At 44.3% G+C, this 106,412-nt stretch carries 106 protein-coding genes and 1 riboswitch (1 of these 107 running past the window's edge); of the genes, 62 read left to right on the forward strand and 44 right to left on the reverse strand.

What is annotated here, in order from left to right; all coding sequences use genetic code 11:
* The 6 genes from yiaY to AC6R00_RS10150 form a co-directional block, all read left to right on the forward strand.
* Positions 1–156, forward strand: partial view of an L-threonine dehydrogenase gene (gene yiaY / locus AC6R00_RS10125; RefSeq protein ID WP_500640320.1) — the end only. It extends 993 nt beyond the left edge of the window; only the last 156 of its 1,149 coding nucleotides appear in the window; its start codon lies off the left edge, out of view; it ends in the stop codon at positions 154–156.
* 101 nt (positions 157–257) lie between these two features.
* On the forward strand, positions 258–989 hold the full coding sequence (locus AC6R00_RS10130) for a dienelactone hydrolase family protein (protein ID WP_500640321.1): 732 nt from the start codon (positions 258–260) through the stop codon (positions 987–989).
* A gap of 325 nt (positions 990–1,314) precedes the next feature.
* A complete protein-coding gene (locus tag AC6R00_RS10135; protein ID WP_239852875.1) occupies positions 1,315–1,674 on the forward strand; it encodes a YciI family protein in 360 nt (119 codons plus the stop codon).
* Between the two features lie 3 nt (positions 1,675–1,677).
* On the forward strand, positions 1,678–1,989 hold the full coding sequence (locus AC6R00_RS10140; RefSeq protein WP_500640322.1) for a sigma factor: 312 nt from the start codon (positions 1,678–1,680) through the stop codon (positions 1,987–1,989).
* 61 nt (positions 1,990–2,050) lie between these two features.
* Complete coding sequence (locus AC6R00_RS10145) at positions 2,051–2,920, forward strand: RNA polymerase sigma factor (RefSeq protein ID WP_500640323.1); 870 nt, start codon at positions 2,051–2,053, stop codon at positions 2,918–2,920.
* A gap of 69 nt (positions 2,921–2,989) precedes the next feature.
* Positions 2,990–3,328 carry a cytosolic protein gene (locus tag AC6R00_RS10150; protein WP_500640324.1) on the forward strand — a complete coding sequence of 113 codons (339 nt, stop codon included), beginning with the start codon at positions 2,990–2,992 and terminating at the stop codon, positions 3,326–3,328.
* Between the two features lie 167 nt (positions 3,329–3,495).
* Here AC6R00_RS10150 and AC6R00_RS10155 read toward each other — a convergent pair whose 3' ends face one another.
* On the reverse strand, positions 3,496–4,389 hold the full coding sequence (locus tag AC6R00_RS10155; protein WP_500640325.1) for a LysR family transcriptional regulator: 894 nt from the start codon (positions 4,387–4,389) through the stop codon (positions 3,496–3,498).
* A gap of 99 nt (positions 4,390–4,488) precedes the next feature.
* Between AC6R00_RS10155 and AC6R00_RS10160 the strand changes: the two genes are divergently transcribed.
* Complete coding sequence (locus tag AC6R00_RS10160; protein ID WP_500640326.1) at positions 4,489–5,112, forward strand: glutathione S-transferase family protein; 624 nt, start codon at positions 4,489–4,491, stop codon at positions 5,110–5,112.
* A 228-nt stretch (positions 5,113–5,340) separates the two neighbouring features.
* Here AC6R00_RS10160 and AC6R00_RS10165 read toward each other — a convergent pair whose 3' ends face one another.
* Entirely contained in the window at positions 5,341–6,000 is a 660-nt protein-coding gene (locus AC6R00_RS10165; protein ID WP_500640327.1) for an FMN-dependent NADH-azoreductase, read from the reverse strand.
* Between the two features lie 177 nt (positions 6,001–6,177).
* Between AC6R00_RS10165 and AC6R00_RS10170 the strand changes: the two genes are divergently transcribed.
* Entirely contained in the window at positions 6,178–7,011 is an 834-nt protein-coding gene (locus AC6R00_RS10170; protein WP_500640328.1) for a LysR family transcriptional regulator, read from the forward strand.
* Positions 7,012–7,213: 202 nt separating this feature from the next.
* Here AC6R00_RS10170 and AC6R00_RS10175 read toward each other — a convergent pair whose 3' ends face one another.
* The 4 genes from AC6R00_RS10175 to AC6R00_RS10190 form a co-directional block, all read right to left on the reverse strand.
* A complete protein-coding gene (locus AC6R00_RS10175) occupies positions 7,214–7,456 on the reverse strand; it encodes a hypothetical protein (protein ID WP_500640329.1) in 243 nt (80 codons plus the stop codon).
* A gap of 41 nt (positions 7,457–7,497) precedes the next feature.
* On the reverse strand, positions 7,498–7,713 hold the full coding sequence (locus AC6R00_RS10180) for a DUF3820 family protein (protein WP_004748751.1): 216 nt from the start codon (positions 7,711–7,713) through the stop codon (positions 7,498–7,500).
* 12 nt (positions 7,714–7,725) lie between these two features.
* Positions 7,726–8,397 (reverse strand): DUF3313 domain-containing protein, encoded by a 672-nt coding sequence (locus AC6R00_RS10185; RefSeq protein WP_500640330.1) that lies wholly within the window; start codon positions 8,395–8,397, stop codon positions 7,726–7,728.
* A 94-nt stretch (positions 8,398–8,491) separates the two neighbouring features.
* Positions 8,492–8,845, reverse strand: a complete 354-nt coding sequence (locus AC6R00_RS10190; RefSeq protein WP_069668320.1) for a helix-turn-helix domain-containing protein — start codon at positions 8,843–8,845, stop codon at positions 8,492–8,494.
* 372 nt (positions 8,846–9,217) lie between these two features.
* A riboswitch (cyclic di-GMP riboswitch) is annotated at positions 9,218–9,305 on the forward strand.
* Between the two features lie 71 nt (positions 9,306–9,376).
* Between AC6R00_RS10190 and gbpA the strand changes: the two genes are divergently transcribed.
* Positions 9,377–10,834: an N-acetylglucosamine-binding protein GbpA gene (gene gbpA / locus AC6R00_RS10195; protein ID WP_500640407.1), complete on the forward strand. Its 1,458-nt coding sequence runs from the start codon at positions 9,377–9,379 to the stop codon at positions 10,832–10,834.
* Between the two features lie 58 nt (positions 10,835–10,892).
* Here gbpA and AC6R00_RS10200 read toward each other — a convergent pair whose 3' ends face one another.
* Positions 10,893–12,059 (reverse strand): serine hydrolase, encoded by a 1,167-nt coding sequence (locus tag AC6R00_RS10200; protein WP_500640331.1) that lies wholly within the window; start codon positions 12,057–12,059, stop codon positions 10,893–10,895.
* Positions 12,060–12,254: 195 nt separating this feature from the next.
* Positions 12,255–12,620, reverse strand: coding sequence for an NADH:ubiquinone oxidoreductase (locus AC6R00_RS10205; RefSeq protein ID WP_500640332.1), 366 nt, complete (start codon positions 12,618–12,620; stop codon positions 12,255–12,257).
* 469 nt (positions 12,621–13,089) lie between these two features.
* On the opposite strand from AC6R00_RS10205, the gene AC6R00_RS10210 reads away from it, so the two are divergent.
* The gene (locus tag AC6R00_RS10210) at positions 13,090–14,253 is read left to right on the forward strand and encodes a threonine/serine exporter family protein (RefSeq protein WP_171319841.1); all 1,164 of its coding nucleotides are present in this window, start codon (positions 13,090–13,092) and stop codon (positions 14,251–14,253) included.
* Between the two features lie 43 nt (positions 14,254–14,296).
* Here AC6R00_RS10210 and AC6R00_RS10215 read toward each other — a convergent pair whose 3' ends face one another.
* A complete protein-coding gene (locus tag AC6R00_RS10215) occupies positions 14,297–14,509 on the reverse strand; it encodes an alternative ribosome-rescue factor A (protein ID WP_500640333.1) in 213 nt (70 codons plus the stop codon).
* A 353-nt stretch (positions 14,510–14,862) separates the two neighbouring features.
* Here AC6R00_RS10215 and AC6R00_RS10220 point away from each other — a divergent pair, with 353 nt between their 5' ends.
* From AC6R00_RS10220 to AC6R00_RS10230, 3 genes are all read left to right on the forward strand, one after another.
* On the forward strand, positions 14,863–15,072 hold the full coding sequence (locus AC6R00_RS10220; protein ID WP_004745419.1) for a cold-shock protein: 210 nt from the start codon (positions 14,863–14,865) through the stop codon (positions 15,070–15,072).
* Between the two features lie 69 nt (positions 15,073–15,141).
* On the forward strand, positions 15,142–15,681 hold the full coding sequence (locus AC6R00_RS10225; protein WP_500640334.1) for a YaeQ family protein: 540 nt from the start codon (positions 15,142–15,144) through the stop codon (positions 15,679–15,681).
* Entirely contained in the window at positions 15,674–16,213 is a 540-nt protein-coding gene (locus AC6R00_RS10230; protein ID WP_500640335.1) for a hypothetical protein, read from the forward strand. Before AC6R00_RS10225 ends, AC6R00_RS10230 begins: the two co-directional genes overlap by 8 nt.
* 80 nt (positions 16,214–16,293) lie before the next feature.
* Here AC6R00_RS10230 and hmpA read toward each other — a convergent pair whose 3' ends face one another.
* Complete coding sequence (gene hmpA / locus AC6R00_RS10235; protein ID WP_500640336.1) at positions 16,294–17,469, reverse strand: NO-inducible flavohemoprotein; 1,176 nt, start codon at positions 17,467–17,469, stop codon at positions 16,294–16,296.
* A gap of 255 nt (positions 17,470–17,724) precedes the next feature.
* Here hmpA and norR point away from each other — a divergent pair, with 255 nt between their 5' ends.
* The 9 genes from norR to AC6R00_RS10280 all read left to right on the forward strand — a co-directional run bounded on the left by norR (position 17,725) and on the right by AC6R00_RS10280 (position 27,269).
* Positions 17,725–19,311, forward strand: a complete 1,587-nt coding sequence (gene norR, locus AC6R00_RS10240; protein WP_500640337.1) for a nitric oxide reductase transcriptional regulator NorR — start codon at positions 17,725–17,727, stop codon at positions 19,309–19,311.
* An 88-nt stretch (positions 19,312–19,399) separates the two neighbouring features.
* A complete protein-coding gene (locus AC6R00_RS10245; RefSeq protein WP_500640338.1) occupies positions 19,400–19,759 on the forward strand; it encodes a glutaredoxin family protein in 360 nt (119 codons plus the stop codon).
* Positions 19,760–19,774: 15 nt separating this feature from the next.
* Positions 19,775–20,386 carry an HAD family hydrolase gene (locus tag AC6R00_RS10250; protein WP_500640339.1) on the forward strand — a complete coding sequence of 204 codons (612 nt, stop codon included), beginning with the start codon at positions 19,775–19,777 and terminating at the stop codon, positions 20,384–20,386.
* A gap of 97 nt (positions 20,387–20,483) precedes the next feature.
* Positions 20,484–21,098 (forward strand): NAD(P)H-dependent oxidoreductase, encoded by a 615-nt coding sequence (locus AC6R00_RS10255; protein ID WP_500640340.1) that lies wholly within the window; start codon positions 20,484–20,486, stop codon positions 21,096–21,098.
* A 2-nt stretch (positions 21,099–21,100) separates the two neighbouring features.
* Positions 21,101–23,020, forward strand: a complete 1,920-nt coding sequence (locus tag AC6R00_RS10260) for a monovalent cation:proton antiporter-2 (CPA2) family protein (protein WP_500640341.1) — start codon at positions 21,101–21,103, stop codon at positions 23,018–23,020.
* A gap of 128 nt (positions 23,021–23,148) precedes the next feature.
* On the forward strand, positions 23,149–24,486 hold the full coding sequence (locus tag AC6R00_RS10265) for an MATE family efflux transporter (protein ID WP_500640342.1): 1,338 nt from the start codon (positions 23,149–23,151) through the stop codon (positions 24,484–24,486).
* Positions 24,487–24,690: 204 nt separating this feature from the next.
* On the forward strand, positions 24,691–25,605 hold the full coding sequence (locus AC6R00_RS10270; RefSeq protein ID WP_500640343.1) for a DMT family transporter: 915 nt from the start codon (positions 24,691–24,693) through the stop codon (positions 25,603–25,605).
* A gap of 121 nt (positions 25,606–25,726) precedes the next feature.
* A complete protein-coding gene (locus tag AC6R00_RS10275; protein WP_500640344.1) occupies positions 25,727–26,629 on the forward strand; it encodes a DMT family transporter in 903 nt (300 codons plus the stop codon).
* 40 nt (positions 26,630–26,669) lie between these two features.
* Positions 26,670–27,269 (forward strand): glutaredoxin, encoded by a 600-nt coding sequence (locus AC6R00_RS10280; protein ID WP_486787743.1) that lies wholly within the window; start codon positions 26,670–26,672, stop codon positions 27,267–27,269.
* Between the two features lie 266 nt (positions 27,270–27,535).
* Here AC6R00_RS10280 and AC6R00_RS10285 read toward each other — a convergent pair whose 3' ends face one another.
* The 3 genes from AC6R00_RS10285 to AC6R00_RS10295 all read right to left on the reverse strand — a co-directional run bounded on the left by AC6R00_RS10285 (position 27,536) and on the right by AC6R00_RS10295 (position 29,335).
* Positions 27,536–27,673: a hypothetical protein gene (locus AC6R00_RS10285; protein ID WP_004745434.1), complete on the reverse strand. Its 138-nt coding sequence runs from the start codon at positions 27,671–27,673 to the stop codon at positions 27,536–27,538.
* Between the two features lie 81 nt (positions 27,674–27,754).
* Complete coding sequence (locus AC6R00_RS10290) at positions 27,755–28,105, reverse strand: hypothetical protein (RefSeq protein ID WP_500640345.1); 351 nt, start codon at positions 28,103–28,105, stop codon at positions 27,755–27,757.
* Positions 28,106–28,156: 51 nt separating this feature from the next.
* Complete coding sequence (locus tag AC6R00_RS10295; RefSeq protein WP_500640346.1) at positions 28,157–29,335, reverse strand: multidrug effflux MFS transporter; 1,179 nt, start codon at positions 29,333–29,335, stop codon at positions 28,157–28,159.
* A 113-nt stretch (positions 29,336–29,448) separates the two neighbouring features.
* On the opposite strand from AC6R00_RS10295, the gene AC6R00_RS10300 reads away from it, so the two are divergent.
* A complete protein-coding gene (locus AC6R00_RS10300; protein WP_500640347.1) occupies positions 29,449–30,330 on the forward strand; it encodes a LysR family transcriptional regulator in 882 nt (293 codons plus the stop codon).
* A gap of 125 nt (positions 30,331–30,455) precedes the next feature.
* Positions 30,456–32,309 (forward strand): sensor domain-containing phosphodiesterase, encoded by a 1,854-nt coding sequence (locus AC6R00_RS10305; RefSeq protein WP_500640348.1) that lies wholly within the window; start codon positions 30,456–30,458, stop codon positions 32,307–32,309.
* A gap of 28 nt (positions 32,310–32,337) precedes the next feature.
* Here AC6R00_RS10305 and AC6R00_RS10310 read toward each other — a convergent pair whose 3' ends face one another.
* Complete coding sequence (locus AC6R00_RS10310) at positions 32,338–32,796, reverse strand: hypothetical protein (RefSeq protein ID WP_500640408.1); 459 nt, start codon at positions 32,794–32,796, stop codon at positions 32,338–32,340.
* A 59-nt stretch (positions 32,797–32,855) separates the two neighbouring features.
* Complete coding sequence (locus AC6R00_RS10315; protein WP_500640349.1) at positions 32,856–33,368, reverse strand: nicotinate-nicotinamide nucleotide adenylyltransferase; 513 nt, start codon at positions 33,366–33,368, stop codon at positions 32,856–32,858.
* 187 nt (positions 33,369–33,555) lie between these two features.
* Here AC6R00_RS10315 and nadE point away from each other — a divergent pair, with 187 nt between their 5' ends.
* Positions 33,556–34,383, forward strand: coding sequence for an NAD(+) synthase (gene nadE, locus AC6R00_RS10320; protein WP_500640350.1), 828 nt, complete (start codon positions 33,556–33,558; stop codon positions 34,381–34,383).
* Between the two features lie 52 nt (positions 34,384–34,435).
* Here nadE and AC6R00_RS10325 read toward each other — a convergent pair whose 3' ends face one another.
* Positions 34,436–35,536 carry a 1-acyl-sn-glycerol-3-phosphate acyltransferase gene (locus AC6R00_RS10325; protein ID WP_500640351.1) on the reverse strand — a complete coding sequence of 367 codons (1,101 nt, stop codon included), beginning with the start codon at positions 35,534–35,536 and terminating at the stop codon, positions 34,436–34,438.
* Positions 35,537–35,724: 188 nt separating this feature from the next.
* Between AC6R00_RS10325 and AC6R00_RS10330 the strand changes: the two genes are divergently transcribed.
* Together AC6R00_RS10330 and AC6R00_RS10335 are read left to right on the forward strand one after the other, a co-directional pair.
* Positions 35,725–36,336: an AraC family transcriptional regulator gene (locus AC6R00_RS10330; protein ID WP_500640352.1), complete on the forward strand. Its 612-nt coding sequence runs from the start codon at positions 35,725–35,727 to the stop codon at positions 36,334–36,336.
* Positions 36,337–36,421: 85 nt separating this feature from the next.
* The gene (locus AC6R00_RS10335) at positions 36,422–38,290 is read left to right on the forward strand and encodes a methyl-accepting chemotaxis protein (protein ID WP_500640353.1); all 1,869 of its coding nucleotides are present in this window, start codon (positions 36,422–36,424) and stop codon (positions 38,288–38,290) included.
* Between the two features lie 51 nt (positions 38,291–38,341).
* Here AC6R00_RS10335 and AC6R00_RS10340 read toward each other — a convergent pair whose 3' ends face one another.
* Positions 38,342–39,694 carry an alpha-amylase family protein gene (locus tag AC6R00_RS10340; protein WP_500640354.1) on the reverse strand — a complete coding sequence of 451 codons (1,353 nt, stop codon included), beginning with the start codon at positions 39,692–39,694 and terminating at the stop codon, positions 38,342–38,344.
* 269 nt (positions 39,695–39,963) lie between these two features.
* Between AC6R00_RS10340 and AC6R00_RS10345 the strand changes: the two genes are divergently transcribed.
* Complete coding sequence (locus AC6R00_RS10345) at positions 39,964–40,611, forward strand: DsbA family oxidoreductase (protein WP_500640355.1); 648 nt, start codon at positions 39,964–39,966, stop codon at positions 40,609–40,611.
* 146 nt (positions 40,612–40,757) lie between these two features.
* Positions 40,758–41,681: a M14 family metallopeptidase gene (locus AC6R00_RS10350; RefSeq protein ID WP_500640409.1), complete on the forward strand. Its 924-nt coding sequence runs from the start codon at positions 40,758–40,760 to the stop codon at positions 41,679–41,681.
* Here AC6R00_RS10350 and AC6R00_RS10355 read toward each other — a convergent pair.
* Entirely contained in the window at positions 41,673–42,461 is a 789-nt protein-coding gene (locus tag AC6R00_RS10355) for an AraC family transcriptional regulator (protein WP_500640356.1), read from the reverse strand. The genes AC6R00_RS10350 and AC6R00_RS10355 overlap by 9 nt on opposite strands.
* Positions 42,462–42,560: 99 nt before the next feature.
* Here AC6R00_RS10355 and AC6R00_RS10360 point away from each other — a divergent pair, with 99 nt between their 5' ends.
* Both AC6R00_RS10360 and AC6R00_RS10365 read left to right on the forward strand, forming a co-directional pair.
* A complete protein-coding gene (locus tag AC6R00_RS10360) occupies positions 42,561–43,460 on the forward strand; it encodes a DMT family transporter (RefSeq protein ID WP_500640357.1) in 900 nt (299 codons plus the stop codon).
* Positions 43,461–43,599: 139 nt separating this feature from the next.
* A complete protein-coding gene (locus tag AC6R00_RS10365; protein WP_500640358.1) occupies positions 43,600–44,511 on the forward strand; it encodes a sensor domain-containing diguanylate cyclase in 912 nt (303 codons plus the stop codon).
* Positions 44,512–44,557: 46 nt separating this feature from the next.
* On the opposite strand, the gene AC6R00_RS10370 is transcribed toward AC6R00_RS10365, so the two are convergent.
* A complete protein-coding gene (locus AC6R00_RS10370; RefSeq protein WP_500640359.1) occupies positions 44,558–46,375 on the reverse strand; it encodes an MOSC N-terminal beta barrel domain-containing protein in 1,818 nt (605 codons plus the stop codon).
* A 232-nt stretch (positions 46,376–46,607) separates the two neighbouring features.
* Here AC6R00_RS10370 and AC6R00_RS10375 point away from each other — a divergent pair, with 232 nt between their 5' ends.
* From AC6R00_RS10375 to AC6R00_RS10385, 3 genes are all read left to right on the forward strand, one after another.
* Positions 46,608–46,766 carry a YqaE/Pmp3 family membrane protein gene (locus tag AC6R00_RS10375; RefSeq protein WP_500640360.1) on the forward strand — a complete coding sequence of 53 codons (159 nt, stop codon included), beginning with the start codon at positions 46,608–46,610 and terminating at the stop codon, positions 46,764–46,766.
* Between the two features lie 171 nt (positions 46,767–46,937).
* Positions 46,938–47,966: a dihydroorotase gene (gene pyrC / locus AC6R00_RS10380; RefSeq protein ID WP_500640361.1), complete on the forward strand. Its 1,029-nt coding sequence runs from the start codon at positions 46,938–46,940 to the stop codon at positions 47,964–47,966.
* Positions 47,967–48,083: 117 nt separating this feature from the next.
* On the forward strand, positions 48,084–49,286 hold the full coding sequence (locus AC6R00_RS10385) for a GGDEF domain-containing protein (RefSeq protein ID WP_500640362.1): 1,203 nt from the start codon (positions 48,084–48,086) through the stop codon (positions 49,284–49,286).
* Positions 49,287–49,322: 36 nt separating this feature from the next.
* On the opposite strand, the gene AC6R00_RS10390 is transcribed toward AC6R00_RS10385, so the two are convergent.
* A complete protein-coding gene (locus AC6R00_RS10390) occupies positions 49,323–50,351 on the reverse strand; it encodes a methionine synthase (protein WP_500640363.1) in 1,029 nt (342 codons plus the stop codon).
* 23 nt (positions 50,352–50,374) lie between these two features.
* A complete protein-coding gene (locus AC6R00_RS10395; protein ID WP_500640364.1) occupies positions 50,375–51,349 on the reverse strand; it encodes a DUF1852 domain-containing protein in 975 nt (324 codons plus the stop codon).
* A gap of 429 nt (positions 51,350–51,778) precedes the next feature.
* Between AC6R00_RS10395 and AC6R00_RS10400 the strand changes: the two genes are divergently transcribed.
* A complete protein-coding gene (locus AC6R00_RS10400; protein WP_500640365.1) occupies positions 51,779–52,453 on the forward strand; it encodes a DUF1826 domain-containing protein in 675 nt (224 codons plus the stop codon).
* Between the two features lie 68 nt (positions 52,454–52,521).
* On the opposite strand, the gene AC6R00_RS10405 is transcribed toward AC6R00_RS10400, so the two are convergent.
* Positions 52,522–53,064, reverse strand: a complete 543-nt coding sequence (locus AC6R00_RS10405) for a nuclear transport factor 2 family protein (RefSeq protein WP_500640366.1) — start codon at positions 53,062–53,064, stop codon at positions 52,522–52,524.
* Positions 53,065–53,214: 150 nt separating this feature from the next.
* Between AC6R00_RS10405 and AC6R00_RS10410 the strand changes: the two genes are divergently transcribed.
* Positions 53,215–53,595, forward strand: coding sequence for a winged helix-turn-helix transcriptional regulator (locus AC6R00_RS10410; protein ID WP_500640367.1), 381 nt, complete (start codon positions 53,215–53,217; stop codon positions 53,593–53,595).
* A gap of 225 nt (positions 53,596–53,820) precedes the next feature.
* Positions 53,821–54,135: a hypothetical protein gene (locus AC6R00_RS10415; protein ID WP_500640368.1), complete on the forward strand. Its 315-nt coding sequence runs from the start codon at positions 53,821–53,823 to the stop codon at positions 54,133–54,135.
* A gap of 65 nt (positions 54,136–54,200) precedes the next feature.
* Here AC6R00_RS10415 and AC6R00_RS10420 read toward each other — a convergent pair whose 3' ends face one another.
* The gene (locus tag AC6R00_RS10420) at positions 54,201–55,124 is read right to left on the reverse strand and encodes a LysR family transcriptional regulator (RefSeq protein ID WP_500640369.1); all 924 of its coding nucleotides are present in this window, start codon (positions 55,122–55,124) and stop codon (positions 54,201–54,203) included.
* Between the two features lie 259 nt (positions 55,125–55,383).
* Here AC6R00_RS10420 and AC6R00_RS10425 point away from each other — a divergent pair, with 259 nt between their 5' ends.
* Positions 55,384–56,205, forward strand: a complete 822-nt coding sequence (locus AC6R00_RS10425; RefSeq protein WP_500640370.1) for a crotonase/enoyl-CoA hydratase family protein — start codon at positions 55,384–55,386, stop codon at positions 56,203–56,205.
* Between the two features lie 70 nt (positions 56,206–56,275).
* On the opposite strand, the gene AC6R00_RS10430 is transcribed toward AC6R00_RS10425, so the two are convergent.
* The 3 genes from AC6R00_RS10430 to AC6R00_RS10440 all read right to left on the reverse strand — a co-directional run bounded on the left by AC6R00_RS10430 (position 56,276) and on the right by AC6R00_RS10440 (position 58,677).
* Positions 56,276–56,401 carry a hypothetical protein gene (locus AC6R00_RS10430; protein ID WP_500640371.1) on the reverse strand — a complete coding sequence of 42 codons (126 nt, stop codon included), beginning with the start codon at positions 56,399–56,401 and terminating at the stop codon, positions 56,276–56,278.
* An 84-nt stretch (positions 56,402–56,485) separates the two neighbouring features.
* Positions 56,486–56,686 (reverse strand): hypothetical protein, encoded by a 201-nt coding sequence (locus tag AC6R00_RS10435; RefSeq protein WP_004745480.1) that lies wholly within the window; start codon positions 56,684–56,686, stop codon positions 56,486–56,488.
* A gap of 77 nt (positions 56,687–56,763) precedes the next feature.
* Positions 56,764–58,677: a methyl-accepting chemotaxis protein gene (locus tag AC6R00_RS10440; RefSeq protein WP_500640372.1), complete on the reverse strand. Its 1,914-nt coding sequence runs from the start codon at positions 58,675–58,677 to the stop codon at positions 56,764–56,766.
* Between the two features lie 362 nt (positions 58,678–59,039).
* Between AC6R00_RS10440 and AC6R00_RS10445 the strand changes: the two genes are divergently transcribed.
* From AC6R00_RS10445 to AC6R00_RS10470, 6 genes are read left to right on the forward strand one after another with little or no spacing between them, the layout of a single operon-like run.
* Positions 59,040–59,996: an AAA family ATPase gene (locus AC6R00_RS10445; RefSeq protein ID WP_500640373.1), complete on the forward strand. Its 957-nt coding sequence runs from the start codon at positions 59,040–59,042 to the stop codon at positions 59,994–59,996.
* Between the two features lie 10 nt (positions 59,997–60,006).
* Entirely contained in the window at positions 60,007–60,924 is a 918-nt protein-coding gene (locus AC6R00_RS10450; RefSeq protein ID WP_500640374.1) for a DUF58 domain-containing protein, read from the forward strand.
* A 2-nt stretch (positions 60,925–60,926) separates the two neighbouring features.
* Positions 60,927–61,403 carry a DUF4381 domain-containing protein gene (locus tag AC6R00_RS10455; RefSeq protein WP_500640375.1) on the forward strand — a complete coding sequence of 159 codons (477 nt, stop codon included), beginning with the start codon at positions 60,927–60,929 and terminating at the stop codon, positions 61,401–61,403.
* Positions 61,396–62,367 carry a vWA domain-containing protein gene (locus tag AC6R00_RS10460; RefSeq protein WP_500640376.1) on the forward strand — a complete coding sequence of 324 codons (972 nt, stop codon included), beginning with the start codon at positions 61,396–61,398 and terminating at the stop codon, positions 62,365–62,367. The genes AC6R00_RS10455 and AC6R00_RS10460 overlap by 8 nt, the downstream gene beginning before the upstream one ends.
* Positions 62,360–64,207, forward strand: a complete 1,848-nt coding sequence (locus tag AC6R00_RS10465) for a vWA domain-containing protein (protein WP_500640377.1) — start codon at positions 62,360–62,362, stop codon at positions 64,205–64,207. Before AC6R00_RS10460 ends, AC6R00_RS10465 begins: the two co-directional genes overlap by 8 nt.
* Entirely contained in the window at positions 64,207–65,838 is a 1,632-nt protein-coding gene (locus tag AC6R00_RS10470; RefSeq protein WP_500640378.1) for a BatD family protein, read from the forward strand. Before AC6R00_RS10465 ends, AC6R00_RS10470 begins: the two co-directional genes overlap by 1 nt.
* Before the next feature lie 72 nt (positions 65,839–65,910).
* Here the strand turns inward: AC6R00_RS10470 and AC6R00_RS10475 are convergent, their stop codons facing one another.
* Both AC6R00_RS10475 and AC6R00_RS10480 read right to left on the reverse strand, forming a co-directional pair.
* Positions 65,911–66,459: a porin family protein gene (locus AC6R00_RS10475; RefSeq protein WP_500640379.1), complete on the reverse strand. Its 549-nt coding sequence runs from the start codon at positions 66,457–66,459 to the stop codon at positions 65,911–65,913.
* A 434-nt stretch (positions 66,460–66,893) separates the two neighbouring features.
* Entirely contained in the window at positions 66,894–69,014 is a 2,121-nt protein-coding gene (locus tag AC6R00_RS10480; RefSeq protein WP_500640380.1) for a sensor domain-containing diguanylate cyclase, read from the reverse strand.
* 276 nt (positions 69,015–69,290) lie between these two features.
* Here AC6R00_RS10480 and AC6R00_RS10485 point away from each other — a divergent pair, with 276 nt between their 5' ends.
* On the forward strand, positions 69,291–69,767 hold the full coding sequence (locus tag AC6R00_RS10485) for a L,D-transpeptidase family protein (RefSeq protein ID WP_500640381.1): 477 nt from the start codon (positions 69,291–69,293) through the stop codon (positions 69,765–69,767).
* 2 nt (positions 69,768–69,769) lie between these two features.
* On the opposite strand, the gene yddG is transcribed toward AC6R00_RS10485, so the two are convergent.
* From yddG to AC6R00_RS10515, 6 genes are all read right to left on the reverse strand, one after another.
* On the reverse strand, positions 69,770–70,672 hold the full coding sequence (gene yddG, locus AC6R00_RS10490) for an aromatic amino acid DMT transporter YddG (RefSeq protein ID WP_500640382.1): 903 nt from the start codon (positions 70,670–70,672) through the stop codon (positions 69,770–69,772).
* A 60-nt stretch (positions 70,673–70,732) separates the two neighbouring features.
* The gene (locus AC6R00_RS10495; protein ID WP_069668372.1) at positions 70,733–71,131 is read right to left on the reverse strand and encodes an OsmC family protein; all 399 of its coding nucleotides are present in this window, start codon (positions 71,129–71,131) and stop codon (positions 70,733–70,735) included.
* 10 nt (positions 71,132–71,141) lie between these two features.
* On the reverse strand, positions 71,142–72,143 hold the full coding sequence (locus tag AC6R00_RS10500) for a Gfo/Idh/MocA family protein (protein ID WP_500640383.1): 1,002 nt from the start codon (positions 72,141–72,143) through the stop codon (positions 71,142–71,144).
* A 110-nt stretch (positions 72,144–72,253) separates the two neighbouring features.
* The gene (locus tag AC6R00_RS10505; protein ID WP_004745114.1) at positions 72,254–72,868 is read right to left on the reverse strand and encodes a LysE family translocator; all 615 of its coding nucleotides are present in this window, start codon (positions 72,866–72,868) and stop codon (positions 72,254–72,256) included.
* A 104-nt stretch (positions 72,869–72,972) separates the two neighbouring features.
* Entirely contained in the window at positions 72,973–73,893 is a 921-nt protein-coding gene (locus AC6R00_RS10510) for a LysR family transcriptional regulator (protein WP_500640384.1), read from the reverse strand.
* Positions 73,894–73,904: 11 nt separating this feature from the next.
* Positions 73,905–74,366, reverse strand: coding sequence for an Lrp/AsnC family transcriptional regulator (locus tag AC6R00_RS10515; RefSeq protein ID WP_500640385.1), 462 nt, complete (start codon positions 74,364–74,366; stop codon positions 73,905–73,907).
* Between the two features lie 204 nt (positions 74,367–74,570).
* Between AC6R00_RS10515 and yjeH the strand changes: the two genes are divergently transcribed.
* A complete protein-coding gene (gene yjeH, locus AC6R00_RS10520; RefSeq protein ID WP_500640386.1) occupies positions 74,571–75,830 on the forward strand; it encodes an L-methionine/branched-chain amino acid transporter in 1,260 nt (419 codons plus the stop codon).
* Positions 75,831–75,832: 2 nt separating this feature from the next.
* Here yjeH and AC6R00_RS10525 read toward each other — a convergent pair whose 3' ends face one another.
* The 3 genes from AC6R00_RS10525 to pdxR all read right to left on the reverse strand — a co-directional run bounded on the left by AC6R00_RS10525 (position 75,833) and on the right by pdxR (position 78,999).
* Positions 75,833–76,579, reverse strand: a complete 747-nt coding sequence (locus tag AC6R00_RS10525) for a substrate-binding periplasmic protein (protein ID WP_500640387.1) — start codon at positions 76,577–76,579, stop codon at positions 75,833–75,835.
* A gap of 195 nt (positions 76,580–76,774) precedes the next feature.
* Positions 76,775–77,533, reverse strand: a complete 759-nt coding sequence (locus AC6R00_RS10530; protein WP_500640388.1) for a class II glutamine amidotransferase — start codon at positions 77,531–77,533, stop codon at positions 76,775–76,777.
* A gap of 41 nt (positions 77,534–77,574) precedes the next feature.
* Positions 77,575–78,999, reverse strand: coding sequence for a MocR-like pyridoxine biosynthesis transcription factor PdxR (pdxR, locus tag AC6R00_RS10535; RefSeq protein WP_500640389.1), 1,425 nt, complete (start codon positions 78,997–78,999; stop codon positions 77,575–77,577).
* 95 nt (positions 79,000–79,094) lie between these two features.
* Between pdxR and AC6R00_RS10540 the strand changes: the two genes are divergently transcribed.
* Positions 79,095–79,760, forward strand: coding sequence for a pyridoxamine 5'-phosphate oxidase family protein (locus tag AC6R00_RS10540; protein ID WP_500640390.1), 666 nt, complete (start codon positions 79,095–79,097; stop codon positions 79,758–79,760).
* Between the two features lie 8 nt (positions 79,761–79,768).
* On the opposite strand, the gene AC6R00_RS10545 is transcribed toward AC6R00_RS10540, so the two are convergent.
* Positions 79,769–80,779, reverse strand: a complete 1,011-nt coding sequence (locus tag AC6R00_RS10545) for an AraC family transcriptional regulator (RefSeq protein ID WP_500640391.1) — start codon at positions 80,777–80,779, stop codon at positions 79,769–79,771.
* A 108-nt stretch (positions 80,780–80,887) separates the two neighbouring features.
* On the opposite strand from AC6R00_RS10545, the gene AC6R00_RS10550 reads away from it, so the two are divergent.
* From AC6R00_RS10550 to AC6R00_RS10580, 7 genes are all read left to right on the forward strand, one after another.
* A complete protein-coding gene (locus AC6R00_RS10550) occupies positions 80,888–81,211 on the forward strand; it encodes an MFS transporter (protein WP_069668382.1) in 324 nt (107 codons plus the stop codon).
* Positions 81,211–82,434, forward strand: a complete 1,224-nt coding sequence (locus AC6R00_RS10555; RefSeq protein WP_500640392.1) for an HlyD family secretion protein — start codon at positions 81,211–81,213, stop codon at positions 82,432–82,434. Before AC6R00_RS10550 ends, AC6R00_RS10555 begins: the two co-directional genes overlap by 1 nt.
* Positions 82,435–82,533: 99 nt before the next feature.
* Positions 82,534–83,853, forward strand: coding sequence for an ABC1 kinase family protein (locus AC6R00_RS10560; RefSeq protein ID WP_500640393.1), 1,320 nt, complete (start codon positions 82,534–82,536; stop codon positions 83,851–83,853).
* 76 nt (positions 83,854–83,929) lie between these two features.
* Complete coding sequence (locus tag AC6R00_RS10565) at positions 83,930–85,276, forward strand: magnesium transporter (protein WP_500640394.1); 1,347 nt, start codon at positions 83,930–83,932, stop codon at positions 85,274–85,276.
* 740 nt (positions 85,277–86,016) lie between these two features.
* Positions 86,017–87,255, forward strand: coding sequence for a cytosine permease (codB, locus tag AC6R00_RS10570; RefSeq protein WP_500640395.1), 1,239 nt, complete (start codon positions 86,017–86,019; stop codon positions 87,253–87,255).
* A 9-nt stretch (positions 87,256–87,264) separates the two neighbouring features.
* Positions 87,265–88,542 carry a cytosine deaminase gene (locus AC6R00_RS10575; protein WP_500640396.1) on the forward strand — a complete coding sequence of 426 codons (1,278 nt, stop codon included), beginning with the start codon at positions 87,265–87,267 and terminating at the stop codon, positions 88,540–88,542.
* Positions 88,543–89,442: 900 nt separating this feature from the next.
* Positions 89,443–89,904: a dCMP deaminase family protein gene (locus tag AC6R00_RS10580; RefSeq protein WP_004745093.1), complete on the forward strand. Its 462-nt coding sequence runs from the start codon at positions 89,443–89,445 to the stop codon at positions 89,902–89,904.
* Here AC6R00_RS10580 and AC6R00_RS10585 read toward each other — a convergent pair.
* Positions 89,901–92,537 carry a hybrid sensor histidine kinase/response regulator gene (locus AC6R00_RS10585; protein WP_500640397.1) on the reverse strand — a complete coding sequence of 879 codons (2,637 nt, stop codon included), beginning with the start codon at positions 92,535–92,537 and terminating at the stop codon, positions 89,901–89,903. The two genes, AC6R00_RS10580 and AC6R00_RS10585, sit on opposite strands and share 4 nt — an antisense overlap.
* A 163-nt stretch (positions 92,538–92,700) precedes the next feature.
* On the opposite strand from AC6R00_RS10585, the gene AC6R00_RS10590 reads away from it, so the two are divergent.
* From AC6R00_RS10590 to AC6R00_RS10620, 7 genes are all read left to right on the forward strand, one after another.
* Entirely contained in the window at positions 92,701–93,123 is a 423-nt protein-coding gene (locus tag AC6R00_RS10590; protein ID WP_500640398.1) for a hypothetical protein, read from the forward strand.
* 22 nt (positions 93,124–93,145) lie between these two features.
* A complete protein-coding gene (locus AC6R00_RS10595) occupies positions 93,146–94,174 on the forward strand; it encodes a sulfate ABC transporter permease (RefSeq protein WP_500640410.1) in 1,029 nt (342 codons plus the stop codon).
* 329 nt (positions 94,175–94,503) lie between these two features.
* Positions 94,504–95,940, forward strand: coding sequence for a glyceraldehyde-3-phosphate dehydrogenase (locus AC6R00_RS10600; protein WP_171319974.1), 1,437 nt, complete (start codon positions 94,504–94,506; stop codon positions 95,938–95,940).
* A gap of 223 nt (positions 95,941–96,163) precedes the next feature.
* A complete protein-coding gene (locus AC6R00_RS10605; RefSeq protein ID WP_500640399.1) occupies positions 96,164–96,370 on the forward strand; it encodes a hypothetical protein in 207 nt (68 codons plus the stop codon).
* Positions 96,351–97,565 carry an alpha/beta hydrolase gene (locus tag AC6R00_RS10610; protein ID WP_500640400.1) on the forward strand — a complete coding sequence of 405 codons (1,215 nt, stop codon included), beginning with the start codon at positions 96,351–96,353 and terminating at the stop codon, positions 97,563–97,565. Before AC6R00_RS10605 ends, AC6R00_RS10610 begins: the two co-directional genes overlap by 20 nt.
* A 152-nt stretch (positions 97,566–97,717) precedes the next feature.
* A complete protein-coding gene (locus AC6R00_RS10615) occupies positions 97,718–98,203 on the forward strand; it encodes an acyl-CoA thioesterase (protein ID WP_004744597.1) in 486 nt (161 codons plus the stop codon).
* Between the two features lie 141 nt (positions 98,204–98,344).
* Positions 98,345–98,590 (forward strand): hypothetical protein, encoded by a 246-nt coding sequence (locus tag AC6R00_RS10620; protein WP_004744596.1) that lies wholly within the window; start codon positions 98,345–98,347, stop codon positions 98,588–98,590.
* A gap of 13 nt (positions 98,591–98,603) precedes the next feature.
* Here AC6R00_RS10620 and AC6R00_RS10625 read toward each other — a convergent pair whose 3' ends face one another.
* From AC6R00_RS10625 to malE, 5 genes are all read right to left on the reverse strand, one after another.
* The gene (locus AC6R00_RS10625; protein ID WP_500640401.1) at positions 98,604–100,256 is read right to left on the reverse strand and encodes an ABC transporter substrate-binding protein; all 1,653 of its coding nucleotides are present in this window, start codon (positions 100,254–100,256) and stop codon (positions 98,604–98,606) included.
* An 80-nt stretch (positions 100,257–100,336) separates the two neighbouring features.
* Entirely contained in the window at positions 100,337–100,924 is a 588-nt protein-coding gene (locus AC6R00_RS10630; protein ID WP_171381174.1) for an outer membrane beta-barrel protein, read from the reverse strand.
* A gap of 554 nt (positions 100,925–101,478) precedes the next feature.
* Complete coding sequence (malG, locus tag AC6R00_RS10635; RefSeq protein ID WP_069668394.1) at positions 101,479–102,369, reverse strand: maltose ABC transporter permease MalG; 891 nt, start codon at positions 102,367–102,369, stop codon at positions 101,479–101,481.
* A gap of 12 nt (positions 102,370–102,381) precedes the next feature.
* Complete coding sequence (malF, locus tag AC6R00_RS10640) at positions 102,382–103,956, reverse strand: maltose ABC transporter permease MalF (protein WP_239824804.1); 1,575 nt, start codon at positions 103,954–103,956, stop codon at positions 102,382–102,384.
* Positions 103,957–104,031: 75 nt separating this feature from the next.
* Positions 104,032–105,213 carry a maltose/maltodextrin ABC transporter substrate-binding protein MalE gene (gene malE, locus AC6R00_RS10645; RefSeq protein ID WP_038197783.1) on the reverse strand — a complete coding sequence of 394 codons (1,182 nt, stop codon included), beginning with the start codon at positions 105,211–105,213 and terminating at the stop codon, positions 104,032–104,034.
* A gap of 663 nt (positions 105,214–105,876) precedes the next feature.
* Between malE and AC6R00_RS10650 the strand changes: the two genes are divergently transcribed.
* A partial coding sequence (locus AC6R00_RS10650; RefSeq protein ID WP_500640402.1) for an ATP-binding cassette domain-containing protein occupies positions 105,877–106,412 on the forward strand: 536 nt, incomplete at its 3' end.

Here is a 106,412-nt window from a genome sequence, read left to right on the forward strand (position 1 = left end):
GATGTGGGTATTCCAGCAGGTATCCAAGAGTTAGGTGCAAAATCTGAAGACATTCCAGTACTAGCCGATAATGCCCTAAAAGACGCATGTGGCTTTACTAACCCTAAACAAGCAACGCATGAAGAGATCTCTGCGATCTTTGAAGCGGCGATGTAATTCTACTCTTTTCCTTACAGTTCAAGCCTCCTTCGGGAGGCTTTTTTGTACCCTTTAATATCTGATAGCGTACTACACTTCTACGACAACGGAGGTGTTCTATGAAATCAACAATTGGGCTTATTTTTCTTTTATTTACCTTTCTTGCTCAGGCAGGTGAAAACAAAATTTACAATGTAAAAGGTAATGATTACGAAGGTTACTGGGCTAAAGTGAGTGATAGCGCTCCTCTCGTTCTGCTTATCCACGATTGGGATGGGCTTACCGACTACGAAATGAAAAGAGCGCAAATGCTCAATGAGATGGGCTATAACGTTTTTGCTGCTGACCTATTTGGCAAAGGTGTCCGTCCAACGGAAGTGAAAGATAAGAAACAACACACCGGAGAACTCTATAAAGATCGAGAGAAGCTTCGTGCATTAATGCAAGGTAGTCTGGATTTTGCGGCTTCCTTGGGAGGAAACGCCGAGAATGTCGTCGTGATGGGATACTGCTTTGGTGGTGCTGCTGTCTTGGAATCTGCACGAGCAGGAATGAATGCCAAAGGGTTTGTTACCTTCCACGGTGGCCTAAGCACACCCGATGGGCAATCTTACTCACAAACTACTGCGCCTATTCTAGTACTTCACGGCACGGCTGATAGCGCGATTCCCATGTCCCAATTCGCCTCGTTAGCCGAACAGCTAGAAACGGCTAACGTAAAACACGAAATGATTACCTACAGCGGAGCCCCACACGCTTTTACGGTTTTTGGCAGCCCTAGGTATCGTGAAGATGCCGATCGTAAGTCTTGGGCAAGCTTTTCCAACTTCTTAACCGCCACCACCCAGTAGATTTGTACCAAAATAAGCCGACGTTACTGTCGGCTTTTTATCCTCAACCATTTTTCAGTGACTAAACCACGCGATCGATTCCTGCAAATTTTAACGCTAAACATCACGTGAAAAGATATCTGAGCGCTTCATAAATATTCCCTTCCCTACCCTGTCAATCAAACACTTAAACGACACCTAGCACAAATCTCACCATTGATAGCTATTTAGTCTACGTTCTAATGTACATTCATTCACAGAGTTAAAATAATTTTAAGTTCGTGTCGAAAATGGCGAAGCGAAAACGTCCTTGAGTAGGAAACAACAAACCAGAAGGAAAATTAAGATGAAATATATGCTTTTGCTTTATGCTGCACCAGATAAAGAGCCAGCATTTGGTACTCCTGAATTTGACAAGATGATGGAAGATTTTGCCCTTACCTCAGAGACGTTCGAAAAAGATGGCGTACTTGTTGGTGGCGAAGGATTGGAAGGGGTAGAAACTGCAACTTCATTGAGAATCCACTCCGGTAAGGTAGAAACCATGGACGGTCCCTTTGCAGAAACACGTGAAAACTTGGGGGGATACTATATCGTTGACGTGCCCGACTTGGACGCCGCATTGAAATGCGCAGAAATCATTCCCGTCGCTAAGTTCGGCACCATCGAGGTTCGTCCATTGCTGAATTATAGTGAAGCAGATTAACGTATGAATAACGCCTCTTCAAAAGCTATCACTGTCAATCGTATTATTCATGATCTCTTGCATAAAGACAGAGGACTGCTTTTGGCGGGGCTTATTTCGCGCCTTAATGATTTTCAATTAGCAGAAGATGCCCTACAGGAAGCAACAATATCGGCCTTGAAACACTGGACTCGGTCCGGACCGCCTCATAACCCTAAGGCTTGGCTAATGAGAGTCGGCTTAAATAAGGGAATAGACCAGATTCGTCGGGTGCAACGAGAGCAACGTAAAACGGTGGATCTAGCTGATCCATTTTGCCTCAGACTTAGAGTATGACGTTCATGAAGCCATTCCGGACGAACGTTTACAGCTCATCTTTACCTGCTGTCATCCAGCCTTGGAAGAAAAGTCACGTATCGCGTTGACCCTACGTACAGTTTGCAATTTAACGACCAAGGAAATCGCCGCCGCTTTCCTAGATAACGAAAAAACCATGGGGCAGCGACTGTATCGCGCAAAAGCGTCACTTAAAGCCAAAGGCATTCCGTTCTCGACCCCAGATGAAGACAAATTGGATGACAGATTGGAAACTGTGCTTAAAACCATCTATTTGATATTCACCACTGGCTATGTAACAGAAGACAAGAGCCCACGTTCCCTATGCCAAGAGGGCATCTTTTTAGCGAGACTTTTGATGACACTACGACCCAATGAACCAGAAGTAGAGGGTATCTTGGCATTAATGCTACTTACTGATGCAAGAAGCACAGCTCGAATCGATGTTAGTGGTGCCATAGTGCCTATTGAAGAACAGGACAGCACATTATGGCTGCTAGACGATATTGATGAAGCTCAATGCATCCTTTCCAAGGCTATCGAAAAAAGGCGACCCGGCCCTTTTCAGATCAAGGCAGCTATTGCAGACTGCCATATGATGAAACCCAACCCTGATTGGATTCAAATGTCCTTGCTTTATCAATCACTATGGCGCTTCGAACCTACTCCAGTTGTCGCCTTAAACTGGGCAGTAGTGTTTGCAGAAACAGAGCGTGCAGAACTTGCACTTAAAAGGTTGGACGAGATAAAAGAAGACCTTAAAGATTACCAACCTTGGTACGCGGCACGAGCGCATATTCTCAGAAAACTAGGACATAAAACAGAGGCTTGTACTTTTTATAAACTGGCCATTGAAAAATCGCCGAGTACGGCGACCCGCGCTTTTTTAGAGTTGAAATTACGAGAATTGACACAGGGTGACGCCGCTTAAACGTAACCCTCTATTGGGTTCTCCCATGATAGTGATACAATCTGCGCATCAGAATTACCGAGAAACCCTATGTTCATCCATCATGTTAATGGCATCGACTGGCTAGTGATTACCGCTTTTGAAGAGCTGAAACCTATATTTATCGAAGACGCTGGTTCGATCCCCTCTTGCTTCTCTATCACCAGTGAATTGAGCCTGATTGATCAAGCCAAGCGTACTTATGGATACTTGCCTTCACTCAATGGCGTCATCACTGATACGGGCACATTTCAAAGCAAAAACATCGAAGAAGATCTAAACCCACAGCTTGCCTGCATCGTTGAGGGGCGCGGCCGGGTGTTTATTTATCACGGCGGCTATGTCGCTTTTGTGGATGACGAGCAAACCTTTATTACCCGAATGGACTAACAGTTGTTAGGTAAGTAGTGCTCAGCCAACTGGCCCACCTAGGCAAGAATGAGCTAGCTACATCAACCAGCTCCATACTAGATATAAGCGGCTTAGGGTATTGGCGTAGATTGCTTTGTATCAGATAAGTCTATCTATCTTGTTAATCTAGAATACTTGAATGGTGATTAATTCCGTGTACCGAGATTATCCATCACAAAGTCTAAAAAGACTTTCACTCGTTCCGGCTGATCATCTCCTCCGCGATAGAGAGCATTCAACGGATATTCCAAAGCTTTAAAACCAACTTCAAGCTTCTGAAGTTGCCCTTTTTCCACATAAGGTAGAGCAATGATATCTGGTTGATAGCTTGCTCCAAGTGCTGACAGCGTTAACTGACGTATCATCCTTGGGCTATTACTTTTGAAAACGGTGTTTACGGTAAGGCTACGACAACCATTGCGCTTCTTTAAGGCAGTGACTACAGGCCACCGCGCGGTTGGATGAAGGTTGCTATCGACCAAACAAGGCAACTGTGACAATTCAATCCCTTCCACGCACTGTTTTGCCAAATCAGGAGCAGCATACACTGAACTTTGTAGTGACATGATCTTACGATACCGGAAGTCTGAGTCTTCTAGTTCACTGGCACGAAAAGCAATGTCGATAGCTTGTTCCACTAAGTTCAGTTTTTGGTTGGTCACTATAAGTTCAATCTGGATATCTGGGTATCGAACATGAAACTCAGAAATAATTGGACTTAATAGCTCCTCAGCAAAGCTCTGTGAAGCTGTGACACGTAAAGGCCCTGAAATTTCTTTTTTTTCAGAATGGAGCTGGCAGTGAAGCTTGTCTAGTTGCACCAAAACCCGCTGTGCTTGAAGATAGTATTCATGGCCCGCCTGATTAACTGAAAGCTTTCTGGTCGTTCGATGAAACAACTTTACACCGAGCTGCGCTTCAACCCGGTTAACGTATTTGGAAGTTAAGGATTTAGAAATACCTAAACGTTCTGAAGCAGCAGTAAAAGAACCGGTCTCGATTACTGCGACAACTGTTCTCATACCATCAATAGTGTCCATACATTGTCAACATACTGGAAATTATCATTCCATGTTAGCGGGGTTTTTCTTCTTCGCAAGTTGTTCTTAAATATCACAACCAACATTAAGGAGAATACAATGCTAAAACTATACTGGCACCACCTATCAGGCCATGCACACCGAGCGCACATGCTACTAAGTATGCTCAAATTGAGTTTTGAGCTTATTCCCGTCGATTTGCCGGCCGGAGAACACCAACAACCTGATTTTTTGTCCCTTAACCCCTTTGGTCAAATACCAGTATTAGTCGATGACGACATTATCATTTCTGATTCAAACGCAATATTGGTTTATCTGGCCACCGTTTATGATAAAGAACGGCAGTGGCTGCCAGAGTCACCCCAAGCACGAGCCAATATTGAGCAGTTTCTTTCCCTTGCCGCTCATCGCCTAGCTGGATCGATCGCAAAGCTGCGGGCGGCAAATTTGTTTAATCAAGGTATCGATGCCGCTCCACTCACTCGAGAATCGTATAAACTACTCAAGCAACTCGAGGGCTATCAGAATGGTCGCCAATGGCTAGTTGGTACACGGCCAACGATTGCAGATTTAGCCCTTTACAGTTACATCAAGCTAGCACCGGAGGGCGGTATAAGCCTCATTGACTTCCCTGAAGTGAAAGCTTGGCTCAAACGAGTCGAAGCACTGACTGGTTTTGTTCCTATGCAACGCTCCATGTCGGATTCGTCAATCCTCTCATGAGGGATGGAAATGCTCATGTCATTTTTCCTTAAATTTCGCTAATCGTAATTAGGCACTTGATTTGACTATGAAACAAAGTGCCCCTATCCTCATTAACTGGATCTGCACTCTCAACGACACCGTCTCTCTGCTGGTGAGCAATGACTGATGAAAAAGAATCGCCTCCTTAATGATGTATTACAAATCGCACAGTGATCTCTTGAATAAAATAAGGTATTTGCATCTTGGCTAACCTGCTGTGAGCCTTTGTTTCTCCCTTTTGGCCAACATAAACGCGAATTTATCGGCTTTCAATTCTGCCATTTGCAATGATTTTTCATGTCTATTGTCAGCAAACTCCTGATACTCGGACACTATCTCGTAAATCTCAGCCACACCTAAATACTTGCTTAAAGTACGTAGATGCGGGACCAGATGACTGGATGTCTCATTGATCCCCCCCTGCTCGAAGCCAAACTCACCACATGAAGTTACTATGACCAAAACCTTATCAGACAAAAGAGGTGCCAAGGGCTGGTCACCACGAGATAAATCAAAGTCAAAGGTTTTGTTGACGCGTATGATTTGATCAAACCACGCCTTTAACTGCGCGGGCATACCATAATTATACATTGGCGACGAAATAACGATGATATTGGCTTTTTCGATTTCATCAACAAACGCGTCTGAAAGCGCCAAAACCTGTTGCTGCAGATCGGTTCTTTGTTGCTCAGGGGTAAACACTGCACCTATCCAGTCCTGAGTAATGAACGGCGGAGGGTTCAAGCCAACATCACGATAAATATACTCATCAATCACAGCTAGATCTTTGAACTGTGTGATAAATCTTTTGGCTAGCTTTTTTGAAATGGAGTCATGTTGCGGGTTTGCATTCTTGATTGATCTCACACTTGAATCTATGTGCAGAATAACACTCATCTTTGCTCTCTTCTGTTCGTTTAAACCACTAACCATTTTTCTGTTTAATGTAGTAAATCACAAACAAGTAAAATGCGTTTACAGATGAGTAGAATTCATCTATTTTTTCATTTCATTGTTTGACGAGTAACAATCATGCAAGTTTCTTTGCCTGCACTTAAAGCCTTTGAGTCGGCTGCCAGGCTCGGCAGTTTCAAGGCCGCAGCTGCTGAATTATCAATTTCCCCAACAGCAGTATCACATCATATAAATAAACTTGAGCAGCGCCTAAATGTTACCTTATTCACACGTACTACCAGAAAAGTTGAGTTAACCGCACTCGGTAAAGAACTCGCTCTCGCGACTAGTTTTGGATTTCAGTCGATAGAATCGGCGATCGAAAAAATCACCACCAAAGACAAACAAATCAATGTTACTACGACGTCATCATTTGCGGCTTTGGTTCTGATCCCCGCACTTCAAGCGTTTTATACGCGCTATCCCAATATTCAGGTGAACATCACCAGTGGTGAGAGCCTAGATACTAACAACTTCACCTTACCCATCCGACTCGGTGAAACTGACAAGCAATCAAGCTCGGATATCATCAAGTTCGAAGAGTTTAATCTATTTGGCCCCTCCACCAAGGCTACATTTCGACAAACTGAGCCAATAACGATTTACACCACTGATTGGAAAAATAGCAACCTACCCCAAGTACCATTGCAATCATGGTTGAAAATCAACGGTTTACTGAATAAGCACATTCAAGTGAAACATTTCGACCAAGAGTTATTTGGAGTCCAGCAAGCATTGCTGGAAAACGCATATGTATTCTGTTCACGCACGCTGACTCAAGGTTATTTAAAGGCGGGAGTATTGAAGGAGATGAACACCCTAGCCATCAGTTCTCGGCTTTGTTATTACATCGCCAACAAAGAAAAGCGCCTTTCTCGACATAACTTCATGTTCATAGAATGGCTAGAAGAATTGATAAACTGAGTGACCTAACTTTTCTCGTATCTATTTATCACCCCTTTGATTTCAAATGGCTTTTGGAAAGCGAGTCTTGACAGGATATAAGTGGGTAATAATTCAACTCACGATAGAGGAAAAAAGAGTCAGCCTTTCGGTCTGACTCTTTTTATAAGTCAGGAGCTATCTTGAGGGAGTTTAAGGATGCAACATTAGCTTCTTTCGCTGATTAGATGGCCTGATGACCACTCTTTTTCGCAAACTTTTGCATCGCCTCGGCAAACGTGGTTGTTCTGCCTTTAGCCTCAACCTGCACTACCTTGTATCCCATCTTTTCTAACGTTCGGCGCTCTGCCAAAACGGCTTTGTCATCTTGCTGACTACCTTGAGCAGGTTGATGAATGTAACAACCCTCTAGTTGACCGTCTTCGACCAGTTGGTGATGTCTCAGTGCATCGATATCAAAATTCATAGTACGTCTTTAAATTAAATATAGGGAGCGATTGTGGAAGGTTACATGCGCTTTAAGGGCTTAACCACGCTATCTAATCCTTCGATCTTTAGCGCTAAGCATAGCTTGAGGAGATCGCCTAGCTCCCCATTCGGAAAGCCCTTTTTATCAAACCAAAGTAAGTACTCTTCTGGTAAGTCGATAAGCACGCGACCAGCGTACTTACCAAACGGCATTTGCATTCGTGCAAGTTTAATTAGATTTTCTTTTTCAAGCATTGCTAAGGTTTTCTATGGCTGTTCCCAGCCTTGTAGAGTAACACCTAATCGCTCTACCCAATAGTTAATCGCGTCTTTCGCATCATCAAGCGAGTCAATCATCGTAGAAAAGTCTTTGTTTCCGGCCTCTCTGTCAATGGCGGCAAATAGTGGCGTCCCGTCCTGCGCATCACTAACAAGCAACTCAACACTCGCGCTACCCACATTGGTATGCTCGCCAGTGGTGACTTTGGAAATAGTTGAGATGGCTAAACCAAATGGCAGTACGCTGCTCGTAACCGCCAGTACTGGATTCGGAGTTTCAACATTACTCAATGCGATACTCAGACGCAGCGTCTTCCCTGTCGGCTCTGAGACAACTTGTTTATTAAGGGAGATTTTCTCGGTCAGACGGGCGACCATGTAATCAGTCAGCTCTTGGGTTTCTTCTTTATCTAGCGTGCTTTCGTCTGTAACGACAAACACTTGGTCAATCACTACCGAATCGAACTCATCAAGCTTTTCGCTTAATCGTTTTGCGTCTCTTAGACCAATTCGAGCCCATACTAAATCGACACCGCCTTCAGGCCCTGCTCGAAAGTCCTCATAACTGGTAAATTTAGTGGCGCGTTGAACAGGCCCACCAGCACATCCAACCACGAATACGCTCACCACGATCAAAAGCAAGACCTTGAAAGATTTCATGTAAAGCACTCTAGTTTATATTTGAAACCAGAATGCTATACTATATGATATTTAGATGTCCAATTGTATTCTATTCAAATTGGTTATATTAGGTTCAGGAAGGATGCACTGTGTGCGCGTATTCCACGATCACTTGATTGCCTTCAATGTAGGCATTTTGAATTTCACCATCGACACTCATGCGACTTTGCAGATACACCACCTTTGGTCCATGCTCATTGGTTTCTTTTAGGCTTGGAACCACATTTTTGGGCTCTAAATGAAGAAGTCGACAAAAATGGCTCACGAAAGACATAGTAAGCGGTGTCTCACCTCTTAATACGCGAGAAAAACTGAGCTGATTCATCCCAAGCTTTTTGGCAAATTCCATCTGAGTGAGTCGCATTTTCGATTTTTTCGACATCCAGATTTGGTAGAGCGCCTCTCTATCTTTGTCGGTAAATTCCATCGTGATTCCTTGTATAACATTTTGGGGTGGATTGTCGTTGTTTTGGTACTTAACGTTGTCAGAGCTTGGTAAGTGAAAGTCAAAGCTTTGTCTGCTAGGCGTCAGTCAAACGAAGCACAAGTCAAAATTAAACCACCCAAAAACATTCACAAAACACATCAATTAACCCATTTAATTAATCAATTTCAATAAGTTAACAGTTTAATCAATATGTAATTAGCAAGTTAATTTGCGACAAGAAATCCAGTTCGGGATTGTCATTCCACATTTTCATTTTAGGCTTAGCTTTTCTGGATCGCGTTAGCTACATTTCGCCTGCTTATACAAAACTCAGTACTTTGTAATTTAACAATATAGTGAGGCAAGTATAGGCTGCACTTCAGGCAAACTATCCGAAAGGTTAGGACGCAAAGCCACCGGTCTGTCGACATCTTATGTCTATGATAGCGGGGTTGCCATTTAGCGAGTCTCGCTAGATGTTTCGCGTGCCGGAGTGTCATCTTTTTTGTTATCCATAGATAAGGACAAATGATGAACAAACTCCCAAACAAATCACTCATTGCGTTAGCTCTACTTAGTGTGAGCGGTGCTAGCTTCGGCCATGGGTACGTTTCAGCGTACGAAAATGGTGTTGCTGAAGGCCGTGCGGCACTTTGTAAATTCCCAACCAGTGACACAAACGAAAAGAACACCAACTGTGGTGCTATTCAATATGAACCGCAAAGCGTAGAAGGGCCAGACGGCTTCCCTGAAACAGGCCCACGCGATGGTAAAATTGCCAGCGCTGAAACCTCGCTAGCAGCGGCGTTGGATGAGCAAACCGCTGACCGTTGGGTTAAACGACCTATCAAATCGGGCTCTCAGTACTTTGAGTGGACTTTCACTGCCAATCACGTCACTAAAGACTGGAAATATTACATCACCAATGCGGATTGGAACCCTAATCAGCCCCTCGCTCGCAGTTCATTTGACCTCACGCCTTTCTGTGTTGTCGATGGGGGAATGGTTCAGCCGCCAAAACGTGTTAGCCACCTTTGTAACGTTCCTGAGCGAGAAGGTTACCAAGTGATCCTTGCAGTTTGGGATGTAGGCGATACGGCAGCTTCATTCTACAATGTGGTCGACGTGAAATTCGATGGTGATGGCCCAGTGATTCCTGATTGGAGTCAAGGCGGTCAGATCAACCCTACGCTCGATCTGAGTGTTGGCGATACAGTTTATACCCGTGTGTTTGACAGCAGCGGTGAGAACTCGTCTTACAGCACAGAACTCGTAATTCAAAACAGCGAACAAGGTAAAGCAAGCAACTGGTCTTATGCTCTAGCCAGTAAGATTAACCAAGAGCAGAGCCAAATTCGTGCCGGACAGCTTAATGACCAAGGCGAATTTACCCCTGTTTATGGAACCAACCCAGTCTACCTAAAAGCAGGATCAGGACTAAACAGCGTTGAAATCGGCTATAAATTTGAAACACCAGAGCCAGAATACGACCTTGATGTTGTAGGGCTTCACCCAGAGTACGTAATTGGCGAGTCACCGACAGAGCTTGACCTGACACTAACCGCCACAGGCGACTTAACGGCTGAGTTAACTGTCTACAACCACCACCGCGAACCATTAGCTTCATACTCGAAGGAGCTGAAAGACGGTGAAGTTGAAAGCACCACGATGACTCTATCTAAGTCTGAGCCAGGGCATCATATGCTAGTAGTGGTTACCAAAGACGACCAAGGTAAAGTGATTGACCAAAATACGCTAGATTTCCACCTAGTAGAAGATCAAACGCCACCACCTGGTGACTACGACTTTGTCTTTCCACAAGGCTTAGAAAGCTACACTGCGGGAACTAAAGTCTTAGCCAGTGATGGCGCGGTTTATCAGTGTAAAGAGTTCCCATACTCAGGTTACTGTGTACAGTGGTCACCATCGGCGACACAGTACGAACCAGGAGTTGGCTCTCACTGGCAATCAGCTTGGAACAAGCTGTAAGTCGTTTATATACAAAAAGAGGATGCCTAGTGCATCCTCTTGTTTATGTTAGGTATGGTTAAAACCAACCTGAGACTAGGCGTTTAAACCAATCTAACAACTTCTTGAACAGTCCGCCCTCTTCAACATCTTGCTGAGCAACCAATGTTGCGCTTGCGACCTCTTCGCCATCAATACTGTAGATCACCTGCCCGACAGCATCTCCCTGACTGATTGGCGCCACCAACTCGCCATTGTATTCAATCTCGGCTTTAAGCTTGTTCGCATCGCCTTTTGGTAGGGTAATCAATACTTGTTTATCGACGCCAACAGAGACGAGGTCTTCACTACCCATCCACACTTTTGCTTCAGCTAACGTATCTGTCACTTTGGATGGAGACACAGTATCAAAGAACCTGAAACCGTAGCTCAGTAATTGTTTGCTTTCTGACTCACGGCTTTTAGTACTGCTGGAGCCCATCACCACCGAAATTAAACGCATGTCACCACTGGTTGCTGATGTCGCCAAGCTGTAGCCTGCCCCACTTGTATAACCGGTTTTCATACCATCAACATTTAGGCTTCTATCTCTAAGCAGGCCATTGCGGTTGTACTGGGTAATGCCGTTGTAAGTGTAAGAAGTCTCACTGTACAGCGAATAGATGTCAGGCAAATCGCGAATGATGGCTTGACTTAGCAAAGCAATATCATGCGGTGTTGAATACAAGCCGTCGCTATCTAAGCCATGTGGATTAGTGTAGCCAGTGTTATCAAGACCAAGCTTTTGCGACCAGCTATTCATTAGGCTAACAAATGCGCCTTCACTGCCCGCTACGTGTTCAGCAATAGCCACACTGGCATCATTACCGGATTGAACAATCAAACCACGGTACAAGTCGATGAGTGGAACCTCTGTCCCTACTTCGATAAACATTTTTGAAGAATCAGGGAAGTTCTTCGCCCAAGCTTTCCGGCTAATACGAACTTGATCGTCGAGAGAAATATTACCGCTTTTCACTTCTTGACCAGCTACGTAAGCCGTCATCAGCTTGGTTAAGCTCGCAGGGTTAAGCTTCTTGTCCGCATTTTTCTCCACCAACACGGCACCAGTATGGTAATCGATCAAGATATACCCTTTAGCGCCTAATGTCGGAGGATCAGGAATAATGGTAGGTGCGGCAAACGCACCAAATGAAAGAGAAAATGTCGAAAGAAGCGCGGTGAATTTTAGAAAACGCGTGGTCATGATATGCGACGTCTCACTTTAAATGATTGAGTAACGACCTCAGTATAGACAACCTCGCAATAGAATCAGCAGCTTTGACATCAATCGTTACTATTCAGTAGGAATTTTGGTAAATATTTACCTAGATGACGGAATTAGATACAAAAAAACCAGCGCCGAAACGCTGGTTTTGTAATCTTTTGGCTTAGTTTTCTATTAAGCGGCTTTTAGCTCTTCGCGGGCTTTCTTTTTTGCCATTAGCTTCTCGCGGTAAACAAACCAAACATAGCTTGCGACAAGTGAGAAGAACAAGTACGAGAGTGAGAATACTAGTGGTGAGCTAATAAGGTCTTGCGAGATTCCCCAAGATACGCCCGCAACCGTCACTGCGATTTTAGAGAATAGACCACAAAGCAATAGCAGAAGTGCTAGCTGTGGGAAACGACTACTGCGGAATGCAAACCAGTAGCAGCTACCGACCGCAAGAGTAGAAACGTAAAGACCAAGCAAGAATGAATGAAGGTGATCTGCTGACGCGACACCCGCGGAAATCGACACCATGAAGATAATGAATAGTTTCATATTTTGTCTCGCTCTTAAAACTAGAAAAAGCTTCCTTTCATTTCTGCAAACTCATTTTGCGTATATTTTCACCCATCTAGTTTTAAATTCAAGCAGTATTTTTGTCTATTTATTACACAGATTTCATAGACAAGCCATTTGTAAATAACTTGTTAAATATCTATTTAATAAGGATTCTTTGTATACTTACACTTAGGGTAATAACATAAAAGGTTAGCTTTCAAATGTTACAGACAAATAACAATTGTTACAGTTTAAATTATTTCGATATATGTGAATGAGAACACTAAATGTGCAGTCAAATTGACAAACTTATGAGTCCAAAAACTTAGTTTTCGAAAATCGACAAGATACAGGCATGAGGGATAACTTTTTTGTGTGAGCTTAACCACTGTTCACTGCATTGTGTCTCGTCTCATTAGAAGGGCTTTGGTACCTTTGCGTCACAGATTTATACGTATCACATACCATGCCTTCCCAGTACCGAATTAAGAAGATAGTCGAGATCGGCGATACCCTTCACCGCAGTGGCTGTGCGCCATACAAACTTGAGAAATACACTCAGTTTTATGCTCGTAAACATGGGGTGGATGTTATGATCCAAGCCACTCCGACGACCGTTAACTATCAGTTTCCTGATGACAATAATGCGGTAGTGATGAAGCGCCACCAGCCTGCATCAATTAACTTAAGTTTGCTTGCCAATACCATCATCAGAATCAACCAGCCAAGCAGCGAGCCCGTGCCAGAGCCTGTGGGTTACCCTAAGTGGATTATCGCGCTGGCTAATATGGGCATCCCGCCTGCGTACCTAATGCTCGTTGGCAGCACGCTAGATGCGGTTTTGTTCTCTGTCTTGTTAGGTTTTCTGGTATGGGGCGCTCAACAGATTTGCAAAGCTCGCCGTTCAATAGCGGTTGAGTTTATTGCAGCGCTTATCACTGGGATGCTGGTTGCTTGGTTTGCGAGTACAGGTGCTGCCGTCCCCGTTTGGGCTTTGTGTATCGCTGCCATTGTTCTCTTCGTCCCCGGACTTTCCATCGCAAACTCGCTAGAGTGTCTCGCGTTTAATGATCTCGTTTCAGGCACAAGTCTGTTGGGACAAAGTGCGCTGACGCTTATCAAGCTGTTTGTCGGTATTGTTATGGGGCTCAATATTGGTGAAGCCGTTTGGGGGCAAGCAGCATCCATTGATTACACTAATGAAGTACCGACTTGGCTGCATATTTCCGGTTTGTTCCTAATCTCCATCTCGCTTGGCATCATCTTCAATGCACGCCCTACAGACATTTTGCTTGGTTTGCCTGTTGCAGCCCTAGGAATGTGGGGGCCATTTTATCTAGGCTTTGAGAGTGGTTGGGTTGTGGGTACTTGGGTTACGACAGTGCTGATTACTTTGTATGGCACTTGGGTGGCCAAAAAAATGGATCTCACCGGTTCGATATACATAGTACAAGGGATCATCATTTTAGTTCCAGGAAGCCGAGTATTAGTCAGCGCAAGTCAATCGGTGTTTGAGCAGTCAGTGCTGCCTATACCAAGTATTGGCCTTTCCGCACTGTTTATGTTCTCAGCCATCGTCGCAGGCCAAATCACCGCATACTCTATCTATTCACCTAAGATAGAAAGGTAGTTTGTCGTCAGGTAATAAAAAAGCCCTATTCAAACTTCGCTTTTTAAGCGGCTTTTGAATAGGGCTCTTTGCCCTTGTGTTTCATGTTACGCTGATAACTCCCTTTGCCTTTTTTCGCTTTCTCTACCTTGGCTCTGTAGAGCTTACTGGTTACCATCGCTTTTAGGGCATTGTCTTTTACCTGCCCCCTACCCATCTCGACATCATGGATGAGGCTAACCTCTCCAATGTCACCTTTTGGTTTGCTCTTAGCCATGCGGCCTCCACAATAAATGATTGAATATTAGCCAGAGAATAGTAAAACGATACAATCTACTAGCCAAACGAATGTTACACTATTTATACGCTAATCAGTAATATTTTCGAAACTATACCTAGCGCAAATTTCTAGTGAAAACACGATATTAAACTGTACAAAGCTCCTTATTTTTATTGACTTAGTTGCACTTCGCTTTAGACTGGATCGCAGCTAGAAAACGGTTCTTGTTTAATTTCGCCGTTTCGTTGGATTACTTGAATATCTACCGCAACGTCGTACGCAATAGCAATCTCCTTTTCCACGCTATCGGTGCCGTATGGCTTTTACAAGGTTTATCAAGGATATACATTATGTCTAACACTGTTACTGGTACAGTTAAATGGTTCAACGAAACTAAAGGCTTTGGTTTCATCCAGCAAGAAAACGGCCCAGACGTTTTCGCACATTTCTCAGCAATCACTGGCGACGGTTTCCGTACTCTAGTTGAAGGCCAAAAAGTTGAGTTCGTAGTATCTCAAGGTCAAAAAGGCCCACAAGCTGAGCAAATTAAAGTACTTTAATTGTCTAGTGCTAAAGATTTACAATAGCCAGCATTACGCTGGCTATTTTTTTGACTATAAGTAAGGCTCATGGCTCTTAAACCAACTATCTATAAATTCCGAATTTCTCTTTCCGACACCAACCGCGACTTGTACGACTCTACACAGCTTACTGTCGCACAGCACCCATCAGAAACAGTACCACGAATGATGGCGCGTATTTTGGCCTTCTGTGTTAAATGGCAGCCGGAACTCGCGCTAACAAAAGGCTTATCAACCACTGAAGAGCCGGACCTCTGGGTCAAGTCTCTCGACGACCAAATTCAACTTTGGGTGGATATCGGAGAGCCATCTCTTGATCGCATTAAAAAGTCTTGCCGCTTAGCTAAGCAAGTAGATGTATTTTCCTTTAACAGTAAATCCGATGTCTGGTGGGAACAGACCAAAAACAAAGTTCACCAGTATGATGCTAACATCTATCGCTTTGATTGGAACGGTATCGAAGCACTATCAGAGGTTGTCGAACGCAGTATGGATCTATCAGTGATGATCACTGGAGACAGCCTGTTTGTTGACTCAGATAAGGGGTCATTTGAGATTTCTCTAGAGAGCTTACAGTCGAATGACTGATTTGGAGCAGCAACTCAAAGCGATAGGTGCTGACGCTCTGCCGCCATTGGCTGCTCTATCTAAAGCTTGGGATTTGTTTTGTCAGGCTCACTCACCTTTGTTTGAAAAAGCGCGACAAAACAAACCGGAAAGCCCTGTTTCCAATCACCTACTTGGCATTCTGACTAAGGCTCATGTCGAAGCGAGCAGTTACGTGCAATCTAACGCTGCGTCTATGCAGGCAATGCATCAAGCATTCCATGACAATTTAGGTCAAGACCACGCGGGAAAGTTTGAAGAGCAAGGAATGGATCAACTGATCCTATGCACTCATCTATGGCTGTATGTCCAGGGTTATTTAAGACTCGATTTTAGTCTCGCTAATGATCATGCACAAAACAGTGCTGAGCTAATATCTTCGGTTAATAAACTAGATGTTCAGTCGCTGAGAACAGAGTTTTTGTCGAGCTACTATCACGGTTCAGAGCGCTCCCCTATTCAAGCTTCGGGTTCATGTAACCCTATCACTTGGCTTAAGAAGTTATTCAGCTAGTCTAACGGCGACAGAACCGCGTAGTGATGAACCAAAATCGAAAGACCCTCGAAATGAGGGCCTTTTTACTATTGCTCAGATTATAGGTAAGTATGAGGGCCGAACACTTCGTAGTGAATTCGGTCGCGGTCAACGCCTAACGCTTCTAGTTGACGTACCACTGATTCCATAAAGCCTACTGGACCACATAGATAGAAATCTGCGCTGCCAAGAGGTAGTTCCTTCGCAACTAGGTTCAAATCTAGCTCACCAGAAAAGTCGGCACTTGCTTCATTTAAGTACCAAGTGAAACGCTTCCAATTGTTCTGCTGTACAAGCTGCGCCGTTTCATCTTTAAATGTGTGTTGCTTTTGGTCGTTACATGCGTACAGAACACTCACATCTTTCTTACCTTGCGAAGCGAGGGTTTGCATCATAGATTGAATCGGAGTTGCACCCACGCCCGCTGAAATAAGTACCACTGGTTGCTGCTTTTCTTGGTAATAGAAATCACCAGCCGGAGCATAAAGACTCACTCTATCGCCTTCATTGACTTCGTCATGGAGGAAGTTAGACACCAAGCCTTTATGTTCACCGATTTCGCGTTTCACTGAGATTCGGTAATCGTTGCCATTCGGCTTTTGAGACAGAGAGTACTGACGAATTTCGTTATAATCGCCTTGGCTAGGCTTTAGCTCAATACCAATGTATTGACCTGGTTGGTAATCCAGTACCTCACCACCATCTTCTGGCTCTAGCACAAAGCTAGTCACTAGCTCTGATTCAGCCTTTTTCGACTTAACGACAAAGCCACGTGCGTTTTGCCACCCACCCACGGCTTGCTTACGTTGTAGATATAATTCGCCCTCGCGATCGATGAATACCTGAGCAAGGAAAAGGTACGCAGCGGTCCACGCTTCTTCCACTTCTGGAGTGAAAGCTTCTGTCGCTAGTTCACGCAACGTTTCAATAAGGTGGTGACCGACAATTTGGTAGTGCTCCGCTTGGATGTTAAAACTAGTATGTTTGTGAGCAATACGTTCAACCGCAGAAGTCAGCGCCTCTAGGTTCTCAATGTTTTTCGCATAAGCCGCAACCGCTTCGAAAAGAGCCACACTTTGACGCCCTGTTTGTTGGTGGGTCATGTTAAAGATATCTTTTAGCTCTGGGTTGTGGCTAAACATTCTTTGGTAAAAATGCTGAGTCAACGCCGGGCCTGCAGACTCTAGAAGTGGAATAGTGCTCTTTACGACTTCGATATGTTGGTTGTTAAGCATTAGGACTTACTCCTCAGTAGTTATAGTTTGTTATATTTAAGTTTTTTATACCCCTTAACAGCACGAAGTGTGCCAACTTCAGAATCCCTTTAAACTGCTAGTTTTATTGCTATTTTTTGCTTAGAAAAAGTCATTACGACACTTTTGAAATAGGTCAAATTGACATTAATAGGTTGCAATACCGCATTCAGTGTGATTAATTTAGCAACATCCGATTCAAACTGGGTTTCTCCTACCCCGGCTGTTAGTAATTTTATGCAAGATATCTCTGTTTCAACCCTCATTGATATGACGATCGGTCTCGCTCGCGGAGACAACGATCAAGATAGATTCAACAACCTACTTGATGCCATTCGTAAATCGATTCAGTGTGACTGTGTCGCGCTTTTGTCACGTCAAGGAGACACATTAGTCCCTCTGGCTCTACAAGGTTTAACCCGCGACACATTAGGTCGTCGTTTTAAGATAGACGAACATCCACGATTTGCCCGAATCTGTGAGTCGAAAACCGCGGTAAGATTTGACGCCGATAGCGATCTTCCTGATCCGTTTGATAATTTGCTCCTCGATTACGAAGGCGATTTACCGATGCACTCGTGTATGGGCTTACCTTTACTCTATGCCGACAAACTGCTTGGCGTCTTAACTCTAGACAGCTTAACGCCAGGCGTGTTTGATCAGTTTCCAACTCGCAGCTTAGATGCACTCTCGGCTATTGCAGCTTCTACACTAAAAGTCGCGCTCACGGTAAGCCAACTAGAACAACAGGCAAAACAAACCCAACAACGCTTTGAAGAGCTTAATGAGGACGCTTGGGATCGTGATGGTGGGGATATCATTGGTGACAGCGTCGCGATGCAAGCTTTGAAGGCCGACATTGAGGTCGTCGCTCCATCCAGTTTCAACATTTTGATTCATGGTGAAACTGGTGTAGGTAAAGAGCTTGTCGCCCGAAGCCTGCATCATCTATCACCACGTAAAAAACAGCCCTTAGTGTATGTAAACTGTGCCGCTATTCCCGAAAACTTGGTCGAGAGTGAACTGTTCGGGCACGTTAAGGGAGCCTTCACTGGCGCAGATAAATCTCGTTTAGGCAAGTTTGCGTTAGCCGATGGCGGAACGCTTTTCTTAGACGAAATAGGAGAACTGCCCCTTGCAGCACAAAGCAAGATTCTACGTGCACTGCAAAACAATGAGATCCAACCGGTCGGGCAAGACAAGGTAGAAACCATCGACGTCCGCGTTTTAGCCGCCACTAACCGAGATCTCAAAGAAGAAGTCTCTGAAGGGCATTTCCGCTCAGATCTCTACCACCGCTTAAGCGTCTACCCGATCACCGTCCCAGCACTTCGTGAAAGAAACGGCGATATTGTTTTGCTCGCCGGCTACTTTCTTGAACAAGCAAGGCGTAAGCTCGGTATTGTCCAGATCAAGCTAGGTAAAGATGCGCAGCTTCTTCTTTCTCGCTACAACTGGCCGGGTAATGTTCGTGAACTTGAACACGTCATCAATCGTGCAGCACTCAAAGCACGAGCTCGCAGCAAAAACGGTAAACTGATTACGGTCTCAATTGAAGATATCGGTGAACTACAATCTATCGTTTCGGGCAACGATACGGCGCTTGACTCCCCTAATGCGAGCGTAGAGTTAGACATCTCATTGGGGCTACGCGAAGCCACTGAAGAGTATCAACGCAAAATGATCGTTTCGGCCTTAACCGAGGCGGAGTTTAATTGGGCCAAAGCGGCACGAGCATTAAAGACAGATCGCGCCAATCTGACGCGCTTGGCTAAGCGCCTTGGTATCGAGGTTACCAAGAAACATCAGTTAAAAGTTAGCTGAGCTTTTAGGATTCAAGAATGATCACATCTCGGTTACAATGCGTAACGTAAATGTCATCTGAAGTTAGAATTATATAAATAGGATTGTTATGAAGTTTATCCGCTGGTTTTTAGGACGCGTTATCCTACTGCTCAACTTTGTTTTCTCACCAAAAGGCGTTAAGCGCTCGAACGAAGCGCAGCAAGAGGTAGATAGCAAAGCACAGTCTCTTGCACTGTATCAGTTCGAAGCGTGTCCATTCTGTGTAAAAGTGCGCCGAGCAATGAAACGTCAATCGGTAAAATTTGACCTTCGTGATGCTAAGAACGATCAGACGCACCGCTCAGAACTCGAAGCGGGTGGTGGTAAAGTAAAAGTCCCTTGTCTAAGAATTGAAAAAGATGGGGACGTACAATGGATGTATGAGTCTTCAGATATTGTCGCGTACTTGGAGAAAGAGTTCGCATAAACAGAAGGAGTGTCTATGTCACACGTACCATTGAATATTCGCGATATCAAAGCCATTGTTTTTGATTTGGATAATACTCTGGTGAGTTCTGACATGGACTTCCGTTGGCTAAGAGAGCAAATCGGCTGCCCGCTCGATAGAGACTTGCTCTCTTTTGTTGACCAATTGGAATGTGAGCAAACCTCTCAACAAGCCAATGCGCTTATTCTCCAACATGAGCTAGACGACGCTAATTCATCGCACCCTATGCCCGGATGCCAATCTTTGATTGAGTTTATCCATTCTAATCAACTCTTAACTGCGATTATTACTCGAAATTGCGCCCAAGCCGCAGAACAAAAAGTCTCTCACAACGAACTCAAAATCCCACGTATTATCACCCGAGAGCATTTCCCACCTAAACCAGCTCCTGATTCGCTGGTATCTCTCGCCGACGAGTGGAACTTAGAACGTCATCAAATCCTTTATGTCGGAGATTATCTCTATGACTTACAAGCCGCCTTTAATGCAGACATGCCCTCTTGTCTATTAACTCATGGCAAGCCTACTGACTTCTCAGCTCACGCCTCTTTGATTGTTGAGCACCTCCACGACTTAGAACAAGCTTTTGCTCCATTTCACAAATAGCTCACGCTCGCATTAGTGGCGTAAATATAATCACTATGTAACAATTAGTTTCTGTGCCCAATTTCGAGAAACGGCCTTTCAATCAGCGAGATAGTCTATGTCTGAAAACAAAGTTCTTGTGCTTTACGCTCATCCTTCACCTCAACGTTCCGAAGTGAATCAACACCTCTTTAAAGCAGCGAAAAAGGTTGAAGGCGTTACGGTTGTCGATCTTTACCATGAGTACCCGACCTATCACATCAACATAGATAAAGAGCAGCAAAGGTTGATTGACCACGATGTGATCATTTTTCAGTTTCCCCTCTACTGGTACTCCACTCCTGCAATTTTAAAAGAGTGGCAAGATCTTGTACTGGAATATGGTTTTGCCTACGGACATGACGGCACTGCTCTGCATGGCAAAAAGTTCCTCTGCTCTCTATCGGCAGGTGGTAAAGCCGATGCTTACCAAACCGATGGCTACAACCACTTTACGATTCGCGAGTTGCTCCATCCGTTGGAGCAAATGGCTACACTGACAGGCATGCAATACCTCGCCCCATTTGCTCTATTTGGTGCTCGCACAGCTCAAGAAGATGGACGGGTTAAATCGCATGTTGAAAACTGGTCAAGCTTGCTCAAAAAACTCGTCGCCAACGAGATAGATTTCGAACAAGCGAGTAAGCCGGAAAAACTCAATCATTATCTCGCCACATTAGTGAAAGAGGACTAAGCATGACTGGTTACTTTCTCCAAGCCTTTATTTACCTTGTAGCGGCTGTTATTGCTGTGCCTATCGCCAAACGATTAGGGTTAGGTTCGGTTCTTGGTTATCTCATCGCTGGCGTCATTATCGGCCCGATTATTGGGCTAGTAGGCGAAGAAACCACAACCATTCAGCACTTCGCTGAGTTTGGTGTTGTGATGATGCTATTCTTAGTCGGTCTTGAGCTAGAACCCAAGATGCTCTGGTCGATGCGTAACCGTCTATTGGGTCTTGGAGGCCTGCAAGTCGGTGGAACCACCGCAGTTGTTATGGCAATTGCTCTTTACTTCGAACAACCGTGGACTATCGCGTTAGCAATAGGCTTAATCTTTGCGCTTTCATCGACAGCAATTGTTTTACAAACCTTTAATGAAAAAGGCTTAACGAAAACAGAAGGTGGACAGAACGCGTTTTCTGTTTTGTTGTTCCAAGATATCGCCGTTATTCCGATGCTGGCGTTTATTCCGCTACTTGCTTTGCCGGAGTTAGTCGAGCAGGCGCAAAATGCCGTTGGCACCGCCGCAGACCACCATGAAGAGTTAAGTTTAGTGTCAGGTCTTCCAGGCTGGACCTATGGCTTAGTCATCATCGCTTCTATAGTGGGATTAGTCGTTAGCGGCCACTTCTTAAGCCGTCCTTTATTTCGCTTCGTCGCCAGCTCAGGTCTACGAGAAATATTTACCGCTACAGCACTGATGTTAGTAGTAGGGATAGCCGCATTAATGAGCTTAGTCGGGCTTTCTCCAGCACTAGGCACGTTCTTAGCGGGTGTCGTGCTTGCCAACAGTGAATTCCGCCACGAGCTTGAGTCTAATATCGATCCATTTAAAGGGCTTCTGCTCGGACTGTTCTTTATTACCGTTGGCGCAGGCATCAATTTTGGCATTTTATTCAATGACTTTGCGCTTATCATTGGTTTGACGATTGGTGTCATGCTGCTCAAAGCACTCGTCTTCTATGCTTTGGCGTTCATTTTCCGCATCAAGAATAGTAACCGTTGGCTGTTCACTCTTAGCCTTGCTCAAGCGGGTGAATTTGGATTTGTGCTGCTTAGTTTTACCGTGCAAAACCATGTTATTCCACAAGATATCGCTCAAACGCTTTCGCTCGTTGTTGCCCTATCTATGTTCCTCACTCCGGGACTGTTCATTCTGTTCGATAAGGTGATCTTACCGCGCTTTGAACAGCAGTCGAATGAGCAAGAAGCAGATACCATTGAAGAGCAAGGCACTGTGATTATTGCAGGGATTGGGCGCTTTGGTCAGATTGTTAACCGTCTATTGGTTGCCAACGGGATTAAAACTGTCGTCCTTGATCAACAAGCGGCGCAAGTTGATGTTATGCGACAAATCAATACTAAAGCCTATTTTGGTGATGCTAGCAGACCAGACTTACTCCACACCGCAGGAATTGAAGAGGCAGCAATGATCGTTATCGCCATCGACAATCCAGACACCAGCGTTGAACTGACCAAGTACGTGAAACATACCTATCCGAAAGTGAGGGTGTTAGTTCGCGCCTTTGACCGCGGCCATGGCTATCTACTGAGACAAGCTGGGGCTGATATTGTCGAGCTTGAAACTTATCACTCCGCTCTAGAACTCGGTGCGCACGCGATGCGTTCTTTGAACTACCACCCATTTACTGTCGAGCAGCAAAAATCGGCGTATAAGCGCGTTGAAGACAAGAAATCAGACATCTTATACCACGCTTGGGAAGATGATTCTGAAGGTGAACGCTTCGATAATAACTACCGTAAACTCTTTATGCACCTTGAAGAGCAAATCAAACTGGCGATACAAGCTGACCGCAGCGACCGCCACGAGGGAGGAGAGCGAGGCTGGACTCCTCCACCAAAAGGATATGCCGATGAATTAAAAGAAGAGTAAATCTATAGAATTTTACGCTTTAGGCTTGAATTTTAACGTTTTAGCAACGATGTAACAGTAACCCTAATCAAACCAAAGCGCATTACCTCGACTTGCTTTGAAACTGGTTAAACAACCTGAGCTCAAATATGACTGTAACGACACAAGAAACATCCCCTTCGCTGGGGCAACAGCTATTCAAAATGACCTGGCCAATGCTATTTGGCGTGTTGTCCATTATGAGTTTCCAACTGGTAGACAGTGCGTTCATCGGCCAGTTGGGCATTCTACCTCTTGCTGCACAAGGATTTACCCTACCGATTCAGATGGTGATCATCGGTATTCAGGTTGGTCTGGGGATCGCAACAACAGCAGTGATAGCCAAAGCCATTGGAGCGAACCAAGAGCGCTATGCTAAACAACTCGGTGGCCTTGTGATTGCAATGGGGAGTATTGGTGTCGCGCTGTTTTCAGTCATTATCTACCTGTTGCGTGAACCGATTCTGTCTCTTCTTAGTGCTCCGGATAGCGTTCTTCCTATCATTGATAGCTATTGGATTTACTGGCTAGTCAGTGCTTGGGTGGGTGCTGTGCTCTACTTCCTTTACAGCGTATGTCGCGCCAATGGCAATACCATGTTGCCTGGCACCATGATGATGGTGACTAGTCTTCTCAACTTAATACTCGATCCTATCTTTATTTTCACTCTAGATATGGGGATCAATGGAGCGGCTATTGCCACCATTCTAGCCTTTGGTATCGGCATTTTGATTGTCGCCCCTAAGGTGACTCGCAAACATTGGATGAGTTTCGATTGGAGCGATTTGAATGTGGTTAAAAGCGTGCGTTCAATTGGTAACATCATGGGCCCAGCAATGATCAGTCAATTGCTGCCGCCACTATCGTCAATGTTAGCCACAAAGCTCCTCGCTAGCTACGGCACAGCAGCGGTTGCAGCATGGGCACTCGGCTCTCGCTATGAATTCTTTGCGATCGTCTCGGTGCTTGCTCTTACCATGTCAATGCCGCCTATGGTTGGTAAGCTCCTAGGTGGTAACAATCTAACCGATATTCGCAAACTTGTGGTGATCGCGTGTAAATTTGTTATCGGTTTTCAAGTCGTAATCGCGGCGATCACTTTACTCACCTCTGATTGGCTGGCATCGCTAATGACCAGTGAAGAAGAAGTAGAAACCATCCTAAATTTCCACCTGATGATCGTGCCATTTAGCCTTGGGCCTTTGGGCATCTGCATGTTAATGGTTTCCATTTCAAACGCACTTGGTAAATCCTATACCGCGCTGACTATCTCAGCACTGCGTCTATTTGCCTTTTTCCTACCTTGTTTGTGGTTAGGTGCACAGCTAGGAGGGATTCAAGGTCTGTTTTGGGGCGCGTTCGGCGGCAATATCCTAGCGGGCATATGTGCTTGGTCTATGTACCAAAGAGCATTAGGCCAAATTGAAACTAGGCTACAATCTGCATAATTTGTCGATTGCAATCTAAAGCATATGTCGATAGTCTAAAAGCTCATCACTTAGGAACAATTATGAAATTTACGTTTACCTACCTTTGGCTCCTTCTCCTTAATGCCCTTAGCCGGTAGGTAACCTCCTGTCTGGCTGCGAGAAACGTAGCCAGAACACCACTTTTCTCGTAGCCACCACTCTCAAATAAAGGATACGAGAAACATGACTGAAGAAGCACACGTCGCCCCCTCATCAAGCTCATCCATCTCTCAAGTCGGGATCTTGCTTGCACTGGCAGGTTGCATTCTCTTTTCGATAAAACCCGTTTTGGTCAAAGTTGCCTACCAATATGGTGGCGACGCAACCTCAATTATGACTCTGCGTGCGTTTAGTTCTCTGCCACTCTATCTACTTATGCTCATTTACCTTTGCAGAAAACCTGAAAAACGAAATAGAGTAAAACAACATGGCTTTAAAGCCGCTACTATTGGTGTGATGGGCTACTACTTGGCAAGTTTCCTTGATATTGCTGCATTAGAATTTATTACTGCCCAGCTAGAACGATTGTTGATCTTCTTGTTTCCAACTTTTGTCGTACTGATCAGTTGGGCTTTATATCAGCAAAAACCGAGTCGCACCGTCATTATTTCTGCCTTGATTGGTTACCTAGGGATCAGTTTTATTGTTGTTCATGACTTTAATACCCTAGGGCAATCGGTGCTTCTTGGCAGCTTGCTTGCTATTGGTTCAGCACTGGTGTTCGCGTTTTATCTAGTATGGAGCAAGCCACTTATCGGTCACCTTGGCAGCTCACTGTTCACCAGTATCGGCATGGGTAGCGCCGGACTGGCTATTTTGGTTCACTTAGGGTTGAGCGGCGCTGATATTGCAACTTGGAACCGTGAGCTAATCGTAACCGGTGTACTACTTGGCATATTCTGTACCGTGTTGCCTTCGTATTTGGTCGCCGCCGCGATGGCAAGGCTTACACCAACAACCTTGAGCCTAACAAGTAATATAGGCCCAGGAATTACCGCTGGTATGGCGGTAATGGTACTCGATGAAGTGTTTACGATCTGGCATGCACTGGGGCTTGTGCTTGTCGTCGTGTCGGTTTACACCTTAAACAAGAAGTAATCTCGCGCCAAACTTTGCTGAATCATTCGAATCATTTGTCCAATACGCTCAAATTCGTCAGGTGACCTGAGCTAAATAACATCGTATGATTCAGCTTATCTATTTTTCAGACACTTATATCATGAGCACCCAAAACCACCACCCTCTTCAAGGCGCTAGTTGGATGCTAAGCGCAGGACTGGCTTTTGCCATCGTAAATAGCTTGGCTCAAGTGGCGAGTATCAATTACGGTCTTTCTTCGACAACGGTTGCCCTGATTCAGTATGCAATCGCACTTGTGGTTATTCTACCCTACTTAAAAACACTAGGTATTAGGCAGTCACTGCGCACGCAGAATCTAGGGTTGCATGTTTTACGCGTCTTCTTAGCGGTGATAGGTATCCAACTGTGGCTATGGGCGCTTGCCTACCCTGTACCGATTTGGCAAGGCATCGCCCTACTGATGACTTCGCCATTATTTGCGACGATCGGATCCGGATTAATCCTTAAAGAGAAAGTAGGCGCGGCTCGTTGGGGTGCTACCCTCACTGGCTTTATTGGTGCCATGATCATTTTAGAACCTTGGGCGGACGATTTTAGTTGGGCGACGCTTCTTCCTGTCGGCGCGGCGTTCTTTTGGGCCTGTTACGCGCTGATGGTGAAAAAGCTTTCTTCACAAGACTCTCCATCAACCATGGTTGTATACCTACTCATACTCATTACACCGTTTAACATTTTGCTCGCTCTACCAGACTGGCAACTGCCATCAGGCGGAACATTATGGCTAATCTTAATCGGTGCAGGCGCTATGACAGCACTGGCGCAGTGGGCTATTGTTAAAGCATATTCCGTGGCAGATGCTTCGTTTGTTCAACCCTTTGATCACGCGAAACTGCCATTAAATGTGTTAGCGGGTTGGATGGTATTTGGCTGGGTACCACCAGGTCGGCTTTGGCTTGGCGCGGCGATCATTATCGCTTCAGTGGCTTTCATTACCCAATGGGAAGCAAAAAAGCCGAAAAAGTTGAAAGAAATTTCAAGCTAGACCGTTCTAATTAGTCATAGCTTTTAACGGAGAAACCTCTATGACACAACCAATCAAATTAACACTTTACCGCTGGGCTGGCAGTTGGGGGCCATTCAAAGTCAACATTCCTTGCGGGGAGTGTACTCTGACCAAAGATATCCTTAAGGACACATTCGAAAATGAACTTGCCGGTATCCCAGTCGAGCTTGAAGTGAAAGATTGGTTATCTCACTGGTGGGAACCCTTGAAAGTAGGTTCATGGCACGCGCCCATTCTGATGGTCGAAGGCAAAGTAGTAAGCCAAGGGGAAGCGCTAAACCGTGGCGTGCTCGTGCAATCTATTATTCAAGAATGGACTAAGCGCGATACTCTAAAAGGCAACATTGTTTATGGTAAGGCAACTTGCCCTTACTGTGTCAAAGCGAAAAAGATCTTAGATGAAGCGGGCATTGAATACGAATACTACGATGTCGTTAAAGACAGCGCAGCCCTTTATCGAATGATCCCTGAAGTAAAAGCTATCATTGGTGAGAAGACGCCGGTTACCGTTCCTCAAATCTGGCTGGATGGTCATTACATTGGTGGTGCCGACAACCTCTCCGCTTGGATTGAAGAGAAAGGGCTAAGCACAGTGCCAGACAACGTGGTTTCTCTGTAATACCAATCGGGATAAATAGCTGATCAGATAATTGCGCAGGAAAAATCGCTTAGAGCAAGGCATAGATTGCAGCTGGCTAGTTGATCTACCTACAAAATCTATAACGCAGCTATCAGCGATTTTGACCAGCAAGAATGACCAGATATTTATTCTGGTTGGTATAAGCTTTCCACCAAGCAAAAACGACAAAGCCCCGCTGATTGTGCGGGGCTTTGTTTCAATGAGCCAGACAGCTTCGCTCGCCTCACTCATAAAATCCTTTTCAACTACGCGCTGATTACTTTCTTCATCATACGTTTGATAAAAGATGTCTTCTTCGCTTTAGGCTTGCCGTAAAGAGCATCTTGCATGGCTTGCTTAGCGATCATCTGGCCTAGATATGCGTTGCCTAATTCGTGATTCATGATTATCTCCTCAAAGTAAGGAGTGTGATTTTAATCACAATTAGATTAAAAACAAGATATAAATCACATTAAATTTAACAACTAAGCACGCTTTGGCTGTTGATAGGTTTTTCCAGCCACTTGGTAGGTATCTTTGCGCTTCACATCAAACATGACATCAAAGAACCAAGCAACAAAACGGATCACATCATCGCCTTCATCCATTACATGCTCAACAAACTCTTGTTCTTCACCTTGCTCATTAGCCTGTACTGTTACGTGATAGATACGCTTAGCGCCATCGACTTCTGCCAACGCAAATTGCCCAGTTAGTGACTCAGCGGCTTCCGCCACTTCTTGGTCTTCGCTTGCTTTCAGTACTTCGAGTGCTTGCGGCAAGTTCTCTTTATCGCATAGTGACTTGACTAGCGTTTCAAAATCTTTAAGTTCCATTGATCCAGTCTCAACATAGAAATTTGCGGGCATTGTATACCCAACGCGTGATCAAGCAAACTTTTGCTGAGCGATGATAAGCTTTTTCGAAGATATAAGAACCAAACCCATCGTAGTCGCCGAGATGAGATAGAAAACTCCCATGCTCATTTGACTTTGCACCCAGTGCTCAATCAAATAGCCACCAAATGCTCCCGACAAGCACATTTGTACAGCTCCTGACAATGCAGACACTGAACCAGCCTGCCGTTTATGTGGCTCAAGCAACATACTGATAGAAAGAGGAGTGGAAAGACCTTGTGCAATCGTCAGCAAAGTAAACGCCGACACAAGATTAAACAGAGTAACTTCCGTAACCAGTAACCACAGACCAGAGAGCATCATCGTCGAAATGGCTAATGCAAGGATCTGCTTGGTATCTAGATATCGGTTCACCACATTAAGCAGTAAGCTACCCATCATTAAACCAGCTGACGGTATGATCATGACCGAGCCATACTCTGCAGCCGTCAGACCAAGCTGATGTTGCAATATAAACGGCATAACAGATAACGACACAACACTCGCAAGGTAAGTCACCCAGTTATAGCTCGCACTGGAAATAACCTGCTTATTAGTCATTAAGCCGCCATAGTTTTTAATCACACTCACCAAATTGAATTGTGTCTTTCCATAAGTCATGGTTTCTGGAAGAACGAAGTAACCTAAAGTAAAAATGGCGATTAGATAGAGTAAGACGAACATAAACACCGCTTCCCACCCCAAGTAGAAAGCAATCCAACCACCCATAACAGGCGCGATGATCGGCATAACAGAAGCAGTGACAGAAATGTAGGATAACGCTTTAGTTAACTGCGCCCCTTCGTAGCTATCTCGGAGCACACTTCGACCAAGAACTGAGGCACTGCCAGCCCCTAACCCCTGCAAAAAACGCCCAATAATCAACACAGTTAAGTTATCGGTGAAAGTAACGCACATTACAGTTGCGACTAAATAGATCCCCTGACCGAGTATAAATACGGGGCGTCGACCAATGGCGTCTGACAAAGGGCCGTAAAAGAGTTGAGATAGGCCAAAAGCGACGAGAAAAACGGTGACCAAAAGTTGTACGTCGGCTTGCCCAACATTCAGGCTGTTACTGATCATTGGCAATGACGGAAGGTAGATACTGACACCAACTTGTCCAGTTGCGATGATCATCATTGCTAACAATATAGGTGTTTTCTTCATAGTAGCTCCTTAACAAACCGACAATAATGTCAGTTTAAATTAGCCACTATTCAATGATAATATACCGCTATGGAAAGTGATTAGTTCCCAAAAAGAAACAATAAGGTGGCGTTATGGATTGGATTCAAAGTGTGCAGAGTTATATTCGTGTCGTTGATGAAGGCAGTTTTAATGGCGCAGCAAGAACCCTTAACACCACCAGCTCAGCGATCAGTAAACGTATCCACTGGCTGGAAGAACGTATTGGCGTTCAGTTGTTAAAACGTACCACTCGTTCAGTCACGCAAACTGAAGCGGGAGCTTTATTTTATGAGCGTGCCAAAGTCCAACTTGATGGCTGGCAATCCATTGTTGACGAAACACGCTCGGTATCTCAGACGCCAGCAGGGTTACTTAAAATAGGCGCAACTCTGGCGGTAGGATCAAAGTTTTTGGTTCAGTACTTGAACGACTTTTTGCAGATGTATCCTGACATTCGCATTCAACTGATCACAACCACGCCCGGTCAATTACCAACGTTGAGTTTGGATCTGTTTATCAGCCGTGAAATTGAACAACTCAACTCGCTGAGTTTTAAAGCCACTCCCCTTTTTGAGCATCGAGCTGGTTTCTATGCGTCACCAAGTTATATTGAGCAGTTTGGCGAGCCGCAAAGCTTTAAAGAGCTTACTCAACACAACATGTTGGTATGGGGAGAGAGAACCCAACGTGAGATTTCCCTGACCAATGGACATAAGATTTTGCTCAATGGCAACTTCGCTACGTCTAATCCTGAAGCTCTTTTTTATGCCGCAAAAAGTGGAATGGGACTGCTGCTCACCAACGACGTAATGATCAAAGAAGATCTTAAGCTCGGAGCGCTAAAGCGTATTCTCCCGGACATAACTGCTGATGAAGCAACAGTTTACGCCTACTATCCAAAACTCGACTATCAGCATACACGTACTAAACTGTTTTTGGACTACTTAAAAGAGCGCCTTTCCAACCAACAGTAATCTTTATCTACCGAACGAAAAACCTATATTTGGCATTTGCATTAATATGCGACACGTACCATATTTAATGAGTAACTAGATTGATAATTAAGTGATACAAATCACAATAACAGTGAGTTACCGATATGGTTAGGACAACGTCAGTACAGAACTCGTTAAGCGTCGAGACGATTAACGATACGCTCAGCCTCGATGGCCAAGATCTTCTCAACAAAGCTACGTTGGAGCTTCAGCAATACTCGAACTCATTTTGTACATGCATTATTGAACTTGATCAGTTTACCAACCGATCAACACTTCTTGCCTCTTCTAGCGGTGTAAAGTTGAAACGGGATGATTATCTCGCGCCACTGACTCACAGCACGTGTACCTTTGTCATTAAGTCTAATCAGGACTATATCGTCTGCGATGCTGATGCCAAAAAGCTCCACCCTCATGAGCAATATATTTCTGAGCATGATATTGAATCGTACTTAGCAATTCCCCTTAAAACCCGCAATGGCGAAGTTTTAGGGATACTATTGTCTGCTTATACTCGCGCTTTAGATCCTAAAAGCAGAGAGGAGCTGATATATAACCACAAGCTATTTGCCAATATCGTCACCCATAACCTTAAGTCAAAATGGCTAACGGCACGCTCAGAGATGCTCGTTGATCAACTCAGTTATGAAGTTTCTCACGATAACCTCACGGGGCTACTTAACAGAAGCTATCTCTCAGATAAGCTTGAGAGACTCAGCGAAACGCAAAACATTCCATTTACGCTAGCCTATTTAGACATTGATAATTTCAAGTCAATTAACGACTTGTATGGGAATTATATAGGTGATCAGCTTATAAAGTTTGTTGCCAATACCATCAAGGAAACGATAAAAGACGAGCAGTTTGCATTTCGAATTGCCGGCGATGAGTTTGCTTTTATCACGCAAGCCAGCGATCCGTTTAAAGTCTGCTACACCATCATTAAAAACCTAGAAAAAGGCTACCAAGATCCTTCACACAAAATTAAGTTCACAGCGAGTATTGGCTTAGCAAAAAACATTAATCAAAGCCTGTCCGCCGACCAAATTATTCTCAATGCCAGTCTCGCTCTGAAGGATTGTAAGCAATCTCGTCACGTTCACGTGCAATGTTACGATACCCACTTAAGTGCTCAATACTATCGTAAAGCATTGATCATTGACGCACTCAGAACAGAACTCGCTAAAGAGTCCATTAGTGATAGCGAACTATATGTCGCAGTGCAGCCCATTGTTGAGCGTGACAATAACAATTGGGACTACTTCGAAGTTCTCGCCCGTTGGCAAAGCCATGCTCTTGGGACAATTTCACCACTAGAGTTTATCGATGCCGCGGAGCAATCTGGGCTTATTGTCGAGTTGGGTGAGCACATCGTAGAATTGGCCTGTAAGGCGAAGCTGGCTCTGGAGAATGGACTGGGTCATAGCGTTCGACTGAGCCTTAATTGCTCCGCGCACGAGCTGCACAATTCGAATCGCTATTTACAGCACCTACTCAACACCATAAAGCACTACGGCTTTAAACCCGATGAGTTCACCATTGAGCTTACGGAAACGGTGCTACTATCACAAACCGAGGAAGTGAAAAAGATCCTCAACAAGCTGAGATTCCTTGGCTTTAAAGTCGCACTCGATGACTTTGGTACTGGATATTCAAGCCTTAACTATATCCATAGCTATCCAATCGACTGCATTAAAATCGATGCTACCTTTATCCGGAATATGCATACCAATGAAACCGCCGAACGTGTGGTATGGCTTATCGTACAACTTGCCAAACAATTGAATCTCTCGTTGGTCGCAGAGGGCGTTGAGGATCAAGAAGCGCTAGAGAAGCTTTATGACATGGGGTGTAGTCAAATTCAGGGTTACTACTTCTCAAAGCCTGATAAACCGCAAAACATTATTAGTCAAAGCTTTGAACGAATTACCCAACAACAACAAGTGTCTAACGGATAGGTTTTGATTAGGAAAGGTAAGCTTTCGCTTAAAAAGGTACTTCAACCTGCATCATAAAATCACCGTCATACTGTTCATGCCAACGGTAGTCGAGTCGCATGCGTGGTGTTCCGGCATCCATATCGCCAAAGCCGAGGCTCAGCTGTACACCATGGCTTCTGATCCAGTTTTCGGTGTCCATCTCTTTGAGTTTATCTTCCAACTCATTAGGCACCCAAACTCCAACACCAAAGTAATTGGACGAGGCATTATTTGAAATCAGTGGATTGGTCTCATGACCAAACAACCAATCAGACCAATAAGAGGAGTGATCGGTTTTCTCTGCGAGGGTCAGTTCCATAAAGGCTTCGTTTGCTACAGTATCATCTATCTCCAAATCGAAGATTGTGGTACACGATGGCTTAGTGCCTTCAAGCATTAACGAATGTGCAGATACATCCTCTTGATAAAGCTCGCAAGCCGCAACAAGGGGAGAGAACGATAACATCACCCATATCATTCCACACCTAAACATTCACACCTCAAATATATAGAACGCAATCCTATTTAATAATACTCCTTTTCGATTAATTTGCGTAATACTTTTAGCGTAACAAGATGTGAAATATCTTTGTGCTGTTTAAGGGCATTGCGAATATCGGTACTTCTCACTTTTACTTTTTCAGGGCAACATAAAAGAGACCAGCGATTGACGATTTCTTCTGCTTTATGAAACTTAGCAAAGTTAAGTAAGTTATCTGGACCCATAACAAAGGTTAATTCACTGTCTGGGTATTGAACTTGCAAAGCTTCAAGTACGGCATAAGTCGTTACACTACTTTCTGGTGAATAAAGAGACTCTTCAATCGTAGATCGCTCTACGTTATTCACGTGCAAGTCTTCAATAAAAGCATCAACCAGGTCGCATCGAGCACTGTATTCCAACATCTGTTTACCCCAAGCGTGAGCAATGCTTGGCAGTAGCAAAACCCGGTCAAAATGGGTTAATGACTCGATCACGCTCTTGTGGCCCAGACTTGGTGGGTTAAAAGCGCTTCCAAATACAGCAATTTTGCTCATTTTATTCATTTACTCTTTATTGAAAACCGTGATCACAGTTTTCTAATTCCTTGATTGCGGTATGATATAGGCACGTGACTTTAACACGTTCACTTCAGCATAAATATGCCTTGCTGAGGTAGACCTGTTAAGGCTACCAACTTTACTACCCAATTTTAAACTACATTGCTTGCAGGAAGGAAACATAATGGAACAGTTGATTCGCGATGAAATGCGCGTTCTGCCGTCGATCGACCCTCATTTTGAGATAACACGTCGCGTCGACTTTATTAAGCGAAAACTTCAAGAAGCCGGATGCAAATCTCTAGTTCTTGGTATCAGTGGTGGTGTTGACTCAACGACCTGTGGTCGATTAGCGCAGCTAGCTGTTGAGCAGTTAAATGAAGAGTCTAATGGCGGCTACCAATTTATCGCAGTTCGACTGCCTTACGGCGAGCAGAAAGACGAAGATGAAGCGCAGCTCGCTCTTCAGTTTATTCAGCCATCTCACTCTGTTTCCGTTAACATTAAAGCAGGTGTAGACGGCCTTCACGCGGCAAGTCATACCGCACTTGAAGGGACTGGGTTACTTCCTGAAGATAAAGCCAAAGTAGATTTTGTAAAAGGGAACGTTAAAGCCCGTGCGCGAATGGTCGCTCAATACGAAATTGCAGGTTATGTCGGTGGTTTAGTGATTGGTACTGACCATTCTGCCGAAAACATCACTGGCTTCTACACCAAATTTGGTGACGGCGCTTGTGACCTTGCCCCTCTATTTGGTCTTAGTAAACGTCAAGTACGTGAAGTTGCCGCAACACTAGGTGCGCCAGAGTTGTTGGTTAAGAAAGTTCCTACGGCGGACTTAGAAGAGTTAGATCCACAAAAAGCGGACGAAGATGCGCTTAATCTTACCTACGAACAGATTGATGATTTCCTAGAAGGTAAGCCAGTATCTGCGGAAGTGACCGAGCGCTTAATTCAGATTTACAAAGTGACTCAGCACAAGCGTCAACCAATACCTACCATTTACGATTAACGTAAAAACAAAATAGCCTCTCGATTGAGAGGCTATTTTCTATTCTTTTTGCCTAAGGGCGATTCTTAACCGGATTCGCGTAGCTAGCCACTAAAAATGGCTGCGCGTCTTGCGGTAATAAATTGAGCTTGTCAGCCATTGTGGCTTTCACATCATCACTCACGTCTTCGTTACCTGCTGCGAGCTGATTGATAGGGAACAGTTTGTAGTTAGCATGTACTTGGCGATCAATCTCTTCGGCTAGTGCCTCTGGTGTTTCGAAGTCTTGCTCTATCACGTCACCAAACGCCACATGCACATGACCTTTATCACCCACGATGCCTTGGATAATGCTTTCAATATCTTCGAACTCACCTTTTTCATAGCTTCCGACAGAGTCTTTAGCGTGCAGTTCAATCGCTTTGGCAATATCACAAGGGTCATTCTCGTATGAGATCGCAACTGGCACAATCTTCAAAGATTTAATGTACTCTGGGAACGAAAGCTTTTGTTTACGACCTTCCACGTGAAACATTTTTAGGATTGCAGGATCGGTAAAGTCGTTGCCGTCTTTTGCGCGACCTTCTTTTTGTGCAATCCAAATCGAGTGACCTGTATCTAATGAGTGTTTGATGTAGCCTGACAACGTCCCCAATGCCTTCATCATCTCACGCGGCCCCTTGGCCGAGCGCTTAACAATAAAGCTTTTGTTGAGCTTCATTAGCTCAGTCGCACAAGGCTTTTTCAGTAGGTTATCACCAATCGCAATGCGCACGGTTTTATGACCACTTTGAAACAAACCATAGTTAACAAGTGCAGGATCCATCGCGATATCACGGTGATTAGAAACAAAAAGGTACGCTTGATCTGGATCTAGGTTTTCTAGGCCGCTGTATGTGACACCTTTGGTGGTTGTTTTAAGCGTTTGATCAAGATACTTCTTTACCTCTAACTGAATCGTCTCAACTGAGTTCAGTTTTGACCACTTCATCTTAAGGTAAATCTTAACCATTGGAGACATTAAGGTCTTGAACCAGCCTGCATGGTTAGAAAAGCGATGCTGTAAAATAGCACTGATGAATTCTTCATCGTTAACTAAGCGGTCAATTGCCGCTGGAATCTCGTCATCATTGTAAGGACGAATTTCAATAAATGGGTCAGTGTTTGTCGTCATTATTTTATACATTAGGTAAAAAGCGGGACTATTCTACGCATAGAAACGTTTCTTGGCAGCTATAGTTCTCTCAGATTCGTTAAGGTCAGACCAGACTAATTATTCGAATTTGCGCCATGACTTGCACAAAGTTGGCTTTTTTTCCAAGAAACGTTAATCTTAGCGCCCCGTAACGAGAGACAAATTCCATGCACCACGCTATATCTTTTCAATCTGAACTGAACGACTTTCTCATTTGTACGCCACGTAAGAAGTCGCTAAAACATCAACTTATCAGCGTTAAGCAAGGTTTGGTGTTAGTCAAACTTGGAAAGTTGGAGTATGCCGTGGAAGCAGGTCAGTCGTTCTGGCTACCGTTTGACACACTTACCTCGCTCACTTACACGCCTAATACCATTACACACTCCGTCAGTGTTTCTTGCCGAGTTAGAGCAACGTTTCCTAAACAGGGTGGCTATATCCAGGCAGGGGAGCTCCTGTCAGCACTAATAAACCGTTTAGAAGGGCTCAATGGTCAACATGAACGTCAAGTTGATCTGCTTAAAGTCGTACAAAGCGAACTTACAACGCTTAAGCCTGAGCTAAAAGAGACTCGATACACAAAGCAGATTAATCAGTGGCAAGTCGATAAAGAGTCCTCTCTCTCCAATGAACTAAAGTTGGTATTGCGAGTCCGTGAAGCAAACAAGCAGATGCAATCTGGTAAGAAACGTCCTGTAGTTGTTGATTCTTTGTTTGATGGCAATGATGCTTTGCTGACGAGCCTTGAGCAAACCATTCTAGGTCAGCAAATATCATAAAAGTTCACGCTTTTACTGGCTGAATACCCATTTCATAACTATAAATCTATAAGTAACTGCTTTATTTATAGAAGAGGATTGTGAAATGAAATTCAGCCATAAGATTGTGGCCGCTTCGTCTGTCTTGCTTTTAGCGACTGTCACCCTTCTAACCTTGCAACAATATTACACCGTTAAAAACGAAATTAAGACGCAAGTAACCTCAAGCGTTACAGAAATCGTAGACGGCGTTCGAAACACTACCGCCGCAGAAATCAATGGACGTAAAGCTATCGCAGAGTACGCAACCAGCATGCTCGAAGTCGACTTGTCTCCCGACGCTGTCTCCGCTGTCATTACCCGCCCCATAGTAAAAGATACCTTTCTTTTGGCAGGCCTTGGTTTTGAGAGTGATGGTTCAAACATCAACAACGACCCCTCATGGAATCCGGGGCCTACTTGGGATCCTAGGGTTCGACCTTGGTACATTGACGCAAAAAACTCAGGAAAGCTTGTAATTACCGCCCCTTACGCCGACTCAGCCACAGGCGAGATATTGGTTTCAATTGCTACACCAGTTCGAGAAAACGGTCAGTTCATTGGAGCGATTTTTTATGATGTGAGCCTTGCTGCACTTGCTGAAGTCGTGAACAAAGTACAATTGTTCAATGCGGGCTATGTGTTTATTGTCGCCGGTGATGGTACAACCATTGCCCACCCCACTACTGAGTTAAACGGTAAACCTATGTCAGACTTCTTGGGCAATGCCCCTATCCAAGATGATCCGCAACAGGCAATGATTGATGGCAAGGCTTACACACTCGACTTTTCAAAAGTGCCTGGTGAAGATTGGTACATTGGCGTTGTTCTTGATGAAGAAGTGGCCTATCAGTCACTAGCAGACCTTCGCAACAGCTCAATTATCTACACCATCATAGCCTTGGTTATCAGTATTGTGATTCTGCTTGTTCTGATTAAGACCTTGATGCGCCCACTAGATACCTTAGGAGATGCGATTCAGGATGTCGCGACAGGACAAGGTGACTTAACCAAACGACTCGATACCAACACAGATCAAGAATTCTCTACTCTGGCTTTAGGGTTTAATGAGTTCACAGGAACCTTGCAACAACTGATCACGCAATCTAAAGCAATAGGGGAAGAGATTTTACGGGGCTCTGAAATGACCTCAATGGGGCTGCAAGAGTCGGCTTCAGCAATGCAGGATCAATTGCACGAGTTAGAGCAGCTCGCTACCGCCATGCATGAAATGGCCACCACCTCAGGTGATGTCGCCAATAATGCTCAAGGCGCAGCCGCCGCCGCACGTGAAGCCGATGAAGCCACCAGTACAGGTACAGCGGTAGTCAGTGAAACAACCCACGCGATCGACAACTTATCACAAAAAATCGACGAAGCCGTCGAAGAGGTGAAAGTCTTAGAATCAGCAACAGATAACATTGAAACCATCTTGAAGGTAATTAATGATATTGCTGATCAAACTAACCTACTCGCCCTTAACGCAGCAATTGAGGCAGCCCGCGCCGGCGAGTCTGGTCGAGGGTTCGCTGTGGTTGCTGATGAGGTTCGGACCTTGGCACAACGTACTCAAGAGTCAACAACTGAGATTCGCAACATGATTGAACAGCTTCAAGCCGGTGCTAGTTCTGTCTCAAATGCGATGAACATGAGCAAGAGCACAGCCACCAATGCGGTTGAGCGAGCTCAAGAGGCGAATGTCGCACTGGAAAGCATCCGTGATGCAATTCAGCAGATCAGTGATATGAATATTCAAATCGCTTCCGCTGCAGAAGAACAGAGCTTGGTTGCCGAGGAAATTAACGGCAATACAGTGAAGATCAAAGATCTTTCAACTCAAGTAGCGGATGCCGCTGAGAATGCCAATATTGCTATGCAAGCACAAACAGAAAACATCCGAGAGCAAGACTCGATTTTGAATAAATTTACTGTTTAGACAAACACACTAACCAAGAGGCGCACTCGAATTGAGTGCGCCTACTTTGTTTCAAATTGCCACTAACATCATTGCCGTATTAGGTTCTACCACCGCGGTACACTGACCGTTTTGTGGTGCAAAACTGCCAAGCGACAACAAATCCATCCAATCTGACTGAGCCTTGAATTCTATGGTTTGTGGGCGTTTAGATTTGTTAATAATAACCAAACCTTCTTTGCCCCGGCTAAAGACCAATAGATCGTCTGAAGCCTCAACAATCTTCATTTGAGAGCCATGCATACGATTGTGAAAATCGATCGCTGCGATCATTTTTTCGTCTTTCCAAGCATCGACCCAGCGTGGATGCTTGTCTGAATTAACGATCCCACTCGTATCGAGGTCAGTGTATATCAGTGGTACTCCGCCATCTCTCCCGAGCAAGTAACAATACCCCAGCCACTCTTGGTTTTCGCTCATGACCAAGTTGGCGAAAACATCGTTGTTAGGAATATCGTGGGTGATGGCAAACGTAATTGCCCGCGATTCAGACAACGCTTGTCCGAAGCAATATGGGTCGACCAAGCTTTTTAAGCTGCCATCGACTTGCAGCGCATCATACATTGTCTGAAACAACGGGAAGTCATAGGCACCCAATCGAGTTTCAGCAAGATAGGGCTGTAAGAACAGCTCATACTCTGGCTGCGTTGCGCCACCGCTGGTAATAATTTCACCGAAGATATGAATATCTTGGCAAATCTCTTCCGTCCAAACCTGTTTTAGATGTTCTAAAGTCATGTGTTTAGCGGCATCAATGCGAAACCCTTTGACTCCCATACCTTTAAGCGCTTTAAGATAAGCCTGCTGTTGCTCAATAACGTGTGAGCAAACCCTTAATGTTGGTAAGCCTGGATCAGTAGGACCGCCAGTGATACGACCATTTTGCACTTGCCAGCGATCTTCCCAGTCTTCAATTCCAAACGCTTCGACAAAGTCGTCATGATCGAAAATGGGCTCACTTAAATCTCCAAACATGCGTTGATTCTGATAATAATCAGCAGATTGTTGGTAATCGAGCATGTCTGAGGCGTTTGGATACTTTAGATCTGTCCTTGTCGACGATTCGTTCGCCATATGGTTGAACACCACATCGGCGTAGACACCAACGCCATAAGACGACAATGTCTCCAACATGCTTTTAAATGTTTCTGTATTGCCAAGTTGATTATCGATCACTCGATAATCTTGCGGTTGATAGCGTTGCCACCACTTGGTCCCCGTTTCCCTTTTTAATGATTTCATTGGTGGTGAAACGAGTACGTACTTGTAGCCCGCTTGATGGATCTGTCGCGCTCGTTGTTCGACCATTGCATATGGCCAATCAAACGCGTGCAAAATCACATCAGTTGCGTGAGAACAGTTCATCACGATTTCCTTTACAAGATTCATAACACGATAACGATACCCAAATACCCTTAATTTCTACTTTTCAGTTCTTACGGCAAAGCCACTTGAGTATCTATAGTGAACACTGACTACCATCCTAACAAAGCATTCGCGCTAAGCTCTTCCCCCTTTGTCTATTTTTTTACGTAGTAGCTTTTAGGCGTAGATTACCGAAATAGTGAGGTATTTAGTAAAATCTCATTGAGGACAGCGCTATACTTTCATCTGAGCGGTACAAGGATGGATATATGAACAGAGTTCGGATTGATATTGTTTCTGATGTCGTTTGCCCATGGTGCATTATTGGCTACAAACGTCTAGAGCACGCGCTTGCCGCTCTGGCGGATGAAGTTGAAGCTGATATACAGTGGCACCCTTTTGAGCTAAACCCAGCAATGGGAGACGAAGGTCAAAATCTGCGAGAACACCTAGCTGAAAAGTATGGCACGACAACAGAAGCAAGTATCTCTGCGCGCGAAACTCTGACCAAGCTAGGTAACGAAGTAGGGTTTGAGTTCAACTTCAATGACGACTCTCGAATCTATAACACGCGCAAAGCCCACCAGCTTTTAATGTGGGCACAAAGCGAAGGTAAACAGTTCGACTTAGAGCTTGCTCTGTTTCAAGCCTATTTTACCGATGGTAAAGACATTAGCGACTCTCAAGTACTGATTGAATACGCCACTGAGTTAGGGCTAGAACAAGATATCGTCACAAGCGTCATAGAAGATGAAAGTTGGGCTGAAGCCGTTGCGTCTACAGAGCAACAATGGCTTGAAGCGGGTATCAATGCCGTTCCTGCAATCATCATTAATCGAAAGCACCTAATTTCCGGCGCGCAAACGACCGAACTACTAATATCGGCCATCAATCAGATTATCCAATCTCAAGAGTAGCGCTCATTTCTCCGCATTATCGCCACAACAAAGGATGTCAAAACCAAGTCAATCTTTCACGTTCTGCAAGATAATATTTGCCTGCCCTAAATGGGCACACTATGCTGTTTGACGTTTTCTACAACCATAATGATAAAGGCAAGGTAATGCGCAGTTCTTACACTTATCCAATCGGTACCCCTGGGCAAAAATGGGGTGACGCTGAGCGAATCGCTTGGCGTGAGCAAACCACGATTAAACGTGAATATCTAAAAGAAGTCGTTCCCAAGATTCAGGCACTTTCAGCGCAGTTTGATGTTGAGCAATATGGCGCCCTCTCTTATGACCAAGAGCGTTACCCGCTTTTCTGTATAAAGTCGAAAAACTGGCATGATAAGAAGCCAATTGTATTAGTCACAGGTGGCGTACATGGCTACGAAACCAGCGGAGTTCATGGTGCTTTAAAGTTTGCCGCCAACGAGATGGAAAAGTACAGCGAGCATTTCAACATTGTGATTGCTCCTTGTGTGAGCCCATGGGGCTATGAAGTGATCAACCGTTGGAACCCATTAGCGCTTGATCCAAACCGCTCTTTCTATCAAGACTCGCCTGCCGAAGAATCTGCAAACCTCATCAAGCTCGTTGCTTCATTAGGCCAAGATGTACTGGTTCACATTGACCTGCACGAAACCACAGATAGTGACGAAACCGAGTTTCGCCCTGCCCTAGCCGCCCGCGATGGTATCGAATACATTGAAGGTATGATTCCGGATGGTTTTTACACCGTAGGCGATACTGAGAACCCTCAGCCAGAGTTCCAAGCTGCGGTGATTGAATCAGTAAGTAAAGTGACTCACATCGCTCCAGCAGACGGTAAAGGGGAAATCATTGGTTCAGCTGTGGTTCAGCACGGCGTGATTAACTACCCAATGGTTAAGCTCGGCCTATGTGGCGGTGTAACGACCTGCACCTATGGCACCACTACGGAAGTTTACCCAGATAGCCCGAAAGTGACTGACGAAGAGTGTAATGACGCTCAAGTCGCTGCCATTGTCGGAGGCTTGGATTATGTAGTGGCACAACTACAGTAACCGCCCCTTATACTGCTCCGGGGTCTGCCCGGAGTATTTTTTAAACATAGCAATAAAAGGGCTAGCTTGGTTGTAACCTAGCGTGAGCGCAACCTCTTTCACTGAGTGGCCTTTGCGCAGTAACTCCATCGAATGTAAGTAGCGAACTCTTAATCGCCACTCGGTAAAGCTCATTCCTAATTCAGCTTGGCAGTGCCTTGCTAGCGTCCGCTCAGTGGTATGCACGCGTTCTGCCCAAACAGACAAGCTAGTGTTATCAATCGGGTTCTCTTCTACCGCAGCGAGAATCTTGGCAAGGTATTTATTGTCTGTAGATGGTAGAAAATGATGTTGAGTGTCTCGCGTGGCGAGTTGATCTAGTAGTACTTGAACCAAGCGCTTGTCTCGCTCTGATTGTGCAACGTTAATACTGCGCTGACGAAAGTCATCAATAATGGCTGATACTATCGGTGTGACTTTAATAAGACTGGTACAGTCTGGAAAGTTCTCTGTATGAGCTTGAGCGATGTTTAACGAACAGTACGACAGTGGCTTTCGGTTAAAACTGGTATGCATTATCCCAGCCGGGACCCAAATGGCTAAATGAGGTGGCGCTAAAAATCGAGTGTCTTCTGCCTCCATTTCTAAAATCCCCCCACTAATCAGCTGCACCTGCCCCCAAGGGTGGCTATGCATACGAGTTTCAGTATTGGAGAGAAATGCCTCGAAATTCATAAATACATCTGATGGTGCCTTATCAATTGATAACGAGGGATGAAGGTGTTTTGCAGACTTTCTCAAACTTGTCTTCCTATGACTCACAATGTCTTTTTAAAGATATATATAATTATATCGACCTGTCAGACTGGCTTCCACTAAAAATAATGCGATGGTGTTCACATGGTCTACCTACTTCCTTTTTTAACCGTATGTATATGGGGCGGCAACGCTATCGTAAACAAAATGGCGGCGAGTACCATTGAACCCAGCGCAATGAGCTTTTATCGCTGGTTTCTGGCGGTTGTCGTACTCACACCATTTTGCCTACCAAAAGTCATTCAACGCTGGGACGTAATACGCCCTTACTTGGCAAAACTTGCCTTTCTGTCAATGCTAGGTATGGTTTTGAATCAGTCGCTTTCCTATTACGCAGGATTAACAACTACAGCTTCGAATATGGCGCTAATTACTTCGTTGGTGCCATTGATTGCGATTTTTATGAGTGTACCGATTCTATCTAAGCCAATTTCCCCACTCAGTATCGTTGGTGGCGTGATAGCGTTAGCCGGACTGGCATTTATGCTGGGCAAAGGTGACGTGGTATTCTTTTTACATCAAGACATTACCCCTGGTGACGGCATTATGGTCGTCGCTTCCATTTGCTACGCTGCTTATTGCGTCCTTCTCAAGCGCTGGAAGATGCCTCTATCTAACTGGACGATGGTGTATATGCAGGGTTTGCTTGCCCTTGTCATGCTCACGCCACTATGGTTGACCAGCGAGCAGTTGTTGCCAAGCCAAGACGCGATACCTTTGATAGCTTACGCTGGTCTCGCAGCCTCAATTGCCGCTCCTTGGATGTGGGTTAAGGCGATTGATTTGATTGGCGCAGATTCGAGTGCAATGTTTATGAATTTAATGCCAGTCGTCGCTATAACTTTAGCTGCGACCATGTTAGGTGAGGCGGTATACAGCTACCATGTCATGGGCGGCTTACTTGTGGTATCTGGCGTAGTTCTTTCACAACTAAAATTCAAGCACTTAAGTAGAAAATCATTAGAAAATGTTAATCAGGTATAGGTACTTGAGGGGGAATGGGTATATGTTTGTAGTATCCAGCTTGCATATTGGACATTTACCAACAAAGCAAACTCTATACACAATAACAATATAACTGCGTCTGACATTGGCTAGACCTCATTACCATGATGGAGGTCAGATGATCGAATTGGAGCATATAGAAGAGATATATAATCACGACCAATTTACGTTGCATGAAGTTGTTCTGAATGAGATTGGCTCTTACGTATTCGTTAAGAATCGCCAAGGTGAATATCTTTACGCTAATCAACTGACCTTAGAGCTGTTTAATACCACGTTAAATGAGCTCAAAGGTAAAACTGACTACGCGTTTTTTGAACCACATATGTTAGCCGACATTCTCAAAACCGATGAGATGGTTTTTAACACTGGTCAAAAGGTGATCAACGAGGAGCGCGCTTTAGCCGTAACAGATGGCAGAGTCCGTGTTTACCGAGCCATCAAACAACCGATCATTCACTCTAAAACAAAGCAGGTCATCGGTCTTATTGGTGTTTCTACTGATATCACCGACATCGTAGAGCTAAGGGAAAAACTTGCAGAACAAGCTTACACGGATGAACTGACCAGACTCTATAACCGCCGTAAAATCTGGCAATGTTTTGAATCTTCTTATGAAAAGGCAAGGCAACAAGATTCTGCACTATCTTGCATCATCATAGATATTGACCACTTTAAGCGCGTCAACGATTCGTTTGGGCACGATTTTGGTGACAATGTGATAGTGGAACTTGCCAACATCATTCACAGTAACTTAAGAAAGAGCGATCACTGTGGTCGAGTCGGAGGTGAAGAGTTCTTGATAGTGCTTAACGATACAACAGGAAAAGAAGCCCTTGATGTTGCGGAGCGGCTGCGTCATCAATTTCTTGAATCAGAACTCAATATTTTAGAATCTCCATTTTCTTTAAGCTGTGGTGTTACCCAGCTCTCTCCCAACGACAGTGAGTTTTTAGATTTGTACCGTAGAGCTGACGATGCCCTATACAAAGCCAAACACCTAGGAAGAAATCGAAGTGTCATTGAGTAAAAATGTCGGCCCCTAATTCAGGGGCTGATTTAATTCAAATAGAAACTTAACTTACGACTTCGATATCGGTTTCTGGTACGCAGCAACAAGCCAGTGCAACACCCATATTACGCTCATGATCTTGCAAGGCTGGTACGTCCGGTTGATGCACTTTCCCTGACTCGACAGTCACTTTACATGCTCCACACAACCCAGCTCGGCAACTGTTTGCGATCGGTGCGCCTGCGTCTTCAGCTTGTTCAAGCAACGTTTTCTGGTTATTACCCACGAAGACATGACCATTAACACTCAAGGTAAGCTCTTTTAATGGCTGCTGAGAGGTTTGAGTGACTCCAAATGCTTCTTGGTGGTAGTTGTCTTCTGCTAGACCTTTCTTAAGTAACAAGTTTTTTGCTTTTTGCATGAAACCATCAGGCCCGCAGACAAAGACTTGTCTCTGTTCAACATCGCGAATTTGCTTCAAGTGTGCGAGCGTCAAGCGACCTTTTAAGCCAAACCAATCTGTTGGGGCTTGAGACAAGGAAAACAGCACCGTTAAGCCATCGTGTTTACGCCTTAACTCATCCAACTCTTCTTTACACGGAATATCTTCTACGCTGCTGCATTGATGGTAGAAGACGACGTCATCGACTTGATTGTGATCCGAAAGGTAACGGAGCATAGAAAGCATAGGTGTAACACCGCTACCCGCAGAAAGTAACAATATAGGCTGTCCATGTTTTTCACCCAAATGGAAACTACCATCAGGCTGTTCACACGTCAGAGTATCACCAATATTAAGATTGTCGCTGAGCCAATTTGACACGCGCCCGCCGTCAATTCGTTTAACGGATATTGCTAAACGCCCCGGACGAGAAGGACTTGAAGATAATGTATATCGGCGAGCAACATTCTCACCATCAATCTCAATCGAGATAGGTAAATGCTGACCAGGTTGATAGATAGGTAGTTCGCCGTGTTGAGGTTCAAGCCAAAAAGTGACGAAGTCACGGGCAATTTCTTCTCTTTCAACACACGTCATTAGTAACTGTTTAGGAGTATTGTCTGGGTAGAACTCTTTCTCTTTGTACTCCAAAACTTCAACTTTGTCGCCTTGATGAATCATCCCTTCATTTTTTGCAACTAAGTTTTGTCCAAAGAAAACACCACCAAGCTCATTAGCGCGGAACTGAGATAGAGTATTCAGCGGCTCTTTGCTCGTTCTCAACTCACCTCTTTCAACATCTACCGTGGTGAGTATGCAGCGCTCACAAGGTTTTACTGCTTCGAATTCCACCTCTCCAATACGAATGCGCTTCCAACTATCTTCTCCAAACGGTTCCGTGCCAGAAACGACAAGATTAGTACGAAACTGCTCCATTGAGTGAGCTTCTGGACTACGACGGTTTAGCTCTGCCAATGAAGCTTCACTGATCACTAACACTGGATAACCATCTGCAAAACTGACATTGTGGCCTAACTTCTCTCGGACCCGGTTAGATTGCTCGCCACTAAATAGTAGCTCAACACGTTGACCTAACACTTGGCTGAACCAATCATCAGCATCATCCGTTGTGGTATAAGCCGTGAAGTGATCTTTCCACACTTGAGCTGGCGCTTCCTGCATTTTGAAGTCCGCATAGCGAACTCTCAGCGGCGACTGACCTTGAGCGGTAAAGATCACTCCATCAGGTAGCAAACTTGAACGCACTTTGACCATCTGTGGATACTTTCGAGCCGTGACCATAGACCCATCAGAGAGTGCAAGCATAAATCGACGGTCAAACATCAGACCTTGCTTTTCAACCCAAGCCGTTGAGAGAGACAATCCACCCACAGATTTGACCGGATAGACATTGATTTGAGAAAGAGTTGGAGCTGACATTGCTTATCCTAAGCTAGAATTATTGTGCAGCCATTATACTTGATTTGATTGAATTTCTTCTACAAAACGTTATCCCATTGAGTTGTTCTCAGTTTTGATAATCTAGGTCTCTACACGTCAGATTCCACTTAATGTTGATAGATAAACCTTCGACTAATAGACATACTGGCTCCTATTAAGATAATGCGTCACACACCCTATACTCAATTCATGCACTCTAAGGATTCTAATTATGAACAAGCTTATTATGATTCTTCTTTGTATCTTCCTTCCCCCTGTTGCCGTTTTCATAGACAAGGGATTGAACAAAGATTTTCTGATTAATTTAATTCTTACATTTTTCTTTTTTATCCCGGGCTCTATTCATGCTCTATGGTTAACCGTCCGCTAAGCGTCTAATTACGCACAGATATACGACAAATAAGGCTTTCATCAAAAAAAGAGGATGAAATACATAGCGGTTTGCTCTATCATCCTGTCGCCTAAGCGTAAGCGTTTGCCTTCACAGTTTTCGCCCCGTTTAGGCTCCAATCAGACAACCTTTATTATGGTGGGAGCAATAATGACAACACTTACGATCACACGTCCTGACGACTGGCATGTTCATCTACGCGATGGTGAAGTTCTAAAGGATACTGTGCGAGATATTAGCCGCTACAATGGACGCGCGCTAATCATGCCGAATACCATCCCACCTGTTACCAATACCGAAATGGCACTGGCTTACCGCGAACGCATTATGGCTAAGAAGCCAAGCGAGCATTTTGAACCTCTAATGGCGCTTTACCTAACGGATAACACGACTCCAGATGAAATCCGTAAAGCAAAAGAATCCGGCGCTGTAGTAGCCGCTAAGCTTTATCCAGCAGGTGCGACTACCAACTCAGATTCCGGTGTCACCAACGCGAAGAATATCTACCACGTTCTTGAAGTAATGCAAGAAGTAGGAATGTTACTGCTGGTTCACGGTGAGGTGACGCATCACGATGTCGATATTTTTGACCGTGAAAAAGAGTTTTTAGATACCGTTCTTGCGCCAATCGTCAACGACTTCCCGAATCTAAAGATTGTTCTAGAACATATTACTACTGCTGATGCAGCGAGCTTTGTTAAAAACGCCAACGACAATGTTGCTGCGACGATTACCGCTCATCACTTACTCTACAACCGCAATCACATGCTGGTTGGCGGCATCAAACCCCACTTCTACTGTCTACCCATTCTTAAACGCAACACCCACCAGCAAGCGCTGATTGAAGCGGCAACGAGCGGCAGTAAGAAGTTTTTCCTAGGAACTGACTCAGCTCCACACACTAAAGGCATGAAAGAAGCCGCTTGTGGCTGTGCGGGTTCTTACACTGCGCACGCTGCGCTAGAGCTTTACACAGAAGTGTTTGAGCTAGAAGGTAAGCTAGAAAATCTAGAAGCATTTGCAAGCCACAACGGTCCGGATTTTTATGGTGTACCTCGTAACCAAGATACAGTAACACTAACCAAAGAAGCTTGGCCTGTAGCTGAAACGATGCCATTTGGTGGTGATGTCGTTGTGCCTATTCGCGCAGGTGAAGAGGTTAAGTGGACGGTTAAGTAAACACCTAATCTAATCCTATTAACTAACCCCAGTAACTAGGTAATAGTTACTGGGGTTTTTATTTAGCATTCCATCAATATAACCTAAACTCAATGTAGTGTTCATTTTGAGGTCACTATGCTGATTGAGTTAGATATTCCCACGCTATCTGTCGTCTGCGTCATACTGTCGCTGACGTATTGTGTTGGGCTCGCCTTGATTCAAACTCTTCAGCCACGTATACGTGGAATCAACTTAATTGCATTAGCCTTGATGCTGCTTGGCTTGGGTTTTATGCTGATGAGCTTTGGCAATACTGTGTCATTATGGATTTCCAAGATCCTAGCTAACTCCATTATATCCATAAGTTTTATTCTTATTTTGCATGGTGTTTGCCTATTAAGGGGATACTCTGCGTCACTCGCCAATTATGGCTACTATTCCCTTCCTGTGGTGATTGTCCTACTTACTTATTGTACCTTCTTTTCCTCTTCAACTGACGCCCGTATCGCCATTATGGCCGGATACACTTCTGTACTTAGCTTTCTGACAATATACGCAAACCAACATGGTGCTAAGGAAGACATCGCCCCTTCAAAACGTTTATTGTCTTTAGGGATGCTAATCTACGCCGCATATGGCTTGTTCCGCCTTGGTATGCTTCCTTTTGAAGACAAGGTAGATGACTTTATGGTCGCTAACTGGGTTCAGCAACTCGCTTTCCTCACCATAATAGCAATGATCATTTTTATCGGCTTTGCGATTACTTGGATGTTAACAGGAAGATTAGTAGCAACTATCTACAATTCATCACTTAAAGATGAGCTCACACGACTCTATAACCGTAGGGCTCTTGAAGAGTTTGCTCCTAAAGAAGTCGCGCGAGCGCAGCGCTTTGAACATTCTCTTTCTGTCTTACTGATCGATATAGATAGATTCAAACAGATCAATGACGTGTATGGTCACCAAGCGGGGGACCATGTGCTAAGGACGATAGGCAGACTGCTTCGCATCGAAACGCGAAAAAACGATTTTTCATTTCGCTATGGAGGGGAGGAGTTTTTAGTCTTACTCCCAGAAACCAACAAAAGCCAAGCGAAAACCGTCGCAGAAAAACTACGAAACGTTATCGAGCGAACAACAATGTTACCCAGTAACAGAGAATTTTGTACCGCAAGCTTTGGGGTCAGTGAGTTATTAGCAAACGAGCATTGGGAAGGATTAATAGAACGTGCCGACAAAGCACTGTACGATGCTAAGAATCAGGGGCGTAATAAAGTCGTTGTCAGTGATAATTCGTGTGATGCCCAAGTGCCGTTAAGCCATAAATTGAAATCTTAACGACACTTGAATGTTTATTTAGCCATCACCTTTAAACTAGGCTGACAGCTCTCTTCTTACGAGCTCTGCTCCCGCGCTTAAAGCATTCAATTTACCGCGAGCAACATCACGAGATAGTGGCGCCATACCGCAGTTGGTACACGGATAAAGCTTATCTGCATCAACATACTTTAGAGCTTCACGCAATGTCTCTGCGACTTCTTCAGCTGTTTCAATGCTATCAGTTGCGACATCAATCGCCCCAACCATCACTTTTTTACCGCGAATAAGCTCTAGCAGCTCAATCGGCACGCGAGAGTTATGACATTCTAACGAAATGATATCAATGTTAGACTTCTGCAGCTTTGGAAACACTTCTTCATATTGTCGCCACTCGTTACCTAGCGTCTTCTTCCAATCTGTATTTGCTTTAATGCCATAGCCGTAACAGATGTGAACCGCCGTTTCACATTTTAGCCCTTCAATGGCTCGTTCTAGACACGCAATGCCCCAATCATTCACATCATCAAAGAATACGTTAAATGCTGGCTCATCAAATTGGATGATATCGACACCAGCAGCCTCTAACTCTTTCGCTTCTTGGTTGAGTATTTTGGCAAATTCCCACGCGAGCTTTTCACGACTCTTGTAATGGTCATCGTAAAGCGTATCGATCATCGTCATTGGGCCTGGTAACGCCCACTTGATCGGTTTATCTGTTTGCTGACGCAAAAACTTAGCATCTTCAACGAATACAGGCTTTTGACGACTCACAGGCCCCACGACTGTTGGTACGCTGGCATCGTAGCGGTCACGAATCTTTACCGTTTGGCGATTTTCAAAGTCAACGCCACTTAAATGCTCGATGAATGTCGTAACGAAGTGTTGGCGAGTTTGTTCACCATCGCTGACTATATCAACGCCCGCATGTTGCTGTTCTTGCAAAGACAAACGAAGCGCATCTTGTTTGCCATCTGTTAATTCTTCACCTTGCAGTTTCCAAGGTGACCAAAGCGTTTCTGGCTGTGCTAACCAAGAAGGTTTTGGCAGGCTTCCTGCCGTAGAAGTCGGTAATAGTGTTTTCATGCTTTTATTTCTTCTCATTATTATTAAGCGTAGTTAGCAGACCATTGCTCTAACACAGTTTGGTAAGGCTTGATGAAGTGCTCTTGAGCAAACTTACCTTGCTCTATTGCCAATCGGCTACGTTCTTCGCGGTCATACACAATTTGTGTTAAAGAGTGATCGCTGTTTTTCAAGCTTGGTTGGTAAGATTTACCCGCAACTGCATTCGCGTTGTAAATCTCCGGACGATAGATCTTTTGGAACGTTTCCATAGTACTGATCGTACTGATCAACTCTAAGTTGGTGTAATCATTGAGTAGATCGCCAAAGAAGTAGAACGCAAAAGGAGCAACACTATTTGGCGGCATAAAGTAACGGACTTGTAGACCCATTTTCTGGAAGTACTGCTCCGTTAGTGAAGACTCATTTGGCTCATACTCATAACCTAGCACTGGGTGCTGGTTTTCAGTGCGATGATAAGTCTTGTTATCCGATACGCTTAAGCAGATGACTGGGCGCTTTTTGAAGTTCTGCTTGTAAGTCGGTGAATTGACAAAATGCTTAAACAGTTTGCCATGTAGATCACCAAAACCTTCTGGGATGGTGAATTGCGGCTTATCCTTGTTATGGTCAAGGAGCAGAACGCTAAAGTCGTAATCACGAACATAGGAAGAAAAGTTGTTACCGACTATGCCTTCAATACGCTCATTCGCTTTATGATCGACAATGTACGTTTTTAAAACTTCAATCGAAGGAAAGCTCTCAGCGCCAGCTTCAATATCCATATCTACCGAAACGATTTCAAGCTCAACGGAGTAGCGGTCGCCGTTAGGGTTATCCCAGTGCGCGAGGGCATTGAAATTATTATCAATCATATTAAGCGCATTACGCAGGTTCTGTTGACGACTCTCGCCTCTCGCTAGGTTAGCGAAGTTAGTCGTAATACGTGTGCTGTCTGACGGGCTGTAGTTCTCATCAAGGCTGAGGCTCTTGATGCTAAATGTGAATTCTTTGCTCATAACGTTCTGTATCCTATTTCCTTAGATGAAAGCTGATTTATTCCCTACTCTCTTCATTTTATTTTTGATTTTTCTAGTCAGCCGTTAGCTTTGGTCTTCAACAACCCAGCTATTAAAAGGCTTAATTCCGTCTAGATATAAGAGTAGGTTCCTTTATAACGTTGATTCGCATTTTAAGAACAATGGTTTTACTTCAAATACATTATGAGAAAAATTCATAATCAAATCCCATGATGGAAGCTCATCTCAAACAAGAGCACTTAAAACTGACGTGACAAAGCCATGCGCGATTAATATCACTCCCCTATTCGGCGCTATTAAGTTTAACCCTAGCAATTGTTATGTTATAACATTCAATAAATAATCAGTTGTTCTACTTGCTGTGATTCCTAATCGCAGCGCTATCAATAATATCGGGAGTATTTTTCAATGGATGCGGTTATAGCTAAGCCTACCTTAAGAGACACAACGGAATTTGAAACTCCATGCGTTAGCTTAGGCAAGCAAGCCACTGTACTGAGTGATATCTACCAAGACGGGGTCAATATTGCCGTCTGGCAACGACGTTTCGACCAAGACTTTGCCAACGCCGTCAGCCAATATATGGCCGCGAATCCAACCGTTAGTAAATCTTTGACTGTTTCCCCTGCAAATGCATTTGAGGTTCTTGACTATGCGACTGATGGTGAAGCGCCAAAAGCTCTTCTCGAAGATATGGCTCAGCTGGTTGATATGTTCTGCTACTTGTTTGAGTTGGATGAAGTAGGATTGCGATTTGCCACATTAAGCGGAGCCATGTGTCCGCGATTCCATGTTGATCAGGTGCCATGTCGCCTTGTGACCACCTATCATGGTACGGCAACAGAGTGGCTAGCTAACCCAACTTTAGATCGTTCAAAACTGGGTCGTGGTAGCAATGGCCAACCCGACTCTCTTTCCGGCCTCTATAAACACGAATCGGATGTTCAGCAATTGCATTGCGGTGATGTCGCATTGCTTAAAGGCGGTCGCTGGGAAGGTAATGAAGATAAAGCGTTAGTCCACCGCTCTCCTACCATTGATGCAGATAAACCTCGATTTATAATGACACTCGACTTTGGTTAAAAGACGATATGATAGACGTAAACAAAAGGGGCCAACAATGCCCCTATTGGTTTACTTTGATTACTTAATTAAAAAACACCATTTGAGTTTTGGATATCCCCACCACTAATCAATGAGTACACTCTCATTGAAAAATCCAGAGCTTGAATGGAGTCCCAGTGCTCTACAATTCGGCCATCTTCAACACGCCATTTATCAATGATGTTCATTCCTTTCTGGTCGTTACCTCGATCTTCTTTGTCAAGTGTGGCATGCGAATGGAAGATGACATAATCGCCATCGACATAGATGTGCTTAACGTCATACGTATAGTCTGGATACTCTTCTACAAACTCTTGTAAGAAACCCACCAGCCCTGTCACTTTGTCAGGCAGGTTGCGATTGTGTTGTACGTAAGCGCTATCGTTATAATGTTCAAGAACATAATCAAAATTATGGTTGTTCATTAAATTTTGCACAAAATCAGTAATCAGCTCAGCATTTGCGCGCTCTTGTGCTGTCCAGTTTGGCTTTTGCAGTTTTTGTAAATCGATCGTTATCTTATCTGTTGATTGTGCATAAACGGTTGTACTTAATAGCAAAAGAATCGTTGTTGTCATTGCCTTTAACATAGTTCACTCCTGTTGATGTTATCTCAAATAGGTATACATTGATAACCATAGTAATTAATAGTAACCTACATAACAAGGAGGTACCAAAAGCTACCCTAGGCACATTTTGGTAACCTATGACAAGTTCTGGGAATAAAAAGGAGCAGCAAGATGTCACTTAAAGCTAAGCCAGAAAGAAGAATTTTCTACAACAATGAGGAATGTGCTGTTCGTAACGTGGTGTCGCAAATTGGTGACAAATGGTCACTACTCATCCTATTTGCCCTAGTAGATGGAGAAGATAGGTTCAACTCATTGAAATCAAGGATTGAGGGCATATCCCAAAGGATGCTAACTCAAACGCTAAGAGATTTAGAGCGCGAGGGTTACGTGAATAGAACGGTCTATCCTGAAGTTCCGGTAAAAGTAGAATATAGCTTAACAAGTATTGGGCGAGAGCTAGTTAAGCCCCTGTATCAGTTAGTTTCTTGGGCCGATGATCACAGACAAGAGATCGAAAGCGCCCGCAAAGCTTATGATGCGAGAAACTAATTTCTAAGTGCAACTTTACTGATGCCCCTCACCTCACCCTGCATAAATTAGAAAATTAAAATCCCTCGACAGAGTTCGGGGGCTTTTCGTTAGCCCAATCATTATAGACATTTTGGCAATAGTGAAATGACAATTGTGATATTTATCACACTTATAAATTTAAGCATAATCTCTCCCGCACCAAGAACTGCGGTTCTTAATAAAAGCATTCAGAGGAATAAGATTATGAAAACAGCTATCACAACTCTAATTATTGCGGCATTAACATCTACAATGGCTTCAGCAATGCCAGCAAAAGATCAGTCGATCCGAATCAAGACATTCCAAAACCAAGCAGTAGTGACTGTTCTAGAAAATGGCGCTCCAGTTAGCGATGTAAAAGTGAAAGTGAAAGGCAACGGTACCCAATACTTCACCACAGGTGAGAAAGGTACGTTTATGGCAGCAAACTTACTTGACCACGGCCGTTCATTCACATTCGAGATTGAAGACGAGAATGGTGTCACAGTACGTGAACAACGTTACTTAACATCGTTCTAAACAGAATTACATGGATGTCAAAAAGCCCGACGCTCAATCGGGCTTTTGCTTCTGCTTCATTCGAATCAAGATTTAAAATTACGCTCCCACACAGGTGGCGTACCCATCACCTCTCGCGCAATTTCAATGAATGATGTCGCCAATATTGACTGTTTCCTGTGCGTATAAATCGCGTGAATATCACCAAACGAAGCCAAAGTATAATCGGGGAGCAATTGAACGATACCTTGCTTTTCCATGTCTTCAGCCAGCATAAATTGAGCGATTTGAGCATATCCTATTGATGCTTTAACGCTGGCAAGTATTAAATCCGCCTCATTGACCCGATAACTATACTTGATCGGATAAACAGACGTTTGCCCCGACTCACGATCTACAAACTGTAGTTTATCGACAACAAAGTGCTTGTTCGCATAAATGACGCCAGGCAGTTCCGCCAGCTCTTCAGGCGTTTCAGGCATCCCGTATTTTTCAACAAACTCTTTCGACGCAATGATTGCAGACTTATTCTCGGTGAGATGACGCGCAATCATCGACGAGTCTCTCATTGGACCAATTCTAAAAACAAGATCGAACCCTTCACTGACCACATCCACCAGCTCATCACTAAGCAACAGCTCAACGGTTGCTTTAGGGAATCGTTGTAGAAAACACTCGACGACTTTTTGTAAATAGGCTCGACCAAACAAAACAGAACTTGAAACCCGCAAATGCCCAGATGGCTCACTGTGGTATGAATGGGCTATGTCTACGGTTTCTTCCAAAACTTGGCTGACTTTTTCTGCTTGCTCAACCACCCTTTTACCAACGCTTGTGAGCGACATAGAACGCGTAGTACGGTTTATCAGTTTCACGCCTAAGTGCTCTTCAAGCTGTTTGACTTGCTTTGATAACACCGAGCGATCAACATTGAGTCTTTCAGCTGCTTTAGCGAATGAGCCTGTTCTCGAGATTTCCAACAGAAGGTTCAATCTACTCGCTAAATCCATTCCTGCACCTTTATTAATACAACCAATGCTTTAGTCTAAACCATAGCAAGAATTAAAGTTAGACTTTAGGAACTATGACCCGAGCAAGTTAAGTGAATAGTGAAACTCAGTTCCGATTTCTAGTGCGACTAGGTACGAGTGAAAACCACTCCTAACATACATAAAAACCTAATCTGAAGCTCAAAACCGACCCCATTCGATTTTATCCAATTAACAATCTAGTTACATTGCTGGTAAGACCAGAAAAGGAGAGAGTTCAATGCTAGACCAGCCAAGAGTTATTTGCGACATAGATAACAATAAGATTGCAACAGTAACACTCAACCGTAGCGATAAGATGAATGCGATTGATATGGAGATGTTTAACGCTGTAAAGCACACCATTAAACAGCTCAAGCACAATAGAGGCATTAGGGCCGTCATCGTAAAAGCCAATGGCAGTGATTTTTGCTCGGGCCTTGATGTTAAATCACTGATGCACAATAAAAAAGGCGCCATCAAACTACTGTTTAAGTGGTGGCCAACTCGAGCAAATGATGCCCAGTATTTTTCTGTCGGGTGGCGAGACATCCCCTGCCCCGTTATCTTTGCCCTCCACGGACGCTGTTGGGGTGGCGGCTTACAATTGGCAAGCGGTGGAGATTTTAGGATTGCACACCCAGAGACAAAGTTTTCAATTCTCGAAGGTAAATGGGGACTGATTCCCGATATGGGAGGTGCTCTCGCATTTCGTGAGTTGATGCGCCAAGACCATACATTGGAATTAGCTATGACAGCCAAAGAAATCGATGCGGAAACGGCTCAGCAGTATGGCCTAGTCACGAAAATATCTGATCAGCCTTATGATGAGGCCTACAAGCTCGCATTAGAATGCGCGAATCGCTCTCCGGATGCGATCGCAGCAACTAAGAAACTGTATCACAAGACCTGGTGGTCTAATCCTGGATGGGCGCTGTGCCTTGAAACTTGGTATCAAATTAAGGTTATAATGGGTAAAAACCGTGTTATTGCCGCAAAAAGAGAGATGCAAGCCCAGCAAGAATCTCAAACTAAAACAGAGTTCGCACCGCGTCAATTCTAGCGACAACTTAACCTCATATAAGGGTCAAACGTACCCTTAGTTTTTCCTAACGAGTAAACCGCGTTGTCCATTAGAGGCCAAGAGTGCCAAGTAAACGTTCGACCCATGCAATTTCACCAAATGCGATAACATCATAGATAGTAAAAAACACCACACAGATGATAGCGAGCTTTAGCAAACGAACGAATATGAACATGATTAACCCTTTTTGCGGTAAACAATAAAAAAGCCGCCTGAGGCGACTTAGGAATTAGACTAAATACGCTTAAGACATTTCGTCTTAGTGAATTGGCGTATCTGTTTTTGCGTAAAACTTACCAAAGTACTCTTCAAGAACTTCTGGTGTTAGCTTGCCTTCTGCTTCAAGCTTTTTCAGCTCCGCAGCAATGGCTTTTTGCTCGTCTAAAGATGGTAGTGCCACTTCAGGCTCGCTGCCCATCTCTTGAGACATCTGCTCTAGCTCTTTTTCGAAATCACTCATGACTTCACTTACCCTATAAATAAAAACTGGGTCTAAGTTTACCGACTTAGACCCAGTAATGCCAGTCGCTGAAGAGGCTATAGCTTGAAGCTACCTACCATAGTATCAAGACGAGCAGAAAGTTCTTTAAGCTCCGCACTCGCTGCTGCCAACTCTTCTGCAGTGCCCGTAGTGACTTCATTAATCGCATTGATCTCTTCGATGTTCTGATTGATGGTGTGAACCACGGTAGACTGCTCTTCCGTTGCGGTGGCAACTTGAGTATTACGATCTGAGATATCATGAATGCGCTCTGAGATATTTACCAGAACCTCAACTGCCTCATCTGAAGCTGAAACACCTTCGCTCGTGACACTCTTACCCGCTTCCATCGCGGTTACTGCATCTTTCGCATCGCTTTGCAGCTGATTGATCATCTTCTGAATCTCTTCCGTCGAGTCTGCAGTACGACTCGCCAGATTACGAACTTCATCCGCTACCACGGCAAATCCACGGCCTTGCTCACCCGCTCGCGCTGCCTCAATCGCAGCATTCAGTGCTAGTAAGTTAGTTTGCTCTGAGATATCACGAATAACATCCAAAATCGACCCAATCTCTTGCGTCGTTGATGCGAGCTGCTCGACAACTTGGCCGGTATTCTCGATATCAAGCGCAAGGCGGCTAATCGCATCTTTTGCTTGGTTCACAACATTCTGACCCACTTCAGTGTTATCGGATGCATGATTCGCCGTTTCCGCCGCCGTCGCCGCGTTACCCGCAATTTCACTTATGGTCGCACCCATCTCATTGATTGCGGTGACCACTTGAATAGTTTGATCACGCTGAATTTGGCTGTTGTCATGGGTAGTATTCGCTTTACTTGATACGCCATCTGCTGCCGATTGAAGGGCGTGACTCGTTGAGGCGACTTCTTTCATCGAATCATGAATCTTCTCAATAAATCCATTGAAGCCTTCTGAAAGTTGACCGATTTCGTCTGTACCTTTTATCTCGATACGTTGCGACAAATCGCCATCACCCTTACCTAAGTCTGCAAATCGTGATGCGATCTCTCGGATAGGGCGTGCAATGCTATTTGCGAGGAAGATACCCATGAAGATGAAAAGACCGGCAACAATGATGGTGGTAAACATCATTTGCTTTGCAACAGCATTCAGATCAGCAAAGACCTCATCGACTGGGACAACGCCAACCACAAACCAATCCATAGAAGGGACATAGGTACTAGCAACAAACACGTTTTGCCCCTCATAGTCGGTACTAATCAGGTTAAAGCTTGATTTACCCAATAGCGTTGATGATTCACCACCAAAAAGTTTTGCTAACGTCGATTTTGATTTACTACTGTCACGATGAATCTGCACAGTTCCTTGAGCGTCAGATAGAAATACAAATCCAGTATCTTCAATTTTAAAGCCGTTCAAGAGTGCAACCATGTCGTCCATAGACTTAGACAAACCAGACATCGACATCCCATTTAGCACTTGGTAGTTCGTGAACATTTTCACATCACCATTTGCCTCTTGGAAAATACTGACCGAAGTCTCATTGCCTGATTGCTTAAAGCCAAAGAACCAACCATCTTGCTGTTGATTCAACTGACGTAAGAATCCATTCTGGTTCCAATAGTAAGCAGTATCTCTATTGGCGACCGATGCGTCGTTTAAGTCATATTGGGAACGCACATTGTTCAGTTGCTTAATCAAACGAGCTTCGTCTTCAGGAGCGATATTTGTGGTGTTTATCGCTTCTTTAATAAACTCATTGTTGGCAAGTTGCTTAGCGGCCAGTAATAGTTGGCTAACCTCGTTATCTATCTGGCTACTGATCTGTTCGAGCATTGAAGGCAGCTCAATATCAATCAGTCGGTGCTCAAGTACTTCGCGAGCTTGGCGCTGAGCCATCACTCCAACAATAATGGTCGATGCTAAAACAGCGAAGGTGATCCCTGCGACCACTTTCTGTTTTATGCTAATTGAGTTCAATTTCATTATACCTGCCTTAAAAAGCAATTGTTTATTGATAGATTGGCAAAGCGCTTACGAAAAGAGCTATGACTCCAATTAGCTTAGTATATCGGCTAATTGACAATTTTCTTTACGAATTAATCACCAGATGAATAGTTTTTATTCATCCTCTAAAAACAGTTCATGCGAGGTAAGATTTCAATATTGGAAAGTTGGATTTGAGAATTTCGTCCCCATATTTTAACTAACTGAAATTAAGGAATTTGTTTAAGTTCAATCAAACTACGCTGATGGCATTTTCATCAACCAGATAAATTACCTTTATCTCCAGTGGAACTTTTTAATCTCGCGAGCTACTAAGTGAAAAAATGAGGAGAAACAAGATCATGAATTCACACGCTCTACAACAATTGCGCGAATACCTAAATAGCCAAATCATTGGTCAGAGCGAACTGGTGAACCAACTGCTTGTTGCATTGCTCGCTGACGGTCATATTTTAGTCGAAGGTCCTCCTGGATTAGCAAAAACGCGCGCGGTTAAATCCTTAGCAGATTGCATCGAAGGCGATTTCCATCGAATCCAGTTTACACCCGACCTACTTCCAGCAGATCTGACCGGGACTGACATCTTTCGTCCAGAAACTGGCGAGTTTACCTTTCAATCCGGGCCTATTTTTAACTCACTGATCTTAGCTGATGAGATCAACCGTGCTCCTGCAAAAGTTCAAGCGGCTATGCTTGAAGCCATGGCTGAGAAACAAATTACGGCCGGTCGCAATACCTACAAGCTTCCTGAGCTGTTTTTGGTGATGGCGACGCAAAACCCAATAGAGCAGGAAGGGACTTACCCTCTACCAGAAGCTCAATTAGACAGATTCTTAATCCACCTAGATGTAAGCTACCCTGACGCCGAGAGTGAGTTAGAGATTCTGCGCCTGAATAGAGGTGAAGCGAAAGGCGATTTGGGCATTACACCTCCAACCCTTTCTCAAGCCGACATCTTTGCAGCCCGCCAATCGGTGCTAGACATTCATATGGCAGAATCGATCGAGCAATATATCATTCGTTTGGTTATGGCAACCCGAAACCCGAGCCAGTACGATGATTCATTGAATCAGTGGCTTGAGATGGGTGTCAGCCCACGAGCAACGATTGCTCTCGACCGCTGCGCTCGTGCTCACGCTTGGTTAAACGGTCGAGACTTTGTCTCACCTGAAGATGTACAAGCCATGTCGTTCCCCGTTTTGCGTCATAGGCTGTTACTCAGCTATCAAGCGCAAGCGGAAGGTATTCACCCGAATCAAGTCATCAATAAGTTACTCTCGCTCGTTGGTAGTGCTTAGGCTCGTGGATATGCAAAATGCTTTGCCTCCATATAGCGATGGCGTAAACCTGACACTGGATGAGTTGCTTTACTACAAGCAGCAATGTGTTAAATGGCTGCCACCTGCCAAGTGTTTATGGTCACAGATGCTTGGTCAACACCAAAGCAGACAGCTAGGCCGCGGTATGGATTTTAGCGAGGTGCGTCAATATCAAGCAGGCGACGATATTCGTGCTATCGATTGGCGCGTCACTGCTCGTACCGGAAAACCGCATACTAAGCTGTTTTCTGAAGAGCGTGAAAAGCCAATCATGCTCTATCTCGACTTATCCGCCTCTATGTTATTTGGTTCTACCTTAATGCTGAAGTCTGTGCAGATGGCTCATATGGCAAGTTTGATCGCTTGGTTTAGTGTCGCTCAGCAAGACAGGATTGGTGCGGTGATCGATACGGGGCACCAACTCATTGAGCTCAAACCAACGTCGCGAAATAAAGGGGCGCTGGCTTTAACTCAGTCTCTGGTGAATTTGCATCAACAACTGGTATCTGTAAAAAAAGAGTCAGATTATGATGTGAGTTATGCCTTGCAATCGCTCGCGCGTGTTTGCCCTAAAGGCAGCGAGATCATACTCTTGAGCGATTTTTCTCGATTCACCCAAACTCATGAGTCCAAACTTAGCCGCCTAAGCCAGCACAATCGCGTTCGAATGATTCAGATTTATGACCCGCTAGAACGAGGGCAAACCGCTTATCGTGGCACAGAGCAAGTATCCAATAAGCAACAAACTCGCTGGCTTGATTTTTCTTCTAACAAGACACGCCTCGGCATAGAAAAGGCGTTCGAACAGCAGCAGACTCAACTACAACACATGGCCCTAAGGATGGGCATCAGTTTCTCTTCGCTCTCTAGCGATGCTGCTTTGACTCAACAATTACATGGATTTTAACTATGAGCTCTGAGACTCAAACATCACTTTTGCCCCTAAACCCGATGCATTTACCGGAGCCACCGGCGTGGTTACCACTCGCTTGGGGGTGGTGGGCTCTGATTGGTGGCTTGCTAACGCTAACCTTAGCAACTTGGTTAATAATGAAATGGAACAAAAAACGCCTAGCGCCTAAGAAGACAGCCTTACGTTTGCTCGCGCAAGATCAAAAACCGTCTGAAGCGATTGAGTTGGTTAGACAAGCCGCACTGTGTTACTTCCCTCGGGAAGAGATTGCTCAGCTAACAGGGAAAGATTGGTATCTGTTTCTCGACAGCCAATTAACCACTCCGCGTTTCAGCGACAACTACGAAGCCTGGCAGCAAGCATTGTACAGCAAGCAGCCTATTGCAAATTCTGCAGAGTTGATACTGGATTGCAGTGAATGGGTCAGCCAAGCATTACCACCAAAGAAAAGAAGGGGTCACTCACGTGGCTAATATTAGCTTCGTCTGGTGGTGGGCATTTTTGCTCGTGCCATTACCACTATTGATTTACTTTTTAGTGCCCGCGACGAAATCAACGGCACCAATTCAACTGCCCTACCTACCAACGTCGGCAAGCGATACTATCCCAAACAATCGCTTGCCCAAGCTGCTCACTTGTTTGGTATGGCTTACTCTTATCACGGCATTCGCACGACCTGTTTGGTACGGTGAACCCGTTACGACATCGCCAAAGCACAGAGACCTTATGCTAGTACTCGATCTTTCATACTCTATGAGTCAAAAGGATATGAAAGATGCTCAAGGCGAATATATTGACCGCCTAAGCGCTGTTAAACACGTCGTGAGTGAGTTCGCCAAACAACGTAAGGGAGACCGACTTGGCGTGGTGCTCTTTGCTGACCATGCCTACCTTCAAACCCCTTTAACGCTTGACCGTAATACCATTTCTGAGCAGGTAAACTCGTTGGTATTGAGACTGATCGGCGACAAAACCGCGATTGGCGAAGGTATCGGGTTAGCAACAAAAACATTTATCGACAGCGATGCGCCGCAAAGAGTGATGGTTTTGCTCAGCGATGGTAGCAACACATCGGGTGTAATTGATCCTATCGAAGCCGCCCAAATTGCTAAAAAATATAACGCGACTATCTACACCATAGGCGTGGGTGCTGGAGAGATGCTGGTCAAAGAGTTCTTTATGACTCGTAAAGTAAACACAGCCCAAGACCTCGATGAGAAAACCCTCAAGGAAATTGCCAATATCACCGGAGGTCAGTACTTCCGAGCCCGCAATGCAGAAGAATTGGCAACCATCTACGACACGATCAACCGCCTAGAACCAGTCACTACTGCAACTCAAACCTGGCGACCGCAAACAGAGTGGTTTGGTCTGCCACTGACCATAGCCCTGCTTGCTTTTTCTCTACTACTCATCATCAGGAGGAATCATGTCTAGCTTTCTTTTCCTCTACCCTATGTGGTTGCTCGCCCTAGTGCCTTGGATGAGCATTATTGTTTGGCTGTTCAAACGAAATCGTTCGCAAACTCTTATTGCTCCGCATTTAGCCAAGGCGATAGGCGTACAAACTAAACATGTAAGCAGACTGACGCTAAACACTGTCGCCATCAGTGGATTTATTGCCATTGTTGCACTCGCAGGCCCCAGTTTTAGTAAGCGAGAACAACCAAGTTTTGCTAACACGACGGCCCGTGTTGTCGTGATGGATATGTCAATGTCGATGTATGCAACAGACATTAAGCCAAATCGACTAACCCAAGCGCGATATAAAGTATCTGACTTACTTGCCAGCTGGCAGGAAGGCAGCACTGGATTGGTCGCCTATGCAGGTGACGCTTATCGCATTAGCCCTATGACTAGCGACTCACAAACTATTGCAAACCTGATCCCGAACCTTGCACCAGAACTTATGCCCTACCCCGGAGCGAATGCGGCATCGGGAGTAAAACTAGCGATTGAGATGATGACCAATATTGGCCTAGCCAAAGGCGATATTGTTCTCGTTGCCGATGACATTGATGACAATGAGCTCAGCGAAGTGGAAAACCTACTTCAAGGTTCTTCTTGGCGCTTGGTTGTTCTAGGTATTGGTTCGCGCGCGGGCGCTCCGATCAAGCTTGACGATGGTACTTTGATGACGAAAGACAATGGTCAGCCGGTAGTGGCAAAGTCTAACTTTGACAATATGAGAGCGCTCGTTAGCTCTAACAATGGTTATTTCGTTCCAGTTCAAATAACCAATCAAGATGTTGAGCAAGTCTCGCAAATCACATCGCACATCGACTCAACAGGCAGCGTAAGCAAAGAACAAACGATTACTGACCAAATCAACCAAGGGTACTGGCTTTTACCTCTGCTGATTGTTCCCGCTCTATTGATGTTCCGCAAAGGGCTATTCTTTAGCGCAGCTTTAGTGTTGATACCACTTCTGTCTCCTAAACCTGTTATGGCAAACCCTTGGCTTAATGATGACCAACAAGCCATGCAGTATTTTAAAAGCGAAGAGTATGACAAGGCTGCGGAGCTATTTAGTCAACCAGAGTGGAAAGGGATAGCAAAGTACCAAGCACAAGATTTTGCAGGTGCTATTGAATCTTTAAAAGGGACAGCAAGTGCGGAAGGACGCTATAACTTAGCAAATGCCTATGCACAAAACCGCCAGTTTGAGAAAGCCGTTGAACTCTACCAATCGATTCTTGAACAAGACCCGAACAACCAAGACGCTAAGCACAATCTGGATGTCGTGCGCCAAGCGCAGCAACAGCAACAGCAACAGCAACAGCAACAGCAACAGCAACAGCAACAGCAACAGCAACAGCAACAGCAACAAGGTGATTCGAGCGACAATCAGAGTCAACAAAAAAATGACTCTCAGCAGTCACAATCTTCCAATCAAGAAAACGCTCAATCAGGTGATGATGGTTCGGATAATGCGCAATCTGAGGCAAGTCAGCAGTCCAATAAGGCAAACGAATCCGAGCAAAATCAATCCTCTAAGCAAGATTCAGATGAGCAGTCTAAAGGCTCTGAGCAGAAATCAGAACATAAGAGCGACTCATCTAGTCTGAAAGAGCAGCCAACTAATGAGCAACAATCGCAACAGCCTGAATCATCCGCTTCATTATCAAATGACGATAATCAGCAATCCATTGAACCAGAGCTTAGAAAGCTCCAGCAAGTAGAAAGCGCTCGCGATCCTAGTCGCCTATTGCGCGCTCAAATGATTCTTCAAGCTCAACAAAAACAGCCTCCACAAGATACAGGTAAGAAATGGTAATGAATAAGCAAAATAGACTGACTGTTGCCCTATTTACTCTGCTAGCCACTTTAGTCAGCCCACTGGCTTTGGCAACTAACGTGTTGGTAACAGTGAGTAAAAACAAAGTGGTCAAGAACGAAGTGTTTCAACTTCGCATTGTAGTGGACAAAAAAGTGTCATCGGACGCGCTAGATTTTAGCTCACTTGAGCAAGATTTTTATCTAGGACGCCCGAGTTTTGGTAGTTCAGTTAATATCATTAACGGCGATCGTTCTACTCGAAGTGAATGGAACATTACCCTCGCTCCTCAACGTTTGGGTGTTGCAACTATTCCCGCCTTTACTCTAGATGGCGCATCTTCAAAGCCAATTGACATCCAAGTATCTGTAGATAGCAACGAGCCAACAATTAGCGACTTGATTGAGGTACAAAGTCAGTTGAGCAAGTCTCAGCTCTACCCAAATGAAAGTGCGATACTGACAACGAGATTAATCGTTAAAGCGGATCCACGTCGTCTACAGAATCCAAATGTTATTCCGCCAAAGGCACAAGGGATTTCGCTTGTTGCGCTAGGTGAGCCAAAACAATACCAAAGTGTGTTAGACGGCGTTGAAGTGACGGTATTGGATCAAAGTTATCGCGTCACTGCCGATGCTGCCGGAGAGTTCACGTTGAGTGGAATAGGGTTTAAAGGCAGCGTCGTTTACGGCGATGATCGCACTGGGACCACTAAACTGGTATCCGCTAATACTCCTGCCAAACAGTTCACAGTTAAGGTAAAGCCCATCCCCGCTGATTACAAAGGGAAATGGCTTCCTGCTGCATCACTTTCAGTGTCGCAGCAATGGCAAGATTCAAATGGCGAGCAAATTGATGCTTCTGCCAAACACTCTACACGCGTCGGAGAATCCATCACTCGTGAGATAAACCTTGATATTCAAGGTCTAGCCAGTGAGCGTTTTCCTGAAATCAAAGTTAGTTACCCGAACTCTGTTAGAGTGTATCAAGAGAAACCAAAGTTCAGCGAATTGGCCAATGGCGTTACACGCATGACCATTAAGCAAGTCATTATCGCCGAGCAACAAGGTGAAGTTAAGCTTAACGACATCAAGCTAAACTGGTGGAACAGCAGTGACAGTTCAGCCCAAGAGTCCGTTTTGAGCGGGTTAAGTCTTGATGTTGCCCCAGCTTCTGTACTTAACAATGAGCCAATCAGTTCACCTGTTACGTCTCAACCAACAACTAAAACCGTGACGCTCTATGATGCCGGTTATTGGCCTTATTTAACTGCGCTGTTCGCTACGTTGTGGTTTGCAACTTTACTGCTTTTATTTAGAAACCGTCAAAGATCACCGCAAGTTAACGCTCAAGTGCAGAAAACGAGCACTACAGCAGACAAGCTTGTCAAAGCTCTAAAAGAAGATGACAAAGTCAAAGCCAGCTTTTTAGTGAAAACTTGGTTAGATGAGCACTCTTGCAGTAGCCCAGAACTCAAACAAAAGATCGATAAACAAGTCGCTGAAATGAACCAAAGCCAATATTCAAGTTCAAGCAAAACTTGGCAAGCAAACGAACTTATCCAGCTAATCAAACAAGCAGAGAAACAATCAGGTTCGGTTCGACGCAAAGACCAGCTCCCTCCTCTGTAATTGCTTCTTGTATAAAAAAGCCGCTTAACTAAGCGGCTTTCTAATACAACAATATTTTAAGACAGATTCAGATTAGAACTTGTATTTGATACCTAAGTTGAAGCCTTTTGTATCGTATTTAACGTCTTCAGTACCCACTTTTTCTTTGCCATAACCATACACGCCGTACTCAGCAGTCATCGCAATGTTCTGAGTAAAGTTAACTTCAACACCCGCAGCGTACTGTAGGCTACCCTTGTTAGCTTTAAATTTCTGATCAAAAGCTTTAGCTTCCATCGGTGATTTGCCATAACCAGCAAGGCCATATACGCTAAACATATCATTGATTGGCAAAGTACCCTTACCAAATAGTGCGTATGACGTACCAGGTTTAAAGTCAACTACTCCGATAGTTTGCTTTGATACTGGAACACCCACGCGACCTTCAACCGCTAGGTACTGGTTGAAGTCATAACCAGCAACAATGTTGAGCGTATGTGCTTTGATTTTTTGCGCGCCTTCCGCTTTCGGTTTGAATTTCGCCGCTTGGTAGCTAGTACCCGCGTAAAAACCTTCGTGAGCTTGTACTGCTGTTGCTGAAAGAGCTAGTGCTACTGCTGCTACAGAAAGAACCTTTTTCATTTTTTATTACCTTCTAAGTATTAAATAAAATTATCAATAGCTAGCGTTCCCTCGCCGTAGTTCGACGTCGCACTATAAGGATTATTTTCCCTTTGTCAAAGAAAAAACAGTGTTTCATTAAAAATAAAAACAACTTCACGCACCAATAAACACAGTTAATGAATGGTGTTTTTTATTTTCAAAATGACTGTTAAAGCCAGTTTAAAAAAGGGGTTATCAGGTAAAGGAAGGCTATTTAAATGGAGAGCACTAGGACTTTTAAGTAGTAGGAATAGAAAGAAAAAACGGTATAGGAAAACTTAATATCATTATTGAGAATAGCATTCCAATTAATGATATTAAGTCAAAGAGATATTGCTTTCAGAAAATCTCAGCAACAAACGTACCACGCCGCACCTTTACCCAAATGGTATGTGAGCTTAGAATGTGCGCTCTTAAGCACTAGCGAGCAAAGATACGGTACCCATAACCTGATTGCGTCCTTTGTTTTTTGCTACATAAAGTGACTTATCAGCTGAGCTGTATAATTTGTCAAAACTAAACTCATTTTGATTCAGCTCCATTACCGAGAACCCAATAGATACGGTCAGAGATTCATGAATCGTGCTTTGCTCATGCGTTATGTTCTCTTTCTCAATTCTATCTCGAATGCTTTCAGATAAATGATGCACCTTGTCAGGTTCTTGGCTAGAGATCAGCAGTGCAAACTCTTCTCCACCGATACGACAAAAGACTTCGCGTTCAGATTGGGTATAGTTTTGTAAAATACTGCCAATGCGCATGAGAGCGATATCACCTTGCATATGCCCATAGTGGTTGTTGTACAAACCAAAGTGGTCGATGTCGACTAGAATCAAACCGTAGCAATTTGGTGTTTCATCGCATTCAAAGCAAATCTCTTCCAGCAGGGATTCAAGCATTCGGCGATTGCCTAGTCGAGTTAATGGATCGAGTTTAGCCATGGTCTCTAACTGTTCATTGGCTTTTTGCAGCTCTCTCGTTCGCGCTTTCACCTCTTTTTCGAGATTCTCATTTAACTCGTGGATGGCCTGTTGCGCACGAGTACGTAACAAGACTTCGGTTAGATTGGAAGAGAACATGCGTATCACTTCACGCAATTGATGGGTTAAAGGAGAGCGTTTAATCAGATTATCTGCCGCTATAAACGCTATAGGTTCACCACTATTACTTACCAACATCGTCATCGCTGTCCAACCAAAGCCAACAATATGAAAGTCGTGGTAAATAGGTACCGATTCCTCAAATACCACTTCATTGGGGTTAGTTTGCGCTGCTCGGACAATAGACCGATCTACGGTTTCAGATCGGTAGTAAGATTCATCAACGATATTACCGCGAATATCCGTTCCCCAAGTACCTTGCATATAAGTGCAATCTTTGTCTGTGAGAAACACGGCAAAGCGATCGATTCCTAAACGATTAATGGCAAACGTAACTGCAGATTTACAGACTTCACTGACAGTCATACAACGCGAGAGTTCAACCATGCTGGCGTGAAGCATACGCACGTTTTGCTCTTGACGCTTACGAATGTATATTTGTGAGAGTAAGGAGCCAAACGACTCTAGCATTTGGCGCTGATAAGAAGTAATGGGCGTCCGATTAATATAGTTGTCCATCGCAATCCAACCTATGATTTCGTCGCCATCGCGCAAAATCAACATCCCATTCCATCCCTGCCCAACGACGTTTCCCGCAGTATATAAAGGTGCTTCCTCGACGATGACTAGGTTCTCTTTCCCTTCAAATAGAGCATCAATATAGGTCTCTTCAAGCTGATGAAGATCATACTGGGTGTGGTGCTCACTAACCGTTTTTCCTTCTTCGTCCGTCCCATAAGTACCACTAAAACAACGTTTTTTGATGTCGAGCAGCATAAACACCGCTCGTTCGAATCCTAGCTTATCCCGGATGACTTCTACCGCTAAACGATACAGCTCATCTAAATTAGCTGGATTAGAAATCTCTACCGCCACCTCTTGTACAAGCTTCATATTGTCGATAAACAACTCTCGCTGCTTAATCACATCTAAATACTTCGCTTCTTTGATATCACGTTGCTTAAACTCTCTCGCTGCTTCAGCCTCTGCACGTACACATTGCCAACGTGATGCGATGACTTGTAAGGAATCTAAATGAAGCGTTTGGTTAAGTTCATTGAGCCTCTCGACTTTTAGGCCTTCAATGATTAGATAAGTACGCATTTCTGGATGGTTATCGAGCATAAAGACATAGCTGTCTTTGTCCATTATCTCGGTATATTCCCAATGACAAGTGTTCATGGCTAAAGGAATCAGACCATCTGAAGTATCAAACTGAGATACCCATGCCCAGAATGTTTCCGGATAAAAGGCAATTGTCGTTGGTAAGCCACGTTTAAATAGGAATTTTTGACCGCATTCACTCGTTCGCTCTGCAAACACACCAATGCTTTCAGGCTCGACCAACTCGTCCAAATATTGAAACAAGGAGTTAGCCAGAAACCGTTGATTTCTGGCGGACAAAATATCTTTGAGAAGCACTCGTGGAAGCATAACCCTAGCCTGAATATATTATTATTGCTATACGGATAAAACGTATCAGCTAGGGGTATGCAATCAATTATATTTGCAGGCGGTTGTTAAGTGACTCGCAATTAGCTCCAACCAAGTTATCCATATATGATACCTACTGCATTTTGTATGATCTTGTTTCCATAAATTTCATTTTCGTTGCAGCTCAACTTTTCGGTGATAGTTTGAAATCTACTGATGCCAAGCCCCTACCAAGTGTTTTACACTGGTAAAAGTAGAGAGGAAAGGACTGTTCTTTTGAGGAAGTGGCTTTACATACTAGGCGCAAGCCTGTGTTTTCCAGCATTTGCTGACGTTGACCTCGTGAAGGTTGATAAGTCAAAGAGGCGCATGTACTTGATCGATAATGGCCAAGTCGTTAAAGAGTTTCGTATTGCTCTTGGCAAGCGTCCTAAAGGGCACAAAATTCATGAAGGTGATCAACGCACACCTGAAGGTCGATACTACCTGGACTTCATTATCGAAGACTCCGAGTTTCACCGCTCTATCCATATCAGTTATCCAAATGCGAGAGATATCGCCTATGCGAGCTCGTTGAGCTTAGACCCAGGTGGCAACATTAAGATTCATGGTTTAAAAAATGGAGAAACTCGTCCAGCCAACTATGTGCAAAGCTTTGACTGGACAGATGGGTGTATTGCAATTAGCAATCAAGAAATGGACGAACTGCTGAAACTAGTCACCCCTGGCACACCCATAGAGATTTCTTGGTAAACCTACTCTGCGCGCTGAGCTTTTTCCCTAGTCACCCACCAGCACATCAGAGAGCCAATTGTAACCATCACCACACCTTGTAGGAAGCTCTGAGTAAGTACCAACCCGAGAATAAAGGAAGAGATCACCGTCGAGAGAACCGGAGTGAAATAGGAGAGCGTCGCAAGTAGCACCATATTGCCACCAATGATGGCATAATTCCAAAGAGCATAACCACTGCCCATGGCAATTCCTGAAATCAGCAGCAACCCACCTGATTCAAGATTAAGCGTCATTCCCGTTTCACTACTTAGCGCATACTTAATCCACAGCGTTATTGCCGTCATAATGAAAAAGAGAGTAATGGCGTTCTGCCCATTAGAAATACGCTTAGTTAAATTGCAATAGATAGCCCATAAAAAAGCGCCAACAAAAGCCATGGTGTAGGTTGTTGGGTTAGTCGCTACATTTGCAGCAATTTGGGCCATTGAGAGGCCTTGTTCGCCGGTTATGCTCCAAGCAACGCCAAAAAAAGCCAGAGCAATACTTGGGTACACCCAAACACTGGTTTTCTTACCACTTGTTATTACGGCCAGTAGTACTGTCAGCGCAGGCCATAAATAATTAATCACCAACATTTCAATGGCTTGCTGACGCGAGTTCGCCATTGCCAGTGCTAACGCAAGACAAATCTCATAGGCAACAAACAATCCACCACCAATCATCACGTAGCGTAAAGAGTAGTTACGTACTTTCGGTACGCCCATTACCATGATGAGAAATATCGATGCCACCGTGTAGATCGATGCCGCTCCGCCAATTGGGCCTAGCATTTCAGTCACCGCTCGAGCAAAGCCCATTACGCTACTCCATAGAATAATGGCGATAACACCTGCGATGGTGAATTTATGAGAACTGTTGATCATTTTGATTTTCTCAAACAAAAAAGCCGAGCTTAGCGCTCGGCTTAAGCAGCTAAATGCGGGTTAGATAATTTCCCAACTGTGCGTCATTTCAATGCCTTTACCTAGCATTAAACACACAGAGCAATATTTCTCTAAAGAGTCAGCAGCAACCTTTGCGACCACTTCTGGAGAAAGGTTGTCACCAGACACTTCAAAATGAATATTCACTTGTGTGAAGATGCGCGGCGCAGTTTCACGTCGCTCTGTGGTCAGCTTTGCGTTGCAGGCTGTCACTGCTTGACCCGCTTCTTTTAGGCCATCGACAACATCAACTGAACTACAGCCACCCGCTGCCATCAAAACCATTTCCATCGGGCTAGGAGCAGTAGCACCGCCATTGCCATCCATCACGATAGAATGCCCTGACTGCGATTGTCCTAGAAACTTAAATTCTTCAATCCACTTTACTTCCGCTTGCATCTGACTCTCTCTATTTCTTTTTCGCAAAGTTCTTTTTATCTGTTGGAAACACCACGCCCGTTTGGCGACGAATTTCCTCGAGCAGTTTGGCTACAGTTAACGAACGTTGAGTGCAGCTTGAATTCATTGATTGTTGCTTGAATTGGGAAGCAAATTCAAGTGCTTCGTAATACATTGGGTTGAGCTCTTGCTTAACGCTAAGATCAATACCAATATCACTGCCACGTGTAAACTTAGTCAACTTCTTCGCGGTTGATATCATCTCCATCAACAATACCCCTTCTTCACCTTGAATCTCACTTGGTAAATAAGAGTCACTGGTTTTCGAGTGCTGAAGCACAACTTCAAACCCATCGTATTCGAGAACAACGCTACCACTGCCATCGACGCCAGAATCAAGAAGCTGAGCGGCAGCTTTAACGGATTTCGGCTCACCAAACAGTTCAACCGCTGAGCTTAAACAGTAAAAGCCAATATCCATAATTGAGCCGTTGGCAAATTCTGGATTAAACGTATTTGGGTTTTCTCCCGCCAAGTACTTTGGATAGCGCGAAGAGTATTGGCAGTAAGTGATAAAGCCCTTGCGGATCTGACCAATCGACGACAGCTCATCCTTCAAGCGTTTGAAGTTAGGAATATGCGCAGACATGAAGGCTTCGAATAACAACACATTGTTCTCTTCAGCCACTTTAAACATTTGTTTCGCCAAAGCGAGATTCGATGCCATTGGCTTTTCGACAATCACATGTTTTCCCGCTTTCATCATTTGCAGCGCTTGCGGCCCATGCAAGATGTTAGGGCTCGCAATATAAACCGCATCAAACAGTGGCGATTCGGCGAGTAGATCTAAATCATCAAACAAAGCAGGCGAAGCGTACTTTTCCGCAAATCGCTCTGCACTCTCTAACGAACGTGAATACACCGCACTTAATTGGTATTCGCCTGTTTTTAAAGCAGCTTCGACAAATTGGTCGGTAATCCAGTTAGTACCAATGATAGCCAGTCTGATCATTCTTAATTCTCCTTTTACGACACTTTGCTAACATGAATACCCAATCTAGACCCATCAAATCGAGTTGAAATTTCGAAGCACTAGGGTCTGTTGACCTTTTGTGCTGGTAATTAAACCGTCAGGATTACGCGCACAGCAAGCAAAATTAAAACAGCGCCTGACAGTCGGTCTATTAGCAAAGCTTTTGAGCGGATTTTATCAATTAATCTCGGACTAGAAAGTAAAAATGTAATCAGGGTGTACCATAAACCATCTACGACTAGCGGGGTCAAGACAATCAAGCCTTTAGCAGCAACACTATCACCCACGGCTACAAACTGACTAAACAACGCAATAAAGAAAAGCGCGATCTTTGGGCTAAGCAAAGAAATCAAAAAGCCTTCTTTGGCAGACTGCCAGATACTCGTCTGCTCACCAGATTCAAGCCTTGCTGCTACGCCACCTTTCGAGCGTAAAGCATTGTAACCAAGATAAGCCAAATAAGCGGCACCGGCATAACTAATGGTTTTAAACAATAAAGGAGATTGCTGAAGCACCACCGCCAATCCGATTAAGGTGATGAACGCATAAATGCCAATGCCAATTGCATGTGCCCAAGCTGCGGCTAAACCATTCAATCGCCCTCCTGCGAGGCTATGTTTTGCAACCATCGCAAGACTCGGCCCTGGAGACATGGCTCCGAGAATACAAATCGTGAATAAAGACAACCATACCGTGAACGTCATACCAGAATCCTTTAAATCATATGTTTCATTACTATTGAATAACAGCCACGTTAAAACATGCGAGCAATGAACTGAAATCAAAGTTAGTCATGACAATCATGATTTCAAATCATACCAATAGAGTATGGTGACGTTTGCATCGCATGAAGCACTTTTTCTCGCATCCATTGATGCGCCTTATCCTGATCATATTTAGGGTGCCACATTAGCCAATAGTGGTGGTCTTCGGTATCAAAAGGCAAAGGCTTGTATACGAGTTGCGCTTCTTTGGCTAGATTCCGCGCGATATGTTCTGGCACTACCATGAGATAATCACTGCTGCGTAATGCATTGACCGCTGCTGAAAAAAACGGCACTTTAAGTGCAATCCGACGGCGAAAGCCAAGCTTGTTCAAAGCAATATCTACATTGGAGTCTTTGTCTCCTCCCCCTGTTACTTTCAAATGAGGGTAAGAGACTAACTCTTCACAAGAAATACTCGCTGCATTACTAAAAGGATGATCTGTTCTCATCAAACATACTGACCTATCTCGCCCTATCTTCACACTGCTCAGGTTTTCTGGCTTCTCTGCCAACATGGTTGAAGCTAAATGAATACCCGTTGACTCGAACTGACTTAAAAAATTGGGCTGCCATAATCGATAGGCAATATTGACTTTAGGCGCTTGGTCGACAACCACAGAAACGACATCAGGCACTATGTATTGAGCGACATAGTCACTGGACGACAAGACAAACTCCTGTTGCCAAACTTGAGGATCAAATGGCTTATCGGCAAGCAAGGCGTCAAACTCGCCAAGTAGCTCACACAGTTTATCTTTCATCTCAAGCGCACGGGGTGTAGGTATCAACTGGTTCCCATCTCGAACCAATAATGGATCGCCACATATTTCACGTAGCTGTGATAACTGCCGGCTCATGGCAGACTGGGTAATATGCAGACGCTCTGCCGCTCGACTAACATGGCACTCTTCGAGCAAGACATGCAAAGAGCGCAGCAAATTGAGATTAAGATTGTTCAGCATTGTATTGAGCGCTATGTGTTTGAGGTCTGTTGACCTAGCGTATTAAAAAATTCATTGAGTACAGTGTGAGTCATCAAATGACGCAACTCCGGAATCTTTTGCAATTCATCCCGAATGGCATTCAGCCGAGTCATTGAATCAACTTCGACGTACAGCATCATGTCAGTTTCTCCGCTAATCGCATGACACCATTTTACGCCATCAATCTGATAAATCAGATCGGCATAGGTTTCGCAATACTGAGTCGAGCTCGACATATCAAACTTAAGGGCCAAATAGGCTTTGATAAGCTCTTTGCTCTCAGTTTTCGCCACATCTGCATGATAGCCAAGGATCACTTTTTCATGTTCGAGCTTTTGAATTCTCGCCGTTACTGCCGTGCGTGAGAGATTCACCTTCCTAGCGATATCACTCACACTCTCCCTAGCGTTAAGTTTTAGGATGTTTATGATTTTCCGGTCAAATTTGTCCATGTTCTACTTCCCATTTACGCCAACTTATCCTGTTGGTTGATTGCAATGTGACACAAAATTGCAAGAGATGAAAGCAGTCAAATTGACAGTTCTAAAACCACAAACTGACAATGTGACCGCTATCGGTGACGAATTGACTAATGCATACCTAAGCCGCTTAAGATAACCTTGTTTTAAATCCGAACATGATGCAGGGAGAGCATAATGAGTGAGCTAAAAAAAGAGATAACATTGCTATCAGGCATCGGCCAATTATCGACAACACTATTGGGGACTGGGCTGTTCATGGTGCCAGCAATAGTAGCAGGTATCGCGGGGCATGCATCCCTTTGGGCATGGTTAATCCTATTTGTTGCAATCTGCCCTATTGCGCTCACTTTCGCCCAACTTGGTAAACGCTACCCGAGTGCTGGAGGTACCGCTTACTTTGTCCGTAAGGCATTTAACTCTAAGCTTGAGAAAAGCGTCGCGTGGTTATTTCTTAGTGTCGTTCCAGTCGGTGTACCGGCCGCCATTGCGTTAGCGGCTGGATTTTTGCAGCAGCTAATGCCCGAAAGTATCAACTCTCCTCTGTTTGCCCAGGTGCTGACCGTGGCTTTGCTTGTCGGAGTGAATCTCGCTGGCGCAAAATCTTCAGGCAGATTACAGACCGTTATTGCCTTATCTATTTTTGCTCTTGTCGCTGCATTCTGGTGGAAAGGCGGCTTTAGTTCTCAGGATTTGATCCTGCCGCCACTCAACGGCGATAGCCTCTGGTCTGTCGGCCTGGCACTAGGAGTCATGTTTTGGTGTTTCGTCGGTATAGAAGCTTTCGCCCATATGGGAGAAGAGTTTAAGAACCCTCAAAGAGACTTTCCTATTGCGATTGTCATTGGCTGTTTTATCGCAGGAGCAACGTACTGGATATGTTCAATCATAGTGTTAAAGATGGGCGCTTACGGTTCACCTGTATTTGATAGCACATCGATTCCTTGGATCTCTGAAAATCTGTTTGGTCCAGAGTTCAAAGCCTTAATCAGTATCGTGGGTTTTGGGGCATGCTTTGCTAGTGTCAATCTCTACACTCAAAGCTTATCTCGTATGGTATGGGCACAGGCCAAGGAGTATAGTCCAAACAGCGCGTTAGCTAGGCTATCGATTAAAGGTGTACCTGCTAATGCTACCTTTGCTGTTGGCGGTGTTGCTCTGCTTTCTTGTGTCGCGGGAGAGTTGTCAGGATTGGATTTGGAATTCTTCCTCAAACTCGCCAATGGCATTTTTGTATTGGTTTACCTTCTAGCGATGCTTGCCGCCTACAAGCTACTCACGGGCTTGAGTCGATACCTTGCTGCTGTTTCGTTGATTCTATGCTCGGCTGTATTTGTGTGCCTTGGTTGGTCGATGCTCTATGCTGTCACCGTCTTTGCATTACTCAGCCTACCATGGAAAAAGTCACGCGCAGCCAGCGGATCAAATAGTGTATGACGTTACTTATACTTGGCCAGTATTTCTCTTTCTCCACCTTGTTGACGAAATGCCAGCACTTGTTCGGAAAACTCCTCTAGTATCGTAGCGAACTCAGATGCTTTAGAAATACACAGCGCAAAAGGGACAACAGTTAAAGTAACGGGAAGCTCAGTGATCAAGTTGCGTCGATCATGCTTAGATAAGAGAAACTCGGCGACGACTTTGTCAACGGCTACAACATCTCCTTTTTTCTTGGCAAGCATTTGCAATGCGATAGAGAGATCAGACTCGATAATCCTAGTGTAAGACTCTTGGGGGAAATTTTCGTTTCCCCAACCGTTTCCTACATAATCTAGAATGACGAACTCTTTAAGGTCTTCTATGCTAGACACTTGTTCTAGCTTGTTCAGATGCAGGTGATTTTTGTAGGTAAACAAGTTAATCGGCGTGTTAAATACAGGCTCTTTCGCTGCATTGACGTATTTAAGCCTTTCAGGTGTTGGTACCGTTATAAACGCATCAGCTTGCCCATTGAACACCATTCTTTGTGCTCGACTCCAAGGATATCCTTCGTGTGACACATCAAGGTTCATTTGCTTTTCCAGAACCTCTTTTGCTATGTCTACCAATATCCCTTCCATCTCGCCAGCTGCATTGGTATATGAATATGGAGGAAACGAGTCATAATAGACAATTCTAAGCGTCTCTTTTCCGTAGGAAAAAAAACTCAACATACACAAAGACAAAGCCAATAACCTTCGTACCATACATCGCTCCCTACCTGACAAAATACCTAACCAACTGATCTCACTGATTAGGTATCTACTCTATCAATAGTAGAGCATGGTAAATTGGTCTGCTAACAATTAGCTCAAGGCCGTTTTGGCTTAAATTGGCTAGACCGTTCTGTGTTTCTCTCAATTCTCAGATTCATTGGGCAGAAACTGAACATTGCCAGCTGTTTAAATAGCGTATGAATCCACTTTGTCTAAGCAGATATTTAGAATCGTCTGAGGGCTCACTTTTTTCCATTCAGGACTCTTTTCTAACGGCTCTGAAGCTAAGACAATATTCGCGCCATCTTGTTTGATAAAAACGGTGGGAGCTTCTTGATCTGAGCTATAACGAACTGCCCAAAACTGGTTTCCATCCGAAATACAAATTGAAGCTTTTAACGGCTCCTCAATTTGCTTGTCAGTCATGAGATCACTGATCATTGATAAAGTGTTTCTAATCGCTTCAACAGGGCTCTGCTTTAAGCCATTTTGCAACATAAGCAGAAAGATTAACTCGCTGTCTGTCGTACCCATACGTTTCAGAAACAGCGACTCACACAGTTGACGTTCCAACTCAAATTTAACCTGCTCAAAACCTCCAATCTGACCATTGTGGAGAAACATCCAGTTTTCACTGATAAAGGGATGGCAATTAGACCGTGAGACTTGTGTACCCGTTGATGAACGAACATGCGCCATAAAACGATGAGAACGAATATGATGAGTGAGAGAGCGAAGGTTTTCATCTCCCCATGCAGGAAGGACCTCGTGAAATTGCCCTGGTGTATCTCGCTCTGTGTACCACCCTAACCCAAATCCATCAGCATTCACTCTTGTGACCGCCTTGCGCGCCTCTAAACTCTGATGAACCAATGAATGTTCAGGTTCGTAAACCAACTCATCGAGATAAATTGACTCTCCTTGATAGGCTAACCATCGACACATACGAATCCTTCCTCCCTCTAATTACACCTTAATCAATAACATCACGAATTGAAGATTTCGGCAAGGATGCGAATATTTGGCTCTATTTCATCTAGACCGACATTACCAAAGCCTAAGACTGCACCAGACCAATCACGTTGCATACCGCCTTCATGCTGCTCGTAATAAGAAAAAGGGCGAATCACAACGCCACGAGAGGTCGCACGTGCAGCCCAGTCGGTTTCAGAAATATGTCCTCGCCACCTTACCGTGACATGCAGCCCTGCCGCTTGGCTGATGACCTCCAAACTCCCTTGGAAGTATCGTTCGATCATAGTCAGCATCATTTGATGTTTTTGTTTGTACAAACGACGCATCTTTCTAATATGACGAACCAAGTCGCCTTCAGCAATAAAATCCGCTAAAGCAGCTTGAGTATGACTTGGAGAGTCGCCACTTAGCGCATCTTTTATACTTAGCGCTTGTTCAACCATGGATTTGGGTAAAACCAGATAACCTAGTCGTAAGCCATTGAACATCACTTTACTTAGTGAACCTACGTAAATGACGTGTTGGTCATGACCTGTTTTAGCCGCTAAGCCTTGAAGACTTGGATATGGGCGGTGAGCAAACTGAAATTCACTGTCGTAATCATCCTCAATGATCCAGCCATTACGGTTTTTCACCCATTCGATTAGCCTTAAACGCTGATTAATGTCTAAGGTCGTGCCAAGCGGATATTGGTTACTTGGGGTTACGTAAATCACCTTGCTACTGCTGCTTTCAACTAGGTTTAAATCCAAACCTGATTTAGGGGCAACGACCGCAGGGCTCCAATCACAATTAAGCAAGTTGAGAACTTTAGCCATCTGCGCATAGCCCGGCTGCTCCATCAATATGCTGTTATCCTCTTTCAAGGTCAGTAAAGCCGCTATCGTCAATGCTTGCTGTGCTCCCGACGTAATGACTACTCGATCCGGATCGCAGACCACTGAACGGCTCGTCGCCAAGTAACTTGCAAGTGCTTGTCGAAGGCTGCCGTCACCTTGAATATTTTGCCCCCCCAGTAGGGTTACTCGGCTGATATGGCGGGACAGCAATCTTTGCCATTTCTGGGTTGGAAATTCGCCGAGGTCCGGAACACCGGGCGAAAACGCGCGACTGTAATCAGCAGCTTTAACCGGGCGGCTTGGTTCAATGGACTGATAAGCCGTTGTCACGAACTGGTCTGGCAGTTCAAGCGCAACAAAGTAGCCAGAGCCAGCTCGACTCTCCAAATAACCTTCAGCATGCAACTGTTCATACGCATGGATCACCGTATTTCGGCTTAGGTTAAGCTCCTCTGCCAATTTGCGTGTTGACGGAAGTTTTAGCCCCTTTCCCCATAACTGACCTACGATTTTATCCCTAACAGCGTTGAACAGCGCATCTTGCTTGGTGCAAATCTCAGTACTTAATTGAAGATCGCCAATATCGATCAATGCCATAAGTGGATCCATCTATCAAATAGAAGTGGCTCTAAATTTAGTACCAATTTAAAGGTACATTTTCTGTAAATCAAATATTTGCAGGAGGCAAAGCAATGTTATCAGCAACCAAAAGAACTGAACTTAAGAAAGGGGCTCATAAAGCGGTTACCGAGCAACAAGCGTTGTACGACATTATCGACGAGTCATTAGTGGCTCACATAGCCATCTCGGACAGTGAGCAACCCTATGTCATCCCAATGCTGGCATGGCGAGTAGAAAATATCGTCTATATTCACGGTGCAAACAACAGTCGACTAATGCGCAATTTAAAAAGTGGAATCACTACTTGTTTAACGTTCACTTTGTTCGATGGCTGGGTTTTGGCAAGGAGCGCGTTCCATCATAGCGCTCATTATCGAAGTGCAGTTGTACTTGGTCAGTTTACCGAGATAGCAGATATGCACGAAAAAGATCGATTGCTGAATCATTTTGTTGAGCAAATCGCTCCCGGAAGAACCAATGACGTCAGACTCAGCAGCGAACGAGAGCTAAACAGCACAATGTTGCTCGCCATTCCTCTAACCGAAGCGTCGGTAAAAGTCAGCAAAGGAGACGTCAATGATGACCTAGGCGATATGGGGCTCACTGCTTTTGCTGGTTTCCTTCCGTATCGAACCGTTGTTGGCCCTCTGAAGGCAATGCCAGATTCCAAACACAGCCAAACGCCAGACTACAGCCAAGCCTATGGTTCACGCTGGTATGATCAACAAGGCAAGTGACATCATGCTTAACGCTCATCTAAGCAGTAATGCTGAACATATTGGATGGGCGTTAGTCCTCTATTTTTCTTAAACATCCGATTGAAACTGGCGATATTCTGATAGCCAAGCCGACGTGCTATCTCGTCAATAGCGACACCTTTGGTCAGCATAGAGACAGCAATGTTACTCAGAACATATCCGCAGACGGTAGAGAAGTTCATTCCTAGCTTGCGTAATGCACGCTGAAACTGCTGTGTGGACATTCCCAATAAACTGCTGACGTGCTCAAGTGTCGGTAAACCGTGAAAACGACTGTAGTTGAGCACTTCATAAATCACTTTAACTTCATCTTCGGGATCCGGCATATTGAGCAGTTCATCCAGATCTGAGAAATTCATCGCAAGTCGTCCCTTGCGGATACTGGACTGTTGCTTGGTAGCCAAACGAACCTCGGAGTGAAACCAAATCTCAGTGCATGAATGGCTCCAGTCAATGTCGCAACCAAAGAACGCTCGATATTTCTCTATGTTGCTACGAGTTCCTGATAAGCGTACTCTCAACGGACTAAAATCAGGACCAAGATAGAGCCTCATCACTTTTACCAACACGACTGCCATACGAACACTATCATGGACTTTGACCTGCGGACTGACATGGGGATTGCGGTAAGTCCATTTAATGATGGAGCCACTTAAAGCGGCAGATAAAAAAGCACCATTTTGCAAACTATTAAGCCCATAATTCATGCGTCGTATCGTTGAAGCAAAGTCAACTCCAGACAGTAGCCAGTGACTGATCGCCCCCACTCGCGCAATATTGTTGTCACGCGTGAGTTCTAGCACAATGTCTGGATTGCCCGTCATTTGTTCAAGCTTGGCAAACCATTGATTTACTTCTGAAAGGGGAATAAGCGTCATCGGGTTGTGAAAAACCTCATCGGGGATCCCAAGGGAGCCCTCAATCAAGTCATAGCGCTTGTGAGCTTCTAGGTGCATGTTGTAAATACCTATAGCTCGCATAAATCTCACTTTATCCATTTACAGATCAATTCAATATCTCGCATCATGTGATTTAATCTGTCACAACCCATCGACTTTTTCAATTCTAGATCACAATCAAGCTCTGTTATTACTTTGGAGCCTTGAATGAGTTTACTAAGTGTCCCGTTCGTGGGAACAAATGCCGATACCATATTGCACGTTGTCGCAACTGTTGTCCTTGTCGCCACCGTCGGCGCTGCATTATTTGGGTTTTGGAAATTCCACGAACTACCAATCAATAAAGCCCATAGCAAAGATCATCATCAAATTGGATTGATAACGGCACTCACATGGATTGGTTTCATCTGGCACTGGGTTTGGGTTGTCGCCGTTATACTCGCCTTCGTTGATATGGAAAAAGCCATCATCAACCTGCGCGATACCTGGCGTCATGCCCCAAAAAGTAACAACACAGAAGGAGAAGCGTAATGTTAGAAGGTTTAGCCGTCTGGGCACTGTTTATCTATTTGCTTCGCCTTGTTGGTATGCCTTGGAACAAAGCGACTAAGTCGTTCGCTTATCTAGGTGGCGCCTCTTGGCTAATGTTTGTTTGGGTTGGACTGATCAACTTTACGCCAATGGATCTCTCTGGTGGTTCTGTAGTTCAATCACCGCACATACAGCTGCGTCCTGACTCGCCAAATGTGACAGGTAAAGTGGACAAAATCTATATTGAGCCAAACCAACAAGTTTCAAAAGGTCAGCTCATCTACGAAATCGATCCTACCCAATACCAGATTTCGCTCAATCAAGCGCAAGTTGCTGAAGAATCAGCAGACGTGGCTTACCAAGTAGCAAAAGAAGATATCGCGATTGCTCAAGCAACATATCAATCTATGCAACAAGAGGTGAAGACCACAGAAAGCCGTTTAGCAGCAGCCAAAGTCGATCACAAACTGCAAGTTAAAATGCTTAAGCGTTATCAAGAGCAAAACCGTGTCGTGGAAAATACCATCACCGCGAGTGATATCGACAAACAAGAGACAGCTGTCGAGAAAGCACAACACAATATTTCAACCATCGAGTCCGAACTAAATACCAGAATAGTGGATGCCGATAAAGCTAAGCTCGCGATAACTAAGGCCAAGTTGACCGTAAAAAGTAAACAGGCCGATTGGAAGACAGCTCGTGAGAAGCTCGCTAAAGCACAATGGGACTTAGACAGCACCAAGGTATACGCTCCGGCTGACGGTTTCGTTACAAACTTTATTCTTCGTGAAGGGCAACGTGTCTCTATGATGCCTAGACTTCAAATGTATACCGATGAAAAATATGTACTTATGCGTGTGAATCATCAGGCAATAAGAAATGTTAAGCCGGGCCATGCCGCAGAGTTTGCTTCTTCTGTTTACCCGGGCAAGATCTTCTCTGCTCAGGTTGAAGGCATCGTTGAGGCGACCGGTGAATCTCAGGGTAACTTACTTGGATTTGATCAACCAGTGCGTACAACGACGGGTCAAAACCTACAAAACAAGCATCACTTTGTTAGATTGAAAATCGAAGAAACTGACGACTATGACATTCCTGTTGGCTCTGTTGGCTTAGCTTGGATCAGTGGCGATAAACCCATTGGCTTTATGGCATTTCTAGATGCAATTCGCGGCATCATCATTCGTATGAAGTCCCAGCTCTACTTCTTCTATTCCATTTAAGATGTTAAGACCGCTAGCAATAGCGGTCTTTTTGTTTTCTGACTGTATCTCCTCTGCTGAATTTGACGTATAAATGTTCTACTCATACAGGAGATGTCTATGTCCGATAAGGAAAAAAACCTTCCAACTCATCGTATATCTCGACTCGGCAAGTTTGCTTCACTGGCGACTCGTGTAGCAGGGAATGTCCTCGCAGAAGGTACGAAACAGGTCGCGCAAGGAAATAGGCCGAAAGCAAGAGATCTCATTCTTACTCCGCAAAACATCACTCGCCTTACGAATCAGTTAGCACATTTACGCGGCGCTGCGATGAAACTAGGCCAAATGCTATCAATGGATGCGGGTGATATCTTGGAGCCAGAACTAGCCGAAATTTTATCAAGATTACGCTCAGATGCCGACCCAATGCCTTCAAAACAATTAAATGCGGCTCTTGTCGACTCTTTAGGAAAAGAGTGGAAAAGTGAGTTTTTGGCGTTCAATTTTAAACCAATAGCTAGCGCCTCTATTGGTCAGGTACATCAAGCCTATAGCGATGAGGGGGAAAAGCTTGCCGTAAAGGTTCAATACCCAGGAATTAAAAAGAGCATCGACAGTGATGTAGACAACGTAGGGATTTTACTAAAAATCGTTGGATTGATTCCAGAGTCTGTCGATTACAAAGGATTGCTAGAAGAAGCAAAGAAACAACTGCATGACGAAGCGAACTACCAGCGTGAAGGTGAATTTATGGAGCGTTACCACATGGCGCTTAAAGGCTCACAAAAGTTTGTTGTACCTAAGATCCACTCAAATAGTAGCTCTGATTCCGTTCTCACAATGTCATTTATCGAAGGGCAAAGCATCGAGTCACTAGAGGAGTTCGACCAACAAACTAAAAACGACGTTATGACTGCCCTGCTCGACTTACTGTTTAAAGAGCTGTTCGAGTTAAAGATGGTTCAGACAGATCCTAACTTCGCTAATTACCTTTATCTCCAAGAAACGAAACAAATTGGCTTACTCGATTTTGGTGCGACTCGGGAATACAGCGAGCAATTTAGTAAAGGCTACTTACATGCCTTTGCCTCAGTGCTGGCACAAGATCAGGAAGGATTAAATGATGCACTAACCCAAATTGGTTTCTTCAGTCAAACGATCCTGCCAGAGCAACGAGACGCCGTGCTCAACCTAGTAAAAATGGCTTGTGGACCCATGCTGCTTGATGAAGAGTATGATTTTAAAGCCAGTGGTTTAGCACAAAAACTGAGAGAAGCTGGAACCATTTTGAGCCTAGAACAAGATTACTGGCATACACCACCTGCTGATGCATTGTTTTTACATAGAAAAATAGGTGGGATGTACCTGTTAGCCGTGAAAATTGGTGCAAAAGTCAACATTCATCGGCTGGTCACGCCTTATCTAGATAACGCTACATAACAAGGTATTGTTTTTCCGCTACTTTAGAGTACTTTGATAACCAGTTAAGCCAATTATCAAGTTTACGAGGTGCTCAGTGAGCCATTTTCAAGACCTCTCCGTTTTAATTGAACAAGTCGCACAAGCAGAAGAGAGCGATCAAGTCTCCATTCTCAATGATCTAATCGAAGTCGGATTGGAAACTGGCTCCGTCGCGCTGATCCTCGAGGCCTTTCCTATCGAAGACAGGGTAAAACTATGGCGAGGGCTTCCACTTGAACTCCACATCGAGGTGTTAACGGAAGCTCGTGCCGAAGTGCGTCACTCTATCATTGATGAGCTGTCTGAAACGGAGCTTAAACTCACCTTAGCTAAGCTAGATAACCTCTCTTTAATCGAGTGGGCTGATTCTCTGCCTGATGAGATCATTAATGAAGCACTGCAACTTATCGAAAAAGATGAGCTAGAGCTTTACGATCAGGCTAATGAATACGAAGATGATCAACTAGGACGATGGGCAGAAAGAAAAGTGGTGACTCTGCCCTTTAATATCTCCGTGGACAAAGCGAAGGGGCTTATGGAGCGCTACAGCTACGACGCTCCTCAGCACATTTACCTGATCAATAAGCGCAAGCAGTTTCGTGGTTTAGTCAGTTACATCGATCTTCTTAGAGCAGAACCTAACGAAAGACTCAAAAACACCTCAATTGAGAATGTACTTACGCTCAATGCGAAGCTGACGCTGGCTGAGAGCATTGAAGCTCTGGAGCACTCCTCTTTATCGGCGATGCCAGTGACCGACGACAAGCAAGTTTTGGTCGGAGAAGTTGATTGGCACTTTGCTCTTACGACTCAAAGGGAGATCTACGAAACCCGCTTAATGGCGGGAACTGGTATGGATGAAGGGGACGATCTATTCGCCCCAGTACTTAAGAGTTCGCAAAAACGTGGTGTCTGGCTTGGTATTAATTTAATGACAGCGATTCTGGCGTCTGTGACTATTGGTTTGTTTGAAGATGTGATCGCGCAAGTCGTTGCATTGGCGGTACTGATGCCGATTGTTGCTTCAATGGGAGGAATCGCGGGGAGTCAAACACTGACCTTGATGATTCGCGCCATGGCGCTTAATCAGATCACTTCAGGTAACCGCTGGGCGCTGCTAAAAAACGAAATTGGAATTGGCTCTATTAATGGCTTGCTTTGGGCGCTAATCATAGGCGGTCTCGCAGGATTATGGTTTCAATCAACTATCCTTGGCGCCACCATAGCACTTGCTATTGTGGTCAATATTATCACCGCGGCTCTGTTTGGTGTTCTGATCCCTATTATCCTCGATAAGCTGAAACTCGATCCTGCGCTTGCGGGGTCTGTCATTCTCACGACGGTGACCGACGTTGTCGGCTTCTTTGCCTTCCTAGGAACAGCAAGCTTAGTGATGTTATAACTTTTGATAAGTTACCATTATGTCATTAGCACTTTTGTGGTTATTTGCATTTTGCAATTTCAATATGCAATTAGAATGACAGAAATGTCCTAAAATTGATTAATTTAAGAGCAATTTGGTGCTATTAAAGTTGGCACATATAGTGCAATAGTAATAGCGACCCTTAATTAAGCCGAGGGTCACCTAGCCAACTGACGTTGTTAGTGAACCCATTTTGTTCACACTTATAGCGGCCAATCTCACTTCTTGAGGTTGGCCTTTTTGTTTTTTGAGAACTGGAGAACTGGAGAACTGGAGAACTGGAGAACTGGAGAACTGATAAAACAGCCACTTGGTTACAATATCAAGGTTAATGTCTAAAAACCTGCACTTTATCTTGTGTTAACATTGGAAAAAGCTCGTTAGATTATAAAAAGCGAACAAAGATCAAGCGGTCTATCTTCTTAAACTAGCCACAACTCAAACAGTACGTCATTTATAACAACTACAACCCATCAGCATCATTTATTGAAGTAAATTAAACAACTTACCCCCTAACTATCCATTCATACCGATATTTTTTGAAAGTCATAAAAATCATAACCTATTGGTTATTATGATTATTATCAAAACAGACTTACACGCAATCGATTTAGTTATCAATAAAGCATTGACTCTGTGATTTATATCACCATAATACGCGCCGTTTAACTAATTTTTACCTACAATTTGTATTGATAATCTATTTGCGGAGGTTATAAATGGCTGCGGACAATAACTACAGTCTTGGACCCGTGCCGGAAACGGCAAGGAAAGGAGTCGCTTCACTTACCATGGTAATGCTTGGACTCACTTTCTTCTCCGCAAGTATGTGGACCGGTGGTTCTCTTGGTACTGGCCTCTCCTTTAATGATTTCTTCCTCGCTGTTCTCATTGGTAACCTTATTCTCGGTATCTACACCTCTTTTCTTGGTTACATTGGCGCTTCTACTGGTCTCTCTACTCACCTTCTTGCTCGCTTCTCTTTTGGTACTAAAGGCTCATGGCTTCCTTCTGCTCTTTTAGGCGGTACTCAAGTGGGTTGGTTTGGCGTCGGTGTTGCAATGTTTGCCATCCCAGTACAAAAGGCGACTGGCATTGATACCAATACATTGATTGTTGTGTCAGGTTTACTGATGACAGCCACGGTTTACTTCGGCATTAAAGCCCTAATGGTCTTATCAGCGATTGCCGTACCTGCGATTGCCATTCTTGGTAGCTACTCGGTTTCGATAGCAGTAGATAGCGTAGGTGGTTTCGAACAGCTGCAACTCATTCAGCCTGAAACACCAATGGATTTTTCTGTTGCGCTTGCCATGGTAGTGGGTTCATTTGTTAGCGCAGGTACGTTGACCGCTGACTTCGTTCGATTCGGTAAAAAACCAGCTAGCGCGGTCTTAGTCACTATGGTGGCATTCTTTATCGGTAACTCGCTAATGTTCATGTTTGGCGCAGCAGGTGCCGCAGCGACTGGTCAAGCGGACATCTCTGACGTCATGATCGCTCAGGGCCTGTTACTCCCGGCTATCATTGTGCTTGGCTTGAATATCTGGACAACGAATGAGAACGCGCTGTATGCCTCTGGCCTTGGATTCTCTAACATTACAGGTCGTTCTAGTACCACTATGTCGATAATGAACGGCATCATTGGCACCATCTTCGCGCTATGGCTTTACAATAACTTTGTCGGTTGGCTGACGTTTCTTTCGACGGCAATTCCACCGATTGGTGGCGTTATCATCGCAGACTTCCTAATCAACCGTAAACGTTACAAAGATTTTGCAAACGCGCAGTTCCAAACCTTTAACTGGGCTGGCATTATCGCTGTTGCAGTCGGCGTAGCCGCAGGCAAGTTCATTCCTGGAATAGTACCGCTAAATGCTGTACTTGGTGGAGCAGTTTGCTACGCTATCCTAAACCCAATTCTCAACAAACACGCGCTGAAAACACAAACAGCGTAAGGAAGCATCATGACAACGCTATTGATCAAAAACGCGACGCTACGCAATCAACAAGGTCTAAAACAGATCCTTATTGAGGACGGTCAATTTAAGCAAATTCTCGACAACGATGCAGACCTTGCTTTTGACGGTAATATTCTAGATGCCGAGGGCGGCTTAGCTGTCGCACCTTTCTGTGAACCGCACATTCACTTAGATACCACTCAAACGGCAGGTGAGCCTAGCTGGAATATCTCAGGTACCTTATTTGAAGGTATCGAACGTTGGGCGGAGCGCAAAGAGCTCCTCTCAATTGAAGATGTAAAAAGCCGCGCGAAACAAACCCTAAAGTGGCAAATCGCTAACGGTATCCAACATGTTCGTACTCATGTAGACGTATCTGATCCAACCTTAATCGCGTTAAAAGCAATGCTTGAGGTTAAAGAAGAGATGAAAGAGTGGGTCGACATTCAAATTGTTGCTTTCCCGCAAGAAGGTATTCTCTCTTACCCAAATGGCAAAGAACTGCTAGAAGAAGCGGTGCAATTAGGCGCTGATGTTATCGGTGCGATTCCCCATTTTGAGTTCACTCGCGAGTACGGCGTCGAGTCACTTCACTATGTATTCGAACTCGCTCGTAAGTACGACCGCCTAATCGATGTTCACTGTGACGAAATTGACGATGAGCAATCACGCTTCGTTGAGACACTGGCTGCCCTAGCACACAAATATCAAATGGGCGATCGAGTGACAGCGAGCCACACTACCGCTATGGGGTCATACAACGGCGCGTATGCATCCCGCTTGTTCCGACTATTAAAGATGTCAGGCATCAGCTTCGTCGCTAACCCGTTAGTGAACATTCACCTACAAGGCCGTTTTGACGATTATCCGAAACGCCGTGGCGTGACTCGTGTGAAAGAGATGCTAAACGCTGGTATCAATGTCTGCTTTGGTCATGACGACGTGTTTGACCCTTGGTATCCATTAGGTACAGCAAACATGTTACAAGTATTGCATATGGGTCTTCATGTTACTCAGGTCATGGGTTACGATCAGATCAACAATGGTTTGGATTTAATCAGCACTAATTCAGCGCGCACGTTAAACATCCAAGACAAACACGGTATAGAGCAAGGCAAGCCAGGTAGCTTACTTATCCTACCGGCAGAGAATGGCTTTGATGCAGTACGTCGCCAAGTACCTGTGCGTTACTCTGTTCGTAACGGTAAGGTGATCGCTGAAACACAGCCAGCAACGACTCAAATCCATCTTGATAGCCAAGAAGAAGTGACGTTCAAACGCTAAAAGGACATTAGTGTGAAATGCATAAAGGGAAGCGGCTGCTTCCCTTTTTTATTCTAGAACAAGTCATGTTTTATCTAGACAAAAGAAAACCCCACTAAGCTCTCGCCTAGTGGGGTTCTATTCTTACTCGCAGCAATCCGGCTACTAATAGGTGCTCCCTGCATCTATTCCTTGATAGTACGCTGAATCCTTCAGCACTTTCCTTATCATCGCCATCCTAGCGGTGTCCTTGGCAATCCAGCCCGTTAGCTATCCTCGCTAACTCTCATCGCTTTATCCTTAAGCGGTGTCCCTGACTCTATCATCCTGATAGAAATTGCCTTAGTCCGTTAAGCGTCCATTGTCTATCCTTGTGTAACCATCCTAGTTACTAGCGTCCAGCCAATGTCCTTCGCTTTCCATGCCAATTATTCATCCTGAATAATCGAATCTTCGTCCTGAAGATGACCGTTCCTTGGGTCTTTCCTGTTCCGTGTCTGCTCCCTGCTGACAACTTAAGATTATGGCTTCACCATTATTTTCACAACGCTATTTTTCGCTTTTCAGCAATTTCCCGACCGTTCAAGAAACATACATAACCATTAATTTCATACACTTATAACGCAAGCATCCAAATTTCTCAGCGTTCGTTTCTCATAATGCTCACGGCTTTGTAAGAGATCTCGCACAAAGATACGGGACTATTTCCGATTTCAACTCATAAAGCACCATCAATAAAAGGTGACCAAAATCCCACTAATCTGCCACTATTTTACTGTTCACTTCTCCTACCAGCGGTTTTTTCTGGACTATACGACGTTAAACTAGGATATTATGTGGAGATCCACATCACATAACGTTTATTTCTAGCACTACACCAGTCTCGGTCTAATTGCTAACCATCTCCTAGAGGAAGATTGAATGATTTCAAAATGGGCGCAACGCTTTTACCAAATGGCAGAACTAGTTGGCTCTTGGAGTAAAGATCCCTCCACTCAAGTCGGCGCTGTCATCACAAAACAAAACCGCATCGTTTCAGTTGGTTTTAATGGTTACCCTCACGGCATTTCAGACAGTGCAATGACCGATGATAGAGAAATGAAGTATCTAAAAACGCTTCACGCTGAAGAGAATGCGATCTTATTTGCAAAGCGCGATCTGGATGGATGTGAAATTTGGGTGACTCATTTTCCTTGCCCTAACTGTGCGGCAAAGATCATTCAAACCGGTATTTCTGCCGTTCATTGTCCTGAACAAACGCCTGATTTCTTATCTCGCTGGGGAGACAAAATCAAAGTCAGTCAAGAAATGTTCTTACAGGCGGGCGTTAAAGTTAACTGGCTTCCGTTAGATGATTTAAAAGAAATCGAACAGGCGAATTAAAGCGTCACTTTTAAACGTTCAAAAGTATCGAAAAGCTGTTGAGATTTATATGGTTTCGGAAGATAAGCATCCATTCCTGCGTCGAAACAGCTTTGAATTTCTTCAGGTAATACACTCGCGGTTAACGCAATAATTGGCACTTTTTCCTTTCCTTTTTCCTGTTCCCATTGGCGGATTTCTCGCGTCGCGGTTAAACCATCCATAATTGGCATCATGCAGTCCATTAAAATTGCACAGAACCTTTCTTCGGTCTTCACTGCATTGACTGCGTCTAATCCATTGCTCGCAATCACATACTCAATACCGATTTTGTTGAGGAAGAAAGAGGCGATTTTTTGGTTCATTAAGTTATCTTCGACGATTAGCACCTTTTTAACATCAAGAGGAAAAAGCTCTTGTGGGGACTCACTATCACTCATGTCACTGAGCTGATTCCGACTCAACGCGTCTTCTAAGACAGACCTAAATCGGTGGCCCAATAGCGGCAGGGTAACTGAAGCTCCGAGAAGTATGTCTAACTCTGGTTTTGCGTATAAATGATGGTTCATACCGATGATCTGGGCAGAAGGGTATAAGCTTCTAATCTTAGCGACATCTTTGCGCGCGCTTCGACTGCGTTCAGTGCAATATAGAATGAACGGAACATCATTGCCGTTTGAGGACATTTCCTCAACTGAGTGGTATACCTCTAACTCCACTCCGATACGTATACTTTCAGCAACAATCAGCCGTAAATATTGCGAGTCATTGGCAATTAGAACTCCGCGAGCTGATAAATCTAGCCTATACGCTTGTTCGTCACTAATATTCAACGGCAAGGTAATTGAAAAACGGCTTCCTATCCCGATTGTTGATTTGACCTCTATCTTTCCCCCCATGAGCTCCACAAGTTGGCTACAGATGGCTAATCCGAGGCCAGTACCTCCAAAGCGACGGGTAATACTGCCATCCTCCTGGGTGAAAGGTTTAAATATATCGCCAAGCTTATCCTCTGAAATACCGATCCCGTTATCTATCACATGACATTGTAGCTCGCCGAAATGGGTGCCCAGCTCAATGGTCACAACACCATTATGAGTAAACTTGATTGCATTGCTGAGCAGGTTCATAACCACTTGTTTGAAGCGGAAATCATCAATATCGATAGAAGCGGGCAGCGTAGGTGAATAGACAACCTGCAACTCTACTTGCTGTTTAAGCGCATTCGAAGAAACCATACTTAGCGTTTCATACACCATATCTCTTAGATCAACGCTACGAATGGATAGCGCCAAATTACCCGATTCGATTTTAGATAGGTCTAAGATGTCGTTGATGAGTAGCAATAGAGCATGAGATGAGGTGTCCACATCAGTGAGGATCTCTCTCTGCGCCGTAGTGAGGTGACTATCTGAGAGAATCTCTGTCATGCCAATGATGCCATTAAGTGGCGTACGTATTTCATGGGACATGTTGGCAAGAAAAATACTCTTTGCTTTGTTTGCCGCTTCCGCACTCTCTTTGGCTTTGACTAAATTCTTTTTATAGTCTGATTGCTGTTCGATAATATGGTTGAGTTGGTGAGCAAATGATGAAAACTCATCTTTCCCATCTATTGGGATCTGCTCTGCACCATCTTTCTCCTTTAGCTGTCCCATAACACTGATGATCTTGGCCAATTTGGAATTGATCCGGTATATCGTGCTTGTTCCCCAAGCAAACATCACGATAAACACAGAGCACCCTGCAATGGCGATTAACCAGAGACCTTGTTTGGCGCTACGAATACTCTGGTTAAGCTCCTGTCTTAATGTGTTTGAAAAAGCCATCAGTTGGCTCTCGACCGCTTTATTACGTGTATGGATAATTTCAACAAACTCAGAGGGTGGTATACGTTCTCCAGAATGATTTAGTAGCGCCTCTTTCACCACAGAACCACGTTGAAATTCTCTACTGGCAAAAATGTCGAGCAAAGCCTCTACTTGATTAGAACTTGCACCTAAATTAATAAACTTATCTAGGTACAACTGCTGCCTTTCTCGAATACGAAAGTATTCCTCTGCATAATCAGAATATTGCCACTCTAACCATTTAATTTCTTGTGTTAACCATGCTTCTCTTTCCATCCAAAAGTAAAGCCAACTGAGATCAGATAAGACAATATCCAGACTATGAATCAGGGGTGAAGCCTCATGACTTTCAAGACGATGAATTTCGACAAGGAGATCATGGTAAATGGTGTAGATCAACTGCCCTAGTTCGATAGTAGAAGCTTTGTCTGAAGAAAGGAGCTCTGGCAAAAGATATTGAAGCTCTTCAATGTAGCTATTTGCATGGTTCGAAGTTTGAATTCCATGGTGAACATGTTCAGAGGTATGGGCGGTCTGAGCGATAATCAACATTGTTTGTTGCGCCCTCATCACAGCAGAATTAGCGCTTTGGCCGTTTAAACGTCGATTGAATGCAACATAAAGGTGATGGGAAAACTCCGTAAGCAAGCTGATGGTGTCATTCTTCTCACCCACCAGTTGATAGTTATGGAGCCTGCCCTGAAAGTCCTTCGCTAAATTGGCACTGAAGGCAAGAATAGCGAGCGTAGGTATCAGACACAGAATAAATAGTCTACTTTTAATAGACATATTAGTCAGTAACATCCGGACTCATTCCTTGAATCGATTTTGGAGTGTCAAGATGTAAGTCTAGATGATTATTCAACCAGAAGCGTAAGTAATTACACCATTGGTAATTACCAGACTATTATTTATATAACAAAAACAGAAAGTTACATTAATAACAACGTCGACAAGAAAGGATGTTTTGATCAGGCTAGTTCTTACTACACTTCTACTTGGGATGGCTATTCAAGCAAACGCTACAAGCTTTGCTGTTATTACCCTTAATCCAGATATGAAGGCACTGCGCTCAAATCAGGTAAAACTGCTTTATCGCGGTCGCATGTCCCACATAAATGACATGCCTGTTCGTCTCCTTGATCTACCCCGTGATTCCGAAAGTCGTGAAGGCTTCTACCGCAAGCTACTGAATAAATCTCCCACTCAGATGTCTGCTTTATGGGCGCGACAGTCCTTTTCTGGTAAAGCAATCGCACCTGTTGAAGTACCGGAAGAGTCTCTCGAAATCATTCTCCATTGGCTAGAGAACAACGCAAATGGCATTGCGTATGTTCCTGAAGAACTGCTTCCTGAGGACGCCTATGTCATTTATCAGCTCTCGGATTAAACGAACCCGCTTACTTTTGACAATGGTAACTGCGTCAGCACTACCAACGATAAGTAATGGACAGATCGCTCTATCAGATGATTTTCAAATAAGTGGGTTTGGGACTTTCTCTGCCTCTAGAAGCGATAATTCATTGCCGATACTTGCTGGACGAAACATTACCGATGATTGGTGCTTTGACTGTGATACCACCTTAGGTATTCAAGCTGATTGGCAGATCACACAAAAATTTCGCTCGACGGTTCAAGTTGTCAAAAGACCAGAAGACCATTTTTCTTCACCTGAATTAGAACGAGCACTAGTTGAATACAATGCAGGGATGTTTCGCGCCAAAATTGGGCGATTAAGAACCCCTATGTTTATTATGTCTGAGTACTACTATGTCTCTAGCGCCTATCCTTCTTTGCGCTTGCCTCCAGAGGTATACGACAATAACCTTGGACTCACCTACTATGAAGGAATTGCTGCGGATTTCTTGCATGAGTTTGAGAATGGCAACCAAGTTGTCTTTTCTCCCTATATAGCAATTCCCAGAGAAGAACATTTTGAACAATATGGTTCTTCCTTTTCACTGGACATTTCGAGGGCGCTTGGTTTTAGCTCGGAGCTGTTCCATGACGACAATTTACTCCGTATTGCCTACGTCAACTTGGACGCTACAATGACTGGACTGATTGCGTCACCTAAATTCTATAGTCTTGATATTTACGCTTTGGGCGTAAGTCATTACTTTGGACAACTTCATGTACAAGCAGAGACTATGCTCGCTCACGAGCTAAGCTCTGATTGGTACATAAGTTTTGACTATCAATTAGGCAAGATCACGCCCTATATTCAATACGGACAAGCAAGACTGACCAAGGACACAGAAAGCTACTTGCTCGGTTTTCGCTACGATTGGACCCCCCAATTAAACACTTCTATCGAATGGCAACGCTTCTACGGTAGAGAAAACGTGATCAGCGGGCAGTTCACTATGCCGCAAGATCCGACTCAGCCCTTTAGTACCAAAGTCGATCTCTTCTCCATTGGTTTATCGTTTACCTTTTGAGTAGATACAGTGACGAAGATCTATCTGCTAAGACATCACCCATACCGTATTACATAACTTATGTGCTTCAGGTATTTTTCATCACAAATTAAGATTGCTTATTTAAAAATGTCAATAGGCACTACTACCTACAATCTGCAGTGATATCCGCCATAACTGAGTGCAATAACAGCCCAAATGACCTGAATTAATTTTACTAGCAGAATAAGATGTTAGGCCTTACAATCCTGCCGCATAAAAATTACAAAATTAATACATTTCCTCTATTCACTCCCCCTACAGGTGAAATAGAGTCAGTCCCCAAAAAACGTGAAAGGTCCATACAAACAATGAGTCCAGAGAAACACCTCTTAGATTGGCAAACGAGCCAAACGATTGCGGAAACTATTTCTCCCCTTCTAGGTCAACTTTACCGTCACAAAGGCGTCGAAGTTCTACTCTTTGGTAAAACACTGGTTAATGCAGCGACCATCGACATCATTAAAACTCACCGCTTAGCTCGTCGCTATACAGGTACTGCTCTTACTCCAGAGCAAACTCTTCCACTAATCAAAGCGCTTGCTGAAATGGAACTTTCTCCATGCCGCATCGATATCGGTCAACTTGCTCATGAGTTCTGGCAAGGTCGTGACGACTCTCATGGCGTTAAAGACTTCCTTCACACTTCTCTTCTAGGTGCAATGAATGGCGAAACAGTCTCTGAGCCACGTGACGTAGTATTGTATGGATTCGGTCGCATCGGACGCCTATTAACTCGTCTACTTGTTGAAAAGTCTGGCCCAGGCTACCCACTTCGTCTGCGCGCGGTTGTTGTACGTGGCGGTAAGAAAGGTGACCTAGAAAAACGCGCTAGCCTGCTACGTCGTGACTCTGTTCATGGTCAATTCAACGGTAGTATCGTCGTTGATGAAGAGCGCAAGGCGATTATCGCTAACGGTAACTACATTCAGTTTATCTACGCGAATAAACCGGAAGAAGTCGACTACACCAGCTACGGCATCAACAATGCTCTTGTTGTTGATAACACAGGCGTATGGCGTGATGCAGAAGGTCTTGGTCAACATCTAGAGTGTAAAGGCGCTGAAAAAGTACTACTAACTGCACCAGGTAAAGGTGACATCAAGAACGTGGTATTCGGTGTTAACGACAACGTTATCAAAGCCGAAGACAGCATTATTTCTGCGGCAAGCTGTACGACAAATGCTATTACCCCAGTCCTTAAAGCGATTAACGATAAGTTTGGTGTGACATCTGGTCACATTGAAACTGTTCACTCGTTTACTAATGACCAAAACCTGATCGATAACTTCCACTCAGGCGAGCGTCGTGGTCGTAGTGCTTCTTTGAACATGGTTCTAACTGAAACTGGCGCGGCGAAAGCGGTAGCTAAAGCCCTACCAGAGCTAGCGGGCAAGTTAACAGGTAACGCGATCCGTGTACCAACGCCAAACGTATCAATGGCAATTGCTAATCTGAACCTAAAACAGGGTACAGATAAGGAAGAGCTAAATAACTACCTACGCGAAATGGCACTGACGTCTGAACTGTCTGCGCAAATTGATTACACAGAGTCGACTGAAATTGTATCAACTGACTTAGTGGGCTCTCGCTTTGCAGGTGTTGTTGATGGTGCGGCGACTATCGCTCAAGACAGCCGCTGCGTGCTATACATCTGGTATGACAACGAGTTTGGTTACAGCTGTCAGGTTGTTCACTGTATGGAACAAATGATGGGCGTTCGTTACAAGACTTACCCAACAAAATAAGCGCAGGGATTCATTAATCTGGGTAAGCTCAGATTAATTAGCAGAATATCGCCCCGGAGTTTCCGGGGCAAAACTCCACAACACAATACCTATAATAATCCCCCGTAGTTGCCACTTTCTTTTAGAAAGTGGCTTTTTTGTATTCACCTTAAATAGTGTACCTGTTCATGTTTGATTCATTTACCCTAGGTTAATCTAGCCATGTAATTGAGAGGTAATAATTATGAATAGAGTCATTTCTGGTATTCTGGCGTTGTTTATTGGTGTGTTCACCCTTCTGTTTAGCTTGATCATGGTAATTCCATTGACCATTGCAGCGGTCATCACAGGTAAAAAGATTGAGAAATCACTTAAGATGAATCGCTCTGCTTCTTCGCAGAAAAATGATCGCTCGGTACTAGAGGGAGAATATGAAGACGTATCAAAATAAGAAGGAAAAACTAGAATATATGATGCGTAAAAAGACGGCTTTAGCATTTTACTTGGCAGCCGCTGCAACAGCTGTCATGGTTGGCTGTACAACCCAGACTCAAGACCCAGCGTTTGATAAAGCTCAGCGCCTACCTAGCTATTCTCAAAATAGTTTTGAACAGTATGTGGCAGAGACGAAACGGTGGCTTGAACACAACCGTCTGTTCATGACAGAGGATAAATCCACCGAACTTAACATGGTGCTGCCAAAAGAGTACCGACCAGAAAACCCAAACGGTCAGGGTGTATTGCTGGTACACGGTTTAGGTGACTCTCCCTACTCTTTCACTGACGTCGCCACTCATCTCGCTAAGCAAGGCTACTTGGTGAGAACTATATTACTTCCTGGACATGCGAGTAAAGTTGGCGATCTTCAACTCCCTACACTAGAAGACTGGCAAGGTGTCGTCAGCCATCACATTGCACTGCTAAAGAAAGACACCAGCTCAATATGGCTGGGAGGTTATTCTACGGGCGCTAATCTAGTGACTGCCGAAGCGTTAAACGATGAGACTGTCAACGGTTTGCTACTTTTCTCCCCTGCGCTGCAACCTTACTCTGATTCCGTTAAGTATGCCGAACTGGCGAGCTATTTCATTACATGGGCAGACCAAGATCCTGAGGACAACCCGCTCAGATACAACTCTCTGCCAATGAGCGCAGCTGCAGTTTATTACCAAACCTCCTCTGAGGTGCGCGAGCAACTGTCTACTAAAGAGTATCTGAAGCCAGTATTTATGATGATGAGTGAGGGCGATAAAGTCGTTAGTACTCAGTTTGCCATCGAAACTTTCAGCCAAAAGATGCCGAATCCTAAAGGGCACATCGTCTGGCAAGGTGAAGATGACCTAACAGAGCCTCGCTCGACCAGATTCAGCATGAACTTACCCGAGCAACGCATTTCAAACGGCTCACACATGGGACTCCTTTTCTCCCCTGACAACCCCAACTACGGCGTAAACGGTAGCAACACCATCTGTAGTAATGGACAAGGAGAAGACAACGAAGCACGTTGCTTATCTGGCGATACAACGTGGTACTCCGCTTGGGGATACACTGAGCCTAATAAAATCCATGCAAGACTGACTTACAACCCATACTTTGAACAAAGTATGCAAATAATGGATAAAGTAATGGCTACTCCATCTTCATAACCTCTTTAAGCCCGATTTAATCGGGCTTTTTGCTCTCTGACCGTGCTCAAAATAAACAATAAGAACTAAACTCTAATAGTTGTTGCAGATAATTAACCAGTTTGTTATTTAATATTAAACCACATACAACAATAACAACTAAGGATTGACAGATGAGCAATGGTCAACGCGATATTACTTTACGTTTTCTAGCAGAACCGGGAGATGTGAACTTTGGGGGGAAAGTCCACGGCGGCGCCGTGATGAAATGGATCGACTTGGCAGCCTACGCCAACGCAGCGGCATGGAGTGGTAAATACTGTATTACCGCCTATGCGGGTGGGATTCGTTTTGTGGCCCCAATTCATGTCGGAAACCTTGTCGAAGTAAGCGCTAAGGTCATCTATACCGGTAGGAGCTCAATGCATATCGCCATTGACGTTCAAGCAAGTGACCCAAAAGAGATGAACAATCGCTTAACAACTCACTGCATTGTCATTATGGTTGCGGTCGATGAGAACGGCACCCCGACCTCTGTTCCAGAATGGATTCCAGAAACGCCAGAAGATATTGAATTGCGCGACTCAGCAATCCGTCTAATGAACATGCGTAAAGAGATTGGAGAAGAAATGGAAGCGCACGTTAAGTATCTAAAATAGTGAGCTTTCTGCCAAACTGGAGGCCAAGTGCCTCCATTTAAGAACTAGTCACCGTAACGCCACATTTCTGTCATTTTTCCTTCATCTTGATTTGATTAAATCCGCTGACTAAATCAAACATTGCGTATGAAGGAACGTCTCTTGGAACTCAACGAAACCACTTTGAGTGAAACTACATTGTCAAACTTGAAAGCTGTTGAGTACCAGTGGGTTCGTACCATGTATGTTGAAGGTTATGGTGAAGATGAGATCAATCACTATATCCGCACCTGCTTTGGCGGCGACGATACCTTTGCGGATCTATTTCGAAAAGTCGCCCTCTCTCAAGAAAGCATCTACGTGCTTCTGCAATATCTTGGCTGTGCGCCTTCTAGTCGAGAGCTGTAGACAACCTCAGTGTTTATCTGCCGATCCAAAGTCTATAAAAATCGCTATAACCCGTATTTCTAACTTGCACTCCACGAACTTGCTCTGTCCTTACTACAGTTTCTCCTCCTGAGAAGAGAGGTAGATAGACATAACCAGAACGTAAGCTTTGCTCGATTTTCATCAATTCACCAAATGGAAACCTACTGCCTACCGCTCTGCGAATACTAGCGTGATGCTTCTTCATCTGCACTTTATTGAAACCAAATCGCAGGCCAGTTGCAATACACAACCACTCATATACTCCATAATCTATCGGCATTTCAATCACGTCTTCAATAAGTAAAAGATCAGCCGTATCAGAGACGCTTTGTGGCTCGCTAATGTTTGGTACGGTCACAACTTCTAACTCCAGCCCCGTTGAACGAATAACTTCATGTAACCATTCTGCATTACGAGCTAGGATTGGAATTGTCCACACGGGCTCAGCAAGAACTACTTTCCCAGTCAGTATCGGAATTTCTTGCACCTTCAAACAGGGAGATGCTTGTTTAAGACAAACATTATCAACCGCCCGAGGTAAATCGAACAGTTTCTTTTGCTCGTCAATATAGCCTGCCAGCGTAGCCCATTGTTCAGTGGATATTTCAGAATTACGTCTACTCTTGTACGTCAAATATGAAATTGCACTTATCCTTTGCTCTTCAACTGTTTCCGACTCTAGATTAAAGCTAAGTGAATTCAAACCAGAAAACTCTGAGTAAGAAAGTGTCAACTTCTCCAATAACGCTCGAGTAGCGAAGTATTCTTTATGCGCCGTCAGCTTTATGCTTTCATCGCACCAGTCTTCTATTTTAAAAGGGCCAGTTCCAATGTGGTAACACGTTCCGCCTCTAAAATACCGCTTATCTCTACAAACAATTGAGGCATTCGGCATTGCAAGCATATAAGGGAACAAGTAGTTAGTGTAGTGCAGAGTAATCTCGATACACTCAGGGGAGATAATTTCAATGCTATCAACACAGCTCCATAGCTCTTTAACTGGTCCATCAATTTCCATTAAACGTTTCAAGCTCCATGCAACATCTTGAGTCTGCAGCAACTCCCCATCATGGCGGTAGACCTCAGGTCTTAACCACAAATGAACAGTTCTACCTTCAACAGACCAGTCGTGAGCTAATGAAGGTTTAAGGTTGCCTTTGCTATCTTGTTTCAACAAGACATCGTAGATACTTTTAGCAACATGGAGCTCTGTATGACGAAAAGTTTTGGCGGGGTCTACTGTATCGACCCATGGGTAAGATGAAATCAATACTGAATTCGTGGATTCATTTTCATGACTCGTGATTTCAGTTGCAACAGAAAGAGCTCTGATAGCGACTTTACCGTACATTTCTATAAGCTTCCCCACCAAACTCAGTCTTCCTTTCCCAAGTTCACTAATTAGGAACTCAGTGAGAGCTTGATGAAGTGAAGTCGTGACTTTAAGGCTGCTGGCGTTACTCCTTCCAATAGCAGGGACCCACTCTATCCAGCCTAGTTTGGCAAGTTTTTTCATAACGATTGATACGTTACGTCTCGATGTACAAAGTACTGACTCAAGCTCATCTAGAGATACAGAATAACTTTGATGAAGTTCATACTGTTTCAACAATAGATCTAGATGCCTGATATTTACATCACTCACAATCTACCCAATACAGTTGCTTTACATTCAAAGGTAGCATAAGGACAAGAGCTAGCTCTTGTCCCTGTGTTCGTTTGCACTTAGAAGTGATAGCTAACACCCAAAGAGAACACATTGATCTCAGCATCGATGCTTACTGTGTTAGCGCCGACTTTGATTAAATCCAGCTCAGGGTTCATGTAATCCCACTCAGCTAGAAGGTGAACATTAGGAGACAATTCAAATTCTGCACCTAGACCAAATTTACCCGTTACTGTTTCATCTGATAGTGTGTAGTAGCTTGTTTTAAACTCAGCTCCAAAGTACGCGAAACCGCCTTTAGCAAACACTTTGAATTTCTCACCTACTGGTAACATTGCTTTCGCTTGAACAGCCGCAAATTTCATGTCACCTACAGAAACCGTCTGGCCATCTAGTGCGTCATAACCACCGATTGAACCTTCAACGGCTATATACTGATTAAACTCATAGCCACCGAATATTTTGATAGCTGGGCTATCATCATCAGAAACCTCAATTCGTTCACTCGTCGAGTAAATCGAAGTATTGACATTTCCATTGATATTATCAAATGTAGCTTGACCTGCTGTAGCACCGATGTATGAGTTTGCGTTCGCTGCAGAGCATGCAACTAGTAAAGTTGCTGCCAGTATGGTTCTATTAAACATGTATTTAACTGCCTATATTTACTATTTATATTGTCTGAATCGCGCATCCTTAAGCAACCAATGTGTTCCTTTTCATTGGTTTTCGAAACGAGACGATAGTAATCAACGGTTAATAGCTAAAACATGTAAAACTTTGTCATATTTTTTCTATAAAACATCACATTCCCTCAAAACTAAACACATGTGACGGTGCCCTGCTATTAGGTTCAAGGGGTAATCAGTAACAAAATGAGCAATCGCGCACGGGAATGTAACTTAACCCCTTATTGCACAAGTGTTTGTACAATGCCTCGCATACCTTATTTAGATATCTATTGAGACACGAAAAAGTTCTTATAATCGAGAGGATTGAGGATGTAAGACATAAAAAAACCCGGGACAAAGCCGGGTTATGGTTACAAAAACTGTTAGTAGTGAAATAGTAAGGAATCTAGCTAACAGCCAGCTATGCGTAACGCCAGTTCTGCTCTCGACTTAACTGATCGGCGGCCAAACCAAAATTGTTAAGCTGAGAAACAAAATGGGCGACCTCGCGGTCGCCCTTATCGTTCTTATTAACCTTTCACACCACCAGCGGTCAATCCTCCGACCAACCAGCGCTGTGCAAGCAAGAATACGACAGTTATTGGTAATGCAGATAATACTGCTGCTGCGGCAAAATCGCCCCACAGATAGTTCTGAGGGTATAGATACTGCTGCATACCAACCGCTAATGTATATGAGTTTACATCAGAAAGTAGTAAAGATGCTACTGGAACTTCACCCACCACACCGATGAACGACAGAATGAACACGACAGCAAGGATTGGCACTGACAGTGGTAGTAGTACCAATCTGAATGCTTGCCAAGGCGTCGCGCCATCTAACGCTGCAGCCTCTTCTAGCGAGTTGTCAATCGTTTCAAAGTAGCCTTTAATCGTCCATACGTGCAGAGCGATACCACCCAAGTAAGAGAAAATCAGACCGCCATGCGTATTCAAACCAAGGAATGGAATGTACTGACCTAGCTTATCGAATAGGGCATAAAGTGCTACCAGCGCTAGTACCGCAGGGAACATTTGGAAAATCATCATCGCTTTCAGGATGGTGTCTTTACCTTTGAAGCGCATACGAGCAAACGCGTATGCAGAAGTCGTAGACAGCGCAACGATAAGAATCGAGCTAATGCCTGCCACTTTCACTGAGTTCCATAACCAAGTTAATACAGGGAATGGCGGCGGCGTTACACTGCCATCTGCATTCGTCACCGAAAATCCAAGCGCCAGTTTCCAGTGCTCTAATGAAGGATTATCAGGAATAATGCTACCCGTTGCGAAGTTACCTTCACGGAACGAAATTGCAATTACCATCAACAGTGGGAAGATGATTGACGCTAGGAACACCCACATAGCAATATGCGTTGCCCATACACGGTATTTAAGTGATTTACCTTGTACCATTGCCATTGGAATCTCTCCTTAATCCTGAGACAGCTTAGTAAAACGTAGGTTGATTAGGGCAAGCGCACCAACCAATAGGAAGATAAGCGTTGCAATCGCACTTGCTAGACCGAAGTCTTGGCCACCAGCACCTTCAAACGCAATGCGGTAGGTGTAGCTTACAAGTAGGTCTGTGTAACCCGCAGGCTCAGAAGTACCAATCATGTTTGGACCACCTTGAGTCAGAAGCTGAATCAATACGAAGTTGTTAAAGTTGAATGCGAAACTTGCGATAAGCAGCGGAGTAAGCGGCTTAATCATCAAAGGCATGGTGATCTTGCGGAAGTTGTCGATGAAGTTCGCACCATCGATGGCAGACGCTTCATACAGATCTTCTGGAATCGCTTTTAGCAAACCCATACACAGAATCATCATGTAAGGGAAACCTAGCCATACGTTGACAATCAGCACCATGCTCTTAGCCATGATTGGGTCAGAGAACCAAGCTGGGCTAATGCCAAATAGTGCCTCTAGCATCATGTTGATCTCACCAAAGCTTTGGTTAAACAAACCTTTGAAGATCAGAATCGAAATAAACGCAGGTACCGCATAAGGAAGAATCAGTAGTACGCGGTAAATCGCACGACCTTTCAGCTCTTCCCACTGCACAACACTCGCAAGTACCAGACCGATTACCACGGTTAGACCAACGGTTAATGCAGAGAATAATACCGTCCAGATAAAGATGCTGATGAATGGTTCTTTGATACCATCATCTTTCCACACACGCTCAAAGTTGTGGGTACCGATATCAACGATAAAGCCAGGTGAAACTGTCGAGCCAACAAACTGACCCTGTTCGTCGACTGGTTGATAGAAGCCTACTTCCATATTAGGACGCAAGTATTCTTGTGTACGATTGTTAAAGATCGTCTCACCATCATCTTGAAGAGTGTATAGAGGCACAACCGCAGCGAACTTACGTAGGCCGCTCATGCGAATGTCTTCACCCGACGGTAGGTGCAGATCTAAACCACCTAGCGCATTTTTGTTTTTGATGATGGTTTTGATTTTTTCTTTCTCGCCCGCTACTGAGTCAACTGGAGCTAAGTCCATATCTGACGCTGATAGGGTGGCAAGGTTGAAAGTATCAGTTGCTAGCAGTTGATCGCCTTTCTTAACAGCAAGGCGGTGGCCATTATCTGTTTTGTACAGAGTAAATGGGTAGCTATCGCCGCTTTGGAAAGTACGGTCCATTAAAACCGACTGAGCACGTTCAAAGGAAAGTTGGTTTTTCGCACTGTAGTTTGTGAAGGCAAGACCGACGGTATACGCAAGTGGGAACAGGATGAACAAAATCATGCCCGCAATACCAGGGTAGATGTAACGGTGTGCGTAGGTCTTTTTACTACCGAAAATAAATAACGCGAGTGCGGTTAAGATTAGGGTCAGAATGGCAAAGGCCATCTCACCGCGAGAATACATAAGAATTGTGGCGTATCCATTAATGATACCCACAGAGCCCAGTAAGCCCCATTTAATGAATACACTTTTACTTGATGGCAAGCTCGTTGTTGTAGACGCCATCGCATCTGTACCTTGAACTGACTGCATAAAAGAACCTGCTAGCGATAATAAAACTTGAAAATGAAGGAGGGGTTACCCCCTCCTTAAAAGGGTAGAACTTAATTATTTAGTCATTTGTTTTTCTGCATCTGCAAGTGCTGCATCTACAGTTTGACGACCATCAACGATGTTGATGATTGCGTTTTTCGCGCTGCCCCAGAATGCGTTCATCTGAGGGATGTTTGGCATGATTTCGCCGTTCATCGCGTTATCCATTGTCGCTGCAATGCGCTTGTCTGCATCTAGCTCACGTTGGAAAGAGTTAAGCGCTACTGCACCTAGTGGCTTGTCATCGTTAACTTTGCGTAGACCGTCGTTAGTCAGTAGGTAGTTCTCGATGAACTCAACCGCTAGATCTTTGTTTGGAGAAGCTGTGCTGATACCCGCCGTTAGTACTCCAACGAATGGCTTAGAAGACTGACCGTTAAACTTAGGTAGAGTTGTTACACCGTAGTTGATACCAGATTTCTCAATGTTACCCCATGCCCAAGGGCCGTTGATTGTCATCGCAGTCTTACCTTGGTTGAACGCAGACTCAGAAACTGAGTAGTCCATGTCTGAAGAGATAACGCCTTTATCAACTAGACCTTTCACAAAGTTCATTGCATCTTTAACGCCGTCGTTTGCGATACCTGCATCTTTCACGTCGTAACCTGCTGCGCCGTATTTGAACGCGTAACCACCGTCAGCTGCCATTAGCGGCCAAGTGAAGTACGGTTCTTTTAGGTTCCACATGATTGCAGATTTACCGTCTTTCTTAAGTTGTGCGTCTAGCTCAGCAACTTCTTCCCAGCTCTTAGGTGGGTTAGGTACTAGATCTTTGTTGTAGATTAGCGATAGAGATTCTACTGCTACTGGGTAGCCGATAATTTTGCCATCGTATTTAACTGCGTCCCAAGCGAAGTCTACAATGCCTTCTTTGATTTCTGCAGATGGTTTGATCTCAGCTAGAAGACCTGCTTCAGCGTAACCACCAAAACGGTCGTGAGCCCAGAACACAATATCAGGACCGTCACCAGTCGCTGCTGTTTGAGGGAATTTGTCTTGAAGCGCATCAGGGTGAGCAACTGTCACTTTAATACCTGTGTCTTCTTCAAATTGTTTACCTACTTCAGCAAGTCCGTTGTAGCCTTTATCGCCGTTGATCCAGATAGTTAATTGACCTTCTTCGATAGCAGCATTTGCACCAAAAGAGCCAAGAGCAACAAGTGTTCCTAGTGCTACTGTGCTTAGGGCATTTTTCATGTTCATATCCTTTTTATATTTGTGTTGTAGGGCTCCACCAGAGGTTTCGCCGTATTTCAGCACTTATTTTCAGCCAAACTGACAAAAGGCTCATCCTCCTACTCCCTACGCCCTCGCTATTATGGACTATTTTCGTGATCATCATCGTTACAGGTTGGTGACCAAAGTCTCAAAACAATCTCTTTGTGTGATCGATTTCAATGTAATCAAACGGAAATATTTGAACTCCGTCTCGCTACGCCTTCTGCGCCCTTTGGTACCTCCTCCCCTCCTACTACCCCTACAAAAAATCGGATTAGGAGGATGTAGTAGAGGGGTGAAAACAGCAAACTACAGCCATCCAAGAGTGGATGGTAAGAACCCTTTCCAGTAACACGTGTTTCATGGTGACTGGTTACAATGCCGCTAGGGTTTGCAAATGAGTGCACAAGTCACGTAGGTATTCAGGAAACTGATTCGTTCGGGGGAGAAGCTTGTGTCACACGGGGGAAAGCAAACCTGAATTTGGCTTGGTGGGTGATGTGAGGAACTCCTTCACCCATATTTTCTTACATTCTGTTATATAGAATCCATTCCTTACCAAATTCCTACTATTATTGCCTGCTCCATAATTCATATAATGATAGGCAGTAAAATATAAAAAATTGATCGAGGGCGAGCTAGATGGCGAGTGTCACGTTAAAAAATGTATGTAAAGCTTACGGTGACGTACTAATTTCCAAGAATGTTGATTTAGAAATCAAAGAAGGTGAGTTTGTTGTCTTTGTTGGTCCATCAGGTTGTGGTAAATCAACACTATTACGTTGTATTGCAGGCCTAGAAGACATCACATCAGGTGATCTCTACATTGGTGATGAGCACATGAATGATGTTGAGCCATCCAAACGTGGTGTTGGTATGGTGTTCCAATCTTACGCTCTTTACCCTCACTTAAACCTATACGACAACATGTCTTTTGGCCTTAAGCTGGCAAAAGCCGACAAAGGTGAAATCAGTAAGCGTGTTGAACATGCCGCTGAAATCCTACAATTGAGCCACCTTCTTGAGCGCCAACCTAAAGCGCTATCAGGTGGTCAGCGTCAGCGTGTTGCGATTGGTCGTACGCTGGTTTCACAGCCAAATGTGTTCCTACTTGATGAGCCGCTATCCAACCTTGATGCCGCCCTTCGTGTACAAATGCGCTCTGAAATCACTAAGCT

The organism is Vibrio sp. R10-SF1-ISO8, from assembly GCF_059833805.1.

Coding starts and splice junctions, on each gene's coding strand:
- AC6R00_RS10445 (WP_500640373.1), top strand. CDS start 59,040: ATGAATTCACACGCTCTACAACAATTGCGCGAATACCTAAATAGCCAA.
- pyrC (WP_500640361.1), top strand. CDS start 46,938: ATGACAACACTTACGATCACACGTCCTGACGACTGGCATGTTCATCTA.
- AC6R00_RS10325 (WP_500640351.1), bottom strand. CDS start 35,536: ATGACGACAAACACTGACCCATTTATTGAAATTCGTCCTTACAATGAT.
- AC6R00_RS10605 (WP_500640399.1), top strand. CDS start 96,164: ATGAATAGAGTCATTTCTGGTATTCTGGCGTTGTTTATTGGTGTGTTC.
- hmpA (WP_500640336.1), bottom strand. CDS start 17,469: ATGCTTAACAACCAACATATCGAAGTCGTAAAGAGCACTATTCCACTT.
- AC6R00_RS10540 (WP_500640390.1), top strand. CDS start 79,095: ATGTTATCAGCAACCAAAAGAACTGAACTTAAGAAAGGGGCTCATAAA.
- AC6R00_RS10210 (WP_171319841.1), top strand. CDS start 13,090: ATGCCTTCCCAGTACCGAATTAAGAAGATAGTCGAGATCGGCGATACC.
- AC6R00_RS10345 (WP_500640355.1), top strand. CDS start 39,964: ATGAACAGAGTTCGGATTGATATTGTTTCTGATGTCGTTTGCCCATGG.
- AC6R00_RS10280 (WP_486787743.1), top strand. CDS start 26,670: ATGACACAACCAATCAAATTAACACTTTACCGCTGGGCTGGCAGTTGG.
- AC6R00_RS10330 (WP_500640352.1), top strand. CDS start 35,725: ATGCACCACGCTATATCTTTTCAATCTGAACTGAACGACTTTCTCATT.
- AC6R00_RS10150 (WP_500640324.1), top strand. CDS start 2,990: ATGTTCATCCATCATGTTAATGGCATCGACTGGCTAGTGATTACCGCT.
- AC6R00_RS10285 (WP_004745434.1), bottom strand. CDS start 27,673: ATGAATCACGAATTAGGCAACGCATATCTAGGCCAGATGATCGCTAAG.
- AC6R00_RS10180 (WP_004748751.1), bottom strand. CDS start 7,713: ATGCTTGAAAAAGAAAATCTAATTAAACTTGCACGAATGCAAATGCCG.
- AC6R00_RS10260 (WP_500640341.1), top strand. CDS start 21,101: ATGACTGGTTACTTTCTCCAAGCCTTTATTTACCTTGTAGCGGCTGTT.
- AC6R00_RS10610 (WP_500640400.1), top strand. CDS start 96,351: ATGAAGACGTATCAAAATAAGAAGGAAAAACTAGAATATATGATGCGT.
- AC6R00_RS10135 (WP_239852875.1), top strand. CDS start 1,315: ATGAAATATATGCTTTTGCTTTATGCTGCACCAGATAAAGAGCCAGCA.
- AC6R00_RS10480 (WP_500640380.1), bottom strand. CDS start 69,014: ATGCTTCCACGAGTGCTTCTCAAAGATATTTTGTCCGCCAGAAATCAA.
- AC6R00_RS10290 (WP_500640345.1), bottom strand. CDS start 28,105: ATGGAACTTAAAGATTTTGAAACGCTAGTCAAGTCACTATGCGATAAA.
- AC6R00_RS10575 (WP_500640396.1), top strand. CDS start 87,265: ATGACAACGCTATTGATCAAAAACGCGACGCTACGCAATCAACAAGGT.
- AC6R00_RS10390 (WP_500640363.1), bottom strand. CDS start 50,351: ATGAAAACACTATTACCGACTTCTACGGCAGGAAGCCTGCCAAAACCT.
- AC6R00_RS10630 (WP_171381174.1), bottom strand. CDS start 100,924: ATGTTTAATAGAACCATACTGGCAGCAACTTTACTAGTTGCATGCTCT.
- AC6R00_RS10465 (WP_500640377.1), top strand. CDS start 62,360: ATGTCTAGCTTTCTTTTCCTCTACCCTATGTGGTTGCTCGCCCTAGTG.
- AC6R00_RS10275 (WP_500640344.1), top strand. CDS start 25,727: ATGAGCACCCAAAACCACCACCCTCTTCAAGGCGCTAGTTGGATGCTA.
- AC6R00_RS10315 (WP_500640349.1), bottom strand. CDS start 33,368: ATGAGCAAAATTGCTGTATTTGGAAGCGCTTTTAACCCACCAAGTCTG.
- AC6R00_RS10495 (WP_069668372.1), bottom strand. CDS start 71,131: ATGCAAGCGGAAGTAAAGTGGATTGAAGAATTTAAGTTTCTAGGACAA.
- AC6R00_RS10205 (WP_500640332.1), bottom strand. CDS start 12,620: ATGAAACTATTCATTATCTTCATGGTGTCGATTTCCGCGGGTGTCGCG.
- AC6R00_RS10230 (WP_500640335.1), top strand. CDS start 15,674: ATGACTGATTTGGAGCAGCAACTCAAAGCGATAGGTGCTGACGCTCTG.
- malG (WP_069668394.1), bottom strand. CDS start 102,369: ATGGCAATGGTACAAGGTAAATCACTTAAATACCGTGTATGGGCAACG.
- AC6R00_RS10600 (WP_171319974.1), top strand. CDS start 94,504: ATGAGTCCAGAGAAACACCTCTTAGATTGGCAAACGAGCCAAACGATT.
- AC6R00_RS10585 (WP_500640397.1), bottom strand. CDS start 92,537: ATGTTACTGACTAATATGTCTATTAAAAGTAGACTATTTATTCTGTGT.
- AC6R00_RS10225 (WP_500640334.1), top strand. CDS start 15,142: ATGGCTCTTAAACCAACTATCTATAAATTCCGAATTTCTCTTTCCGAC.
- AC6R00_RS10140 (WP_500640322.1), top strand. CDS start 1,678: ATGAATAACGCCTCTTCAAAAGCTATCACTGTCAATCGTATTATTCAT.
- AC6R00_RS10410 (WP_500640367.1), top strand. CDS start 53,215: ATGTCACTTAAAGCTAAGCCAGAAAGAAGAATTTTCTACAACAATGAG.
- AC6R00_RS10505 (WP_004745114.1), bottom strand. CDS start 72,868: ATGACGTTCACGGTATGGTTGTCTTTATTCACGATTTGTATTCTCGGA.
- yddG (WP_500640382.1), bottom strand. CDS start 70,672: ATGATCAACAGTTCTCATAAATTCACCATCGCAGGTGTTATCGCCATT.
- AC6R00_RS10190 (WP_069668320.1), bottom strand. CDS start 8,845: ATGGAATTTACCGACAAAGATAGAGAGGCGCTCTACCAAATCTGGATG.
- AC6R00_RS10160 (WP_500640326.1), top strand. CDS start 4,489: ATGCTAAAACTATACTGGCACCACCTATCAGGCCATGCACACCGAGCG.
- norR (WP_500640337.1), top strand. CDS start 17,725: ATGCAAGATATCTCTGTTTCAACCCTCATTGATATGACGATCGGTCTC.
- AC6R00_RS10525 (WP_500640387.1), bottom strand. CDS start 76,579: ATGGTACGAAGGTTATTGGCTTTGTCTTTGTGTATGTTGAGTTTTTTT.
- AC6R00_RS10415 (WP_500640368.1), top strand. CDS start 53,821: ATGAAAACAGCTATCACAACTCTAATTATTGCGGCATTAACATCTACA.
- AC6R00_RS10580 (WP_004745093.1), top strand. CDS start 89,443: ATGATTTCAAAATGGGCGCAACGCTTTTACCAAATGGCAGAACTAGTT.
- AC6R00_RS10530 (WP_500640388.1), bottom strand. CDS start 77,533: ATGTGTCGATGGTTAGCCTATCAAGGAGAGTCAATTTATCTCGATGAG.
- AC6R00_RS10430 (WP_500640371.1), bottom strand. CDS start 56,401: ATGTTCATATTCGTTCGTTTGCTAAAGCTCGCTATCATCTGTGTGGTG.
- AC6R00_RS10215 (WP_500640333.1), bottom strand. CDS start 14,509: ATGGCTAAGAGCAAACCAAAAGGTGACATTGGAGAGGTTAGCCTCATC.
- AC6R00_RS10200 (WP_500640331.1), bottom strand. CDS start 12,059: ATGACCACGCGTTTTCTAAAATTCACCGCGCTTCTTTCGACATTTTCT.
- AC6R00_RS10300 (WP_500640347.1), top strand. CDS start 29,449: ATGGATTGGATTCAAAGTGTGCAGAGTTATATTCGTGTCGTTGATGAA.
- AC6R00_RS10400 (WP_500640365.1), top strand. CDS start 51,779: ATGGATGCGGTTATAGCTAAGCCTACCTTAAGAGACACAACGGAATTT.
- AC6R00_RS10370 (WP_500640359.1), bottom strand. CDS start 46,375: ATGTCAGCTCCAACTCTTTCTCAAATCAATGTCTATCCGGTCAAATCT.
- AC6R00_RS10255 (WP_500640340.1), top strand. CDS start 20,484: ATGTCTGAAAACAAAGTTCTTGTGCTTTACGCTCATCCTTCACCTCAA.
- AC6R00_RS10615 (WP_004744597.1), top strand. CDS start 97,718: ATGAGCAATGGTCAACGCGATATTACTTTACGTTTTCTAGCAGAACCG.
- AC6R00_RS10265 (WP_500640342.1), top strand. CDS start 23,149: ATGACTGTAACGACACAAGAAACATCCCCTTCGCTGGGGCAACAGCTA.
- AC6R00_RS10360 (WP_500640357.1), top strand. CDS start 42,561: ATGGTCTACCTACTTCCTTTTTTAACCGTATGTATATGGGGCGGCAAC.
- AC6R00_RS10385 (WP_500640362.1), top strand. CDS start 48,084: ATGCTGATTGAGTTAGATATTCCCACGCTATCTGTCGTCTGCGTCATA.
- AC6R00_RS10395 (WP_500640364.1), bottom strand. CDS start 51,349: ATGAGCAAAGAATTCACATTTAGCATCAAGAGCCTCAGCCTTGATGAG.
- AC6R00_RS10560 (WP_500640393.1), top strand. CDS start 82,534: ATGTCCGATAAGGAAAAAAACCTTCCAACTCATCGTATATCTCGACTC.
- yjeH (WP_500640386.1), top strand. CDS start 74,571: ATGAGTGAGCTAAAAAAAGAGATAACATTGCTATCAGGCATCGGCCAA.
- gbpA (WP_500640407.1), top strand. CDS start 9,377: ATGAACAAACTCCCAAACAAATCACTCATTGCGTTAGCTCTACTTAGT.
- AC6R00_RS10425 (WP_500640370.1), top strand. CDS start 55,384: ATGCTAGACCAGCCAAGAGTTATTTGCGACATAGATAACAATAAGATT.
- AC6R00_RS10155 (WP_500640325.1), bottom strand. CDS start 4,389: ATGGACACTATTGATGGTATGAGAACAGTTGTCGCAGTAATCGAGACC.
- malE (WP_038197783.1), bottom strand. CDS start 105,213: ATGAAAAATGCCCTAAGCACAGTAGCACTAGGAACACTTGTTGCTCTT.
- AC6R00_RS10175 (WP_500640329.1), bottom strand. CDS start 7,456: ATGAATTTTGATATCGATGCACTGAGACATCACCAACTGGTCGAAGAC.
- AC6R00_RS10470 (WP_500640378.1), top strand. CDS start 64,207: ATGAATAAGCAAAATAGACTGACTGTTGCCCTATTTACTCTGCTAGCC.
- AC6R00_RS10450 (WP_500640374.1), top strand. CDS start 60,007: ATGCAAAATGCTTTGCCTCCATATAGCGATGGCGTAAACCTGACACTG.
- AC6R00_RS10375 (WP_500640360.1), top strand. CDS start 46,608: ATGAACAAGCTTATTATGATTCTTCTTTGTATCTTCCTTCCCCCTGTT.
- AC6R00_RS10350 (WP_500640409.1), top strand. CDS start 40,758: ATGCGCAGTTCTTACACTTATCCAATCGGTACCCCTGGGCAAAAATGG.
- pdxR (WP_500640389.1), bottom strand. CDS start 78,999: ATGGCATTGATCGATATTGGCGATCTTCAATTAAGTACTGAGATTTGC.
- AC6R00_RS10500 (WP_500640383.1), bottom strand. CDS start 72,143: ATGATCAGACTGGCTATCATTGGTACTAACTGGATTACCGACCAATTT.
- AC6R00_RS10475 (WP_500640379.1), bottom strand. CDS start 66,459: ATGAAAAAGGTTCTTTCTGTAGCAGCAGTAGCACTAGCTCTTTCAGCA.
- AC6R00_RS10545 (WP_500640391.1), bottom strand. CDS start 80,779: ATGGATAAAGTGAGATTTATGCGAGCTATAGGTATTTACAACATGCAC.
- AC6R00_RS10455 (WP_500640375.1), top strand. CDS start 60,927: ATGAGCTCTGAGACTCAAACATCACTTTTGCCCCTAAACCCGATGCAT.
- AC6R00_RS10220 (WP_004745419.1), top strand. CDS start 14,863: ATGTCTAACACTGTTACTGGTACAGTTAAATGGTTCAACGAAACTAAA.
- AC6R00_RS10515 (WP_500640385.1), bottom strand. CDS start 74,366: ATGGACAAATTTGACCGGAAAATCATAAACATCCTAAAACTTAACGCT.
- AC6R00_RS10420 (WP_500640369.1), bottom strand. CDS start 55,124: ATGGATTTAGCGAGTAGATTGAACCTTCTGTTGGAAATCTCGAGAACA.
- AC6R00_RS10130 (WP_500640321.1), top strand. CDS start 258: ATGAAATCAACAATTGGGCTTATTTTTCTTTTATTTACCTTTCTTGCT.
- malF (WP_239824804.1), bottom strand. CDS start 103,956: ATGCAGTCAGTTCAAGGTACAGATGCGATGGCGTCTACAACAACGAGC.
- AC6R00_RS10310 (WP_500640408.1), bottom strand. CDS start 32,796: ATGTTATCGTTCTCTCCCCTTGTTGCGGCTTGCGAGCTTTATCAAGAG.
- AC6R00_RS10405 (WP_500640366.1), bottom strand. CDS start 53,064: ATGTTAAAGGCAATGACAACAACGATTCTTTTGCTATTAAGTACAACC.
- AC6R00_RS10510 (WP_500640384.1), bottom strand. CDS start 73,893: ATGCTGAACAATCTTAATCTCAATTTGCTGCGCTCTTTGCATGTCTTG.
- AC6R00_RS10250 (WP_500640339.1), top strand. CDS start 19,775: ATGTCACACGTACCATTGAATATTCGCGATATCAAAGCCATTGTTTTT.
- AC6R00_RS10335 (WP_500640353.1), top strand. CDS start 36,422: ATGAAATTCAGCCATAAGATTGTGGCCGCTTCGTCTGTCTTGCTTTTA.
- AC6R00_RS10185 (WP_500640330.1), bottom strand. CDS start 8,397: ATGAAATCTTTCAAGGTCTTGCTTTTGATCGTGGTGAGCGTATTCGTG.
- codB (WP_500640395.1), top strand. CDS start 86,017: ATGGCTGCGGACAATAACTACAGTCTTGGACCCGTGCCGGAAACGGCA.
- AC6R00_RS10305 (WP_500640348.1), top strand. CDS start 30,456: ATGGTTAGGACAACGTCAGTACAGAACTCGTTAAGCGTCGAGACGATT.
- nadE (WP_500640350.1), top strand. CDS start 33,556: ATGGAACAGTTGATTCGCGATGAAATGCGCGTTCTGCCGTCGATCGAC.
- AC6R00_RS10340 (WP_500640354.1), bottom strand. CDS start 39,694: ATGAACTGTTCTCACGCAACTGATGTGATTTTGCACGCGTTTGATTGG.
- AC6R00_RS10245 (WP_500640338.1), top strand. CDS start 19,400: ATGAAGTTTATCCGCTGGTTTTTAGGACGCGTTATCCTACTGCTCAAC.
- AC6R00_RS10555 (WP_500640392.1), top strand. CDS start 81,211: ATGTTAGAAGGTTTAGCCGTCTGGGCACTGTTTATCTATTTGCTTCGC.
- AC6R00_RS10270 (WP_500640343.1), top strand. CDS start 24,691: ATGACTGAAGAAGCACACGTCGCCCCCTCATCAAGCTCATCCATCTCT.
- AC6R00_RS10440 (WP_500640372.1), bottom strand. CDS start 58,677: ATGAAATTGAACTCAATTAGCATAAAACAGAAAGTGGTCGCAGGGATC.
- AC6R00_RS10550 (WP_069668382.1), top strand. CDS start 80,888: ATGAGTTTACTAAGTGTCCCGTTCGTGGGAACAAATGCCGATACCATA.
- AC6R00_RS10365 (WP_500640358.1), top strand. CDS start 43,600: ATGATCGAATTGGAGCATATAGAAGAGATATATAATCACGACCAATTT.
- AC6R00_RS10295 (WP_500640346.1), bottom strand. CDS start 29,335: ATGAAGAAAACACCTATATTGTTAGCAATGATGATCATCGCAACTGGA.
- AC6R00_RS10435 (WP_004745480.1), bottom strand. CDS start 56,686: ATGAGTGATTTCGAAAAAGAGCTAGAGCAGATGTCTCAAGAGATGGGC.
- AC6R00_RS10595 (WP_500640410.1), top strand. CDS start 93,146: ATGGTAACTGCGTCAGCACTACCAACGATAAGTAATGGACAGATCGCT.